At 70.5% G+C, this 115,343-nt stretch carries 103 protein-coding genes and 3 pseudogenes (2 of these 106 cut by a window edge); 63 read left to right on the plus strand and 43 right to left on the minus strand.

Annotated elements, in window-relative coordinates:
* On the plus strand, positions 1–1,726 hold the 3' portion of the coding sequence (locus tag QQG74_RS14965) for a tetratricopeptide repeat protein (protein WP_341720895.1). 641 nt of this gene lie to the left of the window's left edge; 1,726 of the gene's 2,367 nt are visible here — the last part of the coding sequence; the start codon falls outside the window, past its left edge; it ends in the stop codon at positions 1,724–1,726.
* Between the two features lie 145 nt (positions 1,727–1,871).
* On the opposite strand, the gene QQG74_RS14970 is transcribed toward QQG74_RS14965, so the two are convergent.
* Positions 1,872–4,673 carry a M36 family metallopeptidase gene (locus tag QQG74_RS14970; RefSeq protein ID WP_341720896.1) on the minus strand — a complete coding sequence of 934 codons (2,802 nt, stop codon included), beginning with the start codon at positions 4,671–4,673 and terminating at the stop codon, positions 1,872–1,874.
* A gap of 273 nt (positions 4,674–4,946) precedes the next feature.
* On the opposite strand from QQG74_RS14970, the gene QQG74_RS14975 reads away from it, so the two are divergent.
* Positions 4,947–5,501: an SRPBCC family protein gene (locus tag QQG74_RS14975; RefSeq protein WP_341720897.1), complete on the plus strand. Its 555-nt coding sequence runs from the start codon at positions 4,947–4,949 to the stop codon at positions 5,499–5,501.
* On the opposite strand, the gene QQG74_RS14980 is transcribed toward QQG74_RS14975, so the two are convergent.
* On the minus strand, positions 5,476–6,048 hold the full coding sequence (locus QQG74_RS14980) for a DinB family protein (protein WP_341720898.1): 573 nt from the start codon (positions 6,046–6,048) through the stop codon (positions 5,476–5,478). The two genes, QQG74_RS14975 and QQG74_RS14980, sit on opposite strands and share 26 nt — an antisense overlap.
* Positions 6,049–6,234: 186 nt before the next feature.
* Between QQG74_RS14980 and QQG74_RS14985 the strand changes: the two genes are divergently transcribed.
* Both QQG74_RS14985 and QQG74_RS14990 read left to right on the plus strand, forming a co-directional pair.
* A complete protein-coding gene (locus QQG74_RS14985; protein WP_341720899.1) occupies positions 6,235–6,912 on the plus strand; it encodes a hypothetical protein in 678 nt (225 codons plus the stop codon).
* Positions 6,913–7,034: 122 nt separating this feature from the next.
* Positions 7,035–7,385, plus strand: coding sequence for a CU044_2847 family protein (locus QQG74_RS14990; protein WP_341720900.1), 351 nt, complete (start codon positions 7,035–7,037; stop codon positions 7,383–7,385).
* Here QQG74_RS14990 and QQG74_RS14995 read toward each other — a convergent pair.
* The 5 genes from QQG74_RS14995 to QQG74_RS15015 form a co-directional block, all read right to left on the minus strand.
* The gene (locus QQG74_RS14995; RefSeq protein ID WP_341720901.1) at positions 7,342–9,309 is read right to left on the minus strand and encodes a peptide deformylase; all 1,968 of its coding nucleotides are present in this window, start codon (positions 9,307–9,309) and stop codon (positions 7,342–7,344) included. The genes QQG74_RS14990 and QQG74_RS14995 overlap by 44 nt on opposite strands.
* 214 nt (positions 9,310–9,523) lie before the next feature.
* Complete coding sequence (locus QQG74_RS15000) at positions 9,524–11,200, minus strand: ABC-F family ATP-binding cassette domain-containing protein (protein ID WP_341720902.1); 1,677 nt, start codon at positions 11,198–11,200, stop codon at positions 9,524–9,526.
* A 215-nt stretch (positions 11,201–11,415) separates the two neighbouring features.
* Complete coding sequence (locus tag QQG74_RS15005) at positions 11,416–13,560, minus strand: CotH kinase family protein (protein WP_341720903.1); 2,145 nt, start codon at positions 13,558–13,560, stop codon at positions 11,416–11,418.
* The gene (locus QQG74_RS15010) at positions 13,551–14,381 is read right to left on the minus strand and encodes a polyphosphate polymerase domain-containing protein (RefSeq protein WP_341720904.1); all 831 of its coding nucleotides are present in this window, start codon (positions 14,379–14,381) and stop codon (positions 13,551–13,553) included. The genes QQG74_RS15005 and QQG74_RS15010 overlap by 10 nt, the downstream gene beginning before the upstream one ends.
* Entirely contained in the window at positions 14,378–14,983 is a 606-nt protein-coding gene (locus QQG74_RS15015; protein ID WP_341720905.1) for a DUF4956 domain-containing protein, read from the minus strand. Before QQG74_RS15015 ends, QQG74_RS15010 begins: the two co-directional genes overlap by 4 nt.
* A 377-nt stretch (positions 14,984–15,360) precedes the next feature.
* Here QQG74_RS15015 and QQG74_RS15020 point away from each other — a divergent pair, with 377 nt between their 5' ends.
* Positions 15,361–17,031 carry a cellulose binding domain-containing protein gene (locus QQG74_RS15020; RefSeq protein WP_341721241.1) on the plus strand — a complete coding sequence of 557 codons (1,671 nt, stop codon included), beginning with the start codon at positions 15,361–15,363 and terminating at the stop codon, positions 17,029–17,031.
* 247 nt (positions 17,032–17,278) lie between these two features.
* On the plus strand, positions 17,279–18,667 hold the full coding sequence (locus QQG74_RS15025) for an endo-1,4-beta-xylanase (RefSeq protein WP_341720906.1): 1,389 nt from the start codon (positions 17,279–17,281) through the stop codon (positions 18,665–18,667).
* Between the two features lie 101 nt (positions 18,668–18,768).
* On the opposite strand, the gene QQG74_RS15030 is transcribed toward QQG74_RS15025, so the two are convergent.
* From QQG74_RS15030 to QQG74_RS15040, 3 genes are all read right to left on the minus strand, one after another.
* Positions 18,769–20,520 (minus strand): ABC transporter ATP-binding protein, encoded by a 1,752-nt coding sequence (locus QQG74_RS15030; protein WP_341720907.1) that lies wholly within the window; start codon positions 20,518–20,520, stop codon positions 18,769–18,771.
* Complete coding sequence (locus QQG74_RS15035; protein WP_341720908.1) at positions 20,517–22,193, minus strand: ABC transporter ATP-binding protein; 1,677 nt, start codon at positions 22,191–22,193, stop codon at positions 20,517–20,519. Before QQG74_RS15035 ends, QQG74_RS15030 begins: the two co-directional genes overlap by 4 nt.
* A 117-nt stretch (positions 22,194–22,310) precedes the next feature.
* Positions 22,311–23,873 (minus strand): glycoside hydrolase family 43 protein, encoded by a 1,563-nt coding sequence (locus QQG74_RS15040; protein WP_341720909.1) that lies wholly within the window; start codon positions 23,871–23,873, stop codon positions 22,311–22,313.
* Positions 23,874–24,035: 162 nt separating this feature from the next.
* Here QQG74_RS15040 and QQG74_RS15045 point away from each other — a divergent pair, with 162 nt between their 5' ends.
* Positions 24,036–25,196 carry a cellulose binding domain-containing protein gene (locus QQG74_RS15045; RefSeq protein ID WP_341720910.1) on the plus strand — a complete coding sequence of 387 codons (1,161 nt, stop codon included), beginning with the start codon at positions 24,036–24,038 and terminating at the stop codon, positions 25,194–25,196.
* Positions 25,197–25,347: 151 nt separating this feature from the next.
* Here QQG74_RS15045 and QQG74_RS15050 read toward each other — a convergent pair whose 3' ends face one another.
* Entirely contained in the window at positions 25,348–27,180 is a 1,833-nt protein-coding gene (locus QQG74_RS15050) for an RICIN domain-containing protein (protein ID WP_341720911.1), read from the minus strand.
* Between the two features lie 264 nt (positions 27,181–27,444).
* Here QQG74_RS15050 and QQG74_RS15055 point away from each other — a divergent pair, with 264 nt between their 5' ends.
* A complete protein-coding gene (locus QQG74_RS15055) occupies positions 27,445–29,160 on the plus strand; it encodes a trehalase family glycosidase (protein WP_341720912.1) in 1,716 nt (571 codons plus the stop codon).
* Between the two features lie 50 nt (positions 29,161–29,210).
* Here QQG74_RS15055 and QQG74_RS15060 read toward each other — a convergent pair whose 3' ends face one another.
* Positions 29,211–30,230, minus strand: a complete 1,020-nt coding sequence (locus tag QQG74_RS15060; protein ID WP_341720913.1) for a LacI family DNA-binding transcriptional regulator — start codon at positions 30,228–30,230, stop codon at positions 29,211–29,213.
* 90 nt (positions 30,231–30,320) lie between these two features.
* Between QQG74_RS15060 and QQG74_RS15065 the strand changes: the two genes are divergently transcribed.
* Complete coding sequence (locus tag QQG74_RS15065) at positions 30,321–31,337, plus strand: DJ-1/PfpI family protein (protein ID WP_341720914.1); 1,017 nt, start codon at positions 30,321–30,323, stop codon at positions 31,335–31,337.
* Here the strand turns inward: QQG74_RS15065 and QQG74_RS15070 are convergent.
* Complete coding sequence (locus tag QQG74_RS15070; protein WP_341720915.1) at positions 31,317–31,886, minus strand: hypothetical protein; 570 nt, start codon at positions 31,884–31,886, stop codon at positions 31,317–31,319. The two genes, QQG74_RS15065 and QQG74_RS15070, sit on opposite strands and share 21 nt — an antisense overlap.
* A 201-nt stretch (positions 31,887–32,087) precedes the next feature.
* Here QQG74_RS15070 and QQG74_RS15075 point away from each other — a divergent pair, with 201 nt between their 5' ends.
* Positions 32,088–33,098, plus strand: coding sequence for an alpha/beta hydrolase-fold protein (locus QQG74_RS15075; RefSeq protein WP_341720916.1), 1,011 nt, complete (start codon positions 32,088–32,090; stop codon positions 33,096–33,098).
* A 21-nt stretch (positions 33,099–33,119) separates the two neighbouring features.
* Here QQG74_RS15075 and QQG74_RS15080 read toward each other — a convergent pair.
* Together QQG74_RS15080 and QQG74_RS15085 are read right to left on the minus strand one after the other, a co-directional pair.
* Positions 33,120–33,752 (minus strand): annotated as a pseudogene (locus QQG74_RS15080) (nuclear transport factor 2 family protein); the annotation flags it as partial.
* Positions 33,736–34,575 (minus strand): RNA polymerase subunit sigma-70, encoded by an 840-nt coding sequence (locus QQG74_RS15085; protein WP_341720917.1) that lies wholly within the window; start codon positions 34,573–34,575, stop codon positions 33,736–33,738. The pseudogene QQG74_RS15080 and the gene QQG74_RS15085, both read right to left, overlap by 17 nt.
* A gap of 83 nt (positions 34,576–34,658) precedes the next feature.
* Here QQG74_RS15085 and QQG74_RS15090 point away from each other — a divergent pair, with 83 nt between their 5' ends.
* A complete protein-coding gene (locus QQG74_RS15090; protein WP_341720918.1) occupies positions 34,659–35,153 on the plus strand; it encodes a DinB family protein in 495 nt (164 codons plus the stop codon).
* A 39-nt stretch (positions 35,154–35,192) separates the two neighbouring features.
* On the plus strand, positions 35,193–36,026 hold the full coding sequence (locus QQG74_RS15095; protein WP_341720919.1) for an NAD-dependent deacylase: 834 nt from the start codon (positions 35,193–35,195) through the stop codon (positions 36,024–36,026).
* Here QQG74_RS15095 and QQG74_RS15100 read toward each other — a convergent pair.
* Positions 36,023–36,453 (minus strand): annotated as a pseudogene (locus tag QQG74_RS15100) (peptide chain release factor-like protein). The gene QQG74_RS15095 and the pseudogene QQG74_RS15100 sit on opposite strands and share 4 nt — an antisense overlap.
* Before the next feature lie 257 nt (positions 36,454–36,710).
* On the opposite strand from QQG74_RS15100, the gene QQG74_RS15105 reads away from it, so the two are divergent.
* The gene (locus QQG74_RS15105) at positions 36,711–37,568 is read left to right on the plus strand and encodes a DUF4253 domain-containing protein (protein ID WP_341720920.1); all 858 of its coding nucleotides are present in this window, start codon (positions 36,711–36,713) and stop codon (positions 37,566–37,568) included.
* Between the two features lie 9 nt (positions 37,569–37,577).
* Here QQG74_RS15105 and QQG74_RS15110 read toward each other — a convergent pair whose 3' ends face one another.
* Both QQG74_RS15110 and QQG74_RS15115 read right to left on the minus strand, forming a co-directional pair.
* Complete coding sequence (locus tag QQG74_RS15110) at positions 37,578–38,423, minus strand: endonuclease/exonuclease/phosphatase family protein (protein WP_341720921.1); 846 nt, start codon at positions 38,421–38,423, stop codon at positions 37,578–37,580.
* A gap of 255 nt (positions 38,424–38,678) precedes the next feature.
* A pseudogene (locus tag QQG74_RS15115) lies at positions 38,679–39,952 on the minus strand (IS701 family transposase).
* Positions 39,953–40,119: 167 nt separating this feature from the next.
* Between QQG74_RS15115 and QQG74_RS15120 the strand changes: the two are divergent.
* The 5 genes from QQG74_RS15120 to QQG74_RS15140 all read left to right on the plus strand — a co-directional run bounded on the left by QQG74_RS15120 (position 40,120) and on the right by QQG74_RS15140 (position 44,859).
* The gene (locus QQG74_RS15120) at positions 40,120–41,664 is read left to right on the plus strand and encodes a M28 family metallopeptidase (protein ID WP_341720922.1); all 1,545 of its coding nucleotides are present in this window, start codon (positions 40,120–40,122) and stop codon (positions 41,662–41,664) included.
* Between the two features lie 670 nt (positions 41,665–42,334).
* Complete coding sequence (locus QQG74_RS15125; RefSeq protein WP_341721242.1) at positions 42,335–43,156, plus strand: dienelactone hydrolase family protein; 822 nt, start codon at positions 42,335–42,337, stop codon at positions 43,154–43,156.
* A 127-nt stretch (positions 43,157–43,283) separates the two neighbouring features.
* Entirely contained in the window at positions 43,284–43,661 is a 378-nt protein-coding gene (locus QQG74_RS15130; RefSeq protein ID WP_341720923.1) for a metalloregulator ArsR/SmtB family transcription factor, read from the plus strand.
* A 120-nt stretch (positions 43,662–43,781) separates the two neighbouring features.
* Entirely contained in the window at positions 43,782–44,336 is a 555-nt protein-coding gene (locus QQG74_RS15135; protein ID WP_341720924.1) for a dihydrofolate reductase family protein, read from the plus strand.
* Positions 44,287–44,859 (plus strand): GNAT family N-acetyltransferase, encoded by a 573-nt coding sequence (locus tag QQG74_RS15140; RefSeq protein ID WP_341720925.1) that lies wholly within the window; start codon positions 44,287–44,289, stop codon positions 44,857–44,859. Before QQG74_RS15135 ends, QQG74_RS15140 begins: the two co-directional genes overlap by 50 nt.
* Here QQG74_RS15140 and QQG74_RS15145 read toward each other — a convergent pair.
* A complete protein-coding gene (locus QQG74_RS15145) occupies positions 44,851–45,657 on the minus strand; it encodes a helix-turn-helix domain-containing protein (protein ID WP_341720926.1) in 807 nt (268 codons plus the stop codon). The genes QQG74_RS15140 and QQG74_RS15145 overlap by 9 nt on opposite strands.
* A gap of 159 nt (positions 45,658–45,816) precedes the next feature.
* Between QQG74_RS15145 and QQG74_RS15150 the strand changes: the two genes are divergently transcribed.
* Both QQG74_RS15150 and QQG74_RS15155 read left to right on the plus strand, forming a co-directional pair.
* Entirely contained in the window at positions 45,817–46,827 is a 1,011-nt protein-coding gene (locus tag QQG74_RS15150; protein ID WP_341720927.1) for an alpha/beta fold hydrolase, read from the plus strand.
* A gap of 91 nt (positions 46,828–46,918) precedes the next feature.
* Positions 46,919–47,611, plus strand: a complete 693-nt coding sequence (locus tag QQG74_RS15155; RefSeq protein WP_341720928.1) for an alpha/beta hydrolase — start codon at positions 46,919–46,921, stop codon at positions 47,609–47,611.
* 57 nt (positions 47,612–47,668) lie between these two features.
* Here QQG74_RS15155 and QQG74_RS15160 read toward each other — a convergent pair whose 3' ends face one another.
* On the minus strand, positions 47,669–49,054 hold the full coding sequence (locus tag QQG74_RS15160) for a short-chain fatty acyl-CoA regulator family protein (protein WP_341720929.1): 1,386 nt from the start codon (positions 49,052–49,054) through the stop codon (positions 47,669–47,671).
* A gap of 226 nt (positions 49,055–49,280) precedes the next feature.
* On the opposite strand from QQG74_RS15160, the gene aceA reads away from it, so the two are divergent.
* Together aceA and aceB are read left to right on the plus strand one after the other, a co-directional pair.
* Entirely contained in the window at positions 49,281–50,552 is a 1,272-nt protein-coding gene (gene aceA, locus QQG74_RS15165) for an isocitrate lyase (RefSeq protein WP_341720930.1), read from the plus strand.
* Positions 50,549–52,150: a malate synthase A gene (gene aceB, locus QQG74_RS15170; protein ID WP_341720931.1), complete on the plus strand. Its 1,602-nt coding sequence runs from the start codon at positions 50,549–50,551 to the stop codon at positions 52,148–52,150. The genes aceA and aceB overlap by 4 nt, the downstream gene beginning before the upstream one ends.
* Positions 52,151–52,198: 48 nt before the next feature.
* On the opposite strand, the gene sthA is transcribed toward aceB, so the two are convergent.
* Complete coding sequence (gene sthA, locus QQG74_RS15175) at positions 52,199–53,602, minus strand: Si-specific NAD(P)(+) transhydrogenase (RefSeq protein ID WP_341720932.1); 1,404 nt, start codon at positions 53,600–53,602, stop codon at positions 52,199–52,201.
* Between the two features lie 153 nt (positions 53,603–53,755).
* Here sthA and QQG74_RS15180 point away from each other — a divergent pair, with 153 nt between their 5' ends.
* Genes QQG74_RS15180 through QQG74_RS15195 form a run of 4 tightly spaced genes read left to right on the plus strand, consistent with a single transcriptional unit; the run spans position 53,756 to position 55,419 of the window.
* Entirely contained in the window at positions 53,756–54,040 is a 285-nt protein-coding gene (locus tag QQG74_RS15180; protein WP_341720933.1) for a metalloregulator ArsR/SmtB family transcription factor, read from the plus strand.
* A complete protein-coding gene (locus tag QQG74_RS15185; RefSeq protein ID WP_341720934.1) occupies positions 54,022–54,411 on the plus strand; it encodes a VOC family protein in 390 nt (129 codons plus the stop codon). The genes QQG74_RS15180 and QQG74_RS15185 overlap by 19 nt, the downstream gene beginning before the upstream one ends.
* A gap of 46 nt (positions 54,412–54,457) precedes the next feature.
* Complete coding sequence (locus QQG74_RS15190) at positions 54,458–55,108, plus strand: biliverdin-producing heme oxygenase (protein WP_341720935.1); 651 nt, start codon at positions 54,458–54,460, stop codon at positions 55,106–55,108.
* The gene (locus QQG74_RS15195; RefSeq protein WP_341720936.1) at positions 55,105–55,419 is read left to right on the plus strand and encodes a DUF2470 domain-containing protein; all 315 of its coding nucleotides are present in this window, start codon (positions 55,105–55,107) and stop codon (positions 55,417–55,419) included. Before QQG74_RS15190 ends, QQG74_RS15195 begins: the two co-directional genes overlap by 4 nt.
* A gap of 48 nt (positions 55,420–55,467) precedes the next feature.
* Here QQG74_RS15195 and QQG74_RS15200 read toward each other — a convergent pair whose 3' ends face one another.
* Positions 55,468–56,427: a TIGR03557 family F420-dependent LLM class oxidoreductase gene (locus QQG74_RS15200; protein WP_341720937.1), complete on the minus strand. Its 960-nt coding sequence runs from the start codon at positions 56,425–56,427 to the stop codon at positions 55,468–55,470.
* A gap of 282 nt (positions 56,428–56,709) precedes the next feature.
* Here QQG74_RS15200 and QQG74_RS15205 point away from each other — a divergent pair, with 282 nt between their 5' ends.
* The 4 genes from QQG74_RS15205 (at position 56,710) to QQG74_RS15220 (ending at position 61,026) form a co-directional block, all read left to right on the plus strand.
* Complete coding sequence (locus QQG74_RS15205) at positions 56,710–57,705, plus strand: DUF5954 family protein (RefSeq protein ID WP_341720938.1); 996 nt, start codon at positions 56,710–56,712, stop codon at positions 57,703–57,705.
* Between the two features lie 63 nt (positions 57,706–57,768).
* Positions 57,769–58,131 (plus strand): metalloregulator ArsR/SmtB family transcription factor, encoded by a 363-nt coding sequence (locus tag QQG74_RS15210; protein WP_341720939.1) that lies wholly within the window; start codon positions 57,769–57,771, stop codon positions 58,129–58,131.
* Positions 58,128–58,628: an SRPBCC family protein gene (locus QQG74_RS15215; protein WP_341720940.1), complete on the plus strand. Its 501-nt coding sequence runs from the start codon at positions 58,128–58,130 to the stop codon at positions 58,626–58,628. Before QQG74_RS15210 ends, QQG74_RS15215 begins: the two co-directional genes overlap by 4 nt.
* 130 nt (positions 58,629–58,758) lie before the next feature.
* A complete protein-coding gene (locus QQG74_RS15220) occupies positions 58,759–61,026 on the plus strand; it encodes a catalase (RefSeq protein WP_341720941.1) in 2,268 nt (755 codons plus the stop codon).
* Positions 61,027–61,092: 66 nt separating this feature from the next.
* Here QQG74_RS15220 and QQG74_RS15225 read toward each other — a convergent pair whose 3' ends face one another.
* The 10 genes from QQG74_RS15225 to QQG74_RS15270 all read right to left on the minus strand — a co-directional run bounded on the left by QQG74_RS15225 (position 61,093) and on the right by QQG74_RS15270 (position 74,207).
* Positions 61,093–62,100: a hypothetical protein gene (locus QQG74_RS15225; protein ID WP_341721243.1), complete on the minus strand. Its 1,008-nt coding sequence runs from the start codon at positions 62,098–62,100 to the stop codon at positions 61,093–61,095.
* Positions 62,101–62,417: 317 nt separating this feature from the next.
* Complete coding sequence (locus QQG74_RS15230; protein ID WP_341720942.1) at positions 62,418–63,584, minus strand: CHAT domain-containing protein; 1,167 nt, start codon at positions 63,582–63,584, stop codon at positions 62,418–62,420.
* Positions 63,574–63,918: a CU044_2847 family protein gene (locus QQG74_RS15235; protein WP_341720943.1), complete on the minus strand. Its 345-nt coding sequence runs from the start codon at positions 63,916–63,918 to the stop codon at positions 63,574–63,576. Before QQG74_RS15235 ends, QQG74_RS15230 begins: the two co-directional genes overlap by 11 nt.
* Positions 63,919–63,990: 72 nt before the next feature.
* Positions 63,991–64,656 carry a methyltransferase domain-containing protein gene (locus tag QQG74_RS15240; RefSeq protein ID WP_341720944.1) on the minus strand — a complete coding sequence of 222 codons (666 nt, stop codon included), beginning with the start codon at positions 64,654–64,656 and terminating at the stop codon, positions 63,991–63,993.
* A gap of 114 nt (positions 64,657–64,770) precedes the next feature.
* Entirely contained in the window at positions 64,771–67,437 is a 2,667-nt protein-coding gene (locus QQG74_RS15245) for a DUF6493 family protein (protein ID WP_341720945.1), read from the minus strand.
* Complete coding sequence (locus tag QQG74_RS15250) at positions 67,434–68,771, minus strand: SWIM zinc finger family protein (RefSeq protein ID WP_341720946.1); 1,338 nt, start codon at positions 68,769–68,771, stop codon at positions 67,434–67,436. Before QQG74_RS15250 ends, QQG74_RS15245 begins: the two co-directional genes overlap by 4 nt.
* 60 nt (positions 68,772–68,831) lie before the next feature.
* Complete coding sequence (locus tag QQG74_RS15255) at positions 68,832–70,112, minus strand: multidrug effflux MFS transporter (protein ID WP_341720947.1); 1,281 nt, start codon at positions 70,110–70,112, stop codon at positions 68,832–68,834.
* A 315-nt stretch (positions 70,113–70,427) separates the two neighbouring features.
* Positions 70,428–72,020: a GMC family oxidoreductase N-terminal domain-containing protein gene (locus QQG74_RS15260; RefSeq protein WP_341720948.1), complete on the minus strand. Its 1,593-nt coding sequence runs from the start codon at positions 72,018–72,020 to the stop codon at positions 70,428–70,430.
* Between the two features lie 151 nt (positions 72,021–72,171).
* Positions 72,172–73,857: a sodium:solute symporter family protein gene (locus QQG74_RS15265; protein WP_341720949.1), complete on the minus strand. Its 1,686-nt coding sequence runs from the start codon at positions 73,855–73,857 to the stop codon at positions 72,172–72,174.
* Positions 73,854–74,207: a DUF4212 domain-containing protein gene (locus QQG74_RS15270; RefSeq protein ID WP_341720950.1), complete on the minus strand. Its 354-nt coding sequence runs from the start codon at positions 74,205–74,207 to the stop codon at positions 73,854–73,856. Before QQG74_RS15270 ends, QQG74_RS15265 begins: the two co-directional genes overlap by 4 nt.
* Positions 74,208–74,485: 278 nt before the next feature.
* Here QQG74_RS15270 and QQG74_RS15275 point away from each other — a divergent pair, with 278 nt between their 5' ends.
* From QQG74_RS15275 to QQG74_RS15315, 9 genes are all read left to right on the plus strand, one after another.
* Positions 74,486–74,899 carry a hypothetical protein gene (locus tag QQG74_RS15275; RefSeq protein WP_341720951.1) on the plus strand — a complete coding sequence of 138 codons (414 nt, stop codon included), beginning with the start codon at positions 74,486–74,488 and terminating at the stop codon, positions 74,897–74,899.
* Positions 74,900–75,137: 238 nt separating this feature from the next.
* Positions 75,138–75,782: a hypothetical protein gene (locus tag QQG74_RS15280; RefSeq protein ID WP_341720952.1), complete on the plus strand. Its 645-nt coding sequence runs from the start codon at positions 75,138–75,140 to the stop codon at positions 75,780–75,782.
* Positions 75,783–75,806: 24 nt separating this feature from the next.
* Positions 75,807–76,322, plus strand: coding sequence for a sigma-70 family RNA polymerase sigma factor (locus tag QQG74_RS15285; protein ID WP_341720953.1), 516 nt, complete (start codon positions 75,807–75,809; stop codon positions 76,320–76,322).
* Positions 76,312–77,070 (plus strand): hypothetical protein, encoded by a 759-nt coding sequence (locus QQG74_RS15290; protein ID WP_341720954.1) that lies wholly within the window; start codon positions 76,312–76,314, stop codon positions 77,068–77,070. Before QQG74_RS15285 ends, QQG74_RS15290 begins: the two co-directional genes overlap by 11 nt.
* Positions 77,071–77,375: 305 nt before the next feature.
* Entirely contained in the window at positions 77,376–78,137 is a 762-nt protein-coding gene (locus QQG74_RS15295) for a DeoR/GlpR family DNA-binding transcription regulator (protein ID WP_341720955.1), read from the plus strand.
* Positions 78,138–78,192: 55 nt separating this feature from the next.
* Positions 78,193–79,554, plus strand: coding sequence for a sugar ABC transporter substrate-binding protein (locus QQG74_RS15300; protein ID WP_341720956.1), 1,362 nt, complete (start codon positions 78,193–78,195; stop codon positions 79,552–79,554).
* 56 nt (positions 79,555–79,610) lie between these two features.
* Complete coding sequence (locus QQG74_RS15305) at positions 79,611–80,543, plus strand: sugar ABC transporter permease (protein WP_341720957.1); 933 nt, start codon at positions 79,611–79,613, stop codon at positions 80,541–80,543.
* Positions 80,540–81,382, plus strand: a complete 843-nt coding sequence (locus QQG74_RS15310) for a carbohydrate ABC transporter permease (protein WP_341720958.1) — start codon at positions 80,540–80,542, stop codon at positions 81,380–81,382. The genes QQG74_RS15305 and QQG74_RS15310 overlap by 4 nt, the downstream gene beginning before the upstream one ends.
* On the plus strand, positions 81,379–82,365 hold the full coding sequence (locus QQG74_RS15315; RefSeq protein WP_341720959.1) for a zinc-dependent alcohol dehydrogenase family protein: 987 nt from the start codon (positions 81,379–81,381) through the stop codon (positions 82,363–82,365). Before QQG74_RS15310 ends, QQG74_RS15315 begins: the two co-directional genes overlap by 4 nt.
* 246 nt (positions 82,366–82,611) lie before the next feature.
* On the opposite strand, the gene QQG74_RS15320 is transcribed toward QQG74_RS15315, so the two are convergent.
* Together QQG74_RS15320 and QQG74_RS15325 are read right to left on the minus strand one after the other, a co-directional pair.
* On the minus strand, positions 82,612–82,791 hold the full coding sequence (locus QQG74_RS15320; RefSeq protein ID WP_341720960.1) for a hypothetical protein: 180 nt from the start codon (positions 82,789–82,791) through the stop codon (positions 82,612–82,614).
* Complete coding sequence (locus tag QQG74_RS15325) at positions 82,788–83,975, minus strand: helix-turn-helix domain-containing protein (RefSeq protein WP_341720961.1); 1,188 nt, start codon at positions 83,973–83,975, stop codon at positions 82,788–82,790. The genes QQG74_RS15320 and QQG74_RS15325 overlap by 4 nt, the downstream gene beginning before the upstream one ends.
* A gap of 255 nt (positions 83,976–84,230) precedes the next feature.
* Here QQG74_RS15325 and QQG74_RS15330 point away from each other — a divergent pair, with 255 nt between their 5' ends.
* Positions 84,231–84,515, plus strand: a complete 285-nt coding sequence (locus QQG74_RS15330; RefSeq protein ID WP_341720962.1) for a winged helix-turn-helix domain-containing protein — start codon at positions 84,231–84,233, stop codon at positions 84,513–84,515.
* Positions 84,516–84,879: 364 nt separating this feature from the next.
* Here the strand turns inward: QQG74_RS15330 and QQG74_RS15335 are convergent, their stop codons facing one another.
* From QQG74_RS15335 to QQG74_RS15345, 3 genes are all read right to left on the minus strand, one after another.
* The gene (locus tag QQG74_RS15335; protein WP_341720963.1) at positions 84,880–85,878 is read right to left on the minus strand and encodes an aminoglycoside phosphotransferase; all 999 of its coding nucleotides are present in this window, start codon (positions 85,876–85,878) and stop codon (positions 84,880–84,882) included.
* Positions 85,879–86,119: 241 nt separating this feature from the next.
* A complete protein-coding gene (locus QQG74_RS15340) occupies positions 86,120–86,617 on the minus strand; it encodes an SDR family oxidoreductase (RefSeq protein ID WP_341721244.1) in 498 nt (165 codons plus the stop codon).
* Positions 86,611–87,297 (minus strand): SDR family NAD(P)-dependent oxidoreductase, encoded by a 687-nt coding sequence (locus QQG74_RS15345; RefSeq protein WP_341720964.1) that lies wholly within the window; start codon positions 87,295–87,297, stop codon positions 86,611–86,613. The genes QQG74_RS15340 and QQG74_RS15345 overlap by 7 nt, the downstream gene beginning before the upstream one ends.
* A 161-nt stretch (positions 87,298–87,458) precedes the next feature.
* Here QQG74_RS15345 and QQG74_RS15350 point away from each other — a divergent pair, with 161 nt between their 5' ends.
* The 4 genes from QQG74_RS15350 (at position 87,459) to QQG74_RS15365 (ending at position 90,381) form a co-directional block, all read left to right on the plus strand.
* Entirely contained in the window at positions 87,459–88,067 is a 609-nt protein-coding gene (locus QQG74_RS15350; protein WP_341720965.1) for a TetR/AcrR family transcriptional regulator, read from the plus strand.
* Positions 88,068–88,220: 153 nt separating this feature from the next.
* Positions 88,221–88,811, plus strand: a complete 591-nt coding sequence (locus tag QQG74_RS15355) for a dihydrofolate reductase family protein (RefSeq protein WP_341720966.1) — start codon at positions 88,221–88,223, stop codon at positions 88,809–88,811.
* Between the two features lie 14 nt (positions 88,812–88,825).
* Positions 88,826–89,164 carry a YciI family protein gene (locus QQG74_RS15360; RefSeq protein WP_341720967.1) on the plus strand — a complete coding sequence of 113 codons (339 nt, stop codon included), beginning with the start codon at positions 88,826–88,828 and terminating at the stop codon, positions 89,162–89,164.
* The gene (locus QQG74_RS15365; protein WP_341720968.1) at positions 89,161–90,381 is read left to right on the plus strand and encodes an RNA polymerase sigma factor; all 1,221 of its coding nucleotides are present in this window, start codon (positions 89,161–89,163) and stop codon (positions 90,379–90,381) included. The genes QQG74_RS15360 and QQG74_RS15365 overlap by 4 nt, the downstream gene beginning before the upstream one ends.
* Before the next feature lie 126 nt (positions 90,382–90,507).
* Here the strand turns inward: QQG74_RS15365 and QQG74_RS15370 are convergent, their stop codons facing one another.
* Entirely contained in the window at positions 90,508–91,680 is a 1,173-nt protein-coding gene (locus QQG74_RS15370; protein WP_341720969.1) for an MFS transporter, read from the minus strand.
* Positions 91,681–91,721: 41 nt separating this feature from the next.
* On the opposite strand from QQG74_RS15370, the gene QQG74_RS15375 reads away from it, so the two are divergent.
* Positions 91,722–92,177 (plus strand): MerR family transcriptional regulator, encoded by a 456-nt coding sequence (locus QQG74_RS15375; RefSeq protein WP_341720970.1) that lies wholly within the window; start codon positions 91,722–91,724, stop codon positions 92,175–92,177.
* Between the two features lie 50 nt (positions 92,178–92,227).
* Here the strand turns inward: QQG74_RS15375 and QQG74_RS15380 are convergent, their stop codons facing one another.
* The gene (locus QQG74_RS15380) at positions 92,228–93,004 is read right to left on the minus strand and encodes an SDR family oxidoreductase (protein ID WP_341720971.1); all 777 of its coding nucleotides are present in this window, start codon (positions 93,002–93,004) and stop codon (positions 92,228–92,230) included.
* A gap of 298 nt (positions 93,005–93,302) precedes the next feature.
* Here QQG74_RS15380 and QQG74_RS15385 point away from each other — a divergent pair, with 298 nt between their 5' ends.
* The 13 genes from QQG74_RS15385 to QQG74_RS15445 all read left to right on the plus strand — a co-directional run bounded on the left by QQG74_RS15385 (position 93,303) and on the right by QQG74_RS15445 (position 105,776).
* A complete protein-coding gene (locus QQG74_RS15385; RefSeq protein WP_341720972.1) occupies positions 93,303–93,767 on the plus strand; it encodes a universal stress protein in 465 nt (154 codons plus the stop codon).
* A 165-nt stretch (positions 93,768–93,932) separates the two neighbouring features.
* Complete coding sequence (locus QQG74_RS15390; RefSeq protein WP_341721245.1) at positions 93,933–94,514, plus strand: M23 family metallopeptidase; 582 nt, start codon at positions 93,933–93,935, stop codon at positions 94,512–94,514.
* 320 nt (positions 94,515–94,834) lie between these two features.
* Positions 94,835–96,370, plus strand: a complete 1,536-nt coding sequence (locus tag QQG74_RS15395; protein ID WP_341720973.1) for an ABC transporter substrate-binding protein — start codon at positions 94,835–94,837, stop codon at positions 96,368–96,370.
* An 18-nt stretch (positions 96,371–96,388) separates the two neighbouring features.
* Entirely contained in the window at positions 96,389–97,333 is a 945-nt protein-coding gene (locus QQG74_RS15400) for an ABC transporter permease (RefSeq protein ID WP_341720974.1), read from the plus strand.
* Complete coding sequence (locus QQG74_RS15405; protein ID WP_341720975.1) at positions 97,330–98,223, plus strand: ABC transporter permease; 894 nt, start codon at positions 97,330–97,332, stop codon at positions 98,221–98,223. Before QQG74_RS15400 ends, QQG74_RS15405 begins: the two co-directional genes overlap by 4 nt.
* Entirely contained in the window at positions 98,220–99,209 is a 990-nt protein-coding gene (locus QQG74_RS15410; RefSeq protein ID WP_341720976.1) for an ABC transporter ATP-binding protein, read from the plus strand. The genes QQG74_RS15405 and QQG74_RS15410 overlap by 4 nt, the downstream gene beginning before the upstream one ends.
* Positions 99,206–100,264 (plus strand): ABC transporter ATP-binding protein, encoded by a 1,059-nt coding sequence (locus QQG74_RS15415; protein WP_341720977.1) that lies wholly within the window; start codon positions 99,206–99,208, stop codon positions 100,262–100,264. The genes QQG74_RS15410 and QQG74_RS15415 overlap by 4 nt, the downstream gene beginning before the upstream one ends.
* 84 nt (positions 100,265–100,348) lie before the next feature.
* A complete protein-coding gene (locus QQG74_RS15420; protein ID WP_341720978.1) occupies positions 100,349–100,840 on the plus strand; it encodes an Rrf2 family transcriptional regulator in 492 nt (163 codons plus the stop codon).
* A 280-nt stretch (positions 100,841–101,120) separates the two neighbouring features.
* Entirely contained in the window at positions 101,121–102,107 is a 987-nt protein-coding gene (locus QQG74_RS15425; RefSeq protein ID WP_341720979.1) for a sulfate ABC transporter substrate-binding protein, read from the plus strand.
* Positions 102,104–102,952 (plus strand): sulfate ABC transporter permease subunit CysT, encoded by an 849-nt coding sequence (gene cysT, locus QQG74_RS15430; protein WP_341720980.1) that lies wholly within the window; start codon positions 102,104–102,106, stop codon positions 102,950–102,952. The genes QQG74_RS15425 and cysT overlap by 4 nt, the downstream gene beginning before the upstream one ends.
* Positions 102,945–103,781 carry a sulfate ABC transporter permease subunit gene (locus tag QQG74_RS15435; RefSeq protein ID WP_341720981.1) on the plus strand — a complete coding sequence of 279 codons (837 nt, stop codon included), beginning with the start codon at positions 102,945–102,947 and terminating at the stop codon, positions 103,779–103,781. The genes cysT and QQG74_RS15435 overlap by 8 nt, the downstream gene beginning before the upstream one ends.
* Positions 103,778–104,758, plus strand: a complete 981-nt coding sequence (locus QQG74_RS15440) for a TOBE-like domain-containing protein (RefSeq protein ID WP_341720982.1) — start codon at positions 103,778–103,780, stop codon at positions 104,756–104,758. Before QQG74_RS15435 ends, QQG74_RS15440 begins: the two co-directional genes overlap by 4 nt.
* A gap of 478 nt (positions 104,759–105,236) precedes the next feature.
* Complete coding sequence (locus QQG74_RS15445; protein ID WP_341720983.1) at positions 105,237–105,776, plus strand: flavin reductase family protein; 540 nt, start codon at positions 105,237–105,239, stop codon at positions 105,774–105,776.
* 204 nt (positions 105,777–105,980) lie between these two features.
* Here the strand turns inward: QQG74_RS15445 and QQG74_RS15450 are convergent, their stop codons facing one another.
* Complete coding sequence (locus QQG74_RS15450; RefSeq protein ID WP_341720984.1) at positions 105,981–106,679, minus strand: TetR/AcrR family transcriptional regulator; 699 nt, start codon at positions 106,677–106,679, stop codon at positions 105,981–105,983.
* Between the two features lie 83 nt (positions 106,680–106,762).
* Between QQG74_RS15450 and QQG74_RS15455 the strand changes: the two genes are divergently transcribed.
* Positions 106,763–107,749, plus strand: a complete 987-nt coding sequence (locus tag QQG74_RS15455; protein WP_341720985.1) for an NAD(P)-dependent alcohol dehydrogenase — start codon at positions 106,763–106,765, stop codon at positions 107,747–107,749.
* On the opposite strand, the gene QQG74_RS15460 is transcribed toward QQG74_RS15455, so the two are convergent.
* The 3 genes from QQG74_RS15460 to QQG74_RS15470 form a co-directional block, all read right to left on the minus strand.
* Positions 107,746–108,672 (minus strand): carbohydrate kinase, encoded by a 927-nt coding sequence (locus QQG74_RS15460; RefSeq protein ID WP_341720986.1) that lies wholly within the window; start codon positions 108,670–108,672, stop codon positions 107,746–107,748. The genes QQG74_RS15455 and QQG74_RS15460 overlap by 4 nt on opposite strands.
* A gap of 10 nt (positions 108,673–108,682) precedes the next feature.
* On the minus strand, positions 108,683–109,633 hold the full coding sequence (locus tag QQG74_RS15465) for a glycosyl hydrolase family 32 (RefSeq protein WP_341720987.1): 951 nt from the start codon (positions 109,631–109,633) through the stop codon (positions 108,683–108,685).
* Between the two features lie 105 nt (positions 109,634–109,738).
* Positions 109,739–110,764: a LacI family DNA-binding transcriptional regulator gene (locus QQG74_RS15470; RefSeq protein ID WP_341720988.1), complete on the minus strand. Its 1,026-nt coding sequence runs from the start codon at positions 110,762–110,764 to the stop codon at positions 109,739–109,741.
* 364 nt (positions 110,765–111,128) lie between these two features.
* Between QQG74_RS15470 and QQG74_RS15475 the strand changes: the two genes are divergently transcribed.
* From QQG74_RS15475 to QQG74_RS15490, 4 genes are all read left to right on the plus strand, one after another.
* Positions 111,129–112,490, plus strand: a complete 1,362-nt coding sequence (locus QQG74_RS15475) for an extracellular solute-binding protein (protein WP_341720989.1) — start codon at positions 111,129–111,131, stop codon at positions 112,488–112,490.
* Positions 112,491–112,561: 71 nt separating this feature from the next.
* A complete protein-coding gene (locus tag QQG74_RS15480; protein WP_341720990.1) occupies positions 112,562–113,455 on the plus strand; it encodes a sugar ABC transporter permease in 894 nt (297 codons plus the stop codon).
* A 2-nt stretch (positions 113,456–113,457) separates the two neighbouring features.
* Positions 113,458–114,279, plus strand: a complete 822-nt coding sequence (locus QQG74_RS15485; RefSeq protein WP_341721246.1) for a carbohydrate ABC transporter permease — start codon at positions 113,458–113,460, stop codon at positions 114,277–114,279.
* Between the two features lie 4 nt (positions 114,280–114,283).
* Positions 114,284–115,343 carry the 5' portion of a serine hydrolase domain-containing protein gene (locus QQG74_RS15490; RefSeq protein WP_341720991.1) on the plus strand. The gene runs 89 nt beyond the window's last position, so only the first 1,060 of its 1,149 coding nucleotides appear in the window; it begins with the start codon at positions 114,284–114,286; the stop codon falls past the right edge of the window.

Below are 115,343 nucleotides of genomic sequence, written 5' to 3' on the forward strand. Positions count from 1 at the left end.
CGGCTTCCTGCGCCTGCTCGGCGTCTCCGGTCACGAGATCCCACACGGGCTCGCGGCCCGGGCGGCGCTGTTCCGTGCCCGCCTCGCGGGTCGCCGCGCGCTTGTCGTCCTCGACAACGCGGCAAGCGCCGAACAGGTACGTCCGCTTCTGCCGGACGGCAGAACCCTGACCCTGGTCACCTCCCGCCGCCGACTCGCCGAGCTGGACCCCGAGCAGCACCTGGACCTCGACCTGTTCACCGCGACCGAGGCCGAACAGTTGCTGGTCCGGTCGGTGCCCGGGGTCACGGTGGGCGCGGATCCGTCCGCGCACCAACGGGTCGCGCTGCGCTGCGGCCACCTGCCGCTGGCACTCAGCGTGGTCGCCGGTCAGATGGCGGCCCGACCCGGCTGGACGGTCACCGACCACGCCGACCGGCTGGACGAACGCCATCAGCACCGCCGGCTCGACACCGGTGTGGAGATCGCGCTGCACCTGTCGTACCAGAACCTGCCCGAGCAGCGGCAGACCCTGCTGCGGCGGATGGCCGGGCATCCCGGCCCGGACCTCGACGTGCACGCCTGCGCGGCACTGCTCGACACCGACCCGGACAGCGCCGGCGCACACCTGCGCCAACTCGGCGCCGAGTACCTCGTCCAGCAGCCCGTCGCCGGCCGGTACAAGCTGCACGACCTGGTGGGCGCGTACGCGGGGGAGCGGGCCTGGGAGGAGGACCGGCCGGCGGACCGACGCGCTGCCCTGACCCGGCTGTTCGATCACTACCTGTTCACTGCGGCAACGGCCATGGACGCGTTGTACCCGGCGGAACGGCACCGTCGACCGGTCCTACCGTCGCCGATCCCGGTCGGCCTGCTGCTTGACGACCCCAAGGCCGCGCTGCACTGGTTGGACGCGGAGCGGATGACGCTTGTGGCGGTCTGCCGGTACGCGGCCCGTAACGACTGGCCGGAGCACGCGGTGCGGCTGGCCGGCATCCTTTCCTCCTATCTCGACAACGGCGGATACCCGGCCGACACGCTGACCGTGCACACCGAGGCCCGGCACGCCGCCGGGCTGCTCGGCGACGGCACCGCCGAAGCCAACGCGCTGACGAACGTGGCCGTCGCCTACTGCCACCAGGGCGACTTCGCGCAGGCGAGCGGCTGTCTCGAAGCTGCCCTGCCGTTGTTCCGGCGCGCTGACGACCTCCGTGGCGAGGCCCGGGTGCTGGGCAACCTGGGCGTGGTCCAGAGCATGGCCGGGCAGCACGAGACTTCGGCCACCTACCACCTTCAGGCCCTTGATCGTTTCATCCGGATCGAGGACCGGGTGGGTGAGGCGAACACCCTGGCCAACCTCAGCGAGGTGAACGTACGACTGGAGCGTCCCGAGGCAGCGATCGAGCAGCTCCAGCGCGCCCTGGCCATCTTCCGTGACCTGAGGCACGGCGGCGGCGAGGCGACCGCACTCAACAATCTGGGTGACGCGTATGTCCTGTTGGGCCGGTACGCGGACGCCGTGCGACATTACGAGCTGGCCCTCACGCTCTTCCGCGAGTTGGGCGAACGCTACGGGGAGTGTTGCGTACTGAACGGGCTGGGCGAGGCCCTCGGCGGACAGCAGCATCGCGCGGAGGCCATCGCCCACCACACCGAAGCCCTGGCCCTGGCCACCGAGATCGGTCGGCCGGAGCAGCAGGCCCGCGCCCGCGCCGCCCTGGCCCGCCTGACCGGGCCGGTGCACTGACCGGGCCGGTGCACTGACCGGGCCGGCTCACTGACCGGGCCGGCTCACTGACCGGGCCGGCTCACTGACCGGGGCGGTGCAGCCGATCGGCGATGCGCGAGGGTGGCTCCCGGGGAGGTCCCCGGGAGCCACCGGGGATCACGGGTCAGCCGGTGAACGTGAAGTAGGCGCGGTGCTGGAACCCGTTGTCGAGGGTCAGCACGAACTCACGACAGGTACCGGCCCAGCTCTTGTCGGTCTTCCAGCCGAAGTGGTACTGGCCCTTCTTGTCGCCGGAGAGCCGCGACTTGCCGGGGCTGTCCGCCGGGACCGGGATCGGTCGCGGCGTGACCGAACCATCGGGGTTGACCGTCAGCAGCGTGTCGCAGTCGACCAGCCGGGAGTAGGGCGAACCGCTGGCCAGGATGTCCAGCCCCCGGTACTTCGGCAGCTGGAACTTCATCGGTACGGCGCTACCGGCCTTCGCCGTGTTCAGGCCGGGCTGCGCGGTACGACCGAGGAAGTCGGCCCGGCAGGACGGGTGGGTGTCGAACGCCTCGGTGTTGTCGTCGCGGTTGGTGGTGCCCTGCACCGCGCTGTAGCCGAGCCCACGGCGGGCGAACGAGGCCCACAGCGTGCAGGAGTTCTCCCCACCGGTCAGCGCGGCGTCGGCGGCGATGATGGCGTCGCGGCCGACCACGAAACCGGGGCCGCAACCCTGCAACTTCAACCCGTCCATCACCAGCTGCATGGCGAGGTTGTTGCCGCCGCTGCTCCAGCCGTCGTACACGTTCGGGTTGAGGCCGTGCCGGTCGATGAGGTCCCAGGTCATGTCCCAGAGCACGGCGGCCCAGCCGTGGCCGATGCCGTGCGGGGCGGCCAGCGAGGTGCCGTTGAGCCAGCCACCGGTCTTGATGCTGTCGTAGGTGAAGGGCTGGATCTCCATGTTCCGGGAGTAGGGACGCGGACGCAGGCCGGCACCGCTACGGTCGTCCTGGTAGAGGATGTACGGCACCAGGCCGCGCGAACCCTCGGCGCTGTCCAGCTTCGGGTCGAGCAGCGTGGTGATCGCGAAGAAGTCGCTCCAGCCCTCACCCATCTGCTCGTTGCCGCTGAGGCAGTTGATGCCCGGTCCACCGGTGAGCCGGTTGGAGATGCCGTGGCCGTACTCGTGGATGACGATCCCGGCGTCGAGGTCGCCGTCGCGCATGCCCGGGTGGTCGGGGTGCTTGCGCAGCGAGCCGGTGCCGGTGCCGGCCGCGATCGCGGCCTTGATGGCGTCCCCGTCGGCCTGGGTGACCGCCACCGCCGGGATGGTGACCGGCGCGGTGGTCATGGCACCGGTAAGCACCGGTGCGGCCCCGGCGGCGTTGTGCGCGACCACCACCGCGTCGGCGCCGAGCGACTCGGCGACCTGGGTACGCAGCAGGTACGTGCAGGCCGTGGTGCCACCGTCGACCACGGCGATCCAGCCGCCGGTCGGCAGCGTGCCCGGGTAGGCGGCCACGTCGCAGCCGGTGCCGGCGTACACGAACTGGTGGTTGGACAGGCCGGCCGTGGTGACCGCCGGGCTGAACCGCGCCCAGCTGGCGTCGAACGAGCCGACCCCCGCCAGGACGACCTGGTTCTGGGCGCCGAACTGGTTACCGGGCCACAGGTACATCTGCATCCGGGGAGTGCCCACCCCGTCGACGGCGGGGGTGGAGAAGTTGGCGTTGTTCGTGCCGCCGCCGTCGGCCGCCTCGGCCCGGACGTAGTCACCGCCGACGCCGCCCCGACCGTAGTTGTTTGCCTGGAAGTTGCCCGACGCCTCGTCGAAGCCGTACCGGTAGGAGACGTCGTGGATGATGTTGTTCCAGTAGAACAGGTTGGCGGTCGCCGCGTCCCGGTAGTTCTGCGGGTTCTCCCGCAGGTCGAGCGGGAAGTTGAAGGTAAGCGACGGCCCGCCGTCCGGGCTGCTGCCGAAGTCCGGCGCGTTGTTGTTGTCCTGGTCCTGGTAGGCGTGCACGTTGTTGCCCTGAGTGGTGGTGAACTCGGGGCCGGCCACGCCGTCGGTGTCGTGCCAGCCGTACGGCGAGGCGAGCCCGTCCGCCGGGTTGGTGACCAGGCGGCGGGGGCCGTCGTTCGGGCTCTCCGTCGGGTAGCCGTAAACCTGGTAGCTGGAGCCGTCGTCGACCGGGTTCGGCGAGCCCAGCTTCTTGCCGTGCCCGTGCCCGTGCCCGTGATCGTGGCGGTGCGCCAGGCTCCGGCCGGACACCTGCCCCAACGTCGTGGCCAGCTCGTCCACGTTCTCCTGGGTGGTCCAGTCGTCGGCGTCGAGCAGGTCGCCGGTCTGCGCGTCGACCGTGGCGTTCCACAGGTGCACGTCGGAGGAATCGTCGATGACCAGCTGCCAGGCCAGGCGCAGCCCGTCGCCGGTCGGGTGCCAGCCCAGCTTGGCCGGGATCGGCTGGTCGGAGATGCCGCTGCCGCTTACCACTGTGGACTGCGCGGCCCCGGCGGCGCGGCTCATCACCCGGGGGCTGCGCACATCGGCCAGGTCGAGTGCGTCGGCTGCCGCCTCGACCGCGTCGACCGCGTCGAGGTCGGCGCTGCCGGAGGTCGCGCCGGACAGGCCGGTGACCAGGGTGTCACCGACGAAGACGACGCTGCCGTCCCGGGCCACGTTGACTGTGGCGACGGCCCCGAAGACCTCCAGGTCCTTGTGCCGTTGGGCCAGGTTGACGTGGGTCACGCCGGTGTGCCGGCTGGTGTAGCTGGAGAGCACGGCGAGGTCGGCCAGGTCGGCTGCGGTCACGTCGTACCGGTCCGGGTTGGCCCGCAGGTAGCTGGTGGCGATCTCCTCCGGGGATCCGCTGTTCGGGCCGGTCAGAAAGAGCGGGTTCGACCTGGCGGGTTCCTCGGTGGCGGCGGCGGGCTGGGCGGTGAGCGTGGTGAGGGACGCGACGAGCGTCGTGGACAGCAGCACCGCGGCATTGCGACGGAGCCTGGAACGATGGACTTGTCGGGGCACTTCTGCTCCTTTGGGGGTTGAAAGGACAGCATGGAGCGCCGATCCACGACCGCCGCGCCGGCCCGTCACGGTGCGTCCGCGACGTTCGTCCGACCATCACGATCTGTGGTCATCGGTCGATGTGGATCACGTAGAAGCTACGGCGCGGCTGGCTGAACGGTCAATCATTTCGATGTTTCGTTGCGGATGGTCGTCCTTGCCCTGGCCCGCAACGTGGCAGGATGAGGCGTGCCCGAGCCACACCAGGCGCCGATCGCCTTCGAGACCAGCTGTGTCGTCGCGGCGTCGCTGGACGAGGTGCACCGCCACCTGAGCGACCCGAACAGCTACATCGGACTGTCGCCGCTTATCGTCGCGGTGCGCGACGTGCGGCCCGGCCGGGACGCGCAGGGGCGGGCGATCGTCGACTACCTCGCCGTCGAACGGTTCCGGCTGTTCGGCCCGGTGCGCTGGGACAACGTGATCCGGGTACGCCTGACCCCGCAGCCGCCCGACCGGCTGGTCAGCGACGTACGCAGCCCGGGATGGGTGCGCCTGCGCGCGGTGGTGGAGTTGGCCGCCGTGGCGGACGGCACCCAGGTGCGGGAGCAGATCACCGCCTTCGCGCCCGCCCCGCTGCGACGGTTCGTGGCCGCCCAGGCCCGCCAGGCCGCAGCACACCGAGCCACCGAATTACCCCACCGAATACCCCCACCCCCACCCCCACCCCCACCTGACCCCCACCCCCACCCCACCGTTGATCATGAGGTTGGCGGCACTAGTCGATCTTCAAAGTGCCGCTAACCTCATGATCAACAGGGTGGGAATGGGGGTGGGAGTTGTGGAGTAGGCGGAGCTGGCCGATCTCGGCGACGTTCTTCATCAGTTCGGCGTTCACCCACGCGAGCAGGTGCCCGACGGTGTGCTGCGGGTCGCGCGGCCACGGGAACGGCGCGACCGCGTCGAGGTCGGCCTCGGTGAGCCGATCCAGTACGGTGAGCCACTCCGCCCGCAGTTCGCGCAGCCAGGCGATGGTGGCCTCGCCGTCGCCGGGCCAGTGGACCTCGGTGCGGTCCCGGGGCGGCCGATCCTGGAGGTGGTCGGTGGCGACACTCCACCACCAGCCGAGGTGCCAGGTCAGCCAGGCGATCGTGGGCACCGGGACCGGATCGGGTTCGGTGTCGGCCCAGTCCGGCACCCACCGACCGGTCGGGTCCGGGCGGACCGTCCAGGAATGCCCGGCAGGCTCCCAACGGAACTGCGCCGGCTGCAACCGGTCCAGGTGGTATTCGAACAACGACCAGGTCAGCTCGAACTGCCAGCGCAGCAGCTCACGACGAGTGACGGACATCGGATGATCCTTACAGTCGGTCGGCGTACCGGGCGACCGGTTATCGGCTTCGCCTGGGCCGGAGCCCGAGGGACCGCCCTTTCGTTGATTGCGATCGAAGTTCGGGCGAGACATGTGTAAGCATCGACGTGTGGCGGTGCAAGGGTTAGGCTCCGAGTCCGTACAGTCTTCGATGCGAGGGGTGTCATGTCCCGTCGAACCGGCCGGCCCTCCCATCTGTCGACCTCGTCGGCCCGGTCGGGACGTCCGCCGGCCCGGACCATCGCGGTGGGCGTGGTGGCGGCGCTGGTCGTGGGTCTGCTCGGCGGGTTGGTCGGATACGCCGTGGGGCGGCCGGACGCGACCGAGTCCAGCATCGAACAACTGCGGGAAGCGGACGCCAAGCGCGACGCGCAGCAGATCACCGAACTGACCGATCTGGCCCGCCGGACCGGGGAGGAACTCGGGCCGATCCTGGTCGCCATCAGGCAGGACGCGGAAGCCGGGCGCGCCCCCGAGGCGACTCGGGTCGGTCAGTGGCAACAGACCATGCGCCAACTGAGCGCGCAGTTCGCCGACCCGCCGTCGGGGATGACCGCGACCAACGTCGCCCGTGGCGGGCTGCGCAGCGCAGTGGAACAGGGCGCCGTCGCCGTCGACGCGGTCGCCCTGGCCATTGGTGGTCCCGTCGACGGGCGGGCGGAGCAGCTGACGCTGGCGGCGCGGCAGGCGGCACTCGCCGCGACCACCTGGTCGGTGGCGGCAACGCAACTCGACCAGATCAACATCGATGCCGGCAACGGCCATCAGCACGTGCACCTCGACGGCGATGGCGCGGAAGGCGCCCTGACCCCCGACGGTGCGGCGGAAGGCTCCGGTGGCTGACCGCGACGCTGCGGTGGTTGATCCGCCCGGGCGACCCTGATCCGTTCGGCCGATTCGCATCGTTGAATGCGCCGGGCAGACTACTGGTTCCCCTGCCGTCATCGACAGTGAGGCGCTGCGTGATGACCACCATGCTGCTGAAGGTGCCGGTCACCGAGGATGGCGAGGAGTACTTCGAGGTCGAGGTGGACCGCCGGCACGTCGAGGCGATCACGCTCGCGGCGGGGCGGAGCCGGGGCGGTGCCTGGTCGACCACCGCACTGAGTGCGGCGATGGCGAAGGCGTTGCCGGCGTTGCGGATGGTCGCGCACGGGGTGCGCTCCGCCGCCGCGCCGGACGAGATAAGCGTCGAGGTGGGGCTGGCGGTCGGCGGCGAGACCGGCTTGATCTTCACGAAGGGCACCATGGAGGCGACCTTCACGCTGAGCCTCACCTGGCGGGGTGGTGGTGATTCCGCTCCGCCCGCCAGGTGAGGTGAGCTGGTGGGGTCGGCATGTTGATGCGATGCTCCGCCCGTAGTTGCCGGTACTGGTGCATGTCGATCGGCGACTCATCTTCGGGCATCCGGTCGGTGTCGGAGTAGATCTTGCCGTTGAGGTGGTCGATCTCGTGTGCCACGCTGCGGGCCAGGCCGCCGGTCAGCTCGTCGTCCCGAGTCTCGCCGAACCCGTTCTGGTAGCGCACGCGTAGGCCCCAGGGCCGCTTGACGATGCCGCGTACGTCGAAGAAGCTCAGGCATCCCTCGAAGTCGCGGGCCTCCTGCTCGCTCTGGTCCGCCACCACCGGGTTTACCAGTTCCAGGTAGTCCGTCGAGTCGGGCACCTTCACGATCGCGATCGCGTACGCCATGCCGAGCTGCGGTGCCGCGATCCCCATGCCCACCTCCGGCCGAAAAGCGTGGTACCGGTTGACCCAGCCGGCGACCCGCCGCAGGTGGGCGAGGATTCGCTGGGCCAGGAGGCGATCGTTCTCGGACCGGAAGTCGATGCTGCGGGTCTTTGCCGGCAGGTTGGACTGCTCCCGTCCGCGTGCCGGGTCGCGTACCTGAAGGATGCCGAACTGGCGCATGACGCTTGCCGCGTCCTCGGCCTCAGCGCTGTCCGGAATCCGCTGCCAGAAGAACCAGTCGAGCCGGATGCGGCGCTCCTCGGCCAGACTCTCCTCCTCCGCCGTGCGATCCCAGGAGTAGACGGTGTGGTCGCCCTCCACCCGCACCTGAACGCCGGTCAGGGGCTCCAGGGAGGTCTCGGACGGCAGTGACGTCACGCCCCAGCATTCCGGCTCCAGTTCGGTGGGCAGGTGCGCCTCGACGGAGAGACGATCGGTGTTCGGCTTGATATTGCGCTTGTACCACTGTCCCCACATCTGGTCGCTTACCCGGTACTGATAATCGATCGTGGCCTGCCGGCCCGGAGTCAGTAGCTGGTCACCCGGAAAACAGAGGTCGAAAGTGATCTCCTCGTGCCTTACCTTTGTTGCTTTGACGTCCATTCGTAGAACTTCCACGTCGAGTACGCACCACGCGTGCAGATCGATGTCTCGAACGGGATTGCCGACACTGAGTGGGTGTTTGGCATGATGCCGCAGGTTGCGGACCGCCTCGTCGTTGAGAAAGCGCGCCACGGAAACCTTGATCTCGTATTTGGCGCGGGGCGTACCGCCGCCGTGCAGGAGAATCCGCCGTTGTCGTAGCGTGTAATGGGTGCCGTCGTAGTGCACCTCACCGTGATCGTGCAACAACGTCAGGCCGGGCCGTGTCGTGGCCGTGGCGGCCAGCGCCCTTTCCAGCAGCGTGCCGTCGAGCACGAGCACTTCCGCCGAGTCGTCCGTGGTGATCGCCTGGAGCATCCCGAGCACCGCTGACGTGCTGGGTTCCCAGACCGGACCACCACTGAAGCCGGGCTGTACGCGAAAGACCCGGTGCACCACCTCGTCGACCTGCAAGCGGTGCTTGCCGACGGCACCGAGCAGCCGGCCCTGCACGTGTCGTCCCAGTGTCCGGCCGTGTCCCGGCCCCCACATCTGCACCAGTGTGTCGTGGCGGCTCTTCAGGTGTGCGCCGATTCGCAGCGGCACCGCGCCGCTGCTGGACACCGTCTCGCCGAGGCGGAGGACCGCCACGTCCTCGACGTCGAAGTCCTCCCCGGTCGGCAGCCAGGCCGCCACCTCCGCGCTGCGTTCGATCCAACTGTTCGCTGGCCCGAGTAACGCGAAATGCAACCGAATCCGGGTGCTTTTCGCCACCGGCTCCGACTGGCGTGGTGCCCGTCCGAGTGCCGCGTTGACAACATGCGCGCAGGTGAGCATCATTCGTTCACCCACAAGGAACGCCAAGCCGACCCGCTCGCCTTCCGGCCGATCGAGCACAAAAGCGATCGACTGTTCGACGTGGTGCATCAGCCAGACCTCCGTGCGCAACGGGAGGCCATACTATAGGCCGCCCCGGCAACCGGGCTATCGGCGTCGGGCGACCCGCCGAGCGGGAATTGCTCAGCATGGTCGTTGCGGACACGTGGCGATCCCGGTTGACGCGGTAGGACATTGATCGGCGGCAAACGGAACATGCTGTTCACATTTGCCGCTGATCAATGTCCCGTGCTGCCGGTCGCGCTCAGAGCGACAGCCGGGGCCACGCCGCCAGGTCGGCCAGCAGCTGCCGGTCGTGGGTGGCGACGACGACCGCCGCCCGGGTCTGGACAAGTGCCGCGGTCAGGTCGTCGACCAGGGGTGCCGACAGATGGTTTGTCGGCTCGTCGAGAATCAGCAGATCGGGGCGCTCGGCCAGCCGCAGCGCGAGGTTCAACCGGCGTTGCTGCCCCTGGGACATCCGCCCGACGGGCGTACGCAGGGCCTCCTTGTCGAGCAGGTTGGTCGCGGTAAGCGGCACGAGGTCCCGGTCGCTGAGCCGCCCGGCGGAGCGGAGTCGGCCGAGGTGCTGGTCGTACAGCTCGTGGGCGAGCCGGCCCGGCGGCCACTCCGGCACCTCCTGCCCGAGGAGCGCGACGCGGGCCCGGGAGAGCTGGCGGACCTCCCCGGTCGAGGGTTCGAGATCCTGGGCCAGCACCGCCAGCAGGGTTGACTTGCCCGCACCGTTGGGGCCCGTCACCAGCAGACGATCCCCACCGTCCAGGGTGAGCGTGACCGGTTGGCGCAGGCGGCCGGTCACGGTGACGTCCTGACAGCGCAGGATCGGTAGCCCGGGACGGGTGTCGAGGGCCGGCCAGCGCAGCGGCAGCGGCGGCTCGGGCACCGTGATCCGGTGCGCCTCAAGGGCTTCCTGCCGGCGCCGCAGCGCCTGGACGAGACCGGGGGCACGGGACTGGCGTTGGTGTTTGCCGTGGCCCTTCTCCGGACGCCAGCCGGTGCTCAGCCGGCCCTGAGCCTCGTGCACCGCCTCGGCCAGCCGCTGGTGTTCGGCTTGTTGGGCCTCGAAGTCCCGCGCCCAACGCTCGCGCTCGCGTACCCGTCCCTCCTGCCAGCCGGCGTAGCCCCCGGCGAACAACCGCGGCCGGCCGTCCTGGCTGGGGTCGAGGTCCAGGAACTCCCGGGCCACCTCCTTCAGCAGGGCCCGGTCGTGGGTCACCAGCACCACCCCGCCCGGATGCTCGCGAAGCCGCGCGGTGAGGAACGTCAGCGCGTCGGCGTCGAGATGGTTTGTCGGCTCGTCCAGCAGCAACAGGTCGTGGCGCGCCCCGAGCAGGCAGGCCAGGCGGACCCGGTAACGCTGACCGACCGACAGCGTCGACAGCGGGCGGACGCGATCGGTGCAGGCGTCGAGCCCGGCCAACGCCACGTCGACACGACGCTCCGCATCCCAGGCGTCCAGCCGTACGGCCGTATCGAGGGCGGCGGCGTACGCCCGGTCCGCGCCGTCGGCTCCGTCGGCCAGCGCGGTGGCGGCGTCCTCCAGTGCCCGCACGGCCTGCTGGGATTCCCGGATGGCGGCCGCGACCAGGGTGCCCACCGTTTCGCCGCTGCCCGCCGCCAGGGCCTGTCGGGCCAGACCGATCGTGCCGGTCCGTTCCACCGTGCCCTGGTCGGGCACGATCAAGCCGGCCAGTACGTGCAGCAACGTCGTCTTGCCGCGACCGTTCTCGCCGACGATGGCCAGCCGGGAGCCGGCCGAGACGGTCACACTGGCGTCGGCCAGCACGACCCGACCACCCAGCACCACCCGTACGCCATCGGCTCGAACGTGTGCCCGGCCGCCGGCCGGCAGTCGGCTGCCCCAGCTCAGGTCGGGGTCTGCGGTCAGGTGCTGCGATGAGGAATGTTCAAGGTTCTGCACGGTCTGCTCTCAGGCTCGTCATGGAGCCGGGCAGCACGAGAACACCGCCCGGCGGGAACGCCAGGACGGCGGAACAGAGCTAGTTGAAGTCGGTAAACCCTGCCGCCGTCAGCGGCGGGACCAGGGCTTCATCGTGGCGACACCTGAGTGCATGACCCAACCTTATCCCTGGCACCGGGCCGGCGCTGGCCCGGTGCCAGGAACGTCTGGGCGAGTCAGCTCGCCGTACAGGTCGCTGTGGTGGTGCCGACGGAGCCGGCGGCGGACCCGAGGAAGCCGAACGTGGTGCTGGCGCCCGGGGCGAGCGCGCCGTTGTAGCTGACGTTGCGGGCGGTGACCGTCGACCCCTGGGTGGTGACCGTGGCGTTCCAGGACTGGGTGATCGCCTGGCCGCTGGCCAACGTCCAGGTCACCGTCCAGTTGCTGATCGCCCGGGTGCCCGCGGTGACCCGTACCTCACCCTGGAAGCCGCCGGCCCACTGGTTGGTCACCGCGTACGTCGCGGTGCAGGCGGCACTGCCCGGCGGTGGCGTGGTCGGTCCGGGCGGGGGAGTGGTCGTCGGCGGCGGCGGCGGCGGGGTGGTGGGCGGCGGCGGGGTGGTGGTGGGCGGTGGCGTGGTCGGCGGGGGAGTCACGGTTGCGCCCCAACCGGCGGTCGAGTCCAGCCAGGCCGCCCTACGCAGCATCCAGTCCCGCATGAACTGGACCTGTCCCTGCCAGGTCGACGCGGTGGGGGTGATGAAGGGACCGACCATCCGGGTGGTCAGGTTGGGCCAGCGCTGGAAGTTGCGTTGCGCGGCGTTTGTCAACGGGGTGCTGAGGGCGGTGATCCGGGCCTGCAACGAGGCGTCGGAGAGCGCGTCGCGGCGCAGCGTCTGCCAGCGCAGCCGGACCTGGTTGACGAAGGCCGGGTCGCGCATCAGCTGGTTGTACCAGTCGTTCGCCATCGGCTGGCGGCCCTGCTGGTACTGCCAGCCGGAGGTCTGGTCGTTGCCGAAGTAGCCACCGACGCCGAAGCTGAGATCGTAGTCCCAGAGGGGACCGGCGAAGATCTTGGTGTCCCGGTCCTTGTAGAAGTACGCGCTGCGGAGGTACGAGTCCATCTCCCGGCTCAGTTCGTTGATGATGAGCTGGTCGATGAAGGAGTCCACGTCGATATAGGCGCGGTAGCCGGTTGCCGGATCGGCGAAGTTGGGTGCCCGCAGCACGTTGTGGAACTCCTGGATGTGGTTGCGCAGCCAGTCCCGCTGTTCGGGCTGCAACGGCGAGGGGTCGGCGACCTCCAGGTAGTTCCAGCAGCTGGCCGCCGGCCCGGTGCACGGCAGGGTGGGCTCCTCGGCGGCCATCCATTCGAACTTCCAGATGTAGCCACCGGTGATCCTCGGCAGCGTCCGGTCGTCGGAGCGGAGTTGCTTGAGGTCGAGGCGGTTCTTGGAGTTCTTGATCGTCTCGACGATCATGTAGACGCCCATGTAGTCGTCGGCGCCGACCGGCCCGGCGTCGGTGTTCAGGTAGAACTCGGCGAACGCGTACCGGGGTGCCGGCAGGCCCATCTGCCGCCCGAGGTCGTAGACGAAGGCCTCGCGGATCAGCGCCTTGTCGCTGAACGGCCCGCGCAGCACCCAGTCGGAGTCAGCGGGCATGCCGAGCACCGGGTAGTCGGCATCGTCGTCGTCGTTGTCCCAGAACTCCAGCCGGTACGGCGTCTTGTCGAACATGGCCGACGACTGCCCGCGTAGCCGGAAACCGGCCCGGGTGGCCACGGTGGGGGCCGCGGCCAGCGAGGTGCTGCCGCCACCCGGCTCGAAGATCATCGTTGCCGCGTTGAAGTACTCCCGGTCGGGTCGACCGGCGCCGTACGAGTCGATCAGGATCACCGGCAGGTCATGGGCGGTGCTGGTGTTGCGGGCGACGTACATCGCCGTGCCGGGTGCCCCGGAGGCGCTCTGCCCGACGAAGGCCTGTGCGCGTAGTTGCGTGGTCCGGGTCAACCGCAGCGGCGAGCCGGCATAGAGCGGCGACTGCGCCGTGGGCAGCCGCCCGTCGGTGGTGTAGCGGATCTGCGCACCGCTGACGGTGGTGCTCAGCGACACCGACACCTCGCCGGAGAAGGTGCCGCTGGGCACGGAGAAGCGGATGTCGCCGAGTAGGTCGTCGGCGGCCGACGCCGCCGCAACGGCGTCGGCCGCCGAGGTGGTGGTGGCGGAGCCGATGGTGCGTTCGGTGCCAGCGAGTGCCTCGGCACCGGCTGGTGACGGGGACGGGACGAGCAGCCCGGCGGCCAGCACGGCGGCGGCCAGGACGCCCGCGGCGCGCAGGGCCGCGCTCGCGGTGCCGGTGCTGCGGACGGTCAGACGCACGATGCCTCCTGTGCGGAGCGAAGGGTGGTGGTCGGTGCGGGATCCGTCAGCGACTGGAGGGACGGGAAGTGGCGACGTAGGGTCCGCCGCCATGGCGAGTCCGGTAGTTCGGGGCGGAGCGCGGCCAGCCCGGTGGCGTACTTGGAGATGCGGACCGGCCGGATCCGGCGCTGCCACAACATCCGGTCGGCCGGCGAGGCGGTGCAGCTGGTCTTGGTCTCGACCACGGCGAGGCCGGGCAGCCGCAGCGTGCTGTCGCCGGCCCGCCAGGTCAGGTCGGTGTCGATGGTGACCCGGCTGGCGCTGGCCGGCAGCAGCAGGGTCGCCCGCTGGTAGCTGGTGACCAGCACCGGATCGAAGGCGTCGTCGGCGGCCGGCTGGACCGCCTCCTGCCGCAGCGCCGCGTCGACGAAGTCCCGGCCGGGGCGTACGGTGGCGCGGTCGCCGGGATCGTAGGGCAACCGGTGCTTGGTGATGCTGCCCCGCGCTCCGCTGATCTTGACCTCCAGCCAGCACTGCGCGGAGTCGAGATAGCTGCGGGTACGCACCTTGAAGCGGCGCCGTCGCCGGTACGCCGCGCAGTGGTAGCTGATCAGCCGGGGCGTGTCGAAGTAGACCGACTCGTAGCGGAACACCCGCTCGCCGTCGATGTCGAGCACCCGGGCGGCCGGCACGAGCTGGTCGAGCAGGTGGGGCAGTTGGTCGAGCGGCACCACGTACTTGCGGTCGACCCTGGTCTGGAGCGCGGCCCGGTCGATGAGTTCGGCCAGTCCGACGGGCGTCAGCTGCGCCAGTGCCGCGGTGAACGTCGTCGGGTTCATCGGTGCGCTCCCGCCGCTGCGGGCCGGCTCGGGGCGGCCCTGGTGATGCCGGGACGCACCGAGTACCGGACGTCGACAATTGTGGTCTCGTTGACCAGATCGAGGCGCTGCACGGTGGCGACGTGCACCCGGGCGCCGAGCAACTGTTCCAGTTGGGCGACGAGCGCGACGTGATCGGTGACGGCGGAATCGAGCACCATGATCTGGTGCCGGTAGTGGCGCAGCACCCGGGGATGGTCACCCACGAACATCACCACCACGATGAGCCCCATCAGGCCGGCACTGAGCCAGATCTCGGTGGTGCTCAGTGCGCCGAGGATGCCCAGGGCCAGGGCCGAGAAATAGTACGCGACCTCGTGCTGGTCGAGTTCCGTCGAGCGCAGTCGGATGATGGAGAGTACGCCGAACAGCGCCAGCCCCAGCCCGAGTCCCGCGCCGACGTTGCTGGCGCTCAGGGCGCTCGCCACCGCCAGGACGCCGATGTTCACGCCCAGGTAGGCGACGACGAGATCGCGGCGGCGGTGTCGCGGGAAATAGAGTCCGAAGACGAGCAACGTCACCGCGCAGATGTCGGCGGCGAACAGCACGAGCTGGGACGACATCTTGTTCTTTCCTCCTGAGTCACTGCCGCGTCGGCCCGGCGCCGTTCCGTGCTGCCCCGGCACGGGGTGTGGGCGGGCGACTGAACGCGACCGGAAATTCCGGTAAACTTACGGGAACTATTTCGGGAATAGTACGGCTCGGCATCGAGGCGGGTCAATGGTCATCGATGATCGCGAAACGGGCCACTCGTCGCGCGGGGGGTGAGACCTGATCCGCGTTGGTCGGACGACTGACCAATCTGGGCACATGGTCCGGAAGTCTCCGAAACCCTATTGACATCCCTCGTTCTCCGGTCGGAAACTCACCGCTGACGAGTCATCGATTGCTGTCGATCACTCGGCATCGTGTCCGCCCGGAGAGGGGACCCTCGGTGACCATGAGATCGGGCCGCCAACGGACCCGTACCGTCCTCGCCGTGCTGGTGGTGACGGCGCTCGCACTCACCGCGACGACCCGGCTGGTGGTGGGAAGCCCGCTGGCCCGGGCGGCCACGGCCACCGCCGATCTCGCCGCCGTCGCGGCGGTGGAGGACGAGGGCGTCGACTGCCCGGTGCCCGGCCCGACGTCGCCGCCGGCCAGCTCGCGGCTGCCCGATCCCTTCCGGAAACTGGACGGCACCCGGATCTCGGCCAAGTCGGACTGGCGCTGCCATCGGGCGGAAACAAAGCAGCTCGCGCAGCGTCACGTCTACGGCGAGAAGCCGGCGAAGCCGCAGAGTGTCACCGGAACGGTGTCGAACACGAGTGTCACGGTGAACGTGACGCACAACGGTCGCAGTGCCAGCTTCTCGGCGAGCGTGCAGCTGCCCAGCGGGGGCTCCGGACCGTTCCCGGCCGTGGTGGTGCTTGGCGGTTTCGGCGCCGACACCGCCACCATCCGGTCCGCCGGTGCCGCGGTGATCAGCTACGACCCGCTCGCCGTCGGGCGGGAGGGTACGCCCCGCACCAACAAGCAGGGCGCGTTCTACAGCGTCTACGGCTCGTCCAGCAGCACCGGCCTGCTGGTCGCCTGGGCCTGGGGGGTGAGCCGGATCATCGACGTCATCGAGCAGTCGGGCGGCAACATCCTGCGGGCGGACGCGACAGGTGTCACGGGATGCTCCCGCTACGGCAAGGGTGCCTTCGTGGCGGGCGCCTTCGACCAGCGCATCGCGTTGACCATGCCGATCGAGTCGGGCAGCGCCGGTGCGCCGATCTTCCGGGGCATTCCCGGTGAGTCCGGCGCTCAGCCGCTGAGCAGCGCGTACGGCGAGCAGCCGTGGTTGGGCGACGCGTTCGGCTCCTACACCGGCAACCCGGCGAACCTGCCCGTGGACACCCACCAGACGGTGGCCATGGTGGCACCGCGCGGACTGTTCATCATGGACAACCCGCACATCGACTGGCTGGCCGCCCGGTCGTCAAGCGTGGCGGCCCTGGCCGGTGCCGAGGTCTACCGCGCCCTCGGCGCGGGCGACAACATCAGTTACTGGTCCGACGTCCAGGATGGCACGCACTGCGCGTCCCGGCCGGAGTGGCGCACCCCGTTGCAGCAGAACATCCAGAAGTTCCTGCTGAAGACGGGTAACGCGACCGGAGTCTTCCGGATCTCCAGCCGCAAGGCGGGCAACCTGGCCGAGTGGCGGGACTGGCAGACCCCGACCCTCGCCGACGGCCCGACGCCCTCGCCCACCACGTCGCCCACCACGTCCCCGACTGTTTCGCCCACCGCGTCGCCGACCGTTTCGCCCACCGTCGTGCCGACCACACCGTCGACCGGTGGCTGCACGGCGTCGGTGTCGATCAATCAATGGACCGGCGGATTCGTCGCCACGGTGCGGGTCACCGCCGGCTCCGCGCCCGTCAGCGGGTGGGCCATCGCCCTGACGCTGCCCGCCGGGGCCAGCGTCACCAACGCCTGGAACGCCAACCGCAGCGGCAACAGCGGCGCGATCACGTTCACGAATGTCAGCTACAACGGAGCCATCGCCGCCGGTCAGTCGACCGAGTTCGGCTTCCAGGGCACCGGCACCGGCGCCGGAGTGGCTCCCACCTGCACCGCACGGTAGCGCGGGCGGCGACGAGTCCGCCCGAACCCTGGACGCGCAGCGACGCGCGCAGCGCCCAGGGACGCTCCGGAACTTCCGGAGAAACTTCCGGAAGTTATTGACGCGCGTGAAACTTCGCTGCAATACTTCCGGCCAGTAAGGCCGATGCAATCCCCTTTGTCGGGGATCCCGGCATGGTCCCCTTCTCTACCGTAAGTCCGGATTCATGCTGCCCAGACCGGGCCACCGGACCCGGAAGGAGCGTTAGATGGTCAAGGACTCCTCCCAAACGCCAGGACGGCCGAGACGACGGCGAGTGGCAATCGTCCTCTCGGCTGTCGGCATGCTGGCCGCAGCCGGTGCCATGGTGCTGCCCAGCAATGCCAGCGCTGCCGAGTCGACCCTCGGCGCTGCGGCGGCGCAGAGCGGACGGTACTTCGGCACGGCCGTCGCGGTGAACCGGCTCAACGACTCGGCGTACACGACCATCCTGAACCGCGAGTTCAACCAGGTCACCGCCGAGAACGAGATGAAGATCGACGCGCTCCAGCCGCAGCAGGGGCAGTTCAACTACGGCAACGGCGACCGGCTCGTCCAGCACGCGCGTAGCCAGGGCATGCAGGTCCGTGGGCACACTCTGGCCTGGCACTCCCAGCAGCCGGAGTGGATGCGCAACATGTCCGGCCAGACGTTGCGCAACGCGATGCTCAACCACGTGACCCAGGTCGCCACCCACTACCGGGGCCAGATCGCCTGGTGGGACGTGGTGAACGAGGCGTTCGAGGACGGCAGCAGCGGTGCCCGCCGCGACTCCAACCTCCAGCGCACCGGTGACGACTGGATCGAGGCGGCGTTCCGCGCCGCACGGGCGGCCGACCCGAACGCGCAGCTGTGTTACAACGACTACAACATCGACAACTGGAACGACGCCAAGACCCAGGCCGTCTACCGGATGGTCCGGGACTTCAAGAACCGTGGCGTGCCGATCGACTGCGTCGGCCTCCAGTCGCACTTCACCGGTGGCTCGAACTACCCGAGCAACTACCGCACCACGCTGTCGAGCTTCGCCGCGCTCGGTGTCGACGTGCACATCACCGAACTCGACATCCGCAACGCGCCGAGTGACGCGTACCGCAACACGGTGAACGACTGCCTCGCCGTCCCCCGCTGCAAGGGCATCACCGTCTGGGGCATCCGCGACTCCGACTCGTGGCGTTCCAACGAGAGCCCGCTGCTGTTCGACGGCGGCGGCAACAAGAAGGCTGCCTACACCGCCGTACTCAACGCGCTGAACAGTGCCACGCCTGGTAACCCCACCACCCCGCCGCCCGGCAACCCGACCACCCCGCCGCCCGGCAACCCCACCACTCCGCCGCCCGGTGGCGGATGCACCGCGACGATCACGCCCGGTCAGGTCTGGGGTGACCGGTACAACACCTCGGTGACGGTCAGCGGTGCCAGCACCTGGTCGGTGGTCGTCGTCATCACCGCACCGCAGAAGATCTCCGCCACCTGGAGTGGCAACCCCACCTGGGACAGCAGCGGCAACGTGATGACGATGCGCTCCAACGGCAGCGGCAACACGTTCGGCTTCACCACCATGATGAACGGCAACTCCAGCGCCCGACCGCAGATCAGGTCCTGCACCGCAGGCTGATCCCCAACCCACCTACGTCGGCCGTGCGGGCTCACCCGCACGGCCGACGCCCGTCCGGGCCAGAACCAGGGGCAAGGGCGAGGACGGGATGGGGGCGGGGGTCAGCGGTGCCAGGCGGACCAGAGGGCGGCGTAGCGGCCGTTTGCGGCGAGTAGCTGGTCCGGGGTGCCTAGTTCGACGATGCGCCCGTGCGACATCACGGCGATCCGGTCGCAGGTGTGCGCCTGGCTGAGCCGGTGCGCGACCACGACGGCCGTGCGCCCCTGGATCAGCGTGGCGGTGGCCTGTTCGAGCTGCCGGGCCCCCGCGCTGCCGGCCTCGGCACTCGCCTCGTCCAGCACGACGATCGGTGGGTCGAGCAGGGCGATCCGGGCCAGCGCCACCTGTTGCGCCTGACCGGCGGTGAGCGGATGCTCGCCGTCACCGACCCGGGTCCGCAGACCGTCGGGCAGCGCGGCGACCCAGTCGGCGGCGCCGACCAGCTTCAACGCGGCGTGCAGATCCTCGTCGGAGGCTTCGGGCGCGGCCAACCGGAGGTCGTCGGCGAGGGGCCCGGCGAAGACGTGGACCTCCTGGGTGACGACACCGACGGTCCGGCGCAGCTCGGCCGGATGCAGATCGCCGATCGGCCGGCCACCCAACCGCACCTCGCCGTCGGCGGCGGGGAAGACGCCACCGAGGATGGCCGCGAGGGTCGTCTTGCCGGCCCCGCTCGCACCGACGATCGCCAACGACTCGCCCTCGGCGATCTCGATCGAGACGTCCTGCACGACAGGTGGGCCACCCGGATAGCGGTGCCAGACCGACGTGGCGGTGATGCCCGTCGGCCGCCACGAGGAGACCGAGTGCGCCGGCCGCGCCGCCGGCACGTCGAGCCCGGCGATACCGACCAGCCGGGCCAGTGCCGCGCCGGCCGACTGGATGTCGTTGAACGAGATCAGCAACATGCCGAGCGGCCCGAAGAGCCGGTGGAAGAGCAGGGCGGCGGCGGTGACGTCGCCGACCGTGCTGTCGCCCGCGCGTACCAGCAGGAAACCGGTGAGCAGCACCGCGGTGAGCCCGATCGCCTCCGCGTAGTTCATCGTGTTGGCGAACCAGAGGAAGCCGCGGACGGCCCGCAGCCGCGCCACGACGGCGTTGCGCGACGCCTGGTCGACCTGTCGGCTCTGGCGCTCCTGCATGCCGTACGCGTGCACCGTCCGAGCTCCGGTGAAGGTGGTCAACACGCTCTGCGTACGGACCGCTGCCGCCTGCCGCTCGGCGGCGTAGAGCCGCTTCGCCTGAGGCACGAAGCGGCGCAGACTCAGCACGTACACCGGGAAGACGACCAGGAACGCGCCGGCGATGCGCCAGTCGAGCGACGCGAAACCGGCAAAGGTGATCACGACGGTGACCAGCGCGGTGAAGATTCCGGCCGCCAGCCGTACCGAGTCGGTCACCCGCTCCACGTCCTCGGTGACCCGGGAGGCGACGTCGCCCGCCCCGGCGCTCTCCAGCCGGGCCGCGTCCATCCGCAACGCCCGGTCGAGCACCTCCTCGCGGAGGTCGGCGCAGGCCCGCATGCCCCACTCGGTGACCAGCCAGTTGGCGGTACCGGTGAGCACCGCGGCGGCCAGTCCCGCACCCAGGATCCAGGCCGAGGTCAGCAGCAGCGATTCGACGGTGCCACCGGCCACCACCAGGTCGACCAGCCGACCGAGCAGGATCGGCACGACGACCGCCGCCACACTCGCCGCGGTCGCCGCCAGCACCGACGTCCAGGCGAGCACCGGGTAGCGCCGTAGGGCACGCCAGAAGGCGGCGAGCGTCACCCGGCCGCTCGCGACCGGCAGGATTCTGCTGGTCGTGGTCATCGCAGCACCACCTCCGCGTACGAGGAATCCGCGAGCAGTTCGCGATGGCGCCCGACGGCCGCCACCTTGCCGAGGCGGAGAAAGACGACCCGGTCGCAGCGGTCCAGCAGCGGTGCGCTGGTGGTGACCAGTACGGTCGCACGACCGTCGCCGGTCCGGTAGGCGCGTATCCCGTCGGCGATGGCGTGCTCGGTGACCGCGTCGATCGCCGTGGTGGGATCGCGGAAGACGGTGACCGGCCGGTCGGCCAGCAGCGCGCGGGCCAGGGCGATGCGCTGGCGCTGGCCGCCGGAGAGGTTCAGTCCGTGGTCGACCAGGTCGCGATCCAACCCGGCGCCGTCGGTGCGCAGGTCCTCGCCGGCGGCTGCGGTCAGGCTGGCGTTCAGCGTGGCGTCGTCGCGCTCGTCGCCGGTCTGCAACACCTCGCGCAGGGTCGCCCCGAACAGGTCGACCGCGTGCGGCTCGACCAGCACGGTACGGCGCAACGAGGCAAGATCGAGCTCCCGCATCGGCGTACCGGCAAGGGTCACCTCGCCCCGGTCGGGCGACCGCGCGCCGGAGAGCAGGTCGGTGACGTCGTCGGCGGCGCCGGCCTCGCCGGTGACGATGCCGACCAGCTCACCCGGTGCCACGACGAGGTCGACGCCGGCCAGGTTCGGCGCGTGCACCGCGTCGAGGGCAAGCGTGCCCGGCTCGGCCGTCCGGTCCCCGGACAGGCCCTGTTCTGCCGCGCCGAGCACCTCGGCCACGCGGGCCGCGCTGGCGCGTGCCGTCGCCAGCCGGAAGACGCAGTCGGCGAGGTTGAGCACCGGATCGGTGATGAACGTGGCCAGCCCGACGATCGTGATGAGCTGCCCGACCGTGATCCGTCCCTCCAGGGCGAACCAGCCGGCCAGGGCGGCCACGGCGGTGACCAGCAGCCCGGTGGTGAAGGTGGACGCGCCGATGAACATGGCGCCGGCCTTGACGGTGCCCACGCCGGCGTCCAGGGAGGTGCGGCTGGCCGTACGGTAGCGGCGGGCGGCCTCGTCGGCGCCGCCGACGCCGCGCAGCGGTCGCAGCCCGCGCAGCAGGTCGGACGCCGTGGCGGCGGCCCGGCCGACGGCCTGCTGCTGCGCCGAGGTGCGGCGGCCCACGATCGGCCCGAGCGCGTTGAGCCCGAGCACCAGGATCGGTACACCCACCACCAGCCCGAGTCCGAGTGACCAGTCGATCCGCAGCAGCACGATCGTCGACACCGTCAGGCCGACGAGGGCGCTCACCCCCCGACTGCCCAGTTCGAGCAGTTCGGCGGTGGCGTGGGTGTCGGAGGTCGCGATCGAGAGCAACTCCCCGCTCTGGCGTCGGGTGCGGATCCCCCGGCCACCGACGACGCGCCGGACCACCCGCATCCGCAACTGGTGTGACTCCTCCGCCACCGCCTTGGAAAGGAACCAGAAGCCCGACCGCCAGCCCATGGTGAGCGCGGTGAACAGCGCGAAGATGCCCAGCACGGACCAGGCCATCGCCGAGGTCGACCCGGTGCCGACGGCCTGGTCGATCACCAGGCCGATCGCCACCGGGACGAGCGCCTCGCAGACCTGGTGCAGGGACCAGAACAGGGCGCACAGGGCGGTGTCTCGGCGCTGGCGCCAGAACATCTGGCCGATCAGTCGCCCCGTGGGTTGCCTCATTCGCCCGCCTCAAGCTCGATAGTTAGGGCAGGCTAACCTGTCGTCCCCACTCGATGCCATCCGCCGGCGACCCGGTTGTGGCCGGCTGGGGGAGGGCGGACCGTCGCAGTGGCATGGTCAGTCACCGGCGGGCGGCATCGGCTGGTAGTCGAACCAGTCGAAGGCGGCGCTGCCCTCGGTGACGTAGAGGCCGAAGACCCGGCCGGTGAAGCCGGCGGCGACCTCGGTGGAGAGGTAACGGCCGTCGAGTTCGGCCAGGACGACCGACCCGTCCGCCGTCGCCACCTCGAAGCTGACCGTGTCGCAGGCGGCGGGGCGTACGCCGAAGGGTGCCCCGGGCGCGGTCACCTGGTCGGCGGCGGTCACCGTCGGCGGCAACAGGTGGTGGGTCCTGGTGGCGATGGTCACGGTGACCGGTCCGGGCGGGACCGGCTGCTCGGCGAACACCTGGCGGAACGGTCCGACCCGGCCGACGACCCGTACGGTGCCCTCGGAGATCTCCAGGTCGTAGTGGTGTGCCTCATCGATGCGCAGGGTCAGCCCGGCCCGCCCGGCGCCGGGGTCGACGCGGACGCCGGCCCGGCAGTCGTGGTGCAGTTGCCGGCGGGCGACAATCGTCGCCCCGACCCGGTCGAGCGTGTCGCCGACGGCGTGCAGGGTGAGCCAGCCGGGCCGTTCGGTGAGCGACCAGCTTTCCGCCGGCCGGGCCCGCAGCGAGAGCCAGCCCGCTGCCAACGTCGGGTCGTCGAAGTCGTCGCGGTGGGCACCGGGATCGGGGGCGGTGGCGAGCGCGGGCGGGCTGCCGGCGGGGGCGGCCATCACCTCCTCGACCGGGTCGACCACCGGCCAACCGTCCACCCACCGCACCGGCACCAGGAAGGTCTCCCGGCCGAGCACGTGGTACGGCGGCCACTGGCCCTTGGCGCGGATGCCGAGCAGCACCAGCCACCAGCTTCCGTCGGCGGCCTGGACCAGGTCGGCGTGGCCGGTCGCCTGGATCGGCCGATCCGTGCTCCGGTGGGTGAGGAAGGGGTTGACCGGTGCCGGCGCGAACGGACCGCGGATGTCGCGGGAGCGGGCGATGGACACGGCGTGCCCGGTGTGCGTACCGCCCTCGGAGACCAGCAGGTACCACCATCCGTCGATCCGGTACAGGTGCGGGGCCTCCGGGTACTGCCCGCCGGTGCCGGACCACATCGGCACCGGACCTTCCAGGACCGTGCCGGCCAGCGGATCGATCCGGTACGACTCCACTCCGGAAACGGTGAGCCAGCAGTCTCCGTTGTCGTCCCAGACCAGCGACGGGTCGATGTGCGGCACGTCCAGGTAGATCGGGTCCGACCAGGGCCCGGCCGGGTCGGTGGCGGTGACCAGCAGGTGCCGGCCGATGTTGACGTTTGTGGTGATCATGTAGAACCGGCCGTCGTGGTGGCGGATGGTCGGCGCGAAGATGCCGCCGGAGGCGTGCGTGCCCGGCGGTAGTTCCAGTTGGTTCGGGCGGTCCAGCACGTTGCCGATCTGCCGCCAGTTGACCAGGTCACGGCTGTGGAAGATGGGTACGCCGGGGAAGTACTCGAAGCTGGAGCAGACCAGGTAGTAGTCCTCGCCCACCCGGCAGATGCTCGGATCGGGGTGAAAGCCCGGGATGACGGGATTGCGGTAGGTGGCGGCATCGGTCATGGCTGTCGATGCTAGGGCCTGTGCCGAGCGGGTTCGTTGACTGCCGTCCCAGGGTTGTCGTACTTTCGCATTTACAGCTATCAATTAGGGGCCTGGCGTCGATGTGAGCGCGAACAAGTCCCGGTGCGTCGGTCGGCGGTCCCGCAACCGCAGGAGAGACCAATGGCGAAACGTCATCGCCTCGCGCTACTGGCCGCCACGGCGGCCGTCACCGTCGTCACCGCCGCCGCCGGGGTGGCCGTCGCCCATGCCGCCGCGGTCGGGTGCGCCGTCCGGTACGCGGTCTCCGCTCAGTGGCAGGGCGGCTTCAACGCCGACGTGACCATCACCAACCTCGGTGACCCGGTGTCGTCCTGGCGGCTCGTCTGGTCGTACGGTTCGGGTCAGCGGGTCACCCAGGCGTGGAACGCCACCGTGACCCAGAGCGGCACCCAGGTCACCGCGAGCAACGTGTCGTACAACGGCGCGATCGGCACCAACGGGACCGCGAGCTTCGGCTTCAGCGGCTCGTGGAGCGGCAGCAACCCGGTGCCCACCGCGTTCACGCTCAACGGCGTGACCTGCACCGGCGCCAGCAACCCTGACCCGACGCCCACGCCGACCCGCAGCACCCCACCGCCGATCGGTGACTACCCACCCTCCGGTCGGCTCTGCAACAGCAGCGACCTGATCGACATCGGCAAGTACTGGATCCCCAACAACCAGTGGGGCTCGACCGGCGCCACGGGCAGCCAGTGCATCTGGACCCTCGGTGGCTCGGGGGACCAGATCCGGTGGGGGACCAGCTACACCTGGAGCGGCAGCGCCAGCAGCGTCAAGTCGTACGCGGCGGCGATCCTCGGCTGGCACTGGGGTTGGCGGCGTCCGAACACCGGCCTGCCGGTGCAGGTCTCGGCCAACCGCAACGTCAACACCAGCTGGCAGTTCAGCGTCACCGGCAGTGGCAACATGAACGTCGCGTACGACATGTGGTTCCACCCGATGGCAAACCCGGGCTCGGCGGACCAGCCCACCGACGAGCTGATGATCTGGCTGTACCGTGCCAACGCCTCCCCGGCCGGCAGCCGGCAGGGCACCGTCACCATCGCCGGCACCAGCTGGGAGGTGTGGCGCGGCTACGTGGGCAGCTGGAACGTCTACTCGTACGTGCGGACCAGCAACACCACAAACGCGACGCTGAACATCCGCGACTTCGCCAACGATGTGGTCTCGCGGGGCTGGATGAGCAGCTCGAAGTACCTGACAAGTGTCCAGGCCGGGCCGGAGATCTTCACCGGCAGCGGCGAGGTGGTCACCGGGTCCTACTCGGTCACCGTCGGATGAGGCTCCGCGCGGACATCGGATAGCGCGCCGGTGAGCGTCACCGATGACACCCGTGGAGATCTGGTCGTCTCGTCGACCGCCACGGCGGCCCCGTCCGGGATCGGACGGGGCCGCCGCAGCTGGTCGGCTGTTCATCGGCCGTGATCGGCGGTCACCGGCCCCACAGCCGCCAGGTCTGGTTGAGCGGGCTGCCCTGGCCCGCCGGATTGCACGTCCACTGGTGGACCGGCGCGCGTGGCGCGGTGGAGATGGTGCTGACGTCCACGCACTTGTTGCTGTGTCGGGCGACGAGCTGGTAGTCGTGCGAGTCGTTGCCGGGGTAGGTCACCTTGCGCAGGGTGAACTGCTGGTTGAGGCCGCTGTGGCAGCTCCACTGGTGCACGGCGGCACCGTCGGCGGTGGAGACGCCGCTGACGTCCAGGCACTTGCCGCTCTGCTGGTTCACCACGGTGAAGGTGTTCGCCACACCGGCCACCGGCCGGAAGTTCCACAGCTGCTGGTCGCCGCCCTCACAGTGGAACTGCTGCTGGACGTTGCCGTCCCCGGTGGCGAGGTCGGTGTTGTCCAGGCACTGCTGGGAGTGCTGGGCCACCGCCACCGACTGGAAGCCGCCGTCGGCGGGCGGCAGCAGGGTCAGGGTGTACGTGTCAGTCTGGTTGCTGTAGGGCAGCGTGACCGTGGCGTTGTTGCCGCTGACGGTGAGCACGCTGTTCGACACGGTGATCGGGCCCTGGACCGCGCCGCCGTTGTTGTGGGGGATCCGCTGCACGAGCACGCGTACCTGGTTGTTCTGCACGATGCCGCTGGTGGTGTCCAGCCGTTGCAGGTTGACGGTGAGGTTGCCGGTGGTCCGGCCCGCGCCGATCAGGACCTTCGCCGTGCCGGACGTCCGGGTGGCGAACGCGTCGTACGACGGGCTCGGCGTGACCGAGACGATCTGCCCGGCCTGCGCGGCGTAGAAGCGGTAGACCCACCATTCGCCCTTGGGCTGGTGCTGCCCGGCCGAGTTGCGTACCAGTAGGTTGCCGAGGTCGTTGTGCAGGTTCCCGGCGCTGGCCCAGTTGGCCCGTAGCCCGTCGGCACGGGCGCGTTCCAGCCGCGAGATGTACCACGCGCCGTCGCCGGGATTCTGCTCGTCGGGCGCGGCGTACTCGTTGATCTGGTACGGGCGGGGGTGCGGGATGCCGCGCGGGTCGAGGGTGGCGTTGGCGGCGGCGACGTTGGCCACCGGGTCGCCGGGCAGCGAGTGCCAGCTGACGATGTCCGGCACGGTGTTTGTGGAACGGACGAAGTCCAGGTACTGGTTCCAGAAGGTGTGGTTTGTCGACGGCACGCAGGCGCAGCTCGGCCCGACGATCAGCTGGTTGGGGAACTCGGCCCGGAGGCGCTGGTAGGTGCGCCGCCACAGCTCGAGGTACTGGGCGATCGGGCGGTTCCAGAACAGGGTGATGTTTGGTTCGTTCCAGATGTCCCACTGCACGGTCAGCCCGGCCGCGCGGACGTCGTTGATCACCCGGTTGAGGAAGTTGTCGTAGTCGGTCCAGTTGCCGTTGTCGCCGGGAAAGCGGGAGATCGCGGCACCGTCGGCGCCCCACAGGTCGTGCGGCAGCAGGATGAACTCGCCACCGAGCGCGGCGGTGCGTCGCGCCTGGGCCAGCGTGGAGTTCCATCGGCGTTCGTAGTTTCCGCCGACCCAACCGCTGCCGGGCAACTGCGCGCCACCGGCGCGCATGTACCGGAACTTGACGTCGCGGTAGAAGTGGTCAGGCGGCCCGGCGGCGTTCTCGGTCATGCCGTAGATCCAGCCGGCCGCCCGGTACGTAGGCGTGCCACTGGTCACCGAGAAGTTCACACTTATCGACTCGTCGGCGGCGCGGGCCGGTGCGGCGACAATGCCGACCGTGGTCACCGCCAGGGCGCCGACCGTGAGTCGGGCGACGAGGCGGCGAACGGCTCCTGGTCTGCTCGGGCGGGGCAGCTTCACGGGGACTCCTTCGGGACGGGAGCGCGCTGCTGGCGGGTGCAGGTGCGTGTCGAACCGATTCGCTGGGAGCGTAGGAGTTCGCAGTGATAGATGTCAACGTCATGTCGACGCGGTCAAGCACGAGTTTCTCACCTGCTCCACAGTGGCCGCCGACGCTCTTGACCGGGTCGTCGGGCGGGCCTATCGTCGGCCGAACCGATTCGGCGAATCGGTTCGAAGGAGGGTGCCACCCGCCCGCCGTACCAGGAAAGGCAGCCCGCGCCCATGACCGTCGCCCGCACCGGCCCGACGTTCTCCATCCAGGACATCCCGTTCAGCCATCGCGGATCCTGGTTCAGCATCTCCCCGGTGGTGGCCACCCACGCTCACGCCCCCGACCTGCACCTGGTCTCCCACCAGACCGGAATGCATCCGGTGCTTCGACTCACGCCCACCGCCGACGCCACGGTGACGGCCACCCCGGCGCTGCTGACCTGGCGGCATCCGGGCGGCCTGATCGAGCTGACCTACGACGGCCCGGAGGCAGTCCGGTTGCGCGGTCGTGGCCTCGGTCTGCGGATCGCCGCCGCCCGGGACACCCTCACCCCGTTTAGCGGCAGCTATCTCTACGCCGACCCGGTCACCGGCGCGTACGTGCTCACCTCGTACGAGACCGGCCGCCGCTACCGGATCACGCCGCTGACCGGTGACCTGCGGGCGGTGGGTGCGGAGGCGCTCGGTACCGCCGACCGGGCCCTGCTCCTGCCGGCCGACCAGCCGTGGGAGATCGCCGTCGAGGAGTACCGGACCGCCCGCCGCCCCTACCCGGCCGACCGGGACTTCGACCAGCTCGTCCGGGCGATGGCGGCCGACTTCGCGAGCTTCGTCGACGCGCTGGCACCCTGGCGCGGCCCGCAGACGCCTGCCGCGGAACTGGCTGCGTACGTGCTCTGGTCGGCGACGGTCGCGCCGGCCGGGTTCCTCACCCGCCCCGCCGTGCTGATGTCCAAGCACTGGATGAACAAGGTGTGGAGCTGGGACCACTGCTTCAACGCGCTGGCCCTCGCCGGGGCCGACGCCGACCTGGCCTGGGACCAGTTCCAACTGCCCTTCGACCATCAGGACCCGACGGGTGCGCTGCCGGACTCCGTCGCCCACTCGGAGGTGCTGCACAACTACGTCAAACCGCCCGTGCACGGCTGGGCGTTGCGGCAGCTGCGGCGGCGACTGACCCGTCCGCTCTCCCGCGCCCAGCTCTCCGACGCCTACCAGCGGCTCGCGCGCTGGACCGGCTTCTGGCTCGACCACCGTCGGGTGCCCGGTCACCAGCTGCCGCACTACCAGCACGGCAACGACAGCGGCTGGGACAACGCCACCACGTTCGACGGTGCTCGGGTCATCGAGACCCCCGACCTCGCCGCGCTACTGCTGCTGCAACTGCACCAGCTCGCCGAGCTGGCCGCGGAGCTGCGGCGCCCGGAGGAGGCGGCGCAGTGGAGCCGTACCGCCGGGGGCATCCGCGCCGAACTGTTCGGCGAGCTGTGGGACGGGCAGCGGTTCACCGCCCGGGGTGCCCGCGACGGTCAGGCCCGATCGAGCAGCAGCCTGCTCGACCTCATGCCCATCGTGCTCGGCGCGGAGCTGCCCGCCGAGGTCAGTGCCGCGCTCGCCGGTGGGCTCAAGCGCCACCTCACCGCGCACGGGCTCGCCACCGAGCCGGTCGACTCGCCGCACTACGCGGCCGACGGCTACTGGCGCGGGCCGATCTGGGCACCGGCCACGATCCTGATCGAGGACGGCCTGCGCCGGGCCGGGCACACCGGACTCGCCGACGAGATCAGCCAGCGGTTCCGCGCGCTCTGCGAGAAGTCCGGCTTCGCCGAGAACTTCGACGCCGAGACGGGCGCCGGCCTGCGCGATCGCGCGTACACCTGGACCGCCAGCAGCTATCTCCTGCTCGCCGCCGACCACCACCACCGCCGCCACCATCGACCCGGTTGACCAAGAGGTTCGTGTCACGCACCCCCGTGGCCGTGACGAAAACCTCTTGGTCAACGCGGGGGCAGGGGGGCCGGTCCGGTGCTGGCGCGCAGCGAGATCGGGGGACGGTAGAGGTGGTGGCGCAGGCCGGTGGTGGGGTCGGCGATCCGTTCCAGCAGCAGCGCCACCGCCTCCGCGCCCATCTCCAGGGTGGGCACGTCCGCCGCCGTCAGCGGCGGGCGGAAGTCCTCGGCCCAGTGTGTGGCGGCCACCCCGACGACGGAGAAGTCGCGCGGCACCACCAGGCGCTCCGCCGCCAGCGCCCGCTGGATGCCGGGCAGTGCGGCCTCGTTGATCGTGGCGACGGCGGTGACCTCCGGGTGGGCGGTCAACAGCCGGGTCATGGTGGCCTCACCGGCGGGCGCATCGTCACCACAGCACAGGTCGACTCCGGTCAGGCCCCGCTCGGTCACCGCCTGGGCGAAGCCGGCCAGCGCGCGGTGGCCGGGACCGTAGCCGGCGGCGACCAACTCGGCCGAGCGGTTCACCAGGGCGACGTGTCGGTGCCCCAGATCGGCCAGATGATGGACGCACCGGGCGAGGAGGCCCTCGTAGTCCACGTCGACCCAGCTGGTGCCCGCCGGCTCGGCGGTGCGGCCGATGGTGACGAAGGGCAACCGGCTCTGCCGCAGCCGGGTGACCCGGTCGTCCTCCAACCGGATCTCCATCAGGATCACCCCGTCGACCCGGCGGCCCGTCACGATCCGTTCGAACGACCGGTCGTGGTCGCCACCGGAGGGGGAGAGCAGCACGTCCAGGTCGGCGCGGGCGGCGGCCTCGACCACGCTGGCGACGAAGCCGAGCTGCATGTCGGTCAGGCGCTGACTGGCCGGGGGGATGACCAGCCCGAGGGTACGGGTGCGCCCCTCCTTCAACGCCCGGGCGTTGGCGTTGGGGCGGTAGTCCAACTCGTCGATGACGGCCTGGATCCGTTGCCGGGTCGGCTCCGAGACCGCCCGCTTGCCGCTCAACACGTACGACACCGTGCTGCGGGACACGCCCGCGCGGCGGGCGATCTCCCCGATGTTCATCCCGCTCCTCGCTGTCGAATCGATTCAACCCAGGTTATGAGGGGTGCCCGGCAGGGTCAATCCGGCGACGGCCGGCGATACAGTCGGGCGATGGACGGGACCCGGGTCATCGTCGTCGTCGGCTATCCCGAGGCCGAGCTGCTGGAAATCACCGGTCTGGCCACCACCTTCACCTACGCCAACCGGGGCCGGGACACCCCGCGCTACGAGATCCGGGTGGTCTCGCCCGGCGGCCGGCCGATCAGCGGCCGGTCCGGACTGACGCTGGCCGCACAGGCGGCGCTCGAACGACTGCACGGACCGTTCGACACCCTGATCGTCGCCGGCGGCGAGGGACACCTGGCTGCGGCCGGGGACGTCCGCCTCGTCGGACACGTACGCCGGCTGGCCCGCCAGACGCGGCGGGTGGCCTCGGTCTGCACCGGTGCCTCCGTGCTGGCCGCCGCCGGCCTGCTCGACGGCCGCCAGGCCACCACCCACTGGATGTTCGCCGACCAGCTCGCGGCCAGTTATCCCGCCGTACGGGTCGACCCGGCACCGATCTACATCCGCGACGGCGCGGTCAGCACCTCCGCCGGGGTCACCAGCGCCCTCGACCTCGCCCTGGCCTTCGTGGCCGAGGACCACGGTGGCGAGCTGGCCCGGCGGGTGGCGCAGGGGCTGGTGACGTACCTGCACCGGCCGGGCAACCAGGCGCAGATGAGCATGTTCCTCGCCGCACCGGTGCCGGACGACACCCTGGTCCGGGACCTGGTCAAGACCATCAACGAGGCACCGGCCGCCGACCTCAGCCTGGCCGCCCTGGCCGCTCGGGCGGCGGTGAGCGAACGTCACCTGACCCGGCTCTTCGTCGCCCAACTCGGCCAGACGCCGGCCCGGTACGTCCGCACGGTCCGGCTGGAGGCGGCGGCCCAACTGCTCGCGTCGAGCCGGTTGCCGCTGGCCCGGGTCGCCGCCCGCTGCGGTTTCACCTCGGCGGAGGCGTTGCGGCAGGCGTTCGTCGACCGGTACGGCATTGCGCCGTCGCGCTACCGGGCCGGCTACCAGGCGCCCAAGGCTTCCGTTGACCAGCATGCGCCACATGGTTCAGTTGACCGCGGCGAGTAGGAGGAACCCGACGCCCAGCGGCACGTCCAGCAGCATGCAGAACTCGGCGAGTGAGCGGGGCACCACCCAGTTGCGTCGATAGTGGAGCAGGTCCCAGGCTCCGTGCCCGATCAGCACCAAGGCGCTGAGCACGAGCCCGGCGGTCGGCGCGACGAAGAGCGAGGTGACCGCGAGTACGCCGTACCCGATCAGGGCGGCGGTCTGGGCGGTGAGCGCCGGTCGGGACGCCCGGCCGAGTAGGCCGACCGTCACCAGTCCGAGCGCGACGACACCGAGACCGGCCCACCAGGCCAGGCCGGTCAGCTCGCTCGCGGCGATCAGCAGGCCGCCGGCCGGGATGGCCGCCCAGGCCACCCAGGGGCGGTCCAGCGCGGCGGCGCCGAGATAGCAGAGCAGGGCCACGCCGACCACGGTCGCGAGGGTCTCCCGGTCCGGGCCGGTGGCCAGGACCAGCAGCGCGGTGGCCACGCCGAGCAGGCTCGGCCAGCGGTGCGTCAGCGCCGACCACCGGGGTACGTCCGCGCCGGAGGTCAAGGTCGAGGCGTTCATGTGCCAGACGATGCCCGGGCCCGCCCGGCCCGGTCGAGCACGTCCGCCGTCCCGGTCCGAAATCCTGGCCTGCCGGTCCGCCGACCATCGCCCGCCATGACCTGAGCGGAAATCAGAGCCGGTGATGCTGAGCGGTGCCTGCTCGCGGCAGGCCCGAATATTGTGTGTCGGCGGTGCTCGGGCTGTGCCAGGGTGACGGCCATGAGTAGCCGTCTGACCCGTGATGCGTACCAGGATCCGCTGGTGGAGGACGAGGTCGCGTACGCCGTCCTCACGCCCGACGAATGGTCGGGGGAGGAGCCGCTGCCGCTCATCCTGGTGCTGCACGGGGCGAACTCCTCCCGGGAGTTCCTGGCGATGCTGCAACCGACGGTCGACCAGATGTGGGCCGACGGGTCGCTGCCCGAGTCGGTGCTTGCGTGCGCCTCCACGCCGACGGTCGGCGGCTTCTACATCGACCGGCCCGGCAACGCCTGGGAGCGCCTGGTCGCCGAGGGTTTCCCGCAGGCCCTGGCGAAGCGGTACGCCGTCGACCTGAGCCGCGTCTCGCTGCTGGGCGCCTCGATGGGTGGCTACGGCGCTCTCAAGATCGCCTTTGCGGAGCCGGCCCGTTGGCTCTCCGTCGCGGCCGTGGCGCCGGCCCTGCTCCCCGCGCTGACCCCCACCCAACTGCGTCCCCGAAACACCCTCGACGTGCTTGCCCAGTTGGCCAACGAGATGAACAGCGAGGGCGCCGGATTCCCGGCCAACAGCGTCCCGCACCGGCTGCGGGACAATGCCGAGGCGATCCGGGACAGCGGGTTGGCGATCCTCCTTCGCTGTGGCGACCGGGACGTGTTCGCCCTGCACGACGGCACCGAGCAGCTCCATCGGGCCCTGTGGGACCTCGACGTCGGTCACGAGTACCACCTTGTGCAGGGCGGCGACCATCTGGGCCCCGAGGCGCTCGCCGCGCTGCATGCCGCGCTGGCGTTCACCGCCACCGCCCAGCGCGCCGCTGTCGGGCAGGACCGCAACGCGGTCGACCGGCAGTGCGAGTCGGCCTGGCGGGACTGGGCCGCCGGTGGACGCCAGGGCGCACCGCCGGAGCTGGACCCGAGCGCACCCAGCGCCTCGGTGGCGCTGCGGACCATGCTGGAACCACAGTTGACCGAGGCGGCCCGGCGCGATCCCACCACCAGCCGCCGCTACGGCATCCTGCCCGACAGCTGAGCAACGGTGGGGGAGTGTCGCTCAGGGGAACAGATCGGTCCGGGCGGCGCCGCTGGCCGGATCGTACGGGTAGGACAGGTGCTGGTGGACCAGCTGCCAGGCGCCGTCGCGCCGGGCGAACACCCGGCTACCGCGCGACCAGCTTTCGCCGCTCTCGCCGTCGGGCCCGGTGACCCGCACCCGGTTGAGACCCCAGGCGACCGCGAGGTCCCCGTCCACCACGATCGTCTGGTCAGGCACGTCCCAGCTCACCTCGCCGTCACCGGCGGCGTCCAGACCGGCCCGGCAGACCTCGCGTACCGCCGGCTCGCCGACGTACCGCAGCGGGCCGTCGTGCTCGTAGGACACGACGTCGGCGGCGATCGGCGCCATCAGGGCGTCCAGATCCTTGGCGGCGGTCGCGGCGAACCACCGCTGGTGCAGCTCGCGCAGCTCCCGTTCGTCGGCGGCCCGGTCCGGCACCGGCGGGGCGTCGAGCGGGAAGGAGTGGTGCTCGTGGGTGACCGTCCAACGACCGTCCTGCCGGCGCAGGCCCAGCGTGAGGCGCAGCCGCCGGTCGGGCGCCTCGGCGAAGTCCGCCTTGGTGCCGCAGTGCAGCAGGGCGTACGCGAACGCCACCTCGTCACCGGCCGCGACCTCAAGCGACTCGATATCGCCCCCCGGCGAACTCGTCCTCCGCGACCCCGGCGGACGCCTCCTCGGCGAGGCGGGCGGGCAGGCCGAACGAGGGGAACGAGGCGTCGAGGAACGAGACCACCTCGGCGACCCGGCCGCCGCGCAACGCCACCAGGTCCAGACCCGCCGGCAGGAAGCTTTCCTGGGCGTCGTCCCAGAGGTACGTACCGAACGCGAGCTGCCCGTTCGCCCACGTCGGCAGGAACCGCCAGCGGTAGGAGCGCAAAACCTCGGCGAGGAAACCGCGGATCGCGGGACGGCCCTGGTACCAGATCCGCTGCGGCGGCATCGAGTACCGCGCGTCCTCGGTCAACATCGCCACCACCGCCTCGACGTCACCGGCTTCCCAGGCCGCCGCGTACCGCCGGGCCAGGTCGCGCTGGGCCGCGTCGCCGAGCGTACGCAGCGTCTGGTGCTGGGTCTGCGGCGGCAGCCGGTCCGCGAGCACCGCGCGGGCCCGTTGCAGCGCGCTGTTGACCGCCGCGACCGTGCTGACCAGCAGGTCGGCGACCTCGCGGGCCGGATAGCCGAGCACCTCGCGCAGCAGCAGGACCGCGCGGTGCCGGGCCGACAGGTGCTGAAGCGCGGCGACGAACGCCAACTCCACGCTCTCCCGGGCGATCACCCGACCCTCCGGGCCCAGGCGGTCCGCCCCACCCAGCAACCCCTGCGGGTACGGCTCAAGCCACGCCACCTCGGTCGCCGGTGCCGCGTCCGGGCTCAGGTCGACGGGAAGCTCCCGCCGCCCGCGTCGCTCGATCAGGGTGAACGCCCGGTTCGTCGCGATCCGGTCCAGACCCACAAGCGGCACGCTACGCCGACGGCGTCGCAGTCTGCGTCCGCGTCACCGTTGTCATCCCGCGGTGGTCTTGGAATGCTTCGCCCATGTCTTCTCCCCATACGACCTCTCCGGAGGTGTTCGCGCAGCCGCTGCGGGCCCAGTTCGAGGCGTTCCTCGACGAGCACCGCGCCGCGCTCACCGCCTGCCTGGACGGGCTTACCGAGGAGCAGGCCCGCCGGTCGCTGGTGCCGTCCCGCACCACCCTGCTGGGCCTGGTCAAGCATGCGACCTTCGTGGAGAAGGTCTGGTTCGACGAGGCCATCAGCTGCCGTTCGCGCGACGAGATCGGCATCCCCGCCACGCCGGACGAGTCCTTCATCCTGGACGACGCCGACACCATCGCCGACGTCCAGCGGGCACACCGGGAGGCCTGCGCGGCGGCCCGGCGCGCCACGGCCGCGCTCGACCTGGACGACCTGGTGCACGGCAACCGGCGCGGCCCGCTTCCGCTGCGCTGGGTCTATCTGCACGTGCTGCGCGAGCTTGCCCAGCACGGCGGGCACGCCGACATCCTCCGCGAGCAGATCCTCGCGCAATGACGCCGGGACACGTTTCGCAGCGGCAGCGGGGTGGTTGAGATGGCGGAACCGGCGGTGGCGGAAGCAGCGTCGCTGCTCGGGCAGGCCCGCCGGGTGGTGGTCTTCACCGGCGCGGGCATGTCCGCCGAGAGCGGGGTGCCGACCTTCCGTGACGCCCTCACCGGGCTGTGGCAGCGCTACGACCCGCAGGCGCTCGCCACGCCGGAGGCGTTCCACGCCGACCCGGCGCTCGTCTGGGGTTGGTACGAATGGCGACGTCAACTGGTGCGACGGGCCGAGCCGCACGAGGGGCACCGGGCCGTGGCCGCGATCGAGGCACGCGCACCACATGGCGTGCTGATCACTCAGAATGTGGACGACCTGCACGAGCGGGCCGGCTCCACCGCCCCACTGCACCTGCACGGCAGCCTCTTCGCGTCGCGCTGTTCCGCCTGCGAACACCCGGCGTCCGTGACCGCCGCCGACGACCACGACATCGATGCCCGCACCGACCACGACCACGACGTCGCCCGCACCGGCGGCACTGTCCCCGAGCCGGACGAGGGGCGTCGGATCCCACCGCCGCGCTGCCCGCGATGTGCGGCGCTCGTCCGTCCGGGCGTGGTGTGGTTCGGCGAGGCGTTGCCGCCCGAGACGCTGGACGCCGCCGTCGAGGCCGCCGCCAGCTGTGACCTGCTGCTGACCGTGGGCACCTCCGGCCTGGTGTACCCGGCCGCCGAGATTCCGCAGGTCGCCGCGAGGTGCGGCGGCACGGTGATCCAGATCAATCCGCAGCCGACGCCGCTGGACGCGGTGGCGCAGGTCAACCTGCGCGGACAGGCCGCCCAGCTGCTGCCCGCCCTGGTGCGCGCCGCCTGGGACGGCCCTACCTAGGGACGTTCGGTTCGGGTGGGGTTGCCGCGTACCAGTTGGTCGTGGACACGCCAGCGAGCCGTGCTGGCGGAGCGTACCGCCGCCTCGTCGGTCTGCGCGATACGCTGCCGCAACAGGTGCAGGGTGAGGCGACGGTTGAGGCTGAACTGCCGTTCGGTGTCCACCACGACGACCATCGGTACGGGCTCGGCGTCTGCCAGCAGAGCGTCCCGGTCCAGGTGGCGGCGAACGCCTCGGCGCCGGCACCGTCGATCTCGATCACGACCGATCGGTAGGTGCCGGGCCGGTCACCGGCGACGGTGTCGACCCGGCGGGTGGGCAGCCGTTGCCGTGCGGCGTCGGCCGCCAGACGGCCCACCAGCCGAGCCAGGGCCCAGGCACACTCCTGCGGTCCACGACCGGCGGAGAGCAGCAGCTGAACGCTCACCGCCGGCCCCGGGTCCGGCGGTCCCGCCGCCCTGCCGTACCGGCATCGGCCGTCTTGTACGTGACCAGCGGGACCGCACGGACGGCGGGCGTGATGGCACGCGCGGGCGCCGGAGAGGTCTCGGCGCGCCGGGGTGCGGTCCGTCAGAACGTCATGACGCAGACCATGCCGGAGCCGTACCGCCCGGGCAACCGACTTTTCCGCCGTCCGGCCCGTCGGTCGCCGACTGTCCGACCCCGTCGCTATCCTCACGCCTCGTGACGTCGCAGCTGAATGAGATGCCCGCTGACCTGGTGGAGTTGTTCCCGGACTCCGGCGCCCGTCGGCGCACGCTGACCGTGCCGCTGCCGCCCGGCCGGACGGTTCGCGGCGACGAGGGCGCCGGTGAGCGACCGGTGTTGTGGGTGAGCGAAGGACCGGCACCGGCCGGGCTGTGGTCGCGGCTGCACGCCGCTCACCACGACTCCGGGCTCTGGCCGTTGCTGCTGGACAGCCTCCCCGGCGATCCGTCCCGCCCCTGGGACCAGGGCGAACTCTGGCCGCGTGCGGGGTGCTCGGCGGCCGAGCATGAGGTGGAGCGGCTGCTCGCCGACTGGTGGGCGTCCTACACCGACACCGACGACGAGAATGACGCGCTCGCCCCGGCGGAGCGGCTCGCGGTGACCGCCCCGTACGGCCGGGACTGGCCCGGCCTCGCGCCGGCGGCCCCGCCCCGAATGGCACCGCAGCAGCACGCGCAGCACTGGGCCGAGCAGCTGTCGCAGGCCCAGCCCACCATGCGTCTCGGCCTGGTCGCCGCGGCGCGGGGCAGCGACGCCCTGGCGGCCGTGGGCTGGCAGGGTGCGGTCAACTACACCGACGACACCAGCGAGCTCGCCGCGGTGCTGCGCAGCTGGGAGGAGCGCTTCGGGGTACGCGTGATCGGCGTCGGTTTCGCCGAGCTGTACCTCAGCGTCGCCGCGCCGCCGAAAGACCTCGCCGAGGCGCTGCCGATCGCCGCCGAACACTTTGCCTTCTGCCCGGACAACATCTGGCAGGGGCAGCGCCCGTGCACGCTGTCCGCGTACGCCGATCGTCTGGTCGATGCCCCGACCTGGGCGTTCTGGTGGGACTGAGCGACCTGCTCAGGCGGCGGGATCCTGCGGCCGGCTGGTGGTGAGGGTGACCAGGAACGCGGCGTGGTCGGTGGTGGCGGCCATGCTGATCGACCTGGTGGACTCGATGGTGATGTCCGCCGTGGCCATGAACTGCTGCACCCCGCCGTCGTGCCGGTGCCGATAATCGGCCGGCACGCAGGAGCGTACGTCCGGCGCGCCGCTGTGCCGCAGGTTGAGGTCGCCGCTGACCACGGTGGGCTGGTAGCGGGCGCGGGCGTGCAACTGCGGGATGGCCACGCCGAGCAGATGCGAGCACTGGGCCAGGGCGAGCGTGGAGCTGGTGTACGCCAGATGCGTGGTGCAGGCGAAGTAGGCACCGGTGGCGTCGACGCAGAGCCAGGCCCGCTGTTCCGGGTCCGCCGGGTCCTGCGCCGGGTAGAAGCCATTGTGCACGGTGTGCCCCCGGTCCGGTGCCGCGAGATGGGCCAGCACCCCGACGCCGTACTGCTGCCCGTTCACGCAGCGGTACGGGTCGCCGGTGCGACCGTTGCGAGCCGGCTGGAAGGCCGCGACCACGGTGCCGTCGTGCACCTGCGTCATCGCCTGCTCCAGGGCCGCCACGTCGCCGGAGCAGATCTCGTTGAGGGTGACCACGTCGGGCCGCTCGGCGCGGATCACCTCGGCGGCCCGGTCGACCGAGCGTCCGGTGTAGCAGCCCTTCGCCATGCCGCTGTTGCAGAGGTTCATCTGGAGCACCCGCAACCGGGTGGGCTCGGCGGGGCGCGTCACCGAACAACCGGCCAGCAACGCGGCGACGAGGATCAGGCTGGCGGCCAACGGTGGCCGCGGAACCCGGTACGGACGACCAGCCATGCACCTGCCCTGCACTCGCGGAAGGGTGGCAAGTGTATCGGCACCCTCGGCCCGACCCGCTGGCATCGTCACAGCCTGCGATCATGGTTGCCGAGTCGGGTGACCGCCCGGTCTGCCGAATGGCGGCCATCTCGCACTCGCCGCGCTATGGAGAAATAGGTATGGCCCGATCTGTTTACGCCATTCTTCGCGTCGTCCTACTCTGCGGCTGCCGGTGATCCCGGCGTTCCCTAGTACGGCAGCCGCCGTTCGGGATCATGGTTGAAGTTCGAGGTTGAGGCGGTGTGTGTAGTGGGCTCGTCGGGCTCGGGCTTGGTGCCGTCGCCGCCAGCCTGACCAGTGCAAGCGGTGGGCGAGGTCGCTGATCGGGCGGATGATGCAGGCATTGATCAGCCGGCGGATTTCGTTGACCGTCAGCTTGATCAGTCCGGTGTCGGTCGGGTTGTCGGCGGCGTCGGCGGCGCAGATCGCCAGGACAGCGAGGGCGGCCAGGGCCAGGGTGGTGAACCGGTGCCAGGAGTCCCAGCGGCGAACCTGGTGCTGGTCCAGGCCGACCTGGCCCTTGGCGGCCTGGAAGCTCTCCTCAACGGTCCAGCGGATGCCCGCGACCCGCACGAGCTGCACGAGAGTCGCGGGCTTGGGGTCCAGCAGCGGTAGAAGGCCAGCTCGCCGGTGGTCGTGTTGCGGCGGATCAGCAGGCTGTGTCGGCCGTCGTCGTCGGGGTCGGCATCGGTGCACGCGTCGTCGAGCCAGGCCCAGTCGTAGAAGCGCGGGCCCTTGGACCCGGCACCAGCCGATCGGCGTTGCCACGCCGTGGCGGGCAGGTCGGCGGCCACCCGGTCGGCCCGGACGCGGGTCTTGCCGCCGTCGAGCGGCACCAGATGACTGCGGGACACCGCCAGGACATAGCCGAGCCGGCGTTCGCGCAGCACGGCACGGAAGGCGCTGCTGTTGCCGTAGGCCTCGTCCGCAGCGACCCACCCGGCCGGGACACCGGCGTCGAGGGCTGCGGTGATCATGTCGGCGGCCAGCTCGCACCGAGTCGCGAACCCGACCTCGTCAGGCACCCCCGCCGCGGCGCAGCGGTCACGGTCGTCGGTCCACGACACCGGCAGATACACCCGCCGGTCGATCAGGGTGTGCCCGTGCCTGCTGGCGTAGGCCAGGAACACCCCAACCTGGCTATTCTCGATCCGGCCGGCCGTGCCCGTGTACTGCCGCTGCACCCCGACGGTGTGCATGCCCTTCTTCAGATCACCGGTCTCATCCGGGATCAGGACCGCGTCCGGGTCACCGAACCGGCCCGCGACCAGAGCCCGAAGGTCATCACGCACGGCGTCGGCATCCCACACCGCCCGGTACAACAGCCGCTGCATCGCATCCGGCCGGCCGTGTCCGGCCTGCTCCGCCAACTGCCAACACGTCTTGACCTCAAGGTCAGACAGCAGACCGGTCACGAACGCCGCCGCCGCACGACGCGGCTCCACCCGCCCGAACCGGCCCGCGAAGCAGCCGAGCACCCCGGCCACGACCCGCTCCCACCCGACACGGTCTACGCTGTGGCCTGCGGCCACCGCCCGATCTGAAGTTATGTCCACAACGTACAGACGATCACGCGGTGGCCGCCACGCGTCCACCCCACCTCAGCAGCAAGATCTCAAACGGCGGCTGCCGTACTAGCCGGCAGGAGAAATCGTTGCGATTCACTTCGGTGTTGCGTGCATGCACGGCCCTGATCCTGACCCTCATCACCGTGGTCGCCGCGCCGACCACCGCCACCGCGACGACCGCCACCGCGATCACCGCGACGACCGCCACCGCGATCACCGGGGCGGCGTCCAGCCTGGCGATACCTGACATCTCGCTGGCCAACACCAAGGCACATCTACAGCAGTTCCAGACGATCGCGACCTCCAACGGCGGCAACCGACGCTCGACGAGCGCCGGCTACAACGCCTCGGTGACCTATGTCCACAACCGGCTGGTCGCCGCCGGATTCACCGTGACCCGGCAGAACTGCACCTCCGGCTGCACCAGTGGTGCCGGTCCGAACGTGATCGCCGACTGGCCGGGCGGCGGGGACCCGAACAGCGTCTACATGTTCGGTGCGCACCTGGACGGCGTGTCCGCCGGCCCCGGCATCAACGACAACGCATCCGGGTCGGCCACCCTGCTGGAGATCGCCCTGACCCTCGCGGCGACCAACCCGAGCCTCACCAGCCGCGTACGGTTCGCCTTCTGGACCGACGAGGAGCAGGGCCTCAACGGGTCCAGGTTCTACGCCAACACCCTGTCCAGCACGGAACGGGCGAAGATCAAGGCGTACTTCAACTTCGACATGATCGGTTCCGTCAACGGCGGCTACTTCATCAACCGGATCACCTCGGTTCCCGGTCAGACGCTGAAGGCATACTACGACTCCATCGGCGTGCAGACCGAGGAGAACACCGAGGGCGCCGGCCGTTCCGACGATGCGCCGTTCAACGCGATCGGCGTGCAGACCTCGGGCGTGGCGGCGGGCGCGTCCCGGGTGAAGACCGCGACGCAGGTGGCCAAGTGGGGCGGCACCCAGAGCGCCTTCGATCCTTGCTATCACCGGGCGTGCGACACGTATCCGAGCAACATCTCCGACACCGTGCTGAACCGGGCCGGCGACGCGGCTGCGTACGCCCTGTGGACGTTGGCCGCCGGCACCCCGGCGACGGCGATCTGGTCGGACACCTTCGAGACGGCCACCGGCTGGACCACGAACCCCGCCGGCACCGACACCGCCACCACCGGCCTCTGGGAGCGTGGTGTCCCGCAGGCGACCAACTCAAGTGGCCCCAAGCAACTCTCCGCTCCCACCTCGGGCACGAACGACCTGGTCACCGGCAGGCTCGCCGGCACGTCCGCCGGCGACTACGACATCGACGGCGGCACGACCAGCGTCCGTTCGCCCGCCATCGCGCTGCCCGCCACCGGCCCGCTGACGTTGAAGCTGTCCTGGTACCTCGCCCACGGCAACAACGCCACAAGCGCGGACTTCTTCCGGGTCTCCGTCGTGCACAACGGCGGCACCACCGCCCTGTTCACCCAGTCGGGCAGTGCGACCAACCGCGACGCCGCCTGGGCGTCGGGCAGTTGGAGCCTCACCGGTTATGCCGGCCAGACGGTGCGGATCCTCGTCCAGGCGGCCGACGCGGGCACCGCGAGCCTGGTCGAGGCCGCCGTTGACGACGTCGTCATCACGCAGGGATAGCCCGGCGTCGAACTGCCCAGCAGCCGCCGTCCCGGCACCGGGACGGCGGCTGCTGGCGCAGCGCCTCGGGCCAGCACCGCAGGGACCGGCTTGTCGGGCGTTAAGCTGGGCGCTGTCGGCTCACGGCTTCGCCGCTGTCGGCTCGTCCTGCTGCGTCGACCAGGCCGCAGTTCAGCATCGGCTGAGGAGGCGGACATGGCGGTGGGAATATTCGCCGGCACTGACCGGAGATTGCGCCGGTCGATAGTGAGCCATTCCCGGTAACCTGGCGCGACTGTCGGTAGCTCGGTCGGTGGGTGGCCGGAGCGTAGATGCGGGATGCGGTCCAGGAAACAGGGCCGCACCAGCACAGCCTGGATGACGCAGCTCACGGCATGCGCCCCGCCGCTGCACGTTGCCGCTGCGCGTACCGACGGGCCGGTTGCGGGCAGCTCCGTTACCTCCAGCTTTGTCAGCGGGGGTGGTATGCGACACTGGCATCACGCGACGCCCCTGCCGGGCAAGATTGATCTTAGACAAGATCAATCTCAGGTCTTGATCGGCTCGTTGCCGGCCGGGTAGCGGTTGTCAAGGGCGGAGATCGCCGGATCTCGGCGTCCCCCTTGCGTCTTGCCTCTTCCACCGTCGCATCTTTTGGTTCGCGCACTGTCCTGTGTGTTAGGAGTCGATGATGTGTTTTGCGGTCGATGCCTGTCCGCCGGAACTACCTCAAGAGCGTGTCCGGGTGGTCGCGGGCGACGCTGTGCGAGCTCAACGTCTCGAGTTGATCTCTGCTGACGGGACCCCGGTGTCCGCCGCGGTGGCCCATGCTCCTCAAGCTGGGCCGGGTGTGGTCATCCTGCCCGATGTGCGTGGCCTCTACCCGTTCTACGAACGACTCGCCGAGCGCTTCGCTCAGGCAGGTCACGATGCGATCGTCGTGGACTACTTCGCCCGCACCGCTGGTCTTGCGCCGCGCGGTGACGACTTCGATTTCCAACCCCACCTTTCTGCCACCACTCTCGAGCAGGTGCAGGCTGACATCGCGGCTGCGGTTGCCGTGCTACGCAGGCGGATCGGTGTCTGGCCGGCAGTGGCGGTCGGGTTCTGTTTCGGCGGCACCCACGCTTTCCTGGCCGGGGCGAACCGTGGGCTTGACCTCGACGCGGTGGTCGGCTTCTACGGCAAGCTCAGCCCTGGCCGGCTGCCGAGGCCCGCCGCGCTGGCAAGCAGCATCGGCGTCCCGCTGCTTGGTCTGTTCGGCGGCGATGACCCCTCTATCCCGGCCGGGGAGATCGAGGAGTTCGACACCGCTCTCGGCCGGGCAGGAGTACGCCACCAGCTGATTACCTACCCGAACGCGCCGCACTCGTTCTTCGACCGCTCCTTTGAAGAATACGAGGAGGCGTGCAGCGACGCCTGGGCGCAGGTTCTTGACTTCCTTGTACACCTGCCCGTTTCGGCTTCCGGTGCGCCGGCCACGAGAGTGCCCTCACCCGATCATTCCTGGTGAGGGGTGGTGCGCGGGTTGTTCGGCAGCGCGCTGGTGGCGGGACCGGCCGACCTGCGAGTCGTTCGTTGACAACATCCCCGGCCCCCCCATACGCTTAACATATTGGTTAAGTGAAGGGGGCTTTCCGATGGCTGGCACCGATCAGCTCAGCGCGGTGTTCTCGGCGCTCGCCGACCCGACTCGCCGGGCGATCATCGCTGAGCTGGCCGAACGCGACGCCACGGTCACCGAGCTGACCGCTCCGCTGTCCATCTCGATGCCGGCGGTGTCACGGCACCTGAAGGTGCTCGAACGCGCCGCACTCATCTCGCGGTCGCGGTCGGGCAAGTGGCGGGCGAGCCACCTCGAAGCTGCCCCGCTGCGCGAGGCGGCCGACTGGATCGAGCGCTACCGGCGGCTCTGGGACTCGTCCCTCACCCGCCTCGATGCCCACCTCGCCGCGGTGCAGGCCGCCGAAACGGCGACGGACCGGATCGCCGACGACGGCCCCAGGGAGCTCGAATGACCACCGAAACCACGCAGCTCGCCATCTCAGCGAGGAGGGGTGGCGTCAGGCGTTCACAAAGCTGGACGCCGCGCTGACGAACGTCCGGGCGATCGCCGTTAATCATCGAGAGGCATAAACGTGGCCAAGCTGATCTACCTGACGAACGTGTCGCTTGACGGATACATCGAGGACGAACGCGGCGTCTTCGCCTGGTTCCCACCCGACGACGAGGTGTTCGCGTTCACCACCGACCTGCTGCGATCCGTGGGCACGCTTCTCTACGGGCGACGCCTGTACGAATCGATGGCCGTCTGGGAAACCGACGCCGCTCTGGCCGCGCGGTCCGACCTCACGGCCGATTTCGCGACCGCCTGGCAGGCGCCGGACAAAGTCGTCTATTCCACGGGTCTCGCCGCGGTGTCAACCGCAAACACCCGCATCGAACGCGATTTCGACCCCGCCGCGGTACGCCAACTGAAGGCCACGGCAAGCAGCGATCTCACCGTAGGAGGTGCCAACCTCGCGGCGCAGGCGTTCAAGGCCGGGCTGGTCGACGAATGCCAGCTGTTCGTCTGGCCGCTGGCCGTCGGCGGAGGCAAGCCAGGACTACCGACCGGCATGCGCACCGACCTTGAGCTCCTCGATGAGCGCCGATTCCGAAACGGCACCCTGTATCTCCGCTACCGATGCTGATGGGCATCGATTACGGATGCGCGCCTGGCAGGGTGACCACGTGACGACCCGGTTACTGATCCGACCGGCGCGAAGATCCGACCTTGACGGTGTCGGTCCGTTGGCAGGTTCGCTGAGTCGCGCGCAGGTGCGGTTGCAGGCTGCCGAGCGCGGCGACGAGAGCATGGCGGTGGCGGTGCTGGCATCCTGGATCGTCGGGGTGCAGAGCATCCGCTGGTCGCGTGGCTGCGATCCTCCGCACCCTTGGCTGTATGGGCTGCACGTCACGCCGGAGGTCCAGCGACAGGGCATCGGCCGTGCCCTGGTGCAGGCCGCCGAAGACCTCGGCCGGCGACGGGGTGCGCACCGGATGACGCTGGACGTCGATGTTGACGATGCCGGAGCCATCGCTTTCTACCAGGCGCTCGGCTATGTCGTGCGACGACCTCATCAGCACCGTTGGCGCTCGGTCGATCCGCAGACCGGCGACGTGATCGCCGAAGGCACGGCAGCCACGTTGATCATGGGGCGGGCGCTACGGTAGGTCCACCACGGCGGTGCGCTGGCGTGCCTCGGGATCGGGCCAGGCGATGTCGTCAACTGCCAGCCATGGTTGATCGATTGCGGTCGCCGGGGCCGAGCCGGTGAACGCCACGACGTCGCGATGCAGGTGGGACTGGTCGGCGTAGCCGCAATCGGCGGCGACTCGGGCTGCGTTTTCACCCGCGGCCAGGCGGTGGATGGCGTGATCGAAGCGGACCAGCTTCGCGGCGCGTTTGGGCGCCGCGCCGATCTGCGAGTAGAACCGGTACCACAACCGCTTACGACTCCAGCCGACCTCGGCCGCCAGTCTGTCGACCCGGACCCGGCCCCGACTGACGAGGATCCGCTTCCAGGCCCAGGCCACCTCCGGATCCACGGCTGATCCTGCGGTACGCGACCCAGCCTGCCACCGGTCGGCGAGCAACGCGTCGACAAACGCGAACCGGTCCTTCCACGACGAGGCGTGGCACAGCTGCTCGCGCACCTGCGCCGCCTGTCGTCCCCACACGTCCGCCAGGGTCACTACGGCACCGTTCAGGTCGCCCGGTGACACGTCCAGAACGGCGCGGGCGATGGCCGGAGACAGGCGTACCTGTACGGCCTCGAAATTCTCGCCGCGCACCCAGAGCGCATCAGATCCGAATCCGAGCCCGGCGACGAGACTTCCCCGTTGTTGCCGCCCTGCGGCATCGTCCACGATGAGCGGGCCGGAGCCAAACTCCAGGGCCAGCGTCACCGCAGGGTGTGGGATCACCCGCTGGCCGACCGAGGTCACGCCGCGATCACGAAATCCGGCCATGCTGACACCGGCCACCCGGCTACCCCGCGCGGGGCGGATGACCTGCCAGAGAGTCGCATCGCCACGTCCGCGAAGGGTGGAACCCATCATCGGATGCTACTCGGGCCGACCGGAACATTTGTTCAAGCCAACGGTGCCGCAGGTGACGACAGTGGGCTCATGACGACATCGCCGGACCCCGACAACCAGCTCGACGAGGCTGATCCGCGCTTGTCCGACAAGCGACCGCGGGGGAGTCGCGCCCGCCGACGACGCCGCATCATCGCCTCGACAACCCTGCTCACGGTTGTCGGATTGCTCCTGGCGAACGCGGCGATGGTGACCGGGCAGACCGCCCGTGCCACCGGAGACTCGACCCTGCATCTCGACGGCGGCGACATCCACATCAGCCAGGACGGCCCCCGCGATGCCCCGGCACTCGTGCTGATCCACGGGCTCGGTGCCTCGACCGAGTGGTGGAGTCCGCTGGTCCCGACGCTGGCAACGTCCTATCGCGTCATCCGAATCGACCTGCTCGGACATGGCCAGTCGGCCAAACCGGCCGGTGGCGGCTATGCAGTTCCAGAGCAAGGACGCCGCGTCGGGCAGGCGCTGGACCAGCTCGGCATCGAACACGCCATGGTGATCGGCCACTCCACCGGCGGCTACGTCGCCACCGCGCTCGCCGAGCACCGCCGCGACCTGGTGACCGCGCTCGCGCTCATCAACACCGGACCTCACCTGGACGCCTTCATCTCGGACGGGCCGGTGGGCAAGCTCATCTTCGTCCCGGTGCTGGGTCAACTACTGTGGCGACTTCGCACCGATGGGATTCTGCGCCAGGGCCTGAGCAGCGCGTTCGCGCCTGGCTTCCACGTCCCGCAGCAGCTCATCGACGACACCCGCAGGATGACCTACCACGCGCTCACGGCAACGTCGCGGGCATCCGAGGACTACCTGACCCAGCTACCACTTCCGGATCGGCTCACGAGCCTCGGCACACCATTGCTTGTCATCTTCGGCGAGCTCGACCAGAGGTGGCGAGCCTCATCAGCGGCGTCGTACCACTCCGTTGCAGGTGCGAAAGTCGAGCTGGTGCCCGACGTCGGCCACTCACCCATGTTCGAGGATCCTGCGCACACAGCCCGACTTCTCCTCGACTTCGTGAGCTCCGTATCGAGCGGACGGTGAAAGCCACGGCACCACAGGCGTCTACCCTCAGCGGCGGGTCTGCCCGTAGCGGAATCGCTTGGCCCCGGGCGGTGATGTCGACGATGCTCCGATGGTGCCCGACCTGATCGACATCATGCTCGGCGACATCCGCCTTGCGCTGCGGGTATGGCCCGCCACCGACCCGGCACACCCTCCCGTCCTGCTGCTGCCCGCCACCGGAGCGACCGCCGGTGACTGGGACGTGATCGCGGCGGATCTGGCGGCCGAGCGTACGGTCTGTGCCGTCGATCTGCGCGGCCACGGTGCCAGTGACTGGCCCGGTACGTACCGGCTGGAGTTGTTCGGCCAGGACGTCGTCGGTCTCCTCGACCGCCTCGACACCGGCGTGATCGACCTGGTCGGACACTCCCTCGGCGGCCTGGTCGCCTGCCTGGTGGCCTCGGCACGACCTCGGCACATCCGCCGGCTGGTGTTGGAGGACGTGCCGTTTCCGCATCCGCGTCCGCCCGCCCCGCCGCAGCGGCCGGCGGGGGAGTTGTCGTTCGACTGGCGGGTGGTGGAGCAGGTCCGCTCCGAGATCGACGATCCGGATCCGGGGTGGGCCGACATCGTCGCCCGGATCACCACATCCACCCTGCTGATCGGGGGCGGCGCGCCGAGTCCGGTGCCGCAGCAGCACGTCGCCGAACTCGCCGGGCGACTCGCCGACGCCCGGCTCGTCACCATCGACGCCGGCCATCTGGTGCACGCGAGCGCGCCGGAGGCGTACCTCGACGCGCTCATCCGCTTCCTCGACACGTGAGCAGGAACAGCGTCATGGCATCCGGAACGCCTGCCTCTGCTCGACCAGGCGAGTGGGTCAGCCGCGTAGCGGGTAGGGGACGAAGGTGCTGCGGTTTTCGTCCACGTCCAGTTGGCGGCTGATGGGTGGGGCGGCGCGTTGCGGGCAGGTCATCCGGTCGCAGGTCTTGCAGCCGGGGCCGATCGGGGTGGCGGCCTCGGCGGCGTGCAGGTCCATGCCGGTGGAGTAGACCAACCGGCTGGCGTGCCGGGTCTCGCAGCCCAGGCCGATCGCGTACACCTTGCCGGGTTGGCCGTAACCGCCGTGGTGCCGGGTGATGGTGCGGGCGATCCACAGGTAGCGCTGGCCGTCCGGCATCGCGGCGACCTGGGTGACCACCCGGCCGGGTGAGCTGAACGCCTCGTACACGTTCCACAGGGGACAGGTGCCGCCGGTGCGGGAGAAGGGGAAACCGGTGGCGGACTGGCGTTTCGACATGTTGCCGGCCCGGTCGACCCGGACGAAGGAGAACGGCACCCCGCGTGCCCGGGGGCGTTGCAGGGTGCTGAGCCGGTGGCAGACCGTCTCCCAACCCATCGCGTAATGCTGGGTGAGCAGCTCGATGTCGTACCGGCGCTGCTCGGCGGCGGTGAGGAACTGCTCGTACGGCAGGATCAGCGCCGCCGCGAAGTAGTTGGCCAGGCCGACCCGGGTCAGTATCTGGGTCTGCATGTCGTCGAACTGCTCCGACTCGACGATCTCGTCGATCACGTCGGCGAACTCCAGCAGCGCGATCTGGGCAGCCATCCGCATGGCCTCCTGCCCGCCGCGCAGCGACGTGGACAGGTGCAGGGTGCGCGTCTGCGGACGGTACCGGTGCAGTTCGTCGCCGAGCGAGGCGGCGTCCTCACGGCGTACGCGTACCCCGTGTTGCTGCGCGAGACGGTCGCGCAGCAACCCACGGACCTCGCCGCGACGCAGCCCCATCTGGATGGCCAGCCGCTCCGCCTCCTCGTCCAGTTCCGGTACGTAGTTCTGCCGCCGGTAGAAGAACTCGGTCACCTGGTCGTGCGGGCTGCGGCCGACCCGTTCGCGGTCGCCGACCAGCTCGGCGAGCTGTTCGTCGACCTGCTGGTAGCGGCGGTGCAGCTCGATGACGGCGGCGGCGACCTCGGGCAGCCGGGTGGCCAGCTCGGTCAGCTCGGCGAGGCCGGCCCGGCCGGGCAGCGCCTCCCGCAGCCCGGTGACCAGGCGCGGGGTGTCGTGTGGGGCGAACACCGTCGGATCGACGCCGAACAGCTCGGTGATGCGCAGCAGCACCGGCACCGTCAGGGGCCTGGTGTCGTGCTCGATCTGGTTGAGGTAGCTGGGGGAGATGTTCAGGTGCCGGGCCAGCTCGGTCTGGCTGAGCGCCCGTTCCTCCCGCATGCGGCGCAGCCGGGCCCCGGCGAAGGTCTTGGCCACCGCCCTCACCTCCCTGTACGCGCGGCGGAATCCGGTCACATTAGCACTGCTGTGAATAAGACCTTTCGCAACTTCGCAGAATCGCTTCTTGACTTTTCAATAATTGGCTTTTTCCGCCCCTCGACCAGCTCCCGCCAGCCGTGTGAACGTTGGCGACACACCGGTGGCCAGCGTCGGCGCAGCACCGGCGAGTGGGCCAAGCGGACTTGTGAAGGGATGAAAATCGATGGTTACCGCGGTCGAGCAGGTGCAGCACGATTGGGACACCAACCCCCGGTGGCGGGGTGTGCGGCGGAGCTACCGCGCCGAGGACGTGGTGCGGCTGCGGGGTGCGATCCAGGAGGAGCACACCCTGGCCCGGCACGGCGCGAACCGGCTGTGGCGGCTGCTGAACAGCGAGGACTACATCCACGCCCTCGGCGCCCTCACCGGCAACCAGGCGGTGCAGATGGTCCGGGCCGGGCTCAAGGCGATCTACCTGTCCGGCTGGCAGGTGGCCGCCGATGCCAACCTCGCCGGGCACACCTACCCGGACCAGAGCCTCTACCCGGCAAACTCGGTGCCCGCCGTGGTGCGCCGGATCAACAACGCGCTGCTGCGCGCCGCCCAGATCACCACCGCCGAGGGGGACACCTCCGGCATCGACTGGCTGGCGCCGATCGTCGCCGACGCCGAGGCCGGCTTCGGTGGCGTGCTCAACGCGTACGAGCTGATGAACGCGATGATCGCGGCCGGCGCGGCCGGCGTGCACTGGGAGGACCAACTCGCCTCCGAGAAGAAGTGCGGCCACCTCGGCGGCAAGGTGCTCATCCCCACCGGCCAGCACATCCGCACCCTGGAGGCGGCCCGGCTGGCCGCCGACGTGGCCGGCGTGCCGTCGGTGGTCATCGCCCGCACCGACGCCCAGGCCGCCACGCTGCTCACCACCGACGTGGACGAGCGGGACCAGCCCTTCGTCACCGGTGAGCGCACCGCCGAGGGTTTCTACCGGGTGCGCAACGGCATCGAGCCGTGCATCGCCCGGGGTCTGGCGTACGCCCCGCACGCCGACCTGCTCTGGATGGAGACCAGCACCCCGGACCTGGAGGTGGCTCGCCGCTTCGCCGAGGCGATCAAGGCCGAGCACCCGGACCAGCTGCTGGCCTACAACTGCTCGCCGTCGTTCAACTGGCGCAAGCACCTGGACGACGCGACCATCGCCAAGTTCCAGCGCGAACTCGGCCACATGGGTTACAAGTTCCAGTTCATCACCCTGGCTGGCTTCCACGCGCTGAACTACTCGATGTTCGACCTGGCCCGTGGCTACGCCGCCGACGGCATGTCGGCGTACGTCTCGTTGCAGGAGCGGGAGTTCGCGGCCGAGCCGGCCGGCTACACCGCGGTCAAGCACCAGCGGGAGGTCGGTACCGGCTACTTCGACCTGATCAGCACCGTGCTGAACCCCGCCGCCGAGACCACCGCCCTGCGGGGGTCGACCGAGGAGGAGCAGTTCGCATGAGATACGAGATCATCGGCCCGATGGCCGAGCGGTTCGACGAAGTGCTCACCGCCGAGGCGCTGGAGTTCCTGGTCACCCTGGACAGCGAGTTCGCCGCCCGGCGGGTGGCCGTGCTGGACACCCGCCGCGCCCGCCGGGACCGCTTCGCCACCGGCCAGTTGCCCGACTTCCTGCCGGAAACCGCCGGCATCCGCGCCGATCCGACCTGGCGGGTGGCCCCGCCGGCACCCGGCCTGGTGGACCGGCGGGTCGAGATCACCGGACCGCCGGACCGGAAGATGACGATCAACGCGCTGAACTCCGGCGCCAAGGTCTGGCTCGCCGACTTCGAGGATGCCACCGCCCCGACCTGGGACAACATCATCGGTGGCCAACTCAACCTGATCGACGCCCTGGACCGGCGGATCGACTTCACCGACTCGCGCGGCAAGCGCTATGCCCTCGGCGAGGAACTGGCCACGATCGTGGTCCGGCCGCGCGGTTGGCACCTGGTGGAGAAGGGCATCGTGGTGGACGGGCGGCCGATCTCGGCCAGTCTTGTCGACTTCGGGCTCTACCTGTTCCACTGTGCCCGCCGGCAGCTCGCGGCCGGTTCCGGACCGTACTTCTACCTGCCGAAGCTGGAGGACCACCGCGAGGCGCGGCTGTGGAACGACATCTTCGTCTTCGCCCAGCACTACCTGCGCCTGCCGCAGGGCACCATCCGGGCGACCACGCTGATCGAGACGATCACCGCGGCGTTCGAGATGGAGGAGATCCTCTACGAGCTGCGGGAGCACTCGGCGGGCCTGAACGCCGGCCGGTGGGACTACATCTTCAGCATCATCAAGAACTTCGGGCAGTGGCCGGACTTCGTCCTGCCGGACCGCGCCGAGGTCACCATGACCGTGCCGTTCATGCGCGCGTACACCGAACAGCTGGTGCGGACCTGTCACCGGCGCGGCGCGCATGCGATCGGCGGCATGGCCGCCTTCGTGCCGGCCCGGGACCCGGCGGTGAACGAGACGGCGCTACAGCGGGTGCGGGCGGACAAGCAGCGGGAGGCCGGGGACGGCTTCGACGGCTCCTGGGTCGCCCACCCCGGCCTGGTGTCGACCTGCCGGGAGGTCTTCGACGCGGTGCTCGGCGAGCGGCCGAACCAGGTCGACCGGCTCCGCGACGACGTGGCGGTCACCGCCGCCGACCTGCTCTCGGTCGACAAGACCCCGGGCCAGGTCACCGAGGCGGGAGTGCGGTCCAACATCGCGGTGGCGCTGCGCTACATCGACGCCTGGCTCGGCGGCACCGGCGCGGTGGCGCTGTGGAACCTGATGGAGGACGCGGCGACCGCCGAGATCGCCCGCTGCCAGGTCTGGCAGTGGTTGCATCACGGCACGCCGCTGGCCGGGGGCGGCTGCGTGACCGAGGAGCTGGTCCGGGCGATGCTCGCCGAGGAACTGACGGCGTTGGCCGAGGGCCGCGAGGACGCCGAGCGGGAGCGCGCCGAGCACGCCGCGCGGATCGTCGAGGAGACCGCCCTGGGCGAGGAGTTGCCGGCCTTCTTCACCCCCGCCGGGTACGCCCGGCATCTGGGCCCGCGGCGTAAGCAGACCCGCTGAGCAACGGCGACAGCACGGGCCGGGGGCAGGCTGCCCCCGGCCCCGGCGTCAGCCGACGATCCGGGTGATGTTGCGGATCTTGTTGGCGGCGTCGAGGGCGGCCACCTTGTACGCCTCCGCCAGCGTGGGGTAGTTGAAGACGGTGTCGACCAGGTAGTCGACCGTGCCGCCGAGACCCATCACCGCCTGCCCGATGTGGACGATCTCGGTGGCCCCGGTGCCGAAGACGTGCACGCCGAGCAGCCGGCCGTCGGCTGGTGAGACGAGCAGTTTCAACATGCCGTACGAGTCGCCCACGATCTGACCCCGGGCCAGCTCGCGGTAGCGGGCGATGCCCACCTCGAACGGGGTCGCGCTGTCGGTCAGCTCCTCCTCGGTCTGCCCGACGAAGCTGATCTCCGGAATCGTGTAGATGCCGATCGGCTGCAACTCGTGCATCGGGCGGTCCGGTTCGCCGCAGGCGTGCTGCGCGGCCAGCCGGCCCTGCTCCATCGAGGTGGAGGCGAGCGCCGGGAAGCCGATCACGTCGCCCACCGCGTAGATGTTCGCCACGGCGGTGCGGTAGTTCGCGTCGACCTCGATCCGGCCGCGCCGGTCCGCCGACAGGCCGGCGGCGGCCAGGTCCAGCCCGTCGGTCTGGCCCTGCCGACCGGCCGAGTACATCACGGTGTCCGCGACGATCCTCTTGCCGCTCTTGAGTACGCAGAGCGCCGCGCTCTGGTGCTTCTCCACCGCCGCGACCTCCTCGCCGAAGCGGAACGTCACCGACAGGTCGCGCAGGTGGTAGCGGAGCGACTCGATGATCTCCTCGTCGCAGAAGTCGAGCATCTTGTCGCGGCGCTCGACCACGGTGACCTTGGTGCCGAGCGCGGCGAACATGGAGGCGTACTCCATGCCGATCACCCCGGCACCTACCACCACCATGCTGCGCGGCACGGCCTGGAGGTTGATGACGCCGTCGGAGTCCACGATGGTCCGGTCGTCGAAGTCGACGCTCTCCGGGCGGGCGGGCCGGGTGCCGGCGGCGATGATGGCCTTGTCGAAGGTGACCCGGGTTTCCCGGCCGGAACCGCCGTCGACCCAGACCGCGTGCGGGTCGGCGAATCGCCCGGTGCCGGTGATCAGGGCGACCCGGTTGCGGGCCAACTGGTTGCGGATCACGTCGGTCTGCCGGTTGATCACGTGTTGGGTACGGGCGGCCAGGTCGCCGACCGTGATCTCCTCCTTGACCCGGTAGCTGCTGCCGTAGAGGTCCCGCTGGCTCAGGCCGGTCAGGTAGAGCACGGCCTCGCGCAGGGTCTTGGAGGGGACCGTGCCGGTGTTGATGCACACCCCGCCGATCATGTCGCGACGGTCCACGATGCCGACCCGCCTACCCAACTTGGCGGCGGCGATCGCGGCCTTCTGACCGCTGGGTCCGGAGCCCAGTACCAACAGGTCGTAGTCGTACACGATCGTCAGCGTCGCAAGATGTGGCGGTGTGCGCCAGTCCTGGCGTCGAAGCGGCATCCCGGGTTTACCCGCTTGGAACAATTCCGTGGCAACCAGGGGCGGCGGTCCGGTCACACATTGACATGCAAGTGGGGACTTGCCTATTGTTCCCGGGTGGGCGACGTGTACAAGGCGCTGGCGGATCCCACCCGGCGCGCCATCCTCGACGAGTTGCAGGACCGCAGCGGTCAGACGCTGTTCGAACTCTGTGTCCGGTTGACCGGCAAGGGGTTCACCTCGACGCGGCAGGCCATCTCCCAGCACCTCGGCGTGCTGTCCGAGGCCGGGCTGGTGACGGTGCGCCGCGAGGGTAGGTACATGTTCATCGACCTCGACACGTCCCCGCTTCGGCAGATCTACGAGCGGTGGAGGATCGGACCGTGCGAATCGGACACATGAGCATCTTCGTCGACGACCAGGACAAGGCGTTGGCGTTCTACACGGGCGTGCTCGGCTTCGTCAAGAAGACCGAGATCCCGCTCGGGGCACACAGCTGGTTGACCGTGGTGTCGCCGGAGGAGCCGGACGGCGTGGAACTGGTCCTCGAACCCGACCAGCATCCGGCCGCCGCGGCCTTCAAGAAGGCGCTCGTCGCGGACGGGATCCCGTTCACGATGTTCGGGGTGCCGGACGTCGCCGCCGAGTACGAGCGGCTGAAGGGGCTCGGGGTGACCTTCACCCAGGAGCCGTTGGACACCGGTGGCGTGACGACCGCGGTCTTCGACGACACCTGCGGCAACCTGATCCAGATCGCCGCCGTGCACTCCTGACGGCATCGGCACGCCGTGCCGCGAGCGCGGCGGCTAGCCTGGCCCGATGGAAGGGGCCTCGGGATTCGCGGCGCGGGTGCGGGAGTCGACCAGAGCGGACCACCGTGCCGCCCAGGACCTGCCGTACGTCAACGCCCTGTTCGCCGGGCGGCTGGACCGGGCCGGTCATGCCGCGCTGCTCGAGCAGCTGTACGTGGTGTACGAAACGCTTGAGCAGGCGGCCGAGGCGATGCGCGACGACCCGGTGGCCGGGCAGTTCGTTCTCGACGACCTGCGCCGGCTGCCGGGCATCGCCGCCGACCTCAGGTTCCTGCGCGGCCCCGACGGGGCCGCGCGGATCCAGCCGAGTGCCGCCACCCGCCGCTACCAGGACCGCCTCCGCGCCGTCGCCTTCACCTGGCCGGCGGGCTTCGTCGCCCACCACTACACCCGCTATCTGGGCGATCTCTCCGGTGGCCAGATGATGGCGCGCTCGCTGCGCCGCTCGTACGGCTTCGACTGCGACGGAATCCGCTTCCTCCGCTTCCCAGGGCTCGACCCGCGCGCAGTCAAGCAGCGCTACCGGGACCTGCTCGACGCGGCGCCATGGGACGAGCGGGAACGGCAGGCATTCCTGGCCGAGGTGTCCCGGGCCTACCAGCTGAACACCGACCTGCTGGCCGACCTGGGTCGGGCCGTCGTGCCGGGTGCGGCGTGACCGGCCCGAGCCCGTTCCCGCAAGCGGTGGTCGCGGCGGTGCTGGCACACATGAACACCGACCACGCCGACGACTGCCGGGTGATCTGTCAGGGGCTGGGCGGTCAGCCGGGCGCGACGGCGGCCACGATGTCCGGGATGGACGCCGACGGAATGGACTTCACCGCGATCGTGGACGGGAAACCGGTCGCCGTACGGATCCCGTTCGCCACCCGCCTGACCGAACGGCGGCAGATCCGATCGGCGGCCGTCCGGATGTACCAGGAGGCCCGCGCAGTGCTGGACGCCACCGCTCGGGCCGAGCCCGGCTGATGGGAAACCGGGCACCGCGAGCTGTCCGACCGGGCTCAGCCTCGGCGTTCAGCCCAGTGCGCGCAACCGGTCGGCGAGGACGTCCCGGAAGAAGTCGAGGAAGCCGTCGGGATCGGGGCCGGCGTTTTGCAGGACGAGATGGTCGAAGCCCGCGTCGACGTACGCCTTGACCGCCTGGACGTGCCGTTCGGGGTCCGGCCCGACGGCGAAGTGCTGGCGGATGTCGTTCTCGGTGACGGTGGCCGACGCCGCTTCGAAGTTCGCCGGGTTGGGCAGCTCGCTCATCACCTTCCAGCCGGTCACCGCCCATCGACTGGTCTGCCAGGCGGCCTGGATCGCCTGCTGGTCGTCGGCTGCCCAGGCCATCGGCACCTCCGCGTAACGCGGCCCTTGCCCGCCGCGCTCCCGGTAGGAGCGCACCAGGTCGGGCACGGGTTCCGTGGCGAACAGGCCGTCACCGAGTTCGGCGGCGATCGCCACCGCCCCCGCGCCGCTGGCGGCCACGGCGATGACCGGCGGCTGCTCGGGCAGGTCGAACACCCGCGCGTCCTCCAGTTGCAGGTGCCTGCCCTCGTACGACTGGTAGCCGCCCTGCCAGAGCAACCGGATGATCTGCAACGCCTCGCGCAGTCGTTCGTGTCGCCCGCGTACGCTCGGGAAACCCTGACCGACGACGTGTTCGTTTAGTCGTTCGCCGGCACCGACGCCGAGGGTGAACCGGTTGTCGGAGACGATGGCGAGGGTGGCGGCGGCCTGGGCGATGATCGCCGGGTGGTAGCGCATCGAGGGACAGGTCACCCCGGTGACCAGGCCGACCCGTTCGGTGCTGGCGGCGATCGCGCCGAGGACGGTCCAGGTGAACGGCGAGTGGCCCTGGTTGTCCAGCCAGGGGTGGAAGTGGTCGCTGATCTCCACGAAGTCGAACCCGACCTGCTCGGCCCGGACCGCCTGCCGGATGATCTCCGTCGGTCCGAATCCCTCGGTGGACAGCTTGTAACCGATCCGCATCAGGTCTCCTGATTCCCGCAGCTCACGACCCCTGTTCGTGGCTGCTTTCCCGCCAGGGCCGATCCAAACCGAGCCGGATTCGACCGGTCTGCCCGGCGGAGGTCCGAGGATGCGGTCGCCGAGTGGTGGAGGGGCATGCCGGCGTCGGCCGGGCCGTCGGCAGGTCAGCGGGGTGCTGAAACCGGAGGTCCGCGATGCTCGCCGTGGCCGTGGCCGTGGCCGTGGCCGTGTCGGACCGGCGGGCCTGGCGTGTCGGGCGGGACGGTTACAGAATGTCGAGTTGTGGGTGACGGTGAGCAGTTGTCGGACGCGGTGATCCGTTTCCAGCGTCGACACGATCCGATCAGCATGGTGACCGAGCACGACGCCGCCGAGCGTGCCGGCGCCTACCCGATCCTGCGGATCGGGGCCCCGCTCTTCGGCTACGCGGTGGACCTCGGCGGCGGCCGGTGGCGCGTACACGCCCTGGTCGAGGACACGCCGCAGGCCGCGCGCGACGCGTTGGCCCACCGGCTGCGCGAGTGGCTCGCCGAGACCGCCGACGCGGACCTGGTGGCCGAGTTGACCGCGGTGGGCCGGGTGCTGGACTGGGAGAAGGTCGACGAGGTGACCGTCGCCGGTCGCCGGCACCGGGTGGTGCGGGCCGACACCTTCGCCCGGTTCGGCCCGGACGGGCCGGAGCCGCCCCGGCCCACCGATCCGGACCCGCGTACGGCCGATTCGTGCGACAGCTTCCTCGGCGGGGCCGACCTGATCGCCGACCCGGCCGCACCCACCGGCGTCGGTGCGGCGCTGCTCAAGGTCGAGTTGCTGCCGGCCCGCTACCCCCGGGCCCAGGTGCCGGCCGACGTGTACGCCGACAGCGTCGCCGCGATCCGTTCGCACCCGAACGGCGTGCTGCTGCCCACCCGCTACGCGGTCGCCGAACAGGTGGGCGGCGGGTGGCAGCCGACCAGTCGGGCGGTGGCTACGCCGCAGGAGGCTCGCGAAGCCGTCGAGTTCGACTTCCGGTGGCTCATTCCGCGGATCGGCAACCCGACGGAGGAGGAAGCCGCCGAGTACGCGCGGGCCGCCGACGAGTTGGCGGCCAGTCGCGCAGACGAGGTGGCCGTGCTCGGGCGCCGATTCCGGATCACCCGCATCGAGACCCTGTTGCGCTTCTGCGCCGACGGGCCCGAGCCGCCCCGGCCCTCCGATCCGGACCCGGAGCCGCCGCCCGAGGCGCACTTCGCCCAACTCCGCGCCGAGGGTCGGCTGACCGACTCCGACCAGCCCTGAACCGACGCTCGGGACAGCTGGAGGCCAGTGGAAAATGCGTAACCCACAGGTTACGCTTTCGGGGTGGACGAGATAGCAGCTGCCATCGCGGATCCGGTGCGTCGACGGATCCTCGAACTGCTGCGGGAGGGGCGGCTCACGGCCGGCCGGATCGCCGACCACTTCGAGATCAGCCGGCCAGCGGTCAGTCGTCACCTGCGCGTACTCCGCGAAAGCGGTCTGGTGCGCGACACCGTGGTCGGCCGCGAGCGCCGCTATGAACTCGACCCGACCCGGTTCGCCGAGCTGCATCGGTGGCTGGCGCAGTTCACCCGGGCCGAGTCCTGGGAGCGCCGGTTCGACGCGCTGGAAACCGAGGTTTACCGTACCCGCCGTGAGCGCCGCACCGGTGGCTCGCCGTACTCCACTGAGGAGCGGACAGCTTGACACTCACACCATCCGGGCGCCTCTTTGGCACCGACACCGGAGTCGACCTGGTCGTCACCCGGCAGTTCCGGGCCCCGATCGAGGACGTCTGGGCCAGCCTGACCGAACCGGATCGCACCGCCCGGTGGTACGGCCGCTGGGCGGGCCGGGCCGGGCCCGGTCAGCGCATCCGGGTGCAGATGGCCTTCGAAGAGGGGGAGCCGTGGTCCGAGATGCGGATCGACGAGTGTTCGCCGCCCCACCGACTGGCCCTATCCGCGCAGGAAGAATCCGGCATCTGGCGGCTGGAGTTGCTGCTCACCCGGCATGGCGACCGGACCGAGTTGCGCTTCGTCCAACACCTGGACACGGTCGAGGGCCTCGGTGAGATCGGGCCCGGCTGGGAGTACTACCTGGACCGCTTGGTGGCCGCCCACGACGACACCGCGCTGCCGTCGTTCGACGACTACTATCCGGCCATGAAGACCTATTTTGATCAGTTGAGCGCGGCTCGCTGATCTGCTGCGCCAGCAGGCCAGATGTGATCGGAAAGTCGGTGCCGGGTTCCGTTCGGCCCGTTTTGTTCTCACTGGCCCGGGTACCGCCCCTGGGGTCTGGTCGTTGTGCTCCAGGGAGGTACCCGTAGAGATGGAATCGCGTAACCCCGCGAAGGCGGTAAAGGATGTCGTGGAATCCGCCGCGGAAAAGGTCACCGACGTGCTGACCCCGGAGGTGCCCGGCGCGCCGGGCAGCGCCCCGCCGCCGCTTGCGGAACCGACCACGCCGCACGACCCACTGCCGCCGAAGCCGGAGCAGGGCACCCCGCAGAGCCGTACGCCGACCGGGGTGCACACCCACACGCCGGCCACCGCACGGGCGCAGCAGGGTGCCTTCCTCACCACCGCGCAGGGCGCCCGACTGCGTGACACGGACCACTCGCTCAAGGCCGGACCGCGCGGCCCGGTGCTGCTCCAGGACCACCACCTGCGGGAAAAGATCACCCACTTCGACCACGAACGCATCCCCGAGCGGGTGGTGCACGCCCGAGGGGCCGGCGCGCACGGCATCTTCACCGCGTACGGCACCGCCGAGAACGTCACCCGGGCGGGCTTCCTGCGCAAGGGCCGCGAAACCGAGGTGTTCGTCCGGTTCTCCACCGTGCTCGGCTCGCGCGGATCGGCCGACACCGTCCGGGACACCCGGGGCTTCGCGACGAAGTTCTACACCAGCGAGGGCACCTTCGACCTGGTGGCCAACAACATGCCGGTGTTCTTCATCCAGGACGCCATCAAGTTCCCCGACATCATCCACGCCGGCAAGCCGCATCCGGACCGGGAGATTCCCCAGGCGCAGAGCGCTCACGACACCTTCTGGGACTTCGTCTCCCTGCACACCGAGGCGCAGCACCACACCATGTGGAACATGTCCGACCGGGGCATCCCCCGCTCCTACCGGACCATGGAGGGCTTCGGCGTACACACCTTCCGCCTGGTCAACTCCGCGGGCGAGACGGTGCTGGCCAAGTTCCACTGGAAGCCGAAGCTGGGCGTGCATTCCCTGGTCTGGGAGGAGGCGCAGATGCTCAGCGGCATGGACCCGGACTTCCACCGGCGCGACCTGTACGACGCCATCGAGGCCGGTGCGTTCCCGGAGTGGGAACTCGGCATCCAGGTCTTCCCGGACACCCCCGAGGAGACCTTCGCCGGCATCGACCTGCTCGACCCCACGAAGATCGTGCCGGAGGAGTTGGCCCCGGTGCAGCCGGTGGGCCGGCTGACGCTCAACCGGACGCCGACGAACTTCTTCGCCGAGACCGAGCAGGTCGCCTTCCACGTCGGCCACCTGCCGCCGGGCATCGACGTCACCAACGACCCGCTGTTGCAGGGCCGGCTCTTCTCGTACGTCGACACGCAGTTGACCCGGCTGGCCGGGCCGAACTTCGCGCAGATCCCGATCAACCGGCCGCACGCGCCGGTCAACGACATGCTGCGCGACGGCTTCCACCAGCAGGCCGTCCACGCGGGCGTGGCGCCCTACCGGCCGAACTCGCTCGACGGTGGCAACCCGTTCCCGGCCGGCGACGACGACCATCCCTTCGTCGACCTGCCGGTGCGGGTGGCCGAGGCCCCGAAGGTACGCGCGAGCCCCGCCTCGTTCGACGACCACTTCAGCCAGGCCCGACTCTTCTGGCTGAGCATGTCGCCGGTCGAGCAGGAGCACATCATCCGCGCCTACACCTTCGAGCTGGGCAAGTGCTACCACCAGGCGATCAAGGAGCGGCAGCTCCAGTGTCTGGCCAACATCGACCCGGTGCTCTGCGCGCAGGTCGCCACCGGCCTCGGGCTGCCCGCACCGGAGCCCACGATCCCGCTGGCCGAGGTCACGCCCAGCCCGGCGTTGTCCCAGGTCGGCCGGGAGTGGCCGGCCGACGGCCGGATGATCGGGATCGTCGTCGACCCCGACGCCGACCTGGACACCGTCCGCCAGATCCGCCGCGCGATCTTCGGTGCCGACATGGTGCCGCTGCTCATCGCACCGCACGGCGGCATGATCGGTGACCTGCCGGCGCAGCGCAGCTTCGCCACCGGCCGCTCGGTCGAACTCGACGCGGTGCTGCTCGCCGCCGCCCCGCCGCCGGCACCGGACGCGCTGCCGGCCCGCGACGCCAAGGCCGGCGCGGCAGGTCCGGCGTCGGTACCGGTCGACCCGCGCGTGCTGCTGCTGGTCGAGGAGTGCTGGCGGCACGCCAAGGCGATCGGCGCCTGGGGTCCCGGGGTCAGCGTTCTGGAGCAGGCCGGCCTGACCGGCAGCCCCGGCGTGGTCACCGGCGAATCCGGCGACGACGTCTTCACCACCGTCCAGCACCTGTTGGCCAACCACCGGGTCTGGGAGAGGTTCCCCGCCTCGGTCGCCTGAGCCGAGCAGTAGTAGCCGAGGGGCTGCCCGTCGCGTCGTCGCCGGGCAGCCCCTCGGTCTCGATGCTCAGGAGCCAGCGGGCTTGGGGTCGCCAAAGAACCGGCTTCCGCCGAACTCGTCCTGGAGGCGGTCGTCGAGTTCGTCGGCGAGGCCGGCCATCACCTGCACGGCGAGCATCAGGTGAGCGGCCTGGAAGTTGCGGCCGAAGACCGGGATCGACGCCCACACCGTGTCCTGCACGTGATACAGCCGGCCGATCGGCATCACGTTTGTCAACTCGGAGAGCCGAGCGTAGAGCCGTTCGGTGGGCGGCACCTCGGTGAGGACCGGGGAGAACACGTCGATCAGCGGCGGGTTCTCGCGTACCCGGATGAACAACATCGCCGAGCCGGCGCGGATGCCGATGTCGCCGTCCACGTCCACGCTCAGTTCGTCGACCGAAATCCGCAACGTCGCGGCGATCACCGCACGTACCTGCTCCGCCAGCGGCGCCCGCTCCTCGGTTCGGTCGGCGACGAGGGAACTGACGACGGCGTCGGGAGCCGACCGGTGCCGGGCGGCACCCAGCGGGGCGGTCTCGATCGGGTCGGCGGCATCGTCGTGCGCGAAATACACCAGGAAGGCGGGGTGCGGCACACCGCAGACATCGCGCAGTGTGCGGGAGACCAGCATGGCCAGCTGCTTCGCGTTGCCCTGGGACGAGCGCAGGCTGAAAGAGTTACCGGAGCCGGGCAGCACGCCCGGCGGCGACCAGCCGAGCGCGATCAGATCGCCGACGGACGAACGATCCAACCGGTAGCCCTCGGGCAACTCGGCGTTGCCGACGGCGTACGCCTGGACGACGCCGTCCTCGGACACCCGGATCCGGACCGGGTAGACGGCGGTGCCGGTGCCGGACGCGGCCGGATCGAGCGCCAGGTGCACCTCGGCACCGGGAGCCAGGGTGGACAGCACGGCGGCCAGCGTGGTCGCGAACTCACGCCACGCGCCGGCCGTCTTGGCGCGCAGGTCGACCGCGGTGGGCTCGTTGAGCTGGAAACCCGGATCGGGATCAGCGGTGTCCCGGACCGCGATCGGCAACCGGTCGGTACGCAGCGGCCGACCGGACGGTGCGCACAACGTCAACCGCAGCGAGCGCTCGCCCGCCGGCCCGTGCGCGGTCACCACGAAGCGCACCGGCTCCATCGACCCGAGGGTGAACCGTGGCTCCTCGACCGCTCGTACCCGCAGGTGCGGTGCGCCGTCGAGCAGGATCGGAAGTGCGATGCCTGCACCCGTGGTGGCCTCGATCCAGACCTCCACCAGATAGTCCTGGCCGATAACGGCGGTGCGCGGCCACCTGACGATCGGCTCGACGGTGGTCTCCGACCGGGTGGAGGAGAGCGGTTTGCTCATCGGCGGCCTTCCCGCAGCGGTGGCAGCGTCGCGTAGTCGCTCGGGCCGCCATAGTAGGCGTACATGAAAGTGTGGAAGAACGGCAGCAGTGCCCGCGCCGCGGCGGGGTCGTTCGACCGGGGCGGGATGCGGACGCTGTGCCGTCGGCGCAGATCACGGATGGTCACCGCGATCGGCGTGCCGGGCCGTTCGCGCAGCAGCCTGATGATTTCCCGGAGGTAGCGGTGCGCCTGCTCCTCGGCGACCACCCCGACGGTGCCGATGAAGCCGGTCGCGCCGGCCCGCAGGAACGCCTCGGCGAAGCCGCGCTGGGTGGCGTCGTTGTACTCCGGATCGTCGATCAGCCGGGCGGAGTGGCAGGCGTTGAGGAAGACCAGCCCGCCGAACCGGGCCAGCCGGGACAGGCGTGCCGTGTCCACGTCGGCCACCGACACGGCGTCATCGAGCAGGAACTCCAGGCTGGAACCGCTGAACCTGCCATGGCAGGCGGCATAGACCAGGGCGAACGGGCCGCCCGGCTCGTCCATCCTGGCCAACAGGTCCCAGAACGTCTCGGTGATCACCGCATCCAGTTCCTTGAGCACCTCCAGGTCCGCCCGCATCGGCCCGTCGGCCACGTACGCGACCACTTCGCCGCCGGCCCTCGCCCGGTGCAGCGGCAGCCGGCTGACCGTCGACCTGGCCCGAGGCATGGTGACCCACCGGGTGACGGTGATGGCGCTGCCGAGCCAGTCTCCGCCGTCCGGCCCGGATAACCAGAACAACTCCCAGGCAATGCCGAAGTCGGTGCAGTCCCGGACGATCAGGGTGAGCGCGTCGCCGTGCCGTTCGCGCAGGCAACTCAGCCAGCGCTGTAGCTCGATCTTCGAGCTCGACCAGTTCTTCAGACGCAGGAAGGTGTGCGCCGGAGACTCGCCGCCATCCCTGGTGATCAGGGCGGCCACATCGATCCGGCCCGGCCGCCGGTGCCGGTCCGGAGCGGTCCACAGCAGTTCGTCGCAGCAGCAGTAGCCACGCAGTCCGAAACGCTGGCCCTCGTCGTCGACAAGCGGCAGGACGTCCAGCACCGCCACCCCCGGCGGATAGGCCGCCCGCAGGTCGATGGTGGTGGTGCCAAGCGAGGCCGATTCGCCGCTGGGCAGGTTGGCGGGGTCAAAGGCCATCCGGGGACGCCTTCCAGCGCAATGTGACCTGGAGTTGGGCGCCTGCGGTGAGCTCCACGATCCGGGCGCCGACCTTGCCGTCCACCTTGACCGCCAACTGCAACTCGATCTCGTCGGGGCGGTGACCGGCCATCGCTTCCACCCGGGCGGTCATCGCCTCGGCGCAGGCGTCGACGAGGTCGAGGGCGTCGTCGAAGAGGGCACGTCCGGTCGCCAGCACCCGGCCATCAGGCCCCCGGGTTTCGCCGTCGCCGTAGATTCCGGCAAGCTCCGCACCGGGAACCGGCTCGATCTCAATCCTGATCGGACGGTCACCAACGTCAAAGTTTCCCACCCGTCCATGGTGACCGACGAGCGCACCTGGGCGAACCGGGTGACGCCGGGATGGATGATCGCCTAGCAATATCTATCCGAGCCGGGCCAGGAGGCACACCTGGTCGTCTCGTTCGGTGTCCACGGGGCGGCGGATCAGGCGGGTCAGTTCGCGTAGCCCGGCTGCCTCGACCTGCGCGGCAACCTGATCGGCCGAGTAGCGAAAGCGCCGGAGGTCCACCTCGTGGCCGAACCGGCGGTACGCCTCGGCGAGGTCGCGGGTTCCTTCGCCGGCCTGGAACGCGACGAGCAGGTGGCCGCCGGGGCGGAGGACCCGGGCCGCCTCCGTGAAGATCCGGGCCTGGCCGGCGGGCGGCGTGTGGATGGTCGAGTACCAGAGCAGCACGCCGGTGAACCGGCCGGCCGGGTAGGGGAGCGCGGTAAACGAACCGACGGTGAATGCCAGGCCGGGGTGGTCGCGCCGGGCCACGGCGACCATGCCCGGCGACAGGTCGACCCCGGTCACTCGGCAGCCGCGCTCGGCGAGGTACCGGCTCATCCGGCCGGTACCGCACCCGGCGTCGAGCACCCGTGCGTCGTGCTCGCACCGCACCGCCTCGGCGAAGGCGTCGAGCATGGCGAGGTCGAGCGGCGCTTCGGCCCGGGTGTCCGGCAGGTAGGCGGCGTAATCCTCGGCCACCGTGTCGTAGGCGTGCTGCACACTGCGGAAGTAGAGCGCTTCTGGCGACAAGGAAGACACCGGCCGCATTGTGCCATCGGGAGGCGCCCGGCATCCGCCCGCAGATTTACGGCGAGCGTACGAAAGGGTGCGTGGGCCCGGTTCGGGTCGCGCCGGGCCCACGCCGTCCGGAGGTCACCCGGCGTGCAGCGCCTGGTCCAGGCGGCGGGCCTCGGTGACCAGTCGGCTCGATCCGCCGCGTTCGGCCACCCCGGCCAGGCCGGGCAGCTCGATCCGTACGCCGGTGGCGGTGGCCGTCTCGGTGGCCAGCGTGAGCAGGTCCGGCAGGCCGCGTGGCGGGGTGGGCATGGTGAGCATCGCGGGCAGTGCGGCGGCCAGCAGCCGCCACACGGTAAGTGGCGCGCCGGCCTGCACGGCGTCGCGCAGTGGTTCGACCGCCCGGCTCAGCTTCACCAACTGCCCGGCGACGAGCGTGCCCAACTGCGCACCGAGGGCCGCCGGGTCGAGTTGGCCGGCGGCGGCGAGGGTGAGCAGCGCGTCCAGGGCGGCCACCCGGTCGGCGGCGTGCCGGGCCGCGAGGCCGTACGCCACGGCCAGGTCGAGGGCCAGCCCGCCCGGACCGGTGGCCTCCGCGAGCAGCGGCAGCACCGCCGCGCCACCGCTGACGTCCAGGTCCGCGCTGGCGGCCACCGTCGGCAACAGGTACGCCGCCACCGCGCCCCGATGCCCGGGCAGCACCGACGGCCACAGCTGCGCCCATTCGGCGTGCCCCGACCAGAGCGTTCCCGGCTCGGCGGTGACCAGCCCGTACCGGTCGTGCTGGCCGTCGGGTGGACGCAGCCCGACCAGGATCCGGTTGGGCGGCAAATGGTAGAACTCCCAGTCGTGGCGACCGTGGCTCGGCCGCCTGGCCACCGTGCTGGCCCACAGCACCGGCTGCGGCAGCCCGCCGCCGCGCAGCCAGGCGGCGAGCCGGTCGCCGGCCGAGGTGCCCAGCGCCACCGCCTTCTCCGCCACCGCGTCCTCGACGCCGGCCGGCAGGCGCAGCATTGCCTGGGTGAGGTCCCAGTGCCAGGGGTCCCGGTCGCCGAGCGCGGCCAGCCGCTCCACCAGCACCAGCGGGTCGAGGATGCCGTTGGCCGAGGTGGGGGTGGCCAGCAGGCCGGCGTGACCCGGCCCGTTGAGGTGTGCGCCGATCTCGGCGAGGCGGGCGCGCAGCAGGCGATGCGTCGGAGGCACCCGCGGATCGGTGGCCACCAGCTCCGGTCCCGTCGCCGTGGCATCGGTACGCCGTACGGCGGCCAGCAGGGCCGCCCACCGGCCCTGCCGCCGGGAATCCGGTTCCGCCCCGGCGGCCTGGGACTCGGCACCGGCGACCTGGAACAGGTCGACCACCAGCCCGCGAAGGCAGAGCGGGTCGTGCCGGTGCTCCGTCCAGGACCAGTGCCGGCGCTCGGTGACGGGGGCGAGGGCGGCGCGTACCCGGGATCCGTCGGTGGCGGTGAGCCGGACCAACCCGTCCAGGATCCGGTCCAGCCCGGTGCCCGGCGTGGGCTGGCCGAGCAGGGCGGCGACCTCCTCGGCCAACTCGTCCACGTCGGTGATCGGCCCGGGGGCCGGCGCTGGTGGCAGGGGCGTGGGCAGGTCGTCGCCGCGCGGCTCGGCGATCGCCGGGCCGATATCGGTCGGGCGGAAACCGTGCCGACCGGCAAGCGCGATGGCCCGGTCCCGCACCTCGACGGCGGGATGCTCGGCGGCGAGCGCGATCACCTCGGCGATCTCGGTGGCCCGGTCCGGGTGCTTGCGGGCCAGCCGGTCCAGCCAGGTCAGCTGGGCTCGGACCAGGGCTTTCTCGGGCCGGGCCAGCACCTGCCCGGAGGCGTCCAGCAGCGACTCCACCGCCAGGTCGGGCAGCTCCCGCAGGGCCTTCTGCGCCATCGTGGCGACCGGGGCCGGCGCATCGGTGAGCAGCCGCAGATAGTCGGTACGGCGGCCGGTGATCTCGGCGGCGGTCGGCTGGAGCAGGCCGAGCAGGGTGGTGAAGGCGCGTAGCGCGGCGGGCCGGTCCCCGCGCAGCAGCCGGCCGATCGAGCCGTCGATGAGCGCGGCCCGGTCGACCACCCGCTCGGCGGCGAGCTGAGCCAGCGCGGTAAGCAGTGCGTGCTGCTCCCGGTCCTCCCACCGCCGGTGCACGACCGCGAACATCATCTGCGTGCCGAGGCCGTCCACCTCGAACAGGCGCGGCAGCATCATCGGCAGGAACGGGTCGTCGCGCAGCCGGTCGGCGATCGGTACCGACCGCCCCCGATGATGGCGGTCGGGGAACTCGACCGCGCCCAGCCACAGCTGCACCGACCGGTCGTCGGTGGGCGGTGCGGCGCCCTCGGCTTGCAACAGCGTGGCGACGAACTGCCAGCGGCCGGTCCAGGACCGCTGGCCGAACCGGGCCGCCACCCGGTAGGCCAGGTCGCCGAGCCAGTCCACCCCCCGCTCCTGGGCGACACCACGGACCAACTCCGCCGCCCGGTGGCCGTCCAGGGTGACCGAACTACGACCGAGGATCGCCGCGGCCTGGGCGGCGGTGGGAAGGCAACCGACCACGAGCACCGCAAGGGCGGTGCCGGCGCCCTGGCCCCACCAGGTCTCCCGGTCGCGCTTCTTGAACCAGCCGGTCAGCTCTCCGCCGATCTCTCGGCGGCGTGGCTCGGGCAGGCCGGCGAGCGCTGCCGCGATCACCTCGGCGTGGCCCTTCGACACCAGGTCGAACAGGTCGCTGGTGCCGCCGGCCGCCAGCTCCCGCTGTCGCCGTGCGGTGCCTTCAACGAACGCCACGCGCGTCATACCCGCTCCTCGACCTGGTCACGGAGCGACATCCGGGCGGCCAGGGCATGCCGGCACGGACCCCGCTGCCCCCGGTGCTTGGCCCACCACTGACAGGTGCAGGTGAGACTGCCGTCAGGAAGTTCGCGGACCCGGTACACCTGGTCGTCGCTGCGGACCGTCACCGCCGTGCCGTCGCGGTGCACCGCTCCGGCGTCGAGCAGGGCCCGCGCCCCGACCAGCCGGGGATTGTCCCGCTCGGCACGCCCGGCCTCGTAGGGCATGACCCGATGGAAGTACGCCGCCTCGGCCACGTCGTAGCCGACCCGACCGGCGGTGCCGAGCTGCGCCAGCGCGCCCCGGACCCGGTCCGCGTCGAGGCCGGCCTGGGTGGCCAGCCGGTCCACGTCGATGGTCGGATCCCAGGACAACAGCGCGGAGACCAGGTCGGCGTCGTCGACGACATCGTCGCCGGCCAGCGCGGTGAGCGCCGCACCCTCACCGGAGAAGCCCCGGTACGGCTCGGGGGAGAGGGTGAGCGAGAGCCGCAGTGCGCCGGTGTCCAGCTCCCAGACGCTCGGCAGCGGGGCGGCGCCGGCCGTCACCGTCGGCCCGTACACCCGCAGGGTCTTCGCGAAGCGCAGCATCGGGCGCAGCGCGACCAGCCGGCTCGGCCCGGCCAGGCAGACCGCCCCCGGTACCGGCCGGGAGGTCAGCCGCAAAGTCCGGCCGGCGGGCACCACCCAGAGCACCGAGCGGTCGTTGCCACTGGGCAGCCGACGCAGGAACGCCGTCGCCTCGGCGGCCGGCAGCTCCGCCCGGGGCTCGAACCGGGCGGCCAGCACCTGCACCTCGGCGAAGCCCCGCAGCCAACGCGCCGGCAGCGGGACCTTCTTCTCCACCACCTCGCCATCCATTGTGGACACCGTGAGGTCGTCGGGACCGACCGACAGGTGCAGCGGGTCCAGGCCACCGACCCGACTCAACGCCTCCCGTAGCGGGTTGTTGACGTCGACGTTTGTCGTGCCGTGCTCGACCACGTCGCCGTCCAACCCGGCCGGCAGCGCGTCGAGCCGCGCGTACACGCCGCAGCAGCCGGAGAAGGACTCGAACCGAAGACGGTCCCGGCTGCCGGTCACCACCGGATCGAGGCTGGCCGGGCTGACCGGGCGGTGGTAGCGGGTGCGGGCCACCTCCGCCACGGCCAGCAGGCCGACCGCCGCCGCCTGCGGGGTGGTGAGAAAGCCGGTGAAGAAACGGGGATTCGGTGCCGGGCCGCCGCTGGTCTGGAGGGCGAGCGCGCCCCGGCCGAGCGTGGAGGAGGCGAGATAGCGGTACGTCTGCACTGCGTTCACGCCGCCGGACGGTAGAGCACCCCACCGACATTCGTTGGACGGCGCGGTCGCTGCCTGCGGTCAGTGGACCACGACGACGGCCGGTTCGGGACCCATCGGGGCGAGGCGGGCCGGGCGTACCACGAGGAACAACACGGCAAGCGCGGCGAGCAGACCACCGGCGATCACCAGGGCCATCGCCACGGCACCGGTGCCGAGCACGCCGACCAGGGGTGCGGCCACCGCGCCGACGCCGAACTGCACCGCGCCGAGCAGGGCGGAGGCGGTGCCGGCCGCCTCACCGTGCCGGCTCAGGGCCAGTGCCGGTGCGTTCGGCATCGCCAGGCCGGTCGCGGCGAGCACCAGCCACAACGAGGCGAGCAGGGCCGGCAGCCCGCCGAACCCGGTCGCGGCGACGGCGAGCAGCAGCAGGGCGGCAGCTGAGCCGATGAGCAGCGCGGCCACCAGGATCCGCTGCGGCGAGTAGTAGCGCAGCAGCCGTACGTTGCCCTGGGTGGCACCGATCAACCCGATCGCGCCCGCGCCGAACGCGAACCCGAACTCCTGCTCGCTGAGCCCGTACTGGCCCTGCATCACGAACGAGGACCCGGCGACGTAGGCGAAGATCGCCGACATGGCCAGCGCCGCCACCAGCACCAGCCCGACGAAGGCACGGTCGCGCAGCAGCGAGCGGTAGAGCCGGGCGGTGGGCAGCACACCGCCGCGCTGGCGACGCCCGGGTGGCAGCGTCTCCGGCAGGCCGAGCGCGGCGACAAGCATCAGCAGTACGCCGAAGACCACAAGCGCCACGAAGATGCCCCGCCACTGCGTCCAGCGCAGCAGTTCACTGCCGAGGGTCGGGGCCAGGACCGGCGCGGCGCCCATCACCAGCAGCAGGCGGGAGAGCACCTGGGCGAAGGACGAGCCGCTGAACAGGTCGCGTACCACCGCCATGGCGATCACCGCAGCCGCCGCCGCGCCCAGCCCCTGGACGACCCGGAACGCGCCGAGCACCGCGATGTTCGGCGCGAGGGCGCAGCCCAGCGACGCCACCACGTGCAGCGCGGTGCCCGCGATCAGTGGTTTCCGACGGCCGAGCGCGTCGGAGAGCGGGCCGATCACCAACTGGCCGAGGGCGAGGCCGATAAGCGTGCCGGTGAGGGTCAGCTGCACCGTCGAGGACGTGATGGCGAAGTCGTCGACGATCGCCGGCAGCGCCGGCAGGTACATGTCGATGGTCAGCGGACCCACCGCGATCAGCGAGCCGAGTACGAGGATGAGCCGCAGGCGTTGCCGGCGGGTCATCAGGTCGCCGGGCATCAGCGCGTGCGGTGGGGCCGAGGCGGTGTCGACGGCGCTCATCGGGACGTCACCGCCCGAACCGGACGCAGGGCAGGCCGTGGTGCGAAGCTCATATCTGGCTCCAACCCCCAACCGCCCCGCTGATTCCCGCTCACCCCCACGTAACACACCTCACACCCCCACCCACCCCACCCCCAACCCCACCCCCAACCCCACCCCCACCCCACCCCCACCTCACCCCCACCCCACCCCCACCGGTTGATCATGAGGTTAGCGGCAGTTTGAAGATCGACAAGTGCCGCTAACCTCATGATCAACTCAGGCGGCGGGTGGGGGTGAGGGTGGGGAGGTGGGAGGAGGGTGGGAGGAGGGGAGTTAGGGGGAGTGGATTAGGGTGGCGGCGCGCCAGGCTAGTGCCATCACCGGGGCGTTGAGGTAGCCCGAGACGAGGATCGGCAGCACCGAGGCGTCCACCACCCGCAGGCCGGTCACGCCCCGGACCCGCAGCTGCGCATCGACCACGGAGTCGTCGTCCGGGCCCATCGCGCAGGTGCCCACCGCGTGGTAGCCGCAGTAGCCGAGCGCCCGCCCGGCCTCGACGATCTCGTCGTCGGTCCGGACCGTCGGGCCGGGTACCGTCTCGGCGGTGATCCGCTTGGCGATCGGCCCGGTGGCGAAGAGTTCCCTGGTCCGGCGGAGAGCGCTGACCGCGACCCGCCGGTCGTGCGCGGCGTCGAAGTAGTTGGCCACGATCCGGGGGGCGACCTCCGGATCGGCGGAGGTGATGGCCAGGCTGCCGGTGCTCTCCGGGCGGGTCACCGTGACCTGGGCCATCAGCCCCGACTCGGACTCCAGTTCCAGCGCGCGTCCGGGCCGGCGGGGTGCGGCCGAGAAGGGCGCGACCAGTAGCTGGGCGTCGGGGTGCTCGGCCTCCGGGGCGGATCGGAGGTACGCGCCGAGGTCGTACACCGGCAGGGCCAGCGGTCCGCGGCGGGTGAACAGGTAGCGCAGCATCTCCCTGGCCTGCCCGAGCGGGCTGCTCAGTCGCGGGTTGTAGCCGACCGTGCCAGCCAGCCGGAACTGCATCGGCGTGGTGCGATGCTCCCGCATGCCCTGGCCGACCCGGGGGCGGTCCAGCAGCACCGGGACACCGGCCCGGCGCAGCGTGTCGGCTGGCCCGATGCCGGAGACCTGCAACAGTTGTGGCGTGGCGAGCGCTCCGGCGGCGAGCACCACTTCGGCGGCGGCCCGGTAGTCGACGGTGTCCCCACCCCGCCGGGTGCGTACGCCGACGGCTTGGCCGTTCTCGATCAGCAGGCGCAGCACGACGGTGTTGACGACGACGGTCAGGTTGGGCCGGTGGCGGACCGGATGCAGGAAGGCGTCGGCGGCGCTGCTGCGGCGACCGTCGCGGATGGTGGCCATCAGGTAGCCGATCCGTTCGTCCTCGCTGGCGTTGAGGTCGTCCACCCGACGCCACCCCAACTGCTCGCCGGCGGCGATGGTCTCCTCGCAGATCTCGTCGGTGCCGGTGGCGGTGGAGATCCGCAGCGGGCCGCCCGCGCCGCGTGACTCGGTGGCGCCGAGCGGGTTGTCCTCCAACCGCTTGAAGATCGGCAGCATGGTGTCCCAGCCCCAACCCGGGTTGCCGAGACGTTCCAGCTCGTCGTAGTCGAGCCGGTCGCCGCGGGCGTACACCATGCCGTTTATCGAGCTTGACCCGCCGATCAGCCGGCCGCGTTGCCAGACCTCCCGCTGCCCCGGGCGCACCTGCGCCGGGTAGTGCCAGGCGGTGCGCCGGTCGTCCATCAGCCGGCTGAAGCCCTTCGGGATGCGGACCCAGGGGCTGCTGTCCCAGCCGCCGGCCTCGACGAGCAGGACCCGGCTGTCCGGGTCCTCGGTCAGCCGGTTGGCCAGGACGCACCCGGCTGAACCCGCGCCGACCACGATGTAGTCGAACTCCGTCATCCGGACCCCCTCGGTTCGCGCGCCGAGTGCTGCACAAACCGTAGTGTCCTGATCACCGGAGGGGAAGGTGGCAGTCGCGGAGAGCGTCGCCGGCCCCACCGTGGGTGGTGGGACCGGCGACCGGTGACTCTCCGTTGTGGACTGTTTTCGGTCAGGCCGCGTCGGTCACGTTGCCGGCCGGCACGGCGCGCCGCTCGGAGGGGTAGCGGATGTTCTCCACCATCTCCGAGATCTCCGCCGGCGGCGGGGCGGTCATCTTCGACACCACGATCGTCACCACGAAGTTGACGATGGCACCGATCGTGCCGATGCCCTCCGGGCTGATGTCGAGGATGTGCGGGTTGGCCTCGGTGCCGAACACCTGCAGCGTGTAGATCATGTAGCTGGCGGTGAACAGCATGCCGGTGATCATGCCGGCCGCCGCGCCCGTCGCGTTGCATCTCTTCCAGAAGATGCCGAGCACGATGACCGGGAAGAAGCTCGCCGCCGCCAGACCGAACGCGAACGCGACCACCTGGGCCACGAAGGCGGGCGGGTTGATGCCGGCGTAGATCGAGACCAGCACCGCCAGGCCCATGGCGATCCGGCCGGCCAGCAGTCGCTGCTTGTCGGTCGAGTCCCGCTTGATCCGGCGGAAGTACAGGTCGTGCGAGAAGGACGACGAGATCACCAGGAGCAGGCCGGCCGCGGTGGACATCGCGGCGGCCATGCCGCCGGCGGCCACCAGGCCCACGATCGGCGCCGGCAGGCCGGCGATCTCGGGGCTGGCCAGCACCAGGATGTCGTTGTTGACAATCAGGTCAGCGCCGGAGGTCGGGCTGTTGCTTACCGAGTTGATTGTCGTCACCCCGTCGCCCACGGTGACCAGACCGGTAGCTGCCCAGTTGTTGACCCAGGAGGGCAGGGCGTCCGCCGAGACGCCGTTGACGCCCTGGAGCAGGTTCAGCTTGGTGAACGCGCCGACCGCCGGGGCGGTGGTGTAGAGCAGGGCGATGAAGAACAGCGCCCAGAACGCGGAGTAACGGGCACCGCGCACGCTCTTGGTGGTGTAGAACCGGACGATCACGTGCGGCAGGCCGGCGGTGCCGATCATCAGCGACATGGTGACCAGGAAGACGTCGATCTGCGGCCGGGCCGCGAACGCCTCGGTGTACTGGTTCAGCCCCATCTGGACGCTTATCGTGTTGAGCTCGTCGAGGATCTGCCCGAACGACACCTGCGGGACCGGGATGCCGGTCATCTGCTGGGCCACCGCCACCGCGGGGATCAGGTAGGCGACGATCAACACCGTGTACTGGGCCACCTGGGTCCAGGTGATGCCCTTCATGCCGCCGAGCACCGCGTACAAACCGATGATCACCGCAGCGACGATGACGCCGCCGGTGACGTCCAGGCCCAGGAAGCGGCTGAAGACGATGCCGCCACCGCGCATCTGACCGACCACGTAGGTGAAGGAGATGACGATCGCGGCGACGGCGGCGACGGTCCGGACGGTTTCCGAGTACCGGTCACCGACGAACTCGGGAACGGTGAACTTGCCCCACTTGCGCAGGTACGGGGCGATCAGCAGGGCCAGCAGCACGTAGCCGCCGGTCCAGCCCATCAGGTAGATGGTGCCGTCCGAGCCGAGGAAGGCGATCAGGCCGGCCATCGAGATGAACGAGGCCGCGGACATCCAGTCGGCGGCGACGGCGGCACCGTTGGCGACGGTCGGGATGCCCTGGCCGGCCACGTAGAAGCCGGCGGTCTCCTTCACCCGGCTGCGCCAGGCGATGTAGAGGTAGACGCCGAAGGATGCGCCGATGAAGATGAGGGTCCAGGTCTGGATCTGGCTCACTTGGCCGCCCCCTCGGTCTCCTGCTCACCGACACCGAACTGGCTGTCCAGGCGGTCCATCATCTTCGCGTAGACCAGGATCAGAATCACGAAGACGTAGATCGATCCCTGCTGGGCGAACCAGAAGCCGAGCGGGAAGCCGGCGATGACGATTTCGTTCAACGGTTCGACAAGCAGGATGCCGAAGCCGAACGAGACGATGAACCAGATGGCCAGCAGGATCACCATGAGCCGCAGGTTCCGGCTCCAGTACTCCTTGCGCCAGCCGTTGTCCGGCGGCGAGGCCGGTGGTGGTGACGATGGTGGCGGTTCGCCGCCACGGCTTTCCTTATCGGGGGTGACTTCGGTCATGGTGGAGCCTCCCGGCGGGTTGTGCGGTCGATCACACCTCGGTGTGTGGGACAGGGAACGTGAACCGCCCTGGTCGGGCAAGGGTTGATCTGCGGAGCGAAGCTATGGATCGGTGAACGGTCCGGGACGATCCACGAACGGTTGACCGGTCAATATGAGGGGCGCTCGCATCCGGTTTGGGCGGGTTGCGGCGTTGCCGGTGATCCGTTCACCGACGTGGGGCGACCGCTCACCGATTGCCGGTCCGGTCGCGGCCAACAGCCGCCTAGCATCCGGACATGGCTGACAGCGCATCCACCGCCGCCCCCGTCCGTCGGCGCATCCTGCACGCCGGCAGTCTCGGCATGATCGTCGGCGGCCTGCTCGCGCTGGTCGGCTCGCTGCTGCCCTGGGTCATCACGCCGTTCGGCTCGCTCAACGGCATGGCTGGCCCCGGCCTGTGGACGCTGAGCGTGGCCTTCCTGGCCATCGCCGGTGCCCTGCTGCCATACCGCAAGATGGCCATCGCGCACAGCCTGATTCCCGGGGTGACCGTCGCCCTCGTCGTCGGTTGGCAGACCGCCCGCCTGATCAGCCTCAGCGCCAGCACCGACAGCTGGGGCCAGCTGATGCCCGGCATCGGCATGGTCATGGTTGCCGGCGGTGCGGTGGTCCTGATCCGCACCGGCCTGCGCCTGCTCGCGGTCCGCTGATCCGCACCGGCCTGCGCCTGCTCGCGGTCCGCTGATCCGCACCGGTCCCGCGCTTCGCCTCTCTCCGCTGATCGACTGCGGGCCCGCCAGCGGGCTCGGATCTTGCGGCCGAGAAACTCGGCGAACCGGTGAAACCTCCGGCCGGCCTCGCGCGTCATCAGGCTGAATCGACCGAGGACCGCCAGCCGGCCGGGCTGCCGGCTTCGGGCGATCGAGGCAGCCGGGAGGAACTGTGTTGGTGCGAAGGTGGCTCGCTGGTGCGGGTCTGGTGGTGCTGACCGGCGCCGCCGCAACGGTCTACGGCGTGCTGTCGGCCTCCGGCGGCGACGCCGCGGCGGGACCGCCGGTCGAGGTGGTGCCGGTGGCGGCGGTCGGACCGGCCGCCGAAGGCGGGGCGACGGCGGCCACCCAGCCGACGAAGCCGAAGGTGGACCCGGTGCTCTCGGGCAAGCGCCGGGTCACGATCGTCCGGGTGGGGGCGTTCGAGTCGGGCCTGTCGCTGCTTGACGGTGGACGACTGGCCGAGGTGGACGACGACCGGGGTCGGCAGGTGTTCGTGCCGACCCCGTTGGGCCGGGACGAGTTCCTGATCAAGGCGTACTACGGCGGCGGCACCGGCCAGCCGATCTGCTGGCAGGCGCGCAACCCGCAGAACACCCAGCCGCTGTACGTCGCCGGCGCCACCTGCCGGGCCGGCGATCCGGCTCAGCGGTTCGTCATCACCGCCGCCCCCGACGGCGGCCCCCGGGAATACCTGATCAGCAACCGGTGGGCGTACCTGCGTGACTCCGCGCGCTCCGGCCTGATCCTGGAGGAAATGGGTGACGCCCCGCCGTTCAGCAGCTTCCGGTTCAACGACACCGGACCCGCACCGCGCCGGTGACGACCGAGGTGGAGACCGTACGCGATGCGTGATGCCGCGGAGTTCGACGCCTTCTACTCCGCGTCGGTGCAGCGGGTGCTGGGGCACCTGTACGCGATGATCGGCAACCGGGCCGAGGCCGAGGACGCGGTGGCGGAGGCGTACGCCCGGGCGTGGGACCGCTGGGCTGCCGTGCGCGAGTGCGGCAGCCCGGAGGCGTGGGTACGTCGGGTGGCGTACCGCAGCGCGGTGAGCGCGTGGCGCAAGACCGTCAACCGGCTGCGCGCCCATCGCCGGGAAGCGACCGAACATCGCGTCGACGCCATCTCGGTCGACCACGTCGCGGTCGTGGCGGCCCTGCGGCACATCTCCGCCGAACAACGCCGGGCCGTGGTGCTGCACCACCTGGTCGGGCTGAGCGTGGCCGAGATCGCGGTGGAGGTCGGCACCAACGAGAACACCATCAAGACGCGGCTGGCCCGGGGGCGCCGGGCCCTCGCCGAACAGTTGGCCGAACGGGAGTACCACAGCGCGGAGAGGGGGCGCGGCCATGAGCTATGACAACCAGCTCGACGACGCCCTGCGGGCGTTGGCGGGCCACGGCGGGCAGGGCCGGGTCCCGGCCGCCGTCGACATCCGGCGACGCGGCGAGACCCGCCGACGGCGTCGCCGGGTGGCCAGTGTCGCGCTCGCTGCCGTGGCCGTCGTCGCGCTCGGCACGGGTGTCGCGCTGGCCCGCCTCGGCGACCCGCCGCACAGCGCCCCGATCGGCCCGGCCGGCCCGACGCCCGGGCCGGTGAGCGAGTCGCCCGCCGTCCCGTCGGTCTCGCCGCCCGCGCCCACCACCTCGCCGGCCGGGCCACCGGACGACGATCCGCTGCTGTCCGGCAAGCGTCAGGTCACCGTCGTACGGCTGGCGGCTGCGGAGGGCGGGCTGTCACTGCTCGACGACGGCCGGCTGGCCGAGGTCGACGGCGACGAGGGGCGCCAGCTGTTCGTGTTCGCGCCGCAGGGGCCCGACACGTACCAGATCCGCACCGCCGAGCCCGGCACCGACCTGACCGACACCTGCTGGGAGGTCCGGTCGTCGGGCAGCCAGCCGTTGCGGGTCGAGGCGGCACCGTGCGCACCCGGTGCGCCGAGGCAGCAGTTCACGGTCGTCCGCGACGCCGAATCGAGCTACCTGATCAGCAGCCACTCGGCGTATCTACAGAACTCCCCGACCCGGGGACTGATCCTTGAGGAGCCCGGCGACGCACCGGTGACCGCCCGGTTCCGGCTGGTCGACAACGGACCCGCACCGAACTGACCCGACATCATCCGCACCGAACCCGACCCGACAGCTTTCGCACCGAACCGACCCGACATCTTCCGGCACCGTCGGCCTTGCCGACGGTGCCGGAATGCCCGAGCGGGCGTTTCGGGTGGAGAACGGGCGGCGTTCGGCCCGAAACGGGCCGGAAGAATGCGATGAATATGGCTGATGCCCGTATTGACCCGCCCGATCGGGCCGGCAACCGGGCAACAAAGCCACCGGATTGACCGACATGTGACTGCGGTCACGCGCCGGTCACGGTGTTACAAAAAGACACACGAGCCGACGGGAGGTGCACAGTGGACGCGAACCAACGACGACACCACATCCTCACGCTGGCTCGCCGGCAGGGCGATGTCGACGTCCGCACAATCGCCGCCGACCTCGGGGTCGCGCCGGAGACGATCCGGCGTGACCTGGCCCTCCTGGCCCAGCAGGGCCTCGTCCGGCGCACCCACGGTGGCGCGTACCCGGTGGAGACCGCCCGCTTCGAGACGAACCTGGAAACCCGGGCCACCCGGATGGTCGTGGAGAAGCGGCGGATCGCCACCGCCGCCGTCGAGCACCTCGGCGACGCCGAGTCGGTCTTCATCGACGAGGGATACACCCCGCAACTGATCGCCGAGGCGCTGCCCACCCACCGGCCACTGACCATGGTGACCGCCTCGCTGCACACCGCGGCGGCGCTGGCCGCGTACCCGAGTGTCACGGTGCTGTTGCTCGGCGGCCGGGTGCGCGGGCGCACGCTTGCCACGGTCGACCACTGGGCCACCGGAATGCTCGCCGGCTTCGTCATCGACCTGGCCTACATCGGCGCGAACGGCATCTCCCGCGAGCACGGGCTGACCACCCCCGACCCCGCCGTGGCGGCGGTCAAGGCCAAGGTGCTCGCGGTGTCGCGGCGGGTGGTCTTCGCTGGCGTGCACACCAAGTTCGGCAGTCACAACTTCTGCCGCTTCGCCGACGTCGCGGACCTGGACACCATCATCACGGACACCGCGTTGCCGGCGTCCGAGGCGCACCGCTACTCGCTGCTCGGCCCGGTGGTGCTGCGCGTCTGAGCGCCGCCGGTCGACCTGCCTGCACCCACCACGACACCACCACCGGAGGTTCGCTGTGCCCAAAACACGATCTCCGCGCCGATGGCGCGGCACGCTCGCCGCCGCCCTGGCGGTCGGCCTGACCGTCACCGCCTGCTCCGGAGCCGGCGGCGGTTCCTCCGGCGACGGCACCGCCATCACCGTCCTGATGGTCGGCAACCCCCAGATGGAGGACCTGGCCCGACTCACCGCCGACAACTTCACAAAGGACACCGGGATCACCGTACGGTTCACCATCCTGCCCGAGAACGAACTGCGGGACCGGGTCACCCAGGACGTCGCCACCCAGGGCGGCCAGTACGACGTGGCCACCATCGGCGCGTACGAGGCACCCATCTGGGCGCAGAACGACTGGCTGCACGAAGTCAGCTCGTACGCCGACGCCGACAGCGGATACGACCGAGGTGACCTGCTCGAACCGATGGTCGCCTCGCTCTCCGGCGGCGACGGCAAGCTCTACGCCGCGCCGTTCTACGGCGAATCCTCGTTCCTGATGTACAACAAGGAACTCTTCGACGCCGCCGGCCTCACCATGCCCGAGCGGCCGACCTGGCAGCAGGTGGCCCAGTTCGCCGCCCGCCTCGACGACAAGCCGGCCGGCGTCGCCGGGATCTGCCTGCGTGGTCTGCCCGGCTGGGGCGAACTGTTCGCCCCGCTGACCACCGTGGTCAACACCTTCGGCGGCACCTGGTTCGAAAAGGACTGGACGCCGAAGGTCAACGCGCCCGAGTTCACCGCGGCCACCAAGTTCTACGTCGACCTGCTGCGCTCCCACGGCCAGCCCGGGGCACCGCAGTCCGGCTTCACCGAGTGCCTCAACACGTTCGGCCAGGGCAAGGCAGCCATGTGGTACGACGCCACCTCCGCCGCCGGCACCCTGGAGGACCCGGACTCCAGCACCGTGGCCGGCAAGGTCGGCTACGCGTACGCGCCGGTCGACAAGACCGACTCGGCGGGCTGGCTCTGGGTCTGGGCCCTCGCCATGCCGAAGACCACCAAGAACGCCGACGCCGCCTGGCAGTTCATCTCCTGGGCCACCGGCAAGGAGTACGAGAAGCTGGTCGGCTCCTCGCTCGGCTGGTCCCGGGTGCCGGCCGGCAAACGCCAGTCCACCTACGAGATCCCCGAGTACCGGGAGTCCGCCGCCGCCTTCGCCGACATCACCCTGCGCTCCATCCAGGAGGCCGACCCGGTCGACCCGGGCATGCAGCCGCGACCCGCCCTCGGCGTGCAGTTCGTCGGCATCCCCGAGTTCGCCGACCTCGGCACGAAGGTCTCCCAGGAGGTGTCGGCCGCGATCGCCGGCCAGGTGAGCGTCGACAAGGCGCTCGCCGACGGCCAACGGTTGGCCGAGGAAGCCGCCGCCAAACACCGGTAGTCGCACGCCGGGACCGGCTCGTCCGGCCGGTCCCGGCCCTGCCCCGAGGTGGATCGATGACCACGACCATCACCACCGGTGCGGACGCGACACCGCGCCCCGCCGTACGTCCCACCCGGCCGGACCGCAAACAACGCTGGTCCCGCCGCGCGCCGCTGCTGCCCGCCCTGGTCTTCGCCATCGTGGTGACCCAGCTGCCGTTCCTGTTCACCCTCTACCTCTCCACCCAGAGCTGGAACGCGTTGCGGCCCGGCAGCCGCGAGTTCATCGGCCTGGCCAACTACGCCACCGTGCTCAGCGACGACCGGCTGCGCGCCGCCCTGGTCAACACGGTGCTGCTCACCGCCTCGTCGGTGCTGGTCTCCGTGCTGCTCGGCCTCGGCCTGGCCATCCTGCTCGACCGCAGGTTTCCCGGCCGGGGGATCGTGCGGACCCTGCTGATCACCCCGTTCCTGGTGATGCCGATGGCGGCGGCACTGCTCTGGAAGCACGCCATCTACAACCCGTCGTACGGCCTGATCAACGGCATCTTCGGCGGCAACACCGACTGGGTGTCGCAGTATCCGATGGTCTCCGTGGTGGCCGCGCTGGTCTGGCAGTGGACCCCGTTCATGATGCTGATCATCCTGGCCGGATTGCAGAGCCAGTCCCTGGAAACCCTGGAGGCCGCCCGGGTCGACGGTGCCGGCCCGTGGCAGACGTTCACCCGGATCACCCTGCCGTACCTGCGGCCCTACCTGGAGTTGGGTGCCCTGCTCGGCTCGATCTACCTGGTGCAGACCTTCGACGCGGTCTTCACCATCACCCAGGGCGGTCCGGGTCGGGCCACCACCAACCTGCCGTACGAGATCTACCTGACCACCTTCCGCAAGTTCGAGTACGGCGAGGCCGCCGCGGCCGGCGTCGTGGTGGTGATCGGCACCATCCTGGTCGCCACCTTCGCGCTGCGGGTGATCTCCAGCCTGTTCCGGATGGAGGACGCGCGATGACCCGTACCTCGAACCCGGCCCGACGCAGCGCCGGCCTGACCGGAGCCGTCTGGACCGTGCTGGCCTGGCTCGCCGGGCTGCTTTTCTTCCTACCGGTGGCCTGGATGGTGCTCACCGGCTTCAAACGCGAGGTGGACGCCGCAAGCAACCCGCCGTCCTGGTTGTTCACTCCGGTGCTGGACGGTTACCGGCAGGTCTTCGAGCGCGACCTGATGCCGTACCTGCTCAACTCGCTGATGGCAAGCGTGCTCTCCACCCTGCTGGTGCTGGTGCTGGCCACCCCGGCGGCGTACGCGCTGTCCATCCGCCCGGTGGCTCGCTGGCGCGACGTGCTGTTCTTCTTCATCAGCACGAAGATGCTGCCGGTGGTCGCCGCCCTGCTGCCGATCTACCTGCTGGTGCAGAACCTCGGCATGCTGGACAACGTCTGGACCCTGATCGTGCTCTACACGGCGATGAACCTGCCGATCGCGGTCTGGATGATGCGCTCGTTCCTGCTGGAGGTGCCGACCGCGCTTATCGAGGCGGCGGCGATGGACGGCGCCACCCTGCTGGTCACCATCCGGCGCATCCTGCTGCCGATCGTCGCGCCCGGCCTGGCTGCCACCGCGCTGATCTGCTTCATCTTCAGCTGGAACGAGTTCTTCCTCGCGGTGAACCTGACGGCCACCCGGGCCGGCACCTCGCCGATCTTCCTGGTCGGCTTCATCACCTCCGAAGGGCTGTTCCTGGCCCGGCTCTGCGCGGCGGCGACGATCGTGTCGTTGCCGGTCGTGCTGGCCGGCTGGATCGCCCAGAAACAACTCGTCCGAGGACTCTCCATGGGGGCGGTCAAGTGAAAGCAGCAGTAATCGTCACGCCGGGTCAGATCAGCGTGGAGTCCGTGCCGGACCCGGCGCCCGGCCCCCGGGACGTGGTCGTCGAGGTGGCCGGCTGCGGCATCTGCGGCACCGACCTGCACATCATGGACGGCGAGTTCGCGCCCGCGTACCCGATCGTGCCGGGCCACGAGTTCGCCGGCAGGGTGGTCGCGGTCGGGCGGGACGTCACCGAACTGCGGACCGGCGACCCGGTCGCCGTCGACCCGTCGCTGCACTGCGGCGAGTGCTACCAGTGCCGGCGGGCCCGGGGCAACCTCTGCGAACGGTGGAACGCCATCGGCGTCACCGTCTCCGGCGGCGCCGCCGAGTACGCGCTCGCCCCGGTCCGTAACTGCGTCGCCCTGCCCGAGGGGGTCGCCCCGGCCGACGCCGCGCTTATCGAGCCGCTCTCCTGCGCCGTACGCGGCTTCGACGTGCTGCCCCGGCGGCTGGCCGACCACTACCTCGTCTACGGCGCCGGCACCATGGGCCTGATCATGCTGGAGCTGGCCAAACGGTGCGGTGCGGCGACCGTCAGCGTGGTCGACCCGAACCCGGACCGGCTCGCCACCGCGGTCCGGCTCGGCTGCTCGGCGAGTGCGGCGAACGCCGACGAGTTGGACCGCCCACGCGGCTGGGACGTCGTCATCGACTGCACCGGCGTGCCGGCCGCGATCTCCGACGGCCTGCGCCGGGTCGCGCCCGCCGGCACGTTCCTTCAGTTCGGCGTCAGTGAGTACGCCACCCGGGTACCGGTCGCGCCGTACCGCATCTACAACCAGGAGATCACCGTCACCGGTTCGATGGCCGTGCTGCACAGCTTCGACCGCGCCGCCGAACTCTTCGCCGCAGGTGTCCTCGACCCAGCGATCTTCATCAGCGACCGCTTCCCCCTGGCCTCCTACGCCGACGCCATGTCCCAGTTCCGCGCCGGCATCGGCCGCAAACTCCTGATCACCTAAGGACGTTGCGCGCTCGCGAGTGCACCTCGCCCGCTGCGTCGATCATGGAGTTTTGGTCGCGACGAAAGGGGCATAGTCGCGCATTTGCCAGACCACAACTCCATGATCGACGCGCCAGGTGCCTTCGTTCGTCCAACAAGCACGTCCGACGTAGAGTCGACTACCTCAAGCGCACTTCAGGTCAAGCCCGAAGGTGCCACCTGGAGGTGCCGCTCTGCACGGCTCCGGCGAAGCGTCGGCCGGGCTTCAGCGGGTCAGCTTGATGGTGGCGAGGACGTCGCGGGCGGCGGTCGCCACCGCGCAGTCGGGGGTGCGGCAGAGCGGGCAGCGGCCATCGGTGCCGGGCTGATGTTCCCGCAGCGCCCAGCGGGCGGTCAGGGTGAGCCGGTTGAGGATCTGCGCCAGGGTGAGGAAGGGTGCGGTCATGCCCGGCTCACCCCGAGCGTGGCGGCGAGCGCCACGATCGTGGCCGGGGCATCGGGGCAGCGGATCGCGTCAGCGAGCACCTGCCGGGCGGCGGGCCGGTGGCGTACCTCGGCCGGTGCGGTGCGGTGGGCCGCCAACAGCACCCGGGCGGCGTTCACCGGATCGGCATTCTGGAGGTACGCACGGCCGGCGTCGATCAGGTGCGCGGCCCGATGCTCGGGTGCCAGCCACCGCCACCCGTCTCGCCCAATTGCCTCCTCGTGGCGGAGAATCGCCTCGTCCGGCGTACCCAACTCGATCGCGACCGTGACCCCGGCGAGCGCCACCGCGGTCGGTCCGAAGCCGGTGTGCTGATGATCGTGCCCGTCGCCTACCTCGGCGGCCAGGTCGGCGGCCTCGTCGAGGCGCGCGGCGGCGGCCCGGTCGTCGCCCTGCCGCGCCGCCGCCAGCGCCGCCTGGACGAGCAGCGTCCCGCAGAGCGACAACCGCGCCGCGTCCAGGTCGAGCGTCCCGATCCGGTACGCCGCCGCCAGCGTCGCCGTGCCCGCAGCCCGCGCCCGACCGGTGGCCCGCAACACCTGCCCGAGCTGCACGGTGGCGCTGGCCACCAGCACCGGATCCCCGGCGGACAGCGCCATCGCCCGGTCTGCGGCGAGCCAGGCCAACTCGGTCTCACCCAGCTTGACCAGCAACGACGCCGTCACCCGGTACGCCTCCACAAGCGACACCCGACCCGCCAGCGGCTCGTGCGCGTGGCGGCGCTGCGCGCCGGCCAGTAGACCCGGCAGCAGGTCGATCAGAGCTGGGTACCGCGCATGCTGGTAACTCGTCCAGGCGTGCGCGACGCCCCGGACCACCCGAGCCGCATCCGGCACCTCGCGCGCCGCCGGCCGATCCAGAGCGATGTCGTACGCGGACAGCGCCGCCCCGATCAGCTCGACACTCTCGATCCGCGTGCTGCCGTCGACGGGCCGGGCGTCCCGGCCGAGCAGCACCTCCCGGTCGATCCGTAACACGTTGGCGATGTCGCGCAGCGTGGAAACCTTGTCCAGGGTGCGTACTCCGCGCTCAACTTTGTCCACCCAGCTCTTCGACTTGCCGAGCCGATCGGCGAACACCTGCTGCGACATCCGCCGCCGCACCCGCCAGTACGCCACCCGCCGCCCGATCGGCACCTCACTCACCACCCCGCCACCGCCGCTCCGGCCGCACGCATGCTTTCTCTTCCAGGAAGTTGACCATGTGGCACCTTCTGCGCCGAGGTTGAGTAGGTGCCCACCTGGGCGTGCGTAGCACTTCCCGAGGTGGGTAAGCGGGCCGGAACCGAGGAGTTTGCCGAAACCAGGGAACCGGCCCGGGAAGCAACCTACTCCTACAAGTTGGAGTAGGTCAAGACGGGTTGTAGCTAGATCGTGAAACTTGCTGGAACAGGTTCTCTCGTGATCAAATTGCTGTGCCGAAGCCAGGGAACCGACGGAGATCGACATATGCCGACCGAAAGAGTGGACTACAGGCGCATAGCGAACGAGCTCGCGAGTAAGATCAAATCCGGTGATCTTGCGCCGGGGGAGAAATTACCGTCCACGCGGCAGTTGGCCGAACAATACAGCGTGCACATTTCCACAATTAACCGTGTCATGTCGATTCTGAAAGACAGAGAGTTGGTGGAAGGGTATCCAGGCAAAGGCGTGTACGTGGCCGAGCCGGAGGATAAGTCCGAGTAACTCCCTCGCGGGATCGGATAGGTTTCATCCTCAATCAATATTGCCCGAACCTGCGGTTTATCTTGAATGAAGGAGCCATCCGCCGCATGGTCGGCGGGTGGAGGTGAAACATCGCCGTTGCCCCACCTTGTCGGTCTGCAAGGGCACCGGCGATTCCGCGCTCTCGTGTCGCAGCCCGCGCTCGGGTTCGTGGGACAAAGATCGTGCTCGTTCCTTGGAGGAGTGGCTATCTCTCGCATGGAGGCCACTCGATCCTGGAACGAGCACGATCTTGAGGAGCCGTCTCGATCGTTGGCAGTTGAGCTGTACGACACGCCGGTGGGGGAGCAGGTGATCCGTCAGGGGTCGTGCGACGCCGATCTATCTACCGTGGATAGTCGGCGTGTCGGAGGGCGGCGAGTGCTTTCGTGGTGTTCCACTCGGCCAGGTCCAGCATCCACTGCCGGTTGGGAAAGTCGGTGTCCGCGATCCGCAGCGGGCCTTCGATAAGCGAGAGCACCTGCGCGTACCGGTAGAGTTCCAGCCGGTGCGGGTCGAGGTCGACGGGGCGCAGCAGCGGGTAGGCGTCGCGGAAGCGCATCCGTAGCCAGGCGTGCTCCCACTCGACGTCGAAGTACGTGAGGCCCTCGATATCGATCATCACGGGTTCGCCGTCCGGCGTGACGAGGACGTGATCCGGCCCGAGTTCGCCATGCACCAGCCCGTACGCCCGGCGTTCGCGCACCGCGTCACGGAGCCGGCGTACGTGTCCGGCGATCTGATCGTGTGCGTCGGCGAGCCGGGGGTCGCGGACGGCCGCAGCCCGGAGCTGGCTGAGCGCCCGGTCCACGATGACGTCCTCGGTGCGTCGGCGCTGGGCGGCCTCGCCACGCTCGATGGCGGTGAGCTTGCCGTACTTCGCGCATAACGTGGTGTGCATCCGACGCAGTGCGCCGCCCAGCGTGGCGAGCGGCCCGGCAGCGGCGGCCGGATCACGTGCCAGCAGGGCTTCCAGCGTCACCGCGCCCGCATCCTCCAGCAGGGCGACGTCGGCATCGAGGTAGCGGCGGTCGCGGTCGAGCATCAGTAGCCGGGGGATCCGCACGTCGACGGCGGCGAGCGCCGCATGGTTGGCGGCGAACAGGTCTGCGCCGGAGGCGTCGGTGAACGGGTCGTCCGGAACGGTCAGCGACGGCGGCCAGTAGTTCTCCCCGGCCGCCCAGACGTAGACGATCACCTGCGTCAGGTCGTCCAGCCGGAGCCGGTAGACGCCCTTCTTGCTGCCGCCCGTCAGCCGGTCCAGCGCGACGATCCGGCGGTCACCCCCGAACTGGTCCGCCACCAGGTGGCGCAGATCGTCCGGCTGCACGAAGGCCCGGGTCACCGGCACCTCAGGAGAGATCGAGGACGCCGACCGTCTGGCCGCCGCTCTCTTCTCCGGACAGCGCTAGCGCTGCCTCGTAGTTGTTTGGGGTGATCTTCTCCAGCCGCATGCGGCGGACCATAACGGTTGGCGGCGTACCCTGGCGACCCTTTTCTGCCCGCGGGGACGCGGCGGTCCTCGGACGTGGCTTCGAAGGATGGCTGGCCTGTGCGCCATGAGCTGCCACCACCACCTCCGGGCCTCAGCGCACGAGTTCGCGGCCACCTGCCAGTGACAGGGTCTGCCCGTTGATGTGGCCATTGGCTGCCGAGGCCAGATAGGTGATCGCGGTGGCTATGTCTTCGGGAGTGCAGATGCGCCCGGTCGGGGTCTTCGCCGATTCGGCCGCGACCGCTTTCGGGCCCAGAAACGGAGCATTCAGGGCATTGTCGGTGAGCGTGAAGCCCGGGCGGACAATGTTCGTCAGGATGCCATGGCGGGCTTCCCGGACGGCGAGCACTCGCGCGGCGGTCTCGAGCGCTCCCTTCGCTGTGGCGTAGGCGAGCGGCCCTGCCATGGGTTGCTCGACGATGTCAGTCGAGACGGCAACGATGCGTCCCCAGCCCGCGGTACGCATGGCCGGCAGGGCCGCATCGATCAGAGCTGCTGGGCCGACCGTGTTGACGGCCAACGACGTGGTGAGGCCGTCGATCTCGTCGGCGTCGAAGGAGGGCCACTGGACGGCCGCGACGACTACCAGGCCAACGGCCCGGACTCGTCGGTGAAGGTTCCGGTGGGACCGTCCGGGGCGAGCGTGGCCAGGCGTACGACTGTCCGGGCGCTTTCCGTCACCGACCTTCCGATGCCGAAGTCGGCGGTCATGTCGGTGGCGGTGGTGCCGGGTTCGAGTGCGTTGAACTTGATCCCCGGCTGGAACTTGGCGTACTGGACAGTGAGCATGGTGGCTGCCGCCTTGGACGCCGCGTAGAGCGCAAGCGGCAGGTGGAACTCCGGACGGTCGGGATTGGTCACCGCCCAGAAGGATCCCATGCTGCTCGACAGGGTGACCACCGTCGGGTTCGAGGACCTGCTCAGCAGCGGCAGGGCGGCCTCCGTGACTCGGACGATCCCCACTGCGTTCGTGTCGAACACGCGCAGGGCCGTGGGTCCGTCCATGGTGCCGGCGCCCAGGATGCCTGCGTTGTTCACCAGGACGTCGAGTCGACCCTCGGCGGATTCGATGGCGGCCATCGCACGGCTGACCGACCCGTCGTCGGTGACATCCAGCTGCACGAATCGTGCGCCCAACTCCGCGGCGGCCTTCTCGCCCCGCTCGACGTCGCGTGCGCCGATGTACACGGTGTGACCCAGCTCGTGCAGCTGTTTGGCGGTCTCGAAACCGATGCCCTTGTTGGCGCCGGTGATCAGTGTGATGGTCATGCCACTCCTTGAGGTATGCCGCTGCGGACCGTCGAGACAGACGACCGGAACGCGAGCGCGGCAAGTTTTGTACCGATCGGTTGCACGACCACCGTAGCAAGTTTTGTACCGATCGGTTGGTGAGCCGGATCACGTATTGTACCGATCGGTAGACTGGTGCCATGGGCATTGAGACGCCTCCCACCGGACGACCGCGAGCCTTCGACGAGGAGACGGTCCTCGACCGCGCCACCGAGGTCTTCTGGCGGCACGGCTACGAGGGCACCTCGCTGAGCGCGCTCACCAGCGCGATGGGCATCAATCGACCGAGCCTGTACGCCACGTTCGGCAACAAGGAGCAGCTGTTCCAACGCGCCTTTGCCCGCTACCACGAGAACCAGCTGGCCAAGGCGCGCCGCGTACTCGATCAACCCACCGCACACGCCGCGATAGCGGCTTTTCTGCGCGCCAGCGCCGACGGCCTCACCGCCGATGATCACCCCTCCGGCTGCCTCTCCATTCAGGGCGGCCTGGCCTGCTCACCGGAGAACAGCCGCATCTCCGAGATCCTGGCCGCCGGCCGGGCCGCCACCGAGTCCGCCCTCGAAGAACGACTGTCCCTCGCGGAGCAGGAAGGGGACCTGCCGGACGGCATGGACGCCCGGGCGCTGGCGCGATTCGTGATGGCGCTCAGCGAGGGCCACGCCGTTCACGCCGCCGCCGGGGCGAGTCGCGAAGACCTCCACGCCTCCATCGACATCGCCCTGCGTGTCCTCGCCCCCCGGTCGTGACCGCGTCGCGCCCGTGAATCCGGGCAAGCCGCGCAGGAGGTCACGGCTACCGTTCGGATGAGTTTCCAGCTGCGTTGTCGATCCGGCGACGGGTCGTTCGTGTAGTGGATGACGGGTCGGCGCTGGGCTGGCCCCGCACGCAGGGAGCGCGCGATGGGCATGCTGGTGGTCGTCGAGAACGTGACGCTCGACGGGGTGATGCAGGCACCTGGCGGGGTGGACGAGGACACCCGGGGAGGCTTCCGGCACGGCGGCTGGGCCCACCCGTACGCCGACCGCGTGATGGCCGAGACGATGGGCAGGGGCATGAGCGACGACGGCGTGCTGCTGTTCGGTCGCCGCACCTACGAGCAGTTCCACGGCTTCTGGTCGAAGCAGACGGACGGCAACCCGTACACCGAGGTGCTCAACCGCAAGCGCAAGTATGTCGCCTCGCGTACGGCGGTTGAGCCGTTGCCGTGGGAGAACTCGTTCCTGCTGACGGGGGAGGCGACCGAGGCCGTGGCCGCGCTCAAGCGGGACGTCGAGGGCGATCTGGTCGTGCTCGGCAGCGGCGAGCTGGTGCGGTCGCTGGCCAGGGCGGGTCTCGTCGACCGTTACATGTTGTCGATCCACCCACTCACGCTGGGCGCGGGCAGCAAGCTGTTCGCCGACGGCGAGCAGGCGTACGGCAGGTACGAGTTGGTGGAGGCCATCCCGACCACGACCGGCGTGATCATCGCGACGTACCGCCCGACCGCTTGAGGGGATCCCACCAGATGAGGCAGTACCTGCTCAGTGTCTACCAGCCCGACGGCGACGCTCCGCCGCCTCAGGTCCTCGACCCGATCATGGCCGACCTCGCTGCCCTGGCCGAGGAGATGAAGGCCGCCGGCGCGTGGGTCTTCGCCGTCGGTCTGCACCCGGCCAGCACCGCGACGGTCGTGCGTGACCGCGACGATCAGGTGCTGCTCACCGACGGGCCGTTCACCGAGGGGAAGGAGCACCTCGGCGGATTCACCGTGATCAACGCACCCGATCTCGATGCCGCCCTGGCCTGGGGTGCCCGGATGGCCCGCGCCTCGACCCTGCCGGTCGAGGTGCGACCCGTCGCGTGAACGGCGGCGACATCGCGCGGATCTTCCGCGCGGAGTACGGCCGGGCCGTCGCGGCGCTGGTCCGCACCTTCGGCGACATCGACGTCGCCGAGGACGCGGTCCAGGACGCGTTCACCTCGGCCGTGCGACGCTGGCCGGTCGACGGGCTGCCACCCAGCCCGGCCGGCTGGATCATCACGGCCGCCCGTAACCGGGCCATCGACCGCCTGCGGCGCGAGTCGACCCGGGCCGACCGGCACGCCGAGGCGCTGCGGTTGCATGCGCCGGATGACGCATCCGATCCCGGGCAGGAGGGCCCCGTGCGCGACGACCGGCTCCGGCTGATCTTCACCTGTTGCCATCCCGCGCTCGCGCCCGCCACCCGCGTCGCGCTCACCCTCCGGCTGCTCGGCGGACTCAGCACCGCCGAGATCGCGTGCGCGTTCCTGGTACCCGAATCGACAATGGCCCAGCGACTGGTCCGGGGCAAGGGCAAGATCCGCGACGCCGGCATCCCTTACCGGGTGCCGCGCGATGCCGATCTTCCCGACCGCCTCGGCGCGGTCCTCGCCGTGGTCTACCTGATCTTCAACGAGGGCTACACGGCAAGCTCCGGAGACCACCTCGCACGCGACGAACTGAGCGCCGAGGCCGTACGCCTGGGCCGTCTGCTCGCGGCGCTGATGCCCGACGAGCCGGAGGTGCTCGGCCTGCTCGCGCTGATGCTGTTGATCGAGTCGCGGCGGGCGGCGCGAACCGGCCCGGACGGCGAACTCGTGCGCCTCGCCGACCAGGACCGCACACGCTGGGACCGGGCACTGATCGCCGAAGGCCAGGATCTGGTCCGGCGGTGCCTGCGCCGTGACCGGCCCGGTCCGTACCAGATCCAGGCCGCCGTCAACGCGGTACACAGTGACGCCGCGAGCGCCGCAGCCACCGACTGGCGGCAGATCCTGGCGCTCTACGACCACCTGACCGCGCTGACGCCCAGCCCGATCGTCGCGCTGCATCGCGCGGTGGCGCTGGCCGAGGTGCACGGGCCGGCTGCCGCACTACCCCTGGTGACCGCCCTCGCCGGCCTCGACCGCCACCATGTGTTCCACGCCGTGCGCGCCGACCTGCTGTCTCGGCTCGGGCATGCCGAGGATGCCGCAGTGGCCTACCAGCGCGCCGCCGCACTCACCGACAACGCCGCCGTGCGTCGCTTCCTCAACACCCGCGCCGCCCTCCTGACCTGACTCACCCCGCAACCGGCCCGGCAGAGATCGGGCGCTCGCCGGTGAGAGGTTCGGCCGGGGTGCCGGCACGCCCAGCCGGCGTGGGCACCGCAAGCGGCCCGGTGCCCACGTCGCGCATCCGCATTCTCACCTGGGAGGCAGCGCTGCCGGCGTACGCCCGGTCGGGGTGGCGGTCCGGGCGAGGCCGGCGGCGACGGCGGTCGCGGCCAGCACGGAGACGGCGGCGACCGGGCCGATCCAGGCCGGGCCGAGACCGACCGCGAGCACCGCGCCGCCGAGCGCGGCACCGAGGGCTCCGGCGGCCCCGGCGACGGAGATGTTGACGGCCGCGACCAGGCCGGTGGTGGCCGCGTCGACCTGGCCCATCAGCCAGGTCTGGACCAGCGGTACGACCAGGAACGCCGCCGCACCGAGCAGCGCCAGGCCGACAAGTGCCAGCGGCGCGACGGGCAGCAGCAGCGGCTGCGCGAGCAGGATCAGCGCCAGCGCGCCGAGGGCGGCCGGCAGCCGGCGGGTGATCGTGCCGGGGCGCACCCGGCCGGCGAGCAGGTTGCCGGCGATGGTGCCCAGGCCGTAGCCGACCAGGCCGATGCTGACCCAGCCGGGGCTCAGCCCGGTGACGCTGCGCAGCATCGGGGCGACGTAGGTGAAGGCGGCCACGAAGCCGGTAAGCGTCAGCAGGGTGACGCCGAGGCCGGCGACGATTGCGGGACGGGCCAGCGCGGCGAGGCTGTCCCGCACTCCGGCCGGCGGCGGCGCGGCGATGCGGGGGCAGCAGACGACGACGCCGAGCAGCCCGACGGCCGCCATGCCGGCGACGACCACGAAGGTGACCGGCCAGCCGTACGCCTCGCCGATCAGGCTGCCCACCGGCAAACCGAGCACGGTGGCCAGGGCGAACCCGCCGAACACCCGGGCCACCGCGACGGTCTGCCGCTCGGGCGGCACGGCGGCCATGGCCACCTGGGAGGCCACCGCCATGAACAACGCCTGGGCCAGCGCCGAACCCAGCCGGGCCGTCAACAGCATCGGGTACGACGTGGCCATGGCGCTGGCCACCGCCGACAGGGTGGCCAGCGCCATGGTGCCGGCGAGCAGTTCCCGGCGCGGCAGCCGGCGGGTCAGCACGGCGGCCACCGGCCCGCCCACCGTCACCACGATCATGTACGCGGTGACCAGTTGGCCGGCGGCGGGTACCGACACGCCCAGGTCGGCCGCGACCTGGGGGAGGAGGCCGACCAGCACGAACTCGGCGGTGGCCACGGCGAAGGAGCAGACGAAGAGTACATAGAGGATCACAGGCGGACGCTAAAGCCTGACATCGACGTTAGAGTCAAGCGATGCGGATCGGAGAGTTGAGCGCACGCACCGGTGCCTCGGTACGCATGCTGCGCTACTACGAGGAGCAGGGCCTGCTGACGCCCGTACGCACCGACTCGGGCTACCGGATCTACCAGGAGACCGACGTCGACCGGGTGGCCCGCATCCGGTGCATGCTTTCGGCCGCGCTGCCCTCCGGCGTGGTCGGGCAGGCGCTGAAGTTCCTGCTCGACGGGCGCGCGGCGATCCCCGACGAGCCGGCCGACCGGGCCTGCCTGGCCGACACCCTGCAAGGCGAGTTGGACCAGTTGACCGGCAAGATCGAGGCGTTGCAACACAGCCGCGACCTGCTCGCCACCATCGTCGCGGACATCCGTGGTGCGGTGGTGGGACCGGGGCGTCCCGGCGACGTGGGCCCGACGGTGGCCCGCCGATCCGTCCGTAAGGCGGGCCCGGCCCTCGGCCAGACCCGCTGAGCACGCCCGGTCTTCAGCGTTAGGAAGGGGCCCTTCCTATACACGAGGCGTTAATAGGGGGCCCTTCCTTGCGGAAGGCGGAGGCCGTGCATGCCGCCGTCGACGGCGAGCACGCTGCCGGTGGTGGACCCGGAAAGCGGACTGGCCAGGTACGCGACGGCGGCGGCCACCTCCTGGCCGGTGGTGAGTCGACCGGTGGGCTGGCGGGCCCGCAACGCGGCCAGTTCCGCCGCCGGATCGTCGGCGGCGGCGAGCAGACGGCGTACCCAGGGGGTGTCCGCCGTGCCGGGGTTGACGCAATTGACCCGGATGCCGTCGCCGATGTGGTCGGCGGCCATCGCCAGGGTGAGGGCCTGGACCGCGCCCTTGCTGGCGCTGTAGAGCGCCCGCTGGGGCAGGCCGAGCCAGGCGGCGATGGAGCCGATGTTGACGATCGCGGCGTGTGCCGAGGCCCGCAGGTGTGGCAGGGCGGCCCGGCTCACCCGGACGATGCCGAGCACGTTGACGTCGAGCACCCGGTGCCATTCGGCGTCGGAGTCGGCCTCGATGGTGCCGACCGCGCCGATGCCGGCGTTGTTGACCAGGATGTCGATGCCGCCGAGCCGCTGGTGTGCGGTGGCGATCGCGGCGCGTACCGAATCGTCGTCGGTCACGTCGGCGGCCAGGCCGAGCAGCGGTTCCGGTACGTCCTGCGGGTTCAGGTCCAGGCACGCCACCCGGGCACCCCGCTCGGCGAGCAGGGTGGCCGTGGCCAGGCCGATGCCGGACGCGCCACCGGTGACCACCGCAGCCAGCCCGGCGAACTCCCGCGTGTCCACGCCGGTCATGCCGGCGCCAACGGCTGACGTGTCGGGGTTTCCGCTCCCGGCCCATCCACTCGCAGCAGCTTCACCCGTCGCCCCCAGACGTCCTCTGGCCGATCAGCCTGCGACACGTCCGATGTCTATCAGGCGGTCGTGGCGCTTCACAAGGTCAACGGTCGACGGTGGCCGGCGAGCGGGTCAGCCACCGATCACCGCCCGGCTGGTCCGGGGCCGTTGGTCCCGACCTGCCGGGACTTCGGCCGCTGGTCCGGCAGCCGTGCCGGGGCTGCACTGGAAGGGAGGACGAAAGGGAGTGAGGACGATGACCTATCTGATCGTCGTGGGTGTGGACGGTTCCGACGGTGGCCGGCGGGCCCTGCGCTGGGCCGCGCGTGAGGCGGCCGAGCGCAACGGCGCCGTGCAGGCGGTCACCGCCTGGCGGTGGGACGGCCTGGACGGCGGCGCCATGGTCGCGCCCAACCCCGTCGAGGAGAAGGAACGGGCCGAGGCCCTGCTGGCCCGGGAGATCGCCGCGATCACCGGGGACGGCTCCGCGATCCCGGTGGCCGCCGAGGTTCTCGAGGGCCGTCCGGCCGAGGTGCTGACCGCCGCCGCGCGCAAGGCCGACCTGCTGGTGCTCGGCAGCCACGGCCACGGCCGGCTGCGGCACACCGTGCTCGGTTCGGTCAGCGAGGAGTGCGTACGCAAGGCCACCTGCCCGGTCGTCGTGATCCCGGTGCCGGCCCCGGCACCCACCGGTACCGCCGTGCCGGCCCTGCCGGGCTGAGCCCTGCGCTCGGCTGAGCCCTGCGACCGGCTGAGCCCTGCGGTCGGCTGAGCCCTGCGCTCGGCTGAGCCCTGTGGTCGGCGTCTTGCCGGCGTCTGCCATGCTTCGGCCGTGACCGGCCACCCCCGATCCCACCGCCGTAGCCGCCGGCGTCTGCTGCGCCTGATGCTGGTCGTCGGTGTGGTCGGGGTGCTCGCCGCCGCTGCCGCGTTCGTGGTGCCGCAGCTGTTGCCGGCGGGCCCGCGACCGTTGTTCCAGATGCCCGTCGCCTGCGGCGAGACCTGGCAGGTCGGCACCTATCCCGGCCACGGCGAGTACGACGTCGACTTCTTCCCCCTCCAAGGCGACCCCTGGGGCCAGCCGGTGCTCGCCTCGTACGCCGGCACCGTCACCGTCGCCGGGATCAACGGCTCGCTCGGTGGGCGTACCCCGGAGAATCCGGATGGCCCCCGGGGTCGCGGCGGCGGCTACTGGGTGAAGATCGACCACGGCGGGCGGTGGGAGACCCAGTACCTGCACCTGCTCGAACCGCCGCTGGTTGAGGTGGGGCAGCGGGTCGCCCAGGGCGAGCAGATCGGGCGGATCGGCAGCACCGGCAACTCCGGCGCGCCGCACCTGCACTACGAGCAGCGTCGCGGCTGGCAGAAGGTGGAGACCTGGTTCGACGGCCAGCCCTCCGGCATCACCCACGACGACGCCGAGTACACCTTGCGGCTGACCAGCAACAACTGCCCCGCCAGCGGATAACTGTCGTACCGCTGCGCTTGGCTGGCCGGCATGGGTGTGTTGTAGGGACACCCTGGCTTGGATCACCGCTGCCCAGTTGCCGGAGCTCTCCGCCAGCTGGGGGCAGACAAAGGAGCTTGCCCACCACGGCCCGCTGCCCGCCGAGGCAATGTCGCCGGTGATCGAGGAGGTTGCCGGCCTCGCCCGGCGGGCCCGGGACGCGGGCGAACACCTTTACTGCTGGTCCTGTCGGTAGCTGCAACAGAGCTGTGTCCTGCCGGCTGGCGGCTTTGCGGTTAGCGTGGGTCCGGCAGGAGGCAGCAGGATCGAGGGGGAGGACCATGTCCAGCACCAGATTCCGGTTGGCTGGCGCCGCACTCGCGCTGACGCTTGTCGCGGCGGCCGGATGCAGCGCGGGTGAGGGCGTCGACGTCGACGGGACGGACGGAGCCGCCGCCGGCGGGGTCCTCAACGCCGCCATCGGCGGCGAACCGGACCAGCTCGATCCGCACAAGACCTCCGCCTACTACAGCTTCCAGGTGCTGGAGAACGTCTACGACACCCTGGTCGAGCCGGACGCCAACCTGGAGATGAAGCCGGCGCTGGCCACCGAGTGGACCACAAGCGACGACCAGCTCACCTGGACGTTCACCCTCCGTGAGGGGGTGAAGTTCTCCGACGGTTCGCCGCTGACCGCCGAGGACGTGGTCTACTCCTACACCCGGATCATCGACGAGAAGCTGAACAACGCGTACCGGTTCGCCACCGTCAAGTCGGTGACCGCGCCCGACCCGGGCACCGTGGTCGTCACGCTCAACGCGCCGACGCCGAACCTGCTGGCCAACCTCGGCGGGTTCAAGGGCGTGGCCATCGTGCAGAAGTCCAACGTGGAATCCGGCGAGATCACCACCAAGCCGGTCGGCACCGGGCCGTTCGCGATCGGCAGCTACGCCTCCGGCGACAACATCCAGCTGGTCCGCAACGAGAACTACTGGGGTGAGCAGCCCAAGCTCGACGGGGTGCGGTTCACCTTCGTCAGCGATCCCACCGTGGCCCTACAGAACCTGCGCGGCGGCGAGGTGCAGTGGACCGACAACCTGCCACCGCAGCAGGTGCCGGCCCTGCTCGACGGCGACGATCCCACCGTGCAGTCGGTGCCGTCGACCGACTACTGGTACCTGGCGCTGAACCAGGCCCGCAAGCCCTACGACAACGTGAACGTGCGCCGGGCGATCGCGTTCGCGCTGGACCGGGAGGCGATCACCAAGGCCGCCAAGTTCGGGCTGGCCACCGTCAACCAGACCGCCATCCCGCGCGACAGCGCCTTCTACTACGAGTACGCCCCGTACTCGCACGACCCGAACCAGGCCCGGCAACTGCTCGACCAGGCCGGCGTCAGCGGGCTGACCATGGACCTGATGGTCACCAGCGAGTACCCGGAGACGGTCACCGCCGCGCAGGTGATCGCGTCGCAGTTGGAGGGCATCGGCGTCACCGTGAAGATCCGTACGCTGGACTTCGCGCAGTGGCTCGACGAGCAGGGCAACGGCAACTTCGACTCGTTCATGTTGGGCTGGCTGGGCAACATCGATCCCGACGAGTTCTACTACGCCCAGCACCACAGCGGCGGGACCTTCAACTTCCACAAGTACGACAACGCCGCAGTGGACCGGCTGCTCGACCAGGCGCGGACCGAGACCGACCAGGGCGCCCGCAAGCAGCAGTACGAGCAGGTCGCCAAGCAGATCGTCGACGACGCCAGCTACATCTACCTCTACAACCCGGATGTGGCGCAGGGCTGGTCCCGCCAGGTCTCCGGCTATGAGGTACGCACCGACCGGGCGATCCGGTTCCGCGACGTGGCGCTTGCCCGGTGAGCCGGCAGGGGACCTGGGATGGCCCGCTTCGTCCTCCGTCGGCTGTTGCAGTCCGGTGTCGTGCTGCTCGGTGTGACCCTTGTGGTGTTCCTGCTGCTGCAACTGGTGCCCGGTGACCCCGTCCGGGTCGCCCTCGGCACCCGCTTCGACCAGGAGACCTACGAGGCGTTGCGGGCCCGGGCCGGGCTGGACCAACCGCTGGTGGCGCAGTATTTCGACTACCTGCGTCGGGCGCTGACCGGCGACCTCGGGGTCAGCTTCCGCAGCGGCCGGCCGGTCACCGCGATCGTGCTGGAACGGCTGCCCGCGACGCTGTCGCTGGCGGTCACCGCGGTGCTGTTCGCGATGCTGATCGCCTTCCCGCTCGGCATCCTCTCGGCCATCCGCAGCGGCTCGCTGATCGACCATGCGGCGCGGGTGTTCAGCCAGTTCGGCGTTTCGGTGCCCGACTTCTGGATGGGCATCATGGGCATCCTGCTCTTCTCCGGGGTGCTCGGCTGGCTGCCGCCGTCGGGCTACGTTTCGCTCACCGAGGATCCGGGCAGGTGGGCCTCGCACGTGGCGCTGCCGGCGGCGACGGTCGGGCTGGTCACCGCGTCGATCCTGACCCGGTTCATCCGTTCCTCGATGCTGGAGGTGCTCTCGGAGGACTACGTGCGTACGGCTGAGGCGAAGGGGCTGCGCACCCGGGTGCTGGTGCTGCGGCACGTGCTGCGCAACGCGCTGATCCCGGTGGTGACCGTGGTGGCGGTGCAGTTGGCCAGCCTGCTCGGCGGCGTGATCGTGATCGAGGTGCTGTTCGCCTGGCCCGGCATCGGCCGGCTCACCTACGAAGCCGTGGACGCCCGCGACTATCCGGTGCTCCAGGGGGCGGTGCTGCTTGTGGCGGCACTGTTCCTGCTGGTCAACCTCCTGGTGGACATTCTCTATGCCCGCCTCGACCCGAGGATCACGGTCAAATGAGCGAGCACACCGCCAGCCGACGGGAGGGGCAGTTGCGCCGCGTCCTGTCGGCGCTGCGCCACGACCCGCTGGCCCTGACCGGCACCGCCGTGCTCGTGCTGTTGGTCGTGGTGGGCGTGGCCGGGCCGTGGCTGGCGCCGTCGGGCATCAACGAGGTGGACGTCGACCGGATGCTCCAGCCGCCGAGCTGGTCGCATCCGTTCGGCACCGACGAGTTGGGCCGCGACGTGCTCAGCCGGGTCATGATCGCCGCCCGGGTCTCGCTTCAGGTCGGTCTGGTCAGCGTTGGCATCGCCCTGCTGGCGGGGGTGACCCTGGGGCTGCTCGCCGGCTACTACCGGGGCTGGCTGGACAACCTGCTGATGCGCTGCATGGACGTGCTGTTCGCGTTCCCGGTGCTGTTGCTGGCGGTGGCGATCGTGGCGGTGCTGGGGCCGGGGCTGCTCACCGCGATGGTCGCGATCGGGGTGGTCTACACCCCGATCTTCGCCCGGGTCACCCGGGCCGGCGTGCTCTCCGTACGCGAGCAGGTCTTCGTCCGGGCCGCGGTCTCCATCGGCGCCTCCGACCTGCGGATCATCGGCCGGCACGTGCTGCCGAACATCGCCGCGCCGCTGATCGTGCAGACGTCGTTGTCGCTGGCCTTCGCGATCCTCTCCGAGGCGGCGCTCTCCTTCCTCGGTCTGGGTGTGCAGCCCCCGGAGCCGGCCTGGGGCCGGATGCTCTTCGACGGCCGGGGCTTCGTCACCGAGGCGTGGTGGCTGGGCTTCTTCCCGGGCGCCGCCATCTTCCTCACCGTCCTGGCGTTCAACCTGGTCGGCGACGCGCTGCGCGACGTGCTCGACCCCCGCCAGCTCACCGTCAGCGAAGCCAGGAGGAGCACGGCATGACCGACCCGGCCGTACTGGCCATCGAGGATCTCAGCGTCACCATCGGAACCCGGCGCGGACCGGCCCGGGCGGTGGCCGGGGTGGACTGGTCGGTCCGGGCGGGGGAGACCCTGGCCCTGGTCGGCGAGTCGGGCAGCGGCAAGAGCATGAGCGTGCTGGCCGCCACCGGCCTGGCGCCGCGTACCGCCCGGGTGACCGGACGGGTCCGGCTGCTCGGCACCGACCTCACCGAGTTGTCGACCCAGCGCCGTCGGCGGATGCGTGGACGGCACGTCGGTTTCGTCTTCCAGGATCCGATGACCTCGCTCAATCCGGTGCTGACCGTGGGCCGGCAGGTCGCCGAGGCCGGCGAGGAGCATCTCGGCCTGACCCGGCGCGCCGCCCGGACCCGCGCCATCGAACTGCTCGACCTCGTCGGCATCCCGTCGGCCGGGCAGCGGGTCGACGCCTATCCGCACCAGTTCTCCGGCGGCATGCGCCAGCGCGTGGTGATCGCCATGGCGCTGGTCTGCGAGCCCGATCTGCTGATCGCAGACGAGCCGACCACCGCTCTCGACGTCACCACCCAGGCCCAGATCGTCGAGTTGGTCGCCGACCTGCAACGGCGGCTGGGCACCGCGGTCGTCTGGATCACCCATGACCTCGGTGTGGTCGCCGGCATCGCGGACACGGTGGCGGTGATGTACGCCGGACGTATCCTCGAACAGGGGCCGGTGGACGCGGTCTTCGGCCAGCCGTCGCACCCGTACACTGCGGCTCTGCTCGCCGCCCGACCGGACCCGGCGGCCGGCGGCGGTGACCTGGACACCATCCCGGGCTCGCCGCCCAACCCGCTGGAACTGCCCGCCGGCTGCGCCTTCTGGCCGCGCTGCCCGGTCCGTGGTGACGCCCGCTGCGAGCACGAGCTGCCGCCGCTGGTCCCGGTCGCGCCGCAGCATCACGTCCGCACCTTCTACCCGCAGCGAGCCGACGGGGAGGACACATGAAGCGTGATGCGCAGAGCGCGCAGCTCACGCCGGAGGAGGGGGCACACGGTCGCCTGCCGAGACAGCGGGACTCGACCGACGTGGTGGCCGAACTCGACGAGTTGAAGGTCTGGTTCCCGACGCCGGCCGGTGTGGTGCGGGCCGTCGACGGGGTGTCGTTGCAGGTGCGTCGGGGCGAGACGCTGGGGCTGGTCGGTGAGTCCGGCAGCGGGAAGTCCACCACCGGGCTGGCCCTGTTGCGCCTGGTCGATCCCACCACCGGCAGCGTCCGGGTGGCCGGCGAGGACGTCACCCGGTGGTCCCGGGGACGGCTGCGCGCCCTGCGCCGCCGGGTCGCCATGGTGTTCCAGGACCCGCAGGCGTCCCTCGATCCGCGCCACACCGTCGGGTCGAGCATCGCCGAGCCGCTGGCCGTGCACCGGCTCACCGACCGGGGAGCGGCCCGCAAGCGGCGGGTGGCCGAGTTGCTCGACATGGTCGGCCTGCGCCGCGACCTCGCCGACCGGCACCCGCACGAGCTCTCCGGCGGCCAGCGCCAGCGGGTGGGTATCGCCCGCGCCCTGGCCGGCGAGCCGGACCTGATCGTCCTGGACGAGCCGATCGCCTCGCTCGACCTGAGCGTGCAGGCACAGATCATGAACCTGCTCCGCCGCCTGCAACGGGAGCTGGGGCTCACCTACCTGTTCATCGCCCACGACCTCGCCGCCGTCGAGCACATGAGCGACCGGATGGCGGTGATGTACCTGGGCCGGATCGTGGAGAGCGGTACGCCGGCCCAGATCTGGCGCGAGCCGGCCCACCCGTACACGGCGGCCCTGCTGTCGGCGATCCCGGTGGCGGACCCGCAGGTCGAGCGGGAACGTCGCCGGATCATCCTGCGCGGCGACATCCCCAGCCCGGTGAACCCGCCGGACGGCTGCCGGTTCCGGACCCGCTGTCCGCAGGCCCGACCCGACTGCGCCGACACCGATCCGGTGCTCGTCGAGGTGGGTTCCGGGCAGCACGCGGCCTGCCTGTACGCCCGGGAAGCCGTCCGCGCGATGCGGGCGGCCTGATCGACCATGTCTTGACGGACCGCCCACGCTTGACCAGTATTCCTATATGTCTGATGGATTATGTAGGGCACTGGGGGCGTAGTCGTGTACGTGTCGGCGCGATCGGACTACGCCGTACGGGCCATGCTGGCGGTGGCGCAGCATCATCCGGAGTTGGTGACGGCGGCGGTGCTGGCGGCCAGCCAGGACATCCCGTACTCCTTCCTTCAGGGCATCCTGCTCGACCTGCGCCGGGCCGGCCTGCTGCACAGCCTGCGCGGCTCCGACGGCGGCTACGCGCTGACCCGCGCGCCCGAGGACATCACGATCGGTGACGTGCTGCGGGCCACCGGCGGGGCGTTGACCACGGTCCGCGGCGCTCCGGCCGAGGTGGCGACGTATCACGGGGTGGCCGCCGGCCTGGGCGAGGTGTGGCTGTCGGTGCACCGCGCGATCGAGCGGGTGGTCGACCGGTCCAGCCTGGCCGACCTGCTCGCCCCGGCCGAGCGGTCGGGACGGGACGTGGCCGATCGGTGTGCACCCGTGCCGGAACAGGCCGAGAGCGGCGGCACGCGGTCCGGCTCGGTTAAGGCTTGAAAACCTGTCGAGTTAGTGGGATATTCGGTGCGCGGTCGCGCGGATGATCACGACTGTCGCGCCGCTCCACCGGGCGACGGCTGATTGCCGCCGGCACGGTGTTGCCGGTCGGGCATCGAGGCCCGGTCCGTGACCGCACTCCCGTCAAGGTTTTCTCGCTGGCAACTAAAACGGACATATTCCCTATTTAATCGGTAGGATTTATATAGTGCGGGCGCGCACTGGACGGAGGACAGGACCGAAGATGAGGCACCGGATCAGAACGGCCGCCGCTCTTGCCATGATCACTAGCCTGGCCCTGGCGGGTTGCGGGGGCGGGGACCAGGCGGCGGGCAGCGCCACCACGCTGAACATCATCGGTTTCGCGGTGCCCGAGGCGGCGAACAAGGCCATCGCCGCGGAGTGGACCAAGACCGAGGCGGGCAAGGGGGTCAGGTTCAAGACCTCCTACGGCGCCTCCGGAGACCAGAGCCGGGCGGTGGTGTCCGGCCTGAAGGCCGACTACGTCCACTTCTCGGTGACCAGCGACGTCACCCGCCTGGTCGACGCCGGGCTTGTCGATCAGAGCTGGGACGACGGCCCGACCAAGGGGATCGTCTCCTCCTCGGTGGTGGTGCTCGCGGTGCGCGAGGGCAACCCGAAGAACATCCAGGGCTGGGACGACCTGATCAAGCCGGGCATCGGCATCGTCACGCCGAACCCGGCCTCCTCGGGGGCCGCCCGGTGGAACGCCCTCGCCGCCTGGGGGCACATCGCCGCCAACGGCGGGACCGACGCCGAGGCCGAGCAGTTCCTCACCAAGCTCTTCGCCAACGTGGTGTCACTGCCCAACAGCGGTCGCGACGCCACCACCACCTTCCTCGGTGGCACCGGTGACGTCCTGCTTGCGTACGAGAACGAGACGATCCTGGCCCGTCAGAACGGCGAGAAGCTGGACTGGGTGCTGCCGGCGACCACGGTGCTTATCGAGAACCCAGGCGCGATCCTCTCCGACGCCGACCCGAAGGCCAAGGAGTGGCTGGACTTCGTGCTCGGCCCGCAGGGGCAGCGGCAGTTCGCGCTCACCGGCTTCCGGCCGATCATCGACGGCGTCGACACCAGCGGCATCGAGGGCGCGATCGACCCGAACAACCCGTTCCCCGCACCGCAGAAACTGCTGACCGTGGAGCAGGACTTCGAGAGCTGGTCCGCGCTGTCGAAGAAGTTCTTCGACGAGAACGACGGCATCGTCACCAAGGTCATCGCGGCCTCCGGGAAGGCGAAGTGACCTCGGCGACCCTCGCTGTGGACCGGCCGGCGGGCAACCGCCGGTCGGCCCGGGGCGGCCTGCCGCTGACCCGGGTCTCCGGGCTCGGGCTCGGCGTGGCGATGGTGTGGTTCAGCCTGCTGGTGCTGATCCCGCTGGCCGCCGTGGCGGTGACCGCGGCCGAGGGTGGGTGGGCCGGGTTCTGGCGGACGGTGACGAACGAGCAGACCGCCGCCACCCTCCGACTGACCGTGGGCACCGCACTGCTCGTCACGCTTGTCAACATCGTGATGGGCACCCTGATCGCCTGGGTGCTGGTGCGGGACCGCTTCTTCGGCAAGCGGGCACTGGAGGTCCTCATCGACATCCCGTTCGCGCTGCCGACGATCGTCGCCGGCCTGGTGCTGCTGTCGCTGTACGGGCCGGACAGCCCGCTGGGCGTGAACATCGCCAACACCAGGATCGCGGTCTTCCTCGCCTTCCTCTTCGTCACGTTGCCGTTCATCGTGCGCACCGTGCAGCCGGTGCTCGCCGAACTCGAACCGGAGACCGAGGAGGCGGCGGCATCACTCGGTGCGAGCCGGTTCACCACCTTCCGGCGGATCATCCTGCCGAGCCTCACCCCGGCCATCGCGGCGGGCGCCGCGCTCTCCTTCGCCCGGGCGGTCGGCGAGTACGGCTCGCTGGTGCTGCTCTCCGGCAACCTGCCGATGCGTACCGAGGTGGCCTCGGTACGCATCCTCAGCAGCATCGAGAACGACAACCCGCAGAGCGCCGCAGCCGTCGCGGTGGTGCTGCTGGCCGTGTCGTTGGCCGTCATCGTCGTTCTCGACGTCATCCAGCGGAGGGTGATCCGCCGTGGCTGAACATTCCGTCGTCGCCCGCAGCCGCACCGGCCGCGGTCCCGGGCGTCACCTGCTGCGCCTTCTCGTGACGGCGTACCTCTTCCTCCTGGTGGCCTGGCCGGTGTACCTGGTCGTCAGGAACGCGTTCGCCGACGGTCTGGGCAGCCTCACCGACGTCCTGACCGACCCGGACGTGACGCACGCGCTGCAACTGACAGTGGTGGTCGCGGTGATCGCCGTGGTGATCAACACCGTGTTCGGCGTCGGCATCTCGATCCTGCTGGTCCGCTACGACTTCCCCGGTAAGCGGGCGCTCAACGCCCTGCTCGACATGCCGCTGTCGGTCTCGCCGATCGTGGTCGGACTCGCCCTGGTCCTGGTCTACGGCGGCCGGGAAGGCTGGTTCGGCCCGGCGCTGGAATCCGCCGGCCTACAGGTCATCTTCGCCCTGCCGGGCATCGTCATGGCCACCGTGTTCGTGGCGCTGCCGCTGGTCATCCGGGAGGTCGTGCCGGTGCTGGAGGAGGTCGGCGACGAACAGGAACAGGCTGCCCGCAGCCTGGGCGCGAACGCGGTGCAGACCTTCCGCCGGATCACCCTGCCGGCGATCAAGTGGGGGGTGATCTACGGCGTGGTGCTCAGTCTCGCCCGCTCGCTTGGCGAGTTCGGTGCGGTGAAGGTCGTCTCCGGCAACCTGCTCGGCGAGACCCGTACGGCCACCCTCGTGGTCGAGGAGAAGTACCTGAACTTCGACAAGGGCGGCTCGTACGCCACCGCGTTCCTGCTCGCCCTCGTCGCCGTCGCCTGCGTCATCGTGGTGTCCGCCCTCAGGCCGAAGGAAGACCGTTGAGTATCGAGATTGTCAACGTCGGCAAGCGTTTCGGCGACTTCGTCGCGCTGGACAACGTGTCGGTGAGCATCCCGTCCGGACGGCTCACCGCCCTGCTCGGCCCCTCCGGCGGCGGTAAGTCCACCCTGCTGCGGATCATCGCCGGGCTGGAACGCGCCGACACCGGCACGGTGGAGATCGAGGGCGTGAACGCCACCGGACTGCCACCGCAGAAGCGCAACGTCGGCTTCGTGTTCCAGCACTACGCGGCCTTCAAGCACCTGTCGGTGCGGCGCAATGTGGCCTTCGGGCTGGAGATCCGTAAGCGCGCCAAGGACGAGATCCAGCGCCGGGTCGACGAGCTGCTCGCCCTGGTCCATCTGGAACAGTTCGCGGACCGGCTGCCGGCGCAGCTCTCCGGCGGTCAGCGCCAGCGGATGGCGTTGGCCCGGGCGCTGGCCGTCGAGCCGACCGTGCTGCTGCTGGACGAGCCGTTCGGTGCCCTGGACGCCAAGGTCCGCAAGGAACTGCGGGACTGGCTGCGCCGGCTGCACGACGAGGTGCACGTGACCACCGTCTTCGTCACCCACGACCAGGAGGAGGCCCTTGAGGTCGCCGACGAGATCGTGGTGATCAACGAGGGGCGGGTGGAGCAGATCGGATCACCCGATGAGCTGTACGACAGCCCGGCCAACGAGTTCGTCATGCGCTTCCTCGGCCCGGTCACCCAGCTCGGCGACCAGTTGGTCCGCCCGCACGACCTGCAACTGTCCACCGACATGGCGGGCGGCACCGGGTTGGTCGGCCGGGTGACCCGGGTGACCCGGATCGGCTTCGAGATCCGCGTCGAGGTCACCACCTCCGGCGGTCAACCGGTGACCGTGACCCTGACCCGCACCGAGTTCCTCGCCCTGAACATAGGACCCGACTCCCAGGTCCGCATCCATCCCGCCCCCATCCCCACAGCCACCACCCCCACCCTCGCCACCACCTCCTGACCGGTGCCGGCGCCCGTTGACCAAGAGCTTTGCGTCAGATACCGCGCGGAATCTGACACAGACCTCTTGATCGACCAGAGTGGAGGCAGCGCGCCGGCCTTGCCGGGGGCGGGTGGTGTGGTGTTCATTGGCAAGAGTGGAGGTGCGGGTGTGAGCGCGGCCACAGCGAGGGTGACTCTCCGGCAGCCCCGCGTTACGGTCCTGGCATGTACCGGAGCACGCGTCTCATCCGGCGTCGCTTCGTCGACTTCCTCCGGGTGTGCAGCAGCGCCTGTTGAGTCCGACGTCGCCGCCGAGCGACCCCGTCGTCCGGGTCGGCGTCCTGATCGGACATGTCGTCACCGGCCCGACGCCTCGACCGTCCTGCCCCGCACGACGCCCTGCGCCCGCGCGTGGCTGCCCGCGCTTGCCGCGATCTGGGCCGGCCACGTCCGATCCCGCCCAGCCCTGGCCCTGTCGACCCCCCGGGAGGACCCCGATGACCCTGTCCACCGACGATGCGTCGCCTGTCGACGCCGACGCCGAGGAGATCCGTAAGCTGCTGCGCCACCAGGCCAGCACCGTCACCGTGGTCACCGCGCCCGGAGCGCCGGCGGTCGGCTTCACCGCCACCTCCTTCACGTCGGTGTCGCTGTCGCCGCCGGTGGTGTCGTTCTGCCTGAACACCGGATCGTCCAGTTGGCCCACCGTGGCCGACACCCGGCACGTGGGCGTGCACCTGCTCGCCCACCACCAGACCGAACTCGCGCGTACCTTCGCCACCAGCGGCATCGACAGGTTCGCCGCGCCAACCAGTTGGCGGGTCGGGCCGCAGGGAGTGCCCATCCTGGACGGCACGCTCGCCTGGTTGCTGTGCCGCGTGATCGACCGGGTCACCGTGGGCAGCCACGCCATCGTGCTCGCCGAGCCGGAGCTGATCCGGCGCGCGGAAATCGGCTCGCCGCTGCTGTATCACCGGGGTCGCTACACCGGTCTGGCGCCGGGTACCGAGAGCTGGGTCTCCCGCGCGATCGCGTGACGTGCGCCGTACCCAGGCGCCCGGACAGGAGATCGCCGGATGCCCGTACGCCGGATTCGTCCCCTGCTCGCCGTCGCCCTGCCGATCCTGCTGCTCGTCGGTTGCTCCGCCGCGGTCACCGGTCCGTCCGCCGGTACCGCCTGCGGGACCAGAAGCTGGTCGCCGACCGGGTGGAGACCCCGTTCGTCGGCTCGCCGGAGACGGTCACCGGCCTGCTGAGCACCCTGCGCAGCCTTGGCCGCCGCGTTCCTGAACGCCGCCCTCCCGGTGACGTTCGAGGCTGTCGAGGATGAGGTCCAACCCGAACCCGAACTCGTTGGCGTAGCTGTAACCACCACCGACGACCTGCTGGGTGATCATTTCCACCAGGTGTGGGTACTCGTCGGCCGGCAGCGCGGATCGGATCTCATCGACGAAGCCTTCGGCCGTCTCGTTCGCGTCGAACGGAAGGTTGAGCTCGGTAAGCACGAAGCCGTACACGTAGGCGTCGATCGCGGAGAACGCGTGGGCAGCCAGGGCGACCGAGAAGCCGTTGCGCCGCAGGCAGCCGAGGACCGTGTCGTGGTGCCGGAGCAGGGCCGAGCCGGGTGAGCGGCGCGACTCGATGAGGCCCAGGGCCCAGGGATGCTGGGACAGGACCTGGCGACTCGACTCGGCCCGCTCGACCATCGCCTGCCGCCACGGCTGCTGCGGTTCGGGCAACTCGATCTGCGTGAAGATCCAGTTCGCCAGGCCGTCGAGTAGCGCATCCTTGCCGGCGAGGTGGTGATAGAGCGACATCGCCTCCACCCCGAGTTCCTTGCCGACGTTGCGCATGCTCACCTGGCCGACGCCGCCCCGGTCGGCGACCCGGACCGCCGCCTCGATGATGCGGTGGTGGGTGAGGGCTGGACGGCGCGCCATCACGAGTTCTCCGCTCCCGGTTGCCGACTTACGGGCGTAAGGCTAGCATCCCAGTCAGACTTACGACTGTAAGGGAGAGTCTCATGCGGGCAGCGGTGATCGATCGATACGGCGCACCCGAGGTGGTACGCGTCGCCGAGGTGGCCCGGCCCCGCCTGCGTGCCGGCCAGGTGCTGATACGGGTCAGGGCGGCGGCGGTGACCTCCGCCGACTCGCGTATCCGGGGCGCGCGGTTTCCGGCCGGGTTCGGCGTACCGGCCAGGCTGATGTTCGGCGTCGTCCGACCTCGCCGACCAATTCTCGGCGGGTCGTTCTCCGGCCTCGTCGAGCAGCTCGGCCCCGGGGTCGACGACCTGGCCCTCGGTGACGAGGTGTGCGGCATGACCGGCGTCGCGCTCGGGGCGCACGCCGAGTACGTGGCGGTGCGGGCCAACCGGCTCGCGCGCAAGCCCACCGAGGTCAGCCACGAGCAAGCCGCAGGGTTGCTGTTCGGCGGCAGCACGGCGCTGTTCTTCCTGCGTGACAAGGCGAATGTGGGCCCCGGCACCGCCGTACTGGTGAACGGCGCCTCCGGTGCGATCGGCACGAACGCCGTCCAACTCGCCCGGCACTTCGGCGCGACAGTGACCGCGGTGAGCAGCTCGGCGAACCACGAACTGGTCACCGGACTGGGTGCCGAGCGGGTCATCGACTACGCCGACGGGGGCCTCGCCGCCACGTCCGAGCGCTTCGACGTGGTGCTGGACGCGGTCGGCAACCTGTCGGTCGAAGCCGGCCGGCGGCTGTTGCGCACCGGAGGCCGACTGCTGCTCGTCGTCGCGAGCCTGGGGGAGACCATCCGGGCGCGCGGCAACGTGGTGGCCGGAGCCGCGCCGGAACGGGTCGCCGACTTCGAGTTCCTGCTCCGTCTCGTCGCCCGCGACGAGATCACCGTCGTGCTCGACCAGAGCCACGATCTCGACGGCATCGTCGAGGCCCATCGCCGCGTCGACACCGGCCACAAGGTCGGCAACGTCGTGGTACGCCCGTGCGGTCCGCAGGCGGCGACGACCGGGAGCGGGGCGGGCTAGGTTCGGCCGTTGCCCGCCGCCACGTCGTGCCGGTACGGCGGATCGGCGCCCGCGCGGGTGCAGGTGATCGCGGCGACCTCGGCGGCGTACCGCAGCGCGGTGGCGATCTCCGCGTCGGGCCGGTCCGGCGGGGCCTGCGACAGCCCGGCGAGCAGCCCGGCGGTGAACGCGTCGCCGGCCCCGATGGTGTCCACGACGTCGACGACCGGCGCCGGCTGCCGGAACGTACGCGCGCCGGAGACGGCGACCGCGCCCCGGGCGCCGAGCGTCGCCACGGCGAGGACGACGCCGAGTTCCTGCCAGTGCCGCAGCACGTCCTCGACCGGCCGGTCCGGGTAGAGCCAGCCGATGTCCTCCTCGCTGGCCTTGACCACGTGCGCCAGCCGCACCAGGTTGTCGATCCGGGCGCACGCCTCGGCGGGGGTGCCGACCAGACCGGGCCGGATGTTCGGGTCGAGGCTTACCAACGCGCCCCGGTCCCGCGCGGTGCGCAGGGCGTCGGCCAACCGGTCGGCGCCGGGAGCGCGGAACACCGCCAGCGAGCCGGTGTGCAAAATGCCCCGGCCGGTGAGCGCCGGGGCCAGTTCCTCGGCGCGCCACTGCCAGTCGGCGGTGCCCTCGACGTAGAAGTCGTACGTGGCCACCCCGGTGTCGGTGAGCGAGGCGATCGCCAGCGTGGCCGGATCTGCGGTGTCGACCGCGTGGCGCAGGTCGACGCCGTTGGTGTCCGCGTGCCCGCGTAGCCAGCGGCCGAAGCGGCTGGTGGAGAAGCGGGCGAGCAGCGTGGTCGGCACGCCGAGGCGAGCTAGCCCGACGGCGACGTTGAGTGGGCTGCCGCCCGGGTGGGCGATGAACCGGCCGTCCGGCTCCTGCACCAGGTCGACGACGGCCTCACCGAGCACCGTGACCGTCGCACCCGTCACGGGCTGCACCTCAGACACCGGTCGGCGCGGGAACTGCCGGCCGGGTGACCAGACCCGTGGCCGGCTCGTAGCGGACCGGGATGGGGTCGCTGAGTTCACCGACGAACCGGCCGTCGACGTGGTCGATGAAGCCGATCAGGGACCAGCCGTCACCGTCGGGCACCAGCCTGGGCGCGTACAGCTGCGGTTGGGCGATCGGTTGGGCGGACGCGACGTCCCACGGCCCCTGCACCGTCGGCGCGGGCACCGCCCAGAGTTGGTGCTCGGCGTCCCGGCCGGCGGCGACGGCGTTGGTGCAGAACAGCAGCAGTGGCTGCCCGTCCACGACGGCGACCTGGGGCACCTCGAGGTGGCCGAAGCCGGCCGGTGCGGAGAGCGGCGGCCGGACGGTCCAGTTGATCAGATCGGGGGAGGTGGCGTGGCCGACCACGCCTCGGGCGTCGGCCGGTCCCTGGTTGGCCCGGGCGGTGATGAGCATGTGCCATCCGTTGCCGGCCGGGTCCGGGAAGACCCAGGGATCACGCCACGCCTGTTCGTACCACATCTCGCGGTCGAGCAGTTCGTACCAGGTGGGGTCGGCCTCCACGAGCGGGCCGTCGCCGTGCCGGTGCCAGGTGACCAGGTCGTCGGAGACGGCCAGGCCGATGCGCTGCACCAGCCCGTCCTCCGCCCGCCCGACTCCGGTGTAGAAGAGGTACCACCGCTCGTCCGGGCCGCGTACGGTGCAGCCGGTCCAGGTGGCCAGGTCGTCCCAGCCGGTGTCGGCGGGCACGAGCGCGTCGGCGACGAGCTGCCAGGAGCGGAGGTCGGTGGAGACGGCGTGGCCGATCGAGGCGCGCCGGTGACGGCGGTGCGGGTCGAGCAGGGCCCGGGAGGCGCGCAGGAAGAACGCGTGCCACCGACCGGCATCGTCCTGGGCGTACCAGCTGTCCCACACCCAGTGGTCGGGCAGACGTAGCATGGCGGGCAAGGTATCACTAAATCGGTTTAGCTCGCGACCCGGGGTTGCTTCTCGAAAAACCGCGAGGCGCGAGACGTGGTCACCGTCGAGCGCGCTCGTCCGTCCTCACCTGGCGGGGGTGCTGACCGACCGGCGTCGGCGCAGCGGCATCGGTACCAGCACCGAGCCGCGACCGTCGTCGTCGAGCAGCAGCTCCACGGCCCGGCGCCCCATCTGCTCGTGCGGCAGCGCGGCGGTGGTGAGCCCGGGGCGCAGCCAAGAGGCGATCGGGTCGTCGTCGAAGGAGACCACCGAGATGTCGTCCGGAATGGTCAGGCCGGCCTCGCCGAGCGCCTGGTAGGCGCCGAAGGCGAGCCGGTCGTTCATGCAGATGATCGCGCTGGGCCGCGCCGCCTGGCTGAGTAGCGCACGGGTCGCGGCGTAGCCGTGTTCCGGCAGCCACTCCGGGCAGAAGACCTCGGTGAACAACGTGACGTCGGCGGCGGCGAGGGTGTCCCGGATGCCGTGCAGCCGCGCCTCCGCCGCGAGCGAGATCTCCGGATCGCGTTCTTTCTGCCGGTTGCGCCCGATCAGCGCGATCCGGTCGCGATGGCCCAGCGCGAGCAGTGCCTCGGCGACCGTCGCGCCGGCGCCCTGGTCGTCCGGGAGCACGCTGGGCAGCTGCGTCGCGCTTGTGGCGTTGAGCAGCACCACCGAGGCGCCGAGGATCGCCGACGGCACCGCGAGCCGGCGGGTCGCCATGGCCGCGTAGATCACGCCGTCGACCTGGCGGTCGAGCATCGCCTCGATCGCGTACTGTTCGAACGTCGCGTCACCCTGGGTCTCGGTGATGAGCAGCACGTGGTCGCGCTCGCGGGCGGCATCCAGCGCGCCCCGGATGAGGCCGCCGGCGAAGCGGGTGGTGGCGACGATGTCGGAGACGAACGCGATGGTGGCCGTCTTGCGGGTCCGTAAACTGCGCGCGGCGATGTTGGGCCGGTAACCGAGTTCCTCCGCCGCCGCGAAGACGCGTTGGTGCGCCTCCGCGGAGAGTCGGGTGCCCTCCCGCCCGTTGAGCACCATCGAGGCGGCGGTCTTGGACAACCCTGCCCGCCTGGCGACGTCTGCCAGGGTTGCTCGGTCGCGGCCCATGAGTCCTCCGATCGCGGCCGGTCGTTTCGATGCCGCAGTTGCACCCATCATGATGGGTGGTGTCGCCGGGCTGGTCATCGGTGGGCGGCCGGAGTCCACCGAGTCCGTCTCGTGAACCAGTCGTTTCCGGACCGTTGCCAACTCCTCCTTGACAGTCCCAAGCATCACGCGCATGCTCTGCTAAATCAGTTTAGCGACGAGGTTCAGCCGCTGGCGGAGGCGTTGTCCGCCAAGTCTTCATTGGGAACGCGAGCCACGCAATCGGCGCGCGACGTCCGACGCGACCGGCCCGACGGCCGGGGCCGGTGGACGCCGACCGGCCGCCGATCGGCCCGGTTCGCGGACGAGTTCAAGGAGCATTGAGGTGCCGGAGTTCTCGACCAGATTCAGCCGCCGCCGGCTGGCACTGTTGGTGCCACTGTTGGCCGCCGGCCTGACCATCACCGCGTGCAGCGCGCCCGGCTCCGAGCAGACCGCGTCGAACGACTCCGACGCCGAGGTCAGCACGGAACTGGGCACCGATCCGATCACCTTGGAGATGTACGCCGAGACCGGCTTCCCGCTGGCCAAGGCGCTCGCCGACGAGTTCACCAGGCAGCACCCGCACGTCAAGTTCAACGTCCGTGAGGACCAGTTCACTGTCATCGTGGAGAACGCGCCACGGGTGCTCGCCTCGGACAACGCGCCCGACATCATCCGGCTGCCCACCATGGTCGACCTGGTCAAGGACGGGCTGCTGAAGAACCTGGACCCGTACTTCGACGCGTACGGCTGGGACAAGTTCCCCGCCTCGCAGCTGGTCCAGCTGCGGCTCACCGACGGCGGCGCGGAGCGGGGCAACGGCTCGCTGTACGGCATGGGGCTCGGTTACAGCGTGACCGGCGTCTTCTACAACAAGAAGCAGGCCGAGCAGATCGGCATGACCCAGCCGCCGGCCACCATCGCCGAGTTCGAGGACCTGCTGGCCAAGGCCAAGGCGGCCAACCTGCTGCCGATCATGCAGTTCAACAAGAACACCGCCGGCATCAACTTTCCGCACCAGGCGCTACAGAACCAGTTCGGCGACCCGACCCAGATCGCGGACTGGATCTTCCAGAAGCAGGGTGCCACCTTCGACACCCCGGCCGCGCTCAAGGCGACCCAGACCATCCAGAAGTGGGCTCAGGCCGGCTACTTCCCGAAGGACGCCAACGCCATCGACTACACCGCGATGATGGGCGAGTTCCAGAAGGGCAACGGCGTGTTCATGTTCAACGGCGACTGGGAGTCGGCGAACCTGGACAAGAACATGGCCGGTGAGGTCGGGTTCTTCCTCTTCCCGGGTGAGACCGCCGACGCCAAGAAGGTGGCGATGTCCGCGCCGAACACCTTCGGGGTCGGTGCCCGGGGGAAGAACGCCGACGCCGCGGCCTACTTCCTGAACTGGGTGCACACCAACGACAAGGCCCGGGAGATCTCGGTGAACGTCGGTGGCTCGCACCCGGGCGGCCCGAGTGAGCTGCCGCTGCCGGCGGTGACCGACGGCACCGTACTGGCCGAGACGCTTAAGGCATCGCAGCAGCTCGGTGCCGACAACGGCGCCGTCGACTTCACCGCGAACGCCACCGGCGGTATCTTCGCCGCGGCCATCACTCCCGAGATGCAGAAGCTGATCGCCGGCCAGCAGACCCCCGAGGGGTACGTCAAGGCGGTCCAGGCCGAGTACGAGAAGGAACTGTCCCGATGACGTCTGCCCTTGGCAGCGCTCCCGCCGGGTCGGGCATCGCCCGACCCGGCGGGGGGACCCCCGATCAACCCGTGCGGCCCCACCGGAAGCGGCGGGGCCGCACGGCCCGGTGGATCGGCTGGCTCTGGGTCCTGCCCGCCCTGATCATGTACGCCTTCTTCGTGCTGCGCCCGCTCGCGCTGACCGTGCAGTACTCGCTCTACCAGTGGAACGGCATCGGCGCGGCCACCTGGGTCGGGCTGGAGAACTACCTCACCGTCTTCACCGACCGCGACCTGCTGAAGATCATCTCGAACGCGTTCATCCTGATCATCTTCTTCAGCTTCATCCCGGTCGTACTCGGCCTGCTGGTGGCCAGCCTGGTCCGGCGGATCACCACCGGCCCGGCCGGCACCGTGGTCCGTACCGTGCTCTTTCTGCCCCAGGTGATCCCGCTGGTGGCCGCCGGTATCGCCTGGAGCTGGATGCTCTCCAGCAGCGGCCTGATCAACCAGGCGATGCGCGCCGTCGGGCTGGACGGGCTCACCCGGTCCTGGCTCGGTGAGTTCAGCACCGCGCTGCCGGCGGTGGGCGTGATCGGCACCTGGGTCATGCTCGGCCTGTGCACCATCCTGCTGGTCACCGGCATGAGCAAGATCGACCCGTCGCTCTACGAGGCGGCGCGGATGGACGGCGCCGGCCCGATCCGGGAGTTCTTCGCCGTCACCCTGCCCAGCCTCCGCCAGGAGATCGGTGTCTGCCTCACCGTGACCGTCATCGCGGCCCTGGCCAGCTTCGACATCGTCTACATCTCCACCAGCGGCGGCCCGGGCATCCAGACCACCGTGCCGGGGCTGGAGATCTACCGGCTCGCCTTCTCCCAGCGACAGGTCGGGCTCGCCTCGGCCCTGGGCGTGGTGCTGATGCTGCTGGTCCTGGTCTGCGTACTGCCGATTCAGCGGCTGACCCGAGGGGAGAAGGCGTGAACATGACCAGTCGCGGTGAGCGGCTGACCGGACGCATCTTCCTGATCGCGCTTGTCGTCGTCACCCTGCTGCCGTTCCTGAGCATGTTGTCCGCGGCGCTGCAACCGCGCGGCACCGTGCCGACCGGCCTGGCCTGGCCGTCGGACCCCCAGTGGGGCAACTTCGCCGACGCCTTCACCGCCGCCAACATGGGCGCCCTGCTGAAGTCGAGCATGCTGATCGTGGCCGTGGTGGTGCCGGTCGGCGTACTCATCGCCACCATGGCCGGCTTCGGGCTCGGCCACCTGCGGGTGCCCGGCGGTCACATCGCGTTCGGCCTGCTGCTGCTCGGCCTGACCCTGCCCTTCGAAGCGGTGATCACCCCGCTGTACTACCAGATGCGGGACCTGGGTCTGCTCAACACCCGATGGGCGATCATCCTGCCGCTGATCGGCCTCTACATGCCGTTCGCGGTCTTCTGGATGCGGGCGCACTTCACAAACGTGCCGCCCGAGTTGTCCGAGGCGGCCCGGGTCGACGGCAGCAACACCTGGCAGCTGTTCTGGCGGGTGCACGTGCCGCTGGCCCGACCGGCGATCGCCTCGCTGACGATCCTGCTGTTCCTCTGGACCTGGAACCAGTTCCTGCTCGCCATCGTGATGGTCGACGATGCCACCAAACGGACCATGGCCGGCGCGCTTGGCGCGTTTCAGGGACAGTGGGGGACCGATCTGGTGCTGCTCTGCGCCGGGTCGCTGCTCATCCTCACCCCCACCCTCATCGTGTTCCTGATCTTCCAGCGACAGTTCATCAAGGCCCTGCTCCAGGGCTCCGTGAAGGGATAGCGAGTTGACCGACCCGCAGATCCACGGCGTTGTCGACGACGGCTTCGGCCCGGTCGCCGACGTGTTCCGGGACAACTTCGCCCACCGTGGGGAGGTGGGCGCCGCGGTCGCCGTCTACCTGCGCGGACGCAAGGTCGTCGACCTGTACGGCGGACTGGCCGACCCGCGCTCCGGCCGCCCCTGGACCACCGACACGCCCGCCGTCGTCTTCTCCGTCACCAAGGGGATCATGGCGATCTGCGCGTACCTGCTGGTGCAGCAGGGCCGGCTCGACCTGGACGCGCCGGTGACCCGCTACTGGCCCGAGTTCGGCCAGCACGGCAAGGCGGAGATCCCGGTCCGTTGGCTGCTCACCCACCAGGCTGGCCTACCGGCGCTGGACAAGCCGTTCACCCGCGAGGAGGTGCTCGCCTGGGACCCGGTGATCGAGGCGATCGAGGCACAGGCCCCGCTGTGGAAGCCGGGTACGGCGCACAGCTACCACCCGATCACCTACGGCTGGCTGATCGGTGAGGTGATCCGCCGGATCACCGGGGAACTGCCCGGTGCCTTCTTCGCCCGTTCCCTCGCCGAGCCACTTGGCCTGCGTACCTGGATCGGTCTGCCGGCGACCGAACGCGACGCGGTGGCCTGGATGCTGGCACCGATCGGTGACCTCGGCCCGGAGAGCGACCCGGTCGCCGATCGCGGGATCACCATGGGCGGCGCCTTCGCCTTCCCCGCCGACGAGAACGGCCTGGTCAGCTTCAACGACCCGGCCATCCAGGCGGCCCAGATCCCGGGCGCGGGCGCGGTCAGCACCGCCGAGAGCCTGGCCCGCCTCTACGCCGCCTGCGTCTCCGAGACCGGCACACCACGGCTGCTCAGCACCGCCACCGTCGACGACGCGATCACCGTCCGCGCCGCCGGCCAGCAGGTGTACGGGCATCCCGACGCCGGGCACCGCTGGGGCACCGGATTCCTCGTGCACTCGCAGCCCCGCCCGATGCTCGGCGAGCGCAGTTTCGGTCACGACGGCGCGGGCGGGCACCTGGCCTTCGGTGACGACACCCACCAGGTCGGCT

The organism is Micromonospora sp. FIMYZ51 (assembly GCF_038246755.1).
GTDB lineage: Bacteria > Actinomycetota > Actinomycetes > Mycobacteriales > Micromonosporaceae > Micromonospora.

Bases quoted from the DNA above. Each gene is read 5' to 3' on its own strand.
- QQG74_RS14980 (WP_341720898.1), bottom strand. From the start codon at position 6,048: ATGTCCGTCACTCGTCGTGAGCTGCTGCGCTGGCAGTTCGAGCTGACC.
- QQG74_RS14985 (WP_341720899.1), top strand. From the start codon at position 6,235: ATGTCCCGTCGAACCGGCCGGCCCTCCCATCTGTCGACCTCGTCGGCC.
- QQG74_RS14990 (WP_341720900.1), top strand. From the start codon at position 7,035: ATGACCACCATGCTGCTGAAGGTGCCGGTCACCGAGGATGGCGAGGAG.
- QQG74_RS14995 (WP_341720901.1), bottom strand. From the start codon at position 9,309: ATGCACCACGTCGAACAGTCGATCGCTTTTGTGCTCGATCGGCCGGAA.
- QQG74_RS15010 (WP_341720904.1), bottom strand. From the start codon at position 14,381: ATGAACCCGACGACGTTCACCGCGGCACTGGCGCAGCTGACGCCCGTC.
- QQG74_RS15015 (WP_341720905.1), bottom strand. From the start codon at position 14,983: ATGTCGTCCCAGCTCGTGCTGTTCGCCGCCGACATCTGCGCGGTGACG.
- QQG74_RS15020 (WP_341721241.1), top strand. From the start codon at position 15,361: ATGAGATCGGGCCGCCAACGGACCCGTACCGTCCTCGCCGTGCTGGTG.
- QQG74_RS15025 (WP_341720906.1), top strand. From the start codon at position 17,279: ATGGTCAAGGACTCCTCCCAAACGCCAGGACGGCCGAGACGACGGCGA.
- QQG74_RS15030 (WP_341720907.1), bottom strand. From the start codon at position 20,520: ATGACCACGACCAGCAGAATCCTGCCGGTCGCGAGCGGCCGGGTGACG.
- QQG74_RS15035 (WP_341720908.1), bottom strand. From the start codon at position 22,193: ATGAGGCAACCCACGGGGCGACTGATCGGCCAGATGTTCTGGCGCCAG.
- QQG74_RS15040 (WP_341720909.1), bottom strand. From the start codon at position 23,873: ATGACCGATGCCGCCACCTACCGCAATCCCGTCATCCCGGGCTTTCAC.
- QQG74_RS15045 (WP_341720910.1), top strand. From the start codon at position 24,036: ATGGCGAAACGTCATCGCCTCGCGCTACTGGCCGCCACGGCGGCCGTC.
- QQG74_RS15055 (WP_341720912.1), top strand. From the start codon at position 27,445: ATGACCGTCGCCCGCACCGGCCCGACGTTCTCCATCCAGGACATCCCG.
- QQG74_RS15060 (WP_341720913.1), bottom strand. From the start codon at position 30,230: ATGAACATCGGGGAGATCGCCCGCCGCGCGGGCGTGTCCCGCAGCACG.
- QQG74_RS15065 (WP_341720914.1), top strand. From the start codon at position 30,321: ATGGACGGGACCCGGGTCATCGTCGTCGTCGGCTATCCCGAGGCCGAG.
- QQG74_RS15070 (WP_341720915.1), bottom strand. From the start codon at position 31,886: ATGAACGCCTCGACCTTGACCTCCGGCGCGGACGTACCCCGGTGGTCG.
- QQG74_RS15075 (WP_341720916.1), top strand. From the start codon at position 32,088: ATGAGTAGCCGTCTGACCCGTGATGCGTACCAGGATCCGCTGGTGGAG.
- QQG74_RS15090 (WP_341720918.1), top strand. From the start codon at position 34,659: ATGTCTTCTCCCCATACGACCTCTCCGGAGGTGTTCGCGCAGCCGCTG.
- QQG74_RS15095 (WP_341720919.1), top strand. From the start codon at position 35,193: ATGGCGGAACCGGCGGTGGCGGAAGCAGCGTCGCTGCTCGGGCAGGCC.
- QQG74_RS15110 (WP_341720921.1), bottom strand. From the start codon at position 38,423: ATGGCTGGTCGTCCGTACCGGGTTCCGCGGCCACCGTTGGCCGCCAGC.
- QQG74_RS15125 (WP_341721242.1), top strand. From the start codon at position 42,335: ATGTGTTTTGCGGTCGATGCCTGTCCGCCGGAACTACCTCAAGAGCGT.
- QQG74_RS15130 (WP_341720923.1), top strand. From the start codon at position 43,284: ATGGCTGGCACCGATCAGCTCAGCGCGGTGTTCTCGGCGCTCGCCGAC.
- QQG74_RS15140 (WP_341720925.1), top strand. From the start codon at position 44,287: ATGAGCGCCGATTCCGAAACGGCACCCTGTATCTCCGCTACCGATGCT.
- QQG74_RS15145 (WP_341720926.1), bottom strand. From the start codon at position 45,657: ATGGCCGGATTTCGTGATCGCGGCGTGACCTCGGTCGGCCAGCGGGTG.
- QQG74_RS15150 (WP_341720927.1), top strand. From the start codon at position 45,817: ATGACGACATCGCCGGACCCCGACAACCAGCTCGACGAGGCTGATCCG.
- QQG74_RS15155 (WP_341720928.1), top strand. From the start codon at position 46,919: ATGGTGCCCGACCTGATCGACATCATGCTCGGCGACATCCGCCTTGCG.
- aceA (WP_341720930.1), top strand. From the start codon at position 49,281: ATGGTTACCGCGGTCGAGCAGGTGCAGCACGATTGGGACACCAACCCC.
- aceB (WP_341720931.1), top strand. From the start codon at position 50,549: ATGAGATACGAGATCATCGGCCCGATGGCCGAGCGGTTCGACGAAGTG.
- QQG74_RS15190 (WP_341720935.1), top strand. From the start codon at position 54,458: ATGGAAGGGGCCTCGGGATTCGCGGCGCGGGTGCGGGAGTCGACCAGA.
- QQG74_RS15200 (WP_341720937.1), bottom strand. From the start codon at position 56,427: ATGCGGATCGGTTACAAGCTGTCCACCGAGGGATTCGGACCGACGGAG.
- QQG74_RS15220 (WP_341720941.1), top strand. From the start codon at position 58,759: ATGGAATCGCGTAACCCCGCGAAGGCGGTAAAGGATGTCGTGGAATCC.
- QQG74_RS15230 (WP_341720942.1), bottom strand. From the start codon at position 63,584: ATGGCCTTTGACCCCGCCAACCTGCCCAGCGGCGAATCGGCCTCGCTT.
- QQG74_RS15245 (WP_341720945.1), bottom strand. From the start codon at position 67,437: ATGACGCGCGTGGCGTTCGTTGAAGGCACCGCACGGCGACAGCGGGAG.
- QQG74_RS15255 (WP_341720947.1), bottom strand. From the start codon at position 70,112: ATGAGCGCCGTCGACACCGCCTCGGCCCCACCGCACGCGCTGATGCCC.
- QQG74_RS15260 (WP_341720948.1), bottom strand. From the start codon at position 72,020: ATGACGGAGTTCGACTACATCGTGGTCGGCGCGGGTTCAGCCGGGTGC.
- QQG74_RS15270 (WP_341720950.1), bottom strand. From the start codon at position 74,207: ATGACCGAAGTCACCCCCGATAAGGAAAGCCGTGGCGGCGAACCGCCA.
- QQG74_RS15275 (WP_341720951.1), top strand. From the start codon at position 74,486: ATGGCTGACAGCGCATCCACCGCCGCCCCCGTCCGTCGGCGCATCCTG.
- QQG74_RS15285 (WP_341720953.1), top strand. From the start codon at position 75,807: ATGCGTGATGCCGCGGAGTTCGACGCCTTCTACTCCGCGTCGGTGCAG.
- QQG74_RS15290 (WP_341720954.1), top strand. From the start codon at position 76,312: ATGAGCTATGACAACCAGCTCGACGACGCCCTGCGGGCGTTGGCGGGC.
- QQG74_RS15305 (WP_341720957.1), top strand. From the start codon at position 79,611: ATGACCACGACCATCACCACCGGTGCGGACGCGACACCGCGCCCCGCC.
- QQG74_RS15310 (WP_341720958.1), top strand. From the start codon at position 80,540: ATGACCCGTACCTCGAACCCGGCCCGACGCAGCGCCGGCCTGACCGGA.
- QQG74_RS15320 (WP_341720960.1), bottom strand. From the start codon at position 82,791: ATGACCGCACCCTTCCTCACCCTGGCGCAGATCCTCAACCGGCTCACC.
- QQG74_RS15345 (WP_341720964.1), bottom strand. From the start codon at position 87,297: ATGACCATCACACTGATCACCGGCGCCAACAAGGGCATCGGTTTCGAG.
- QQG74_RS15350 (WP_341720965.1), top strand. From the start codon at position 87,459: ATGGGCATTGAGACGCCTCCCACCGGACGACCGCGAGCCTTCGACGAG.
- QQG74_RS15355 (WP_341720966.1), top strand. From the start codon at position 88,221: ATGGGCATGCTGGTGGTCGTCGAGAACGTGACGCTCGACGGGGTGATG.
- QQG74_RS15360 (WP_341720967.1), top strand. From the start codon at position 88,826: ATGAGGCAGTACCTGCTCAGTGTCTACCAGCCCGACGGCGACGCTCCG.
- QQG74_RS15375 (WP_341720970.1), top strand. From the start codon at position 91,722: ATGCGGATCGGAGAGTTGAGCGCACGCACCGGTGCCTCGGTACGCATG.
- QQG74_RS15380 (WP_341720971.1), bottom strand. From the start codon at position 93,004: ATGACCGGCGTGGACACGCGGGAGTTCGCCGGGCTGGCTGCGGTGGTC.
- QQG74_RS15385 (WP_341720972.1), top strand. From the start codon at position 93,303: ATGACCTATCTGATCGTCGTGGGTGTGGACGGTTCCGACGGTGGCCGG.
- QQG74_RS15390 (WP_341721245.1), top strand. From the start codon at position 93,933: ATGCTGGTCGTCGGTGTGGTCGGGGTGCTCGCCGCCGCTGCCGCGTTC.
- QQG74_RS15395 (WP_341720973.1), top strand. From the start codon at position 94,835: ATGTCCAGCACCAGATTCCGGTTGGCTGGCGCCGCACTCGCGCTGACG.
- QQG74_RS15400 (WP_341720974.1), top strand. From the start codon at position 96,389: ATGGCCCGCTTCGTCCTCCGTCGGCTGTTGCAGTCCGGTGTCGTGCTG.
- QQG74_RS15405 (WP_341720975.1), top strand. From the start codon at position 97,330: ATGAGCGAGCACACCGCCAGCCGACGGGAGGGGCAGTTGCGCCGCGTC.
- QQG74_RS15410 (WP_341720976.1), top strand. From the start codon at position 98,220: ATGACCGACCCGGCCGTACTGGCCATCGAGGATCTCAGCGTCACCATC.
- QQG74_RS15415 (WP_341720977.1), top strand. From the start codon at position 99,206: ATGAAGCGTGATGCGCAGAGCGCGCAGCTCACGCCGGAGGAGGGGGCA.
- QQG74_RS15425 (WP_341720979.1), top strand. From the start codon at position 101,121: ATGATCACTAGCCTGGCCCTGGCGGGTTGCGGGGGCGGGGACCAGGCG.
- QQG74_RS15445 (WP_341720983.1), top strand. From the start codon at position 105,237: ATGACCCTGTCCACCGACGATGCGTCGCCTGTCGACGCCGACGCCGAG.
- QQG74_RS15450 (WP_341720984.1), bottom strand. From the start codon at position 106,679: ATGGCGCGCCGTCCAGCCCTCACCCACCACCGCATCATCGAGGCGGCG.
- QQG74_RS15455 (WP_341720985.1), top strand. From the start codon at position 106,763: ATGCGGGCAGCGGTGATCGATCGATACGGCGCACCCGAGGTGGTACGC.
- QQG74_RS15465 (WP_341720987.1), bottom strand. From the start codon at position 109,633: ATGCTACGTCTGCCCGACCACTGGGTGTGGGACAGCTGGTACGCCCAG.
- QQG74_RS15470 (WP_341720988.1), bottom strand. From the start codon at position 110,764: ATGGGCCGCGACCGAGCAACCCTGGCAGACGTCGCCAGGCGGGCAGGG.
- QQG74_RS15485 (WP_341721246.1), top strand. From the start codon at position 113,458: ATGACCAGTCGCGGTGAGCGGCTGACCGGACGCATCTTCCTGATCGCG.